This is a genomic window from Thermocatellispora tengchongensis (genome assembly GCF_014202315.1).
Classification (GTDB): domain Bacteria; phylum Actinomycetota; class Actinomycetes; order Streptosporangiales; family Streptosporangiaceae; genus Thermocatellispora; species Thermocatellispora tengchongensis.
Map to the genome: position 1 here is coordinate 280,482 of NZ_JACHGN010000001.1, position 111,000 is coordinate 391,481.

Annotated in this window: 105 protein-coding genes, 9 tRNA genes and 1 pseudogene (1 of these 115 cut by a window edge); 71 read left to right on the top strand and 44 right to left on the bottom strand. The window is 71.9% G+C overall.

Annotated features, from left to right (window positions below; all coding sequences use genetic code 11):
- Nucleotides 1–274 precede the first annotated feature (274 nt).
- The 7 genes from HNP84_RS01405 to HNP84_RS01435 all read left to right on the top strand — a co-directional run bounded on the left by HNP84_RS01405 (nt 275) and on the right by HNP84_RS01435 (nt 1,186).
- Nucleotides 275–347, top strand: a tRNA-Trp gene (locus tag HNP84_RS01405).
- Nucleotides 348–422: 75 nt separating this feature from the next.
- Nucleotides 423–496: transfer RNA gene (locus tag HNP84_RS01410), tRNA-Met, on the top strand.
- Nucleotides 497–585: 89 nt separating this feature from the next.
- Nucleotides 586–662, top strand: a tRNA-Pro gene (locus HNP84_RS01415).
- Between the two features lie 11 nt (nt 663–673).
- Nucleotides 674–747 (top strand) — tRNA-Gly (locus tag HNP84_RS01420).
- Between the two features lie 113 nt (nt 748–860).
- A tRNA-Pro gene (locus tag HNP84_RS01425) sits at nt 861–932 on the top strand.
- Between the two features lie 91 nt (nt 933–1,023).
- Nucleotides 1,024–1,096, top strand: a tRNA-Gln gene (locus tag HNP84_RS01430).
- 15 nt (nt 1,097–1,111) lie between these two features.
- Nucleotides 1,112–1,186 (top strand) — tRNA-Ile (locus HNP84_RS01435).
- Between the two features lie 61 nt (nt 1,187–1,247).
- On the opposite strand, the gene HNP84_RS01440 is transcribed toward HNP84_RS01435, so the two are convergent.
- Nucleotides 1,248–2,864, bottom strand: coding sequence for an ADP-ribosyltransferase domain-containing protein (locus HNP84_RS01440; RefSeq protein WP_185047466.1), 1,617 nt, complete (start codon nt 2,862–2,864; stop codon nt 1,248–1,250).
- A gap of 167 nt (nt 2,865–3,031) precedes the next feature.
- Between HNP84_RS01440 and HNP84_RS01445 the strand changes: the two genes are divergently transcribed.
- Entirely contained in the window at nt 3,032–3,709 is a 678-nt protein-coding gene (locus HNP84_RS01445) for a macro domain-containing protein (RefSeq protein ID WP_185047467.1), read from the top strand.
- Nucleotides 3,710–3,860: 151 nt separating this feature from the next.
- Here the strand turns inward: HNP84_RS01445 and HNP84_RS01450 are convergent, their stop codons facing one another.
- Nucleotides 3,861–4,373, bottom strand: coding sequence for a Pycsar system effector family protein (locus HNP84_RS01450; protein WP_185047468.1), 513 nt, complete (start codon nt 4,371–4,373; stop codon nt 3,861–3,863).
- A 184-nt stretch (nt 4,374–4,557) separates the two neighbouring features.
- Between HNP84_RS01450 and HNP84_RS01455 the strand changes: the two genes are divergently transcribed.
- Genes HNP84_RS01455 through HNP84_RS01470 form a run of 4 tightly spaced genes read left to right on the top strand, consistent with a single transcriptional unit; the run spans nt 4,558 to nt 9,820 of the window.
- Nucleotides 4,558–5,343 carry a hypothetical protein gene (locus HNP84_RS01455; protein ID WP_185047469.1) on the top strand — a complete coding sequence of 262 codons (786 nt, stop codon included), beginning with the start codon at nt 4,558–4,560 and terminating at the stop codon, nt 5,341–5,343.
- The gene (locus tag HNP84_RS01460) at nt 5,343–7,433 is read left to right on the top strand and encodes a hypothetical protein (protein ID WP_185047470.1); all 2,091 of its coding nucleotides are present in this window, start codon (nt 5,343–5,345) and stop codon (nt 7,431–7,433) included. The genes HNP84_RS01455 and HNP84_RS01460 overlap by 1 nt, the downstream gene beginning before the upstream one ends.
- A gap of 34 nt (nt 7,434–7,467) precedes the next feature.
- Nucleotides 7,468–8,499, top strand: coding sequence for a hypothetical protein (locus HNP84_RS01465; RefSeq protein ID WP_185047471.1), 1,032 nt, complete (start codon nt 7,468–7,470; stop codon nt 8,497–8,499).
- Nucleotides 8,492–9,820: a DUF4407 domain-containing protein gene (locus HNP84_RS01470; protein ID WP_185047472.1), complete on the top strand. Its 1,329-nt coding sequence runs from the start codon at nt 8,492–8,494 to the stop codon at nt 9,818–9,820. The genes HNP84_RS01465 and HNP84_RS01470 overlap by 8 nt, the downstream gene beginning before the upstream one ends.
- 94 nt (nt 9,821–9,914) lie before the next feature.
- Here HNP84_RS01470 and HNP84_RS01475 read toward each other — a convergent pair whose 3' ends face one another.
- Nucleotides 9,915–10,952: a DMT family transporter gene (locus HNP84_RS01475; protein WP_185047473.1), complete on the bottom strand. Its 1,038-nt coding sequence runs from the start codon at nt 10,950–10,952 to the stop codon at nt 9,915–9,917.
- A gap of 96 nt (nt 10,953–11,048) precedes the next feature.
- Between HNP84_RS01475 and HNP84_RS01480 the strand changes: the two genes are divergently transcribed.
- A complete protein-coding gene (locus HNP84_RS01480) occupies nt 11,049–11,720 on the top strand; it encodes a TetR/AcrR family transcriptional regulator (RefSeq protein ID WP_185047474.1) in 672 nt (223 codons plus the stop codon).
- Here the strand turns inward: HNP84_RS01480 and HNP84_RS01485 are convergent.
- Nucleotides 11,707–13,545, bottom strand: a complete 1,839-nt coding sequence (locus HNP84_RS01485) for an HAL/PAL/TAL family ammonia-lyase (protein WP_185047475.1) — start codon at nt 13,543–13,545, stop codon at nt 11,707–11,709. The genes HNP84_RS01480 and HNP84_RS01485 overlap by 14 nt on opposite strands.
- Before the next feature lie 183 nt (nt 13,546–13,728).
- Here HNP84_RS01485 and HNP84_RS01490 point away from each other — a divergent pair, with 183 nt between their 5' ends.
- The 6 genes from HNP84_RS01490 to HNP84_RS01515 are packed head-to-tail and all read left to right on the top strand — an operon-like array spanning nt 13,729 to nt 18,988.
- On the top strand, nt 13,729–15,075 hold the full coding sequence (locus HNP84_RS01490) for a DUF8832 domain-containing protein (protein ID WP_185047476.1): 1,347 nt from the start codon (nt 13,729–13,731) through the stop codon (nt 15,073–15,075).
- The gene (locus tag HNP84_RS01495) at nt 15,072–15,485 is read left to right on the top strand and encodes a hypothetical protein (RefSeq protein WP_185047477.1); all 414 of its coding nucleotides are present in this window, start codon (nt 15,072–15,074) and stop codon (nt 15,483–15,485) included. Before HNP84_RS01490 ends, HNP84_RS01495 begins: the two co-directional genes overlap by 4 nt.
- Complete coding sequence (locus HNP84_RS01500) at nt 15,482–16,594, top strand: hypothetical protein (protein ID WP_185047478.1); 1,113 nt, start codon at nt 15,482–15,484, stop codon at nt 16,592–16,594. Before HNP84_RS01495 ends, HNP84_RS01500 begins: the two co-directional genes overlap by 4 nt.
- 53 nt (nt 16,595–16,647) lie before the next feature.
- Nucleotides 16,648–17,214 carry a hypothetical protein gene (locus HNP84_RS01505; protein WP_185047479.1) on the top strand — a complete coding sequence of 189 codons (567 nt, stop codon included), beginning with the start codon at nt 16,648–16,650 and terminating at the stop codon, nt 17,212–17,214.
- Nucleotides 17,211–18,317, top strand: coding sequence for a sensor histidine kinase (locus tag HNP84_RS54660; RefSeq protein ID WP_185047480.1), 1,107 nt, complete (start codon nt 17,211–17,213; stop codon nt 18,315–18,317). Before HNP84_RS01505 ends, HNP84_RS54660 begins: the two co-directional genes overlap by 4 nt.
- Nucleotides 18,314–18,988, top strand: coding sequence for a response regulator (locus HNP84_RS01515; RefSeq protein ID WP_185047481.1), 675 nt, complete (start codon nt 18,314–18,316; stop codon nt 18,986–18,988). The genes HNP84_RS54660 and HNP84_RS01515 overlap by 4 nt, the downstream gene beginning before the upstream one ends.
- 52 nt (nt 18,989–19,040) lie before the next feature.
- On the opposite strand, the gene HNP84_RS01520 is transcribed toward HNP84_RS01515, so the two are convergent.
- The 4 genes from HNP84_RS01520 to HNP84_RS01535 form a co-directional block, all read right to left on the bottom strand.
- Nucleotides 19,041–19,778, bottom strand: coding sequence for an AAA family ATPase (locus HNP84_RS01520; protein WP_185047482.1), 738 nt, complete (start codon nt 19,776–19,778; stop codon nt 19,041–19,043).
- A 61-nt stretch (nt 19,779–19,839) separates the two neighbouring features.
- Nucleotides 19,840–20,802 (bottom strand): DUF1648 domain-containing protein, encoded by a 963-nt coding sequence (locus tag HNP84_RS01525; RefSeq protein WP_185047483.1) that lies wholly within the window; start codon nt 20,800–20,802, stop codon nt 19,840–19,842.
- Entirely contained in the window at nt 20,799–21,146 is a 348-nt protein-coding gene (locus HNP84_RS01530) for a GntR family transcriptional regulator (RefSeq protein WP_185047484.1), read from the bottom strand. Before HNP84_RS01530 ends, HNP84_RS01525 begins: the two co-directional genes overlap by 4 nt.
- Before the next feature lie 69 nt (nt 21,147–21,215).
- Entirely contained in the window at nt 21,216–22,043 is an 828-nt protein-coding gene (locus HNP84_RS01535; protein WP_185047485.1) for an SAM-dependent methyltransferase, read from the bottom strand.
- A gap of 237 nt (nt 22,044–22,280) precedes the next feature.
- Here HNP84_RS01535 and HNP84_RS01540 point away from each other — a divergent pair, with 237 nt between their 5' ends.
- From HNP84_RS01540 to HNP84_RS01565, 6 genes are all read left to right on the top strand, one after another.
- Complete coding sequence (locus HNP84_RS01540; RefSeq protein WP_185047486.1) at nt 22,281–24,365, top strand: S9 family peptidase; 2,085 nt, start codon at nt 22,281–22,283, stop codon at nt 24,363–24,365.
- Nucleotides 24,366–24,457: 92 nt separating this feature from the next.
- The gene (locus HNP84_RS01545; RefSeq protein ID WP_185047487.1) at nt 24,458–24,961 is read left to right on the top strand and encodes a hypothetical protein; all 504 of its coding nucleotides are present in this window, start codon (nt 24,458–24,460) and stop codon (nt 24,959–24,961) included.
- Complete coding sequence (locus HNP84_RS01550; RefSeq protein ID WP_185047488.1) at nt 24,961–26,367, top strand: hypothetical protein; 1,407 nt, start codon at nt 24,961–24,963, stop codon at nt 26,365–26,367. Before HNP84_RS01545 ends, HNP84_RS01550 begins: the two co-directional genes overlap by 1 nt.
- Nucleotides 26,364–27,758 (top strand): VWA domain-containing protein, encoded by a 1,395-nt coding sequence (locus HNP84_RS01555; RefSeq protein ID WP_185047489.1) that lies wholly within the window; start codon nt 26,364–26,366, stop codon nt 27,756–27,758. The genes HNP84_RS01550 and HNP84_RS01555 overlap by 4 nt, the downstream gene beginning before the upstream one ends.
- Before the next feature lie 24 nt (nt 27,759–27,782).
- Entirely contained in the window at nt 27,783–28,898 is a 1,116-nt protein-coding gene (locus tag HNP84_RS01560; RefSeq protein WP_185047490.1) for an ATP-binding protein, read from the top strand.
- Nucleotides 28,895–31,762: a DUF5682 family protein gene (locus HNP84_RS01565; protein ID WP_185047491.1), complete on the top strand. Its 2,868-nt coding sequence runs from the start codon at nt 28,895–28,897 to the stop codon at nt 31,760–31,762. The genes HNP84_RS01560 and HNP84_RS01565 overlap by 4 nt, the downstream gene beginning before the upstream one ends.
- Nucleotides 31,763–31,826: 64 nt before the next feature.
- On the opposite strand, the gene HNP84_RS01570 is transcribed toward HNP84_RS01565, so the two are convergent.
- The 3 genes from HNP84_RS01570 to HNP84_RS01580 all read right to left on the bottom strand — a co-directional run bounded on the left by HNP84_RS01570 (nt 31,827) and on the right by HNP84_RS01580 (nt 34,350).
- A complete protein-coding gene (locus HNP84_RS01570) occupies nt 31,827–33,068 on the bottom strand; it encodes a Dyp-type peroxidase (protein WP_185047492.1) in 1,242 nt (413 codons plus the stop codon).
- A gap of 8 nt (nt 33,069–33,076) precedes the next feature.
- Nucleotides 33,077–33,604, bottom strand: coding sequence for a copper chaperone PCu(A)C (locus HNP84_RS01575; RefSeq protein WP_185047493.1), 528 nt, complete (start codon nt 33,602–33,604; stop codon nt 33,077–33,079).
- 173 nt (nt 33,605–33,777) lie between these two features.
- Entirely contained in the window at nt 33,778–34,350 is a 573-nt protein-coding gene (locus HNP84_RS01580; RefSeq protein WP_185047494.1) for an MFS transporter, read from the bottom strand.
- Nucleotides 34,351–34,491: 141 nt separating this feature from the next.
- Between HNP84_RS01580 and HNP84_RS01585 the strand changes: the two genes are divergently transcribed.
- From HNP84_RS01585 to HNP84_RS54665, 4 genes are all read left to right on the top strand, one after another.
- A complete protein-coding gene (locus HNP84_RS01585; RefSeq protein ID WP_312923367.1) occupies nt 34,492–35,067 on the top strand; it encodes an RNA polymerase sigma factor in 576 nt (191 codons plus the stop codon).
- On the top strand, nt 35,064–36,269 hold the full coding sequence (locus HNP84_RS01590; RefSeq protein ID WP_185047495.1) for a CU044_5270 family protein: 1,206 nt from the start codon (nt 35,064–35,066) through the stop codon (nt 36,267–36,269). The genes HNP84_RS01585 and HNP84_RS01590 overlap by 4 nt, the downstream gene beginning before the upstream one ends.
- Before the next feature lie 259 nt (nt 36,270–36,528).
- A complete protein-coding gene (locus tag HNP84_RS01595; RefSeq protein ID WP_185047496.1) occupies nt 36,529–37,056 on the top strand; it encodes a hypothetical protein in 528 nt (175 codons plus the stop codon).
- Between the two features lie 130 nt (nt 37,057–37,186).
- A complete protein-coding gene (locus HNP84_RS54665; protein ID WP_185047497.1) occupies nt 37,187–37,621 on the top strand; it encodes a DUF742 domain-containing protein in 435 nt (144 codons plus the stop codon).
- A 7-nt stretch (nt 37,622–37,628) separates the two neighbouring features.
- On the opposite strand, the gene HNP84_RS01605 is transcribed toward HNP84_RS54665, so the two are convergent.
- Entirely contained in the window at nt 37,629–38,729 is a 1,101-nt protein-coding gene (locus HNP84_RS01605) for a sialidase family protein (RefSeq protein WP_185047498.1), read from the bottom strand.
- Between the two features lie 209 nt (nt 38,730–38,938).
- Here HNP84_RS01605 and HNP84_RS01610 point away from each other — a divergent pair, with 209 nt between their 5' ends.
- The 5 genes from HNP84_RS01610 to HNP84_RS01630 all read left to right on the top strand — a co-directional run bounded on the left by HNP84_RS01610 (nt 38,939) and on the right by HNP84_RS01630 (nt 43,373).
- Nucleotides 38,939–39,847 carry an AEC family transporter gene (locus tag HNP84_RS01610; protein WP_185047499.1) on the top strand — a complete coding sequence of 303 codons (909 nt, stop codon included), beginning with the start codon at nt 38,939–38,941 and terminating at the stop codon, nt 39,845–39,847.
- A 70-nt stretch (nt 39,848–39,917) separates the two neighbouring features.
- Nucleotides 39,918–40,511, top strand: a complete 594-nt coding sequence (locus HNP84_RS01615) for a cysteine hydrolase family protein (protein WP_185047500.1) — start codon at nt 39,918–39,920, stop codon at nt 40,509–40,511.
- Between the two features lie 15 nt (nt 40,512–40,526).
- Nucleotides 40,527–41,429 (top strand): GlxA family transcriptional regulator, encoded by a 903-nt coding sequence (locus tag HNP84_RS01620; protein ID WP_185047501.1) that lies wholly within the window; start codon nt 40,527–40,529, stop codon nt 41,427–41,429.
- Between the two features lie 145 nt (nt 41,430–41,574).
- The gene (locus HNP84_RS01625) at nt 41,575–42,534 is read left to right on the top strand and encodes an ATP-binding cassette domain-containing protein (RefSeq protein ID WP_185047502.1); all 960 of its coding nucleotides are present in this window, start codon (nt 41,575–41,577) and stop codon (nt 42,532–42,534) included.
- Nucleotides 42,531–43,373, top strand: a complete 843-nt coding sequence (locus HNP84_RS01630; protein WP_312923375.1) for an ABC transporter permease — start codon at nt 42,531–42,533, stop codon at nt 43,371–43,373. The genes HNP84_RS01625 and HNP84_RS01630 overlap by 4 nt, the downstream gene beginning before the upstream one ends.
- Before the next feature lie 22 nt (nt 43,374–43,395).
- On the opposite strand, the gene HNP84_RS01635 is transcribed toward HNP84_RS01630, so the two are convergent.
- Nucleotides 43,396–46,605, bottom strand: a complete 3,210-nt coding sequence (locus HNP84_RS01635) for an AfsR/SARP family transcriptional regulator (RefSeq protein WP_185047503.1) — start codon at nt 46,603–46,605, stop codon at nt 43,396–43,398.
- A 56-nt stretch (nt 46,606–46,661) separates the two neighbouring features.
- On the opposite strand from HNP84_RS01635, the gene HNP84_RS01640 reads away from it, so the two are divergent.
- From HNP84_RS01640 to HNP84_RS01650, 3 genes are all read left to right on the top strand, one after another.
- Entirely contained in the window at nt 46,662–46,898 is a 237-nt protein-coding gene (locus tag HNP84_RS01640; RefSeq protein ID WP_185047504.1) for a DUF6343 family protein, read from the top strand.
- A 270-nt stretch (nt 46,899–47,168) separates the two neighbouring features.
- Nucleotides 47,169–48,107 (top strand): cyclase family protein, encoded by a 939-nt coding sequence (locus HNP84_RS01645; RefSeq protein WP_185047505.1) that lies wholly within the window; start codon nt 47,169–47,171, stop codon nt 48,105–48,107.
- Nucleotides 48,108–48,256: 149 nt separating this feature from the next.
- Nucleotides 48,257–48,682, top strand: a complete 426-nt coding sequence (locus HNP84_RS01650) for an NUDIX hydrolase (RefSeq protein ID WP_185047506.1) — start codon at nt 48,257–48,259, stop codon at nt 48,680–48,682.
- Between the two features lie 21 nt (nt 48,683–48,703).
- Here the strand turns inward: HNP84_RS01650 and HNP84_RS01655 are convergent, their stop codons facing one another.
- From HNP84_RS01655 to HNP84_RS01665, 3 genes are read right to left on the bottom strand one after another with little or no spacing between them, the layout of a single operon-like run.
- On the bottom strand, nt 48,704–49,717 hold the full coding sequence (locus tag HNP84_RS01655; protein ID WP_185047507.1) for a DNA topoisomerase IB: 1,014 nt from the start codon (nt 49,715–49,717) through the stop codon (nt 48,704–48,706).
- Nucleotides 49,710–50,816, bottom strand: a complete 1,107-nt coding sequence (locus tag HNP84_RS01660) for an acetate/propionate family kinase (protein WP_185047508.1) — start codon at nt 50,814–50,816, stop codon at nt 49,710–49,712. Before HNP84_RS01660 ends, HNP84_RS01655 begins: the two co-directional genes overlap by 8 nt.
- Nucleotides 50,817–50,861: 45 nt before the next feature.
- On the bottom strand, nt 50,862–51,569 hold the full coding sequence (locus tag HNP84_RS01665; protein ID WP_185047509.1) for a histidine phosphatase family protein: 708 nt from the start codon (nt 51,567–51,569) through the stop codon (nt 50,862–50,864).
- A gap of 60 nt (nt 51,570–51,629) precedes the next feature.
- Between HNP84_RS01665 and HNP84_RS01670 the strand changes: the two genes are divergently transcribed.
- The 5 genes from HNP84_RS01670 (at nt 51,630) to HNP84_RS01690 (ending at nt 55,776) form a co-directional block, all read left to right on the top strand.
- Nucleotides 51,630–52,349, top strand: coding sequence for a response regulator transcription factor (locus HNP84_RS01670; protein ID WP_185047510.1), 720 nt, complete (start codon nt 51,630–51,632; stop codon nt 52,347–52,349).
- A complete protein-coding gene (locus HNP84_RS01675) occupies nt 52,346–54,016 on the top strand; it encodes a sensor histidine kinase (RefSeq protein ID WP_312923380.1) in 1,671 nt (556 codons plus the stop codon). Before HNP84_RS01670 ends, HNP84_RS01675 begins: the two co-directional genes overlap by 4 nt.
- A gap of 61 nt (nt 54,017–54,077) precedes the next feature.
- Nucleotides 54,078–54,569 carry a hypothetical protein gene (locus HNP84_RS01680; protein ID WP_185047511.1) on the top strand — a complete coding sequence of 164 codons (492 nt, stop codon included), beginning with the start codon at nt 54,078–54,080 and terminating at the stop codon, nt 54,567–54,569.
- Complete coding sequence (locus HNP84_RS01685; RefSeq protein ID WP_185047512.1) at nt 54,566–55,630, top strand: peptidoglycan-binding protein; 1,065 nt, start codon at nt 54,566–54,568, stop codon at nt 55,628–55,630. The genes HNP84_RS01680 and HNP84_RS01685 overlap by 4 nt, the downstream gene beginning before the upstream one ends.
- A complete protein-coding gene (locus HNP84_RS01690) occupies nt 55,627–55,776 on the top strand; it encodes a hypothetical protein (RefSeq protein ID WP_185047513.1) in 150 nt (49 codons plus the stop codon). Before HNP84_RS01685 ends, HNP84_RS01690 begins: the two co-directional genes overlap by 4 nt.
- A 49-nt stretch (nt 55,777–55,825) precedes the next feature.
- Here the strand turns inward: HNP84_RS01690 and HNP84_RS01695 are convergent, their stop codons facing one another.
- From HNP84_RS01695 to HNP84_RS01710, 4 genes are all read right to left on the bottom strand, one after another.
- Entirely contained in the window at nt 55,826–56,185 is a 360-nt protein-coding gene (locus tag HNP84_RS01695; protein WP_185047514.1) for a hypothetical protein, read from the bottom strand.
- A gap of 347 nt (nt 56,186–56,532) precedes the next feature.
- Nucleotides 56,533–57,027, bottom strand: a complete 495-nt coding sequence (locus HNP84_RS01700) for a UCP032817 domain-containing protein (protein ID WP_185047515.1) — start codon at nt 57,025–57,027, stop codon at nt 56,533–56,535.
- 174 nt (nt 57,028–57,201) lie between these two features.
- Nucleotides 57,202–57,417 (bottom strand): DUF397 domain-containing protein, encoded by a 216-nt coding sequence (locus tag HNP84_RS01705; protein WP_185047516.1) that lies wholly within the window; start codon nt 57,415–57,417, stop codon nt 57,202–57,204.
- Nucleotides 57,404–58,279, bottom strand: coding sequence for a helix-turn-helix domain-containing protein (locus HNP84_RS01710; RefSeq protein ID WP_312923384.1), 876 nt, complete (start codon nt 58,277–58,279; stop codon nt 57,404–57,406). Before HNP84_RS01710 ends, HNP84_RS01705 begins: the two co-directional genes overlap by 14 nt.
- Before the next feature lie 256 nt (nt 58,280–58,535).
- On the opposite strand from HNP84_RS01710, the gene HNP84_RS56655 reads away from it, so the two are divergent.
- The 3 genes from HNP84_RS56655 (at nt 58,536) to HNP84_RS01725 (ending at nt 60,095) form a co-directional block, all read left to right on the top strand.
- Entirely contained in the window at nt 58,536–58,946 is a 411-nt protein-coding gene (locus HNP84_RS56655) for an ATP-binding protein (RefSeq protein ID WP_185047517.1), read from the top strand.
- On the top strand, nt 58,943–59,263 hold the full coding sequence (locus HNP84_RS01720) for a hypothetical protein (protein WP_185047518.1): 321 nt from the start codon (nt 58,943–58,945) through the stop codon (nt 59,261–59,263). Before HNP84_RS56655 ends, HNP84_RS01720 begins: the two co-directional genes overlap by 4 nt.
- Nucleotides 59,264–59,741: 478 nt before the next feature.
- Nucleotides 59,742–60,095 (top strand): hypothetical protein, encoded by a 354-nt coding sequence (locus tag HNP84_RS01725; RefSeq protein ID WP_185047519.1) that lies wholly within the window; start codon nt 59,742–59,744, stop codon nt 60,093–60,095.
- 454 nt (nt 60,096–60,549) lie between these two features.
- On the opposite strand, the gene HNP84_RS01730 is transcribed toward HNP84_RS01725, so the two are convergent.
- Nucleotides 60,550–60,891: a MarR family transcriptional regulator gene (locus HNP84_RS01730; protein ID WP_185047520.1), complete on the bottom strand. Its 342-nt coding sequence runs from the start codon at nt 60,889–60,891 to the stop codon at nt 60,550–60,552.
- An 888-nt stretch (nt 60,892–61,779) separates the two neighbouring features.
- Here HNP84_RS01730 and HNP84_RS01735 point away from each other — a divergent pair.
- The 5 genes from HNP84_RS01735 to HNP84_RS01755 all read left to right on the top strand — a co-directional run bounded on the left by HNP84_RS01735 (nt 61,780) and on the right by HNP84_RS01755 (nt 67,186).
- Nucleotides 61,780–62,142: a plasmid replication, integration and excision activator gene (locus tag HNP84_RS01735; RefSeq protein ID WP_312923387.1), complete on the top strand. Its 363-nt coding sequence runs from the start codon at nt 61,780–61,782 to the stop codon at nt 62,140–62,142.
- A gap of 488 nt (nt 62,143–62,630) precedes the next feature.
- Nucleotides 62,631–64,103 (top strand): FtsK/SpoIIIE domain-containing protein, encoded by a 1,473-nt coding sequence (locus tag HNP84_RS01740; protein WP_312923389.1) that lies wholly within the window; start codon nt 62,631–62,633, stop codon nt 64,101–64,103.
- Nucleotides 64,100–64,366 (top strand): hypothetical protein, encoded by a 267-nt coding sequence (locus HNP84_RS01745; protein WP_185047523.1) that lies wholly within the window; start codon nt 64,100–64,102, stop codon nt 64,364–64,366. Before HNP84_RS01740 ends, HNP84_RS01745 begins: the two co-directional genes overlap by 4 nt.
- Nucleotides 64,367–64,466: 100 nt before the next feature.
- Nucleotides 64,467–65,150 carry a hypothetical protein gene (locus HNP84_RS01750; RefSeq protein ID WP_185047524.1) on the top strand — a complete coding sequence of 228 codons (684 nt, stop codon included), beginning with the start codon at nt 64,467–64,469 and terminating at the stop codon, nt 65,148–65,150.
- Nucleotides 65,151–65,170: 20 nt separating this feature from the next.
- A complete protein-coding gene (locus HNP84_RS01755; RefSeq protein WP_312923557.1) occupies nt 65,171–67,186 on the top strand; it encodes a replication initiator in 2,016 nt (671 codons plus the stop codon).
- Between the two features lie 55 nt (nt 67,187–67,241).
- On the opposite strand, the gene HNP84_RS01760 is transcribed toward HNP84_RS01755, so the two are convergent.
- Entirely contained in the window at nt 67,242–68,984 is a 1,743-nt protein-coding gene (locus tag HNP84_RS01760; RefSeq protein ID WP_185047526.1) for a recombinase family protein, read from the bottom strand.
- A gap of 70 nt (nt 68,985–69,054) precedes the next feature.
- On the opposite strand from HNP84_RS01760, the pseudogene HNP84_RS52445 reads away from it, so the two are divergent.
- Together HNP84_RS52445 and HNP84_RS01770 are read left to right on the top strand one after the other, a co-directional pair.
- A pseudogene (locus HNP84_RS52445) lies at nt 69,055–69,601 on the top strand (ABC transporter ATP-binding protein); the annotation flags it as partial.
- Nucleotides 69,602–69,812: 211 nt separating this feature from the next.
- Complete coding sequence (locus tag HNP84_RS01770; protein WP_185047528.1) at nt 69,813–71,003, top strand: ABC transporter permease; 1,191 nt, start codon at nt 69,813–69,815, stop codon at nt 71,001–71,003.
- Here the strand turns inward: HNP84_RS01770 and HNP84_RS01775 are convergent.
- Complete coding sequence (locus HNP84_RS01775) at nt 70,946–71,764, bottom strand: serine hydrolase (RefSeq protein WP_185047529.1); 819 nt, start codon at nt 71,762–71,764, stop codon at nt 70,946–70,948. The two genes, HNP84_RS01770 and HNP84_RS01775, sit on opposite strands and share 58 nt — an antisense overlap.
- A gap of 236 nt (nt 71,765–72,000) precedes the next feature.
- Between HNP84_RS01775 and HNP84_RS01780 the strand changes: the two genes are divergently transcribed.
- Nucleotides 72,001–73,230, top strand: a complete 1,230-nt coding sequence (locus HNP84_RS01780; protein WP_185047530.1) for an aminoglycoside phosphotransferase family protein — start codon at nt 72,001–72,003, stop codon at nt 73,228–73,230.
- A 16-nt stretch (nt 73,231–73,246) separates the two neighbouring features.
- Here the strand turns inward: HNP84_RS01780 and HNP84_RS01785 are convergent, their stop codons facing one another.
- Both HNP84_RS01785 and HNP84_RS01790 read right to left on the bottom strand, forming a co-directional pair.
- Nucleotides 73,247–73,819 (bottom strand): hypothetical protein, encoded by a 573-nt coding sequence (locus HNP84_RS01785; protein ID WP_185047531.1) that lies wholly within the window; start codon nt 73,817–73,819, stop codon nt 73,247–73,249.
- 19 nt (nt 73,820–73,838) lie between these two features.
- The gene (locus HNP84_RS01790; protein WP_185047532.1) at nt 73,839–74,531 is read right to left on the bottom strand and encodes a FadR/GntR family transcriptional regulator; all 693 of its coding nucleotides are present in this window, start codon (nt 74,529–74,531) and stop codon (nt 73,839–73,841) included.
- 89 nt (nt 74,532–74,620) lie between these two features.
- On the opposite strand from HNP84_RS01790, the gene HNP84_RS01795 reads away from it, so the two are divergent.
- Nucleotides 74,621–75,460, top strand: a complete 840-nt coding sequence (locus HNP84_RS01795) for a fumarylacetoacetate hydrolase family protein (RefSeq protein WP_185047533.1) — start codon at nt 74,621–74,623, stop codon at nt 75,458–75,460.
- A gap of 29 nt (nt 75,461–75,489) precedes the next feature.
- Here HNP84_RS01795 and HNP84_RS01800 read toward each other — a convergent pair whose 3' ends face one another.
- The 3 genes from HNP84_RS01800 to HNP84_RS01810 form a co-directional block, all read right to left on the bottom strand.
- The gene (locus tag HNP84_RS01800) at nt 75,490–76,692 is read right to left on the bottom strand and encodes an acyltransferase family protein (RefSeq protein WP_246517700.1); all 1,203 of its coding nucleotides are present in this window, start codon (nt 76,690–76,692) and stop codon (nt 75,490–75,492) included.
- Between the two features lie 107 nt (nt 76,693–76,799).
- On the bottom strand, nt 76,800–78,194 hold the full coding sequence (locus HNP84_RS01805; protein WP_312923558.1) for a multicopper oxidase family protein: 1,395 nt from the start codon (nt 78,192–78,194) through the stop codon (nt 76,800–76,802).
- Nucleotides 78,195–78,375: 181 nt separating this feature from the next.
- Nucleotides 78,376–78,816: a hypothetical protein gene (locus HNP84_RS01810; RefSeq protein ID WP_185047535.1), complete on the bottom strand. Its 441-nt coding sequence runs from the start codon at nt 78,814–78,816 to the stop codon at nt 78,376–78,378.
- A 1,075-nt stretch (nt 78,817–79,891) separates the two neighbouring features.
- Here HNP84_RS01810 and HNP84_RS01815 point away from each other — a divergent pair.
- Nucleotides 79,892–79,961 (top strand) — tRNA-OTHER (locus tag HNP84_RS01815).
- Nucleotides 79,962–80,081: 120 nt separating this feature from the next.
- On the top strand, nt 80,082–81,650 hold the full coding sequence (locus tag HNP84_RS01820) for a TROVE domain-containing protein (RefSeq protein ID WP_185047536.1): 1,569 nt from the start codon (nt 80,082–80,084) through the stop codon (nt 81,648–81,650).
- A 419-nt stretch (nt 81,651–82,069) separates the two neighbouring features.
- Here the strand turns inward: HNP84_RS01820 and HNP84_RS01825 are convergent, their stop codons facing one another.
- From HNP84_RS01825 to HNP84_RS01835, 3 genes are all read right to left on the bottom strand, one after another.
- Nucleotides 82,070–83,047, bottom strand: a complete 978-nt coding sequence (locus tag HNP84_RS01825) for a sporulation protein (RefSeq protein ID WP_221335734.1) — start codon at nt 83,045–83,047, stop codon at nt 82,070–82,072.
- Between the two features lie 486 nt (nt 83,048–83,533).
- The gene (locus HNP84_RS01830) at nt 83,534–84,973 is read right to left on the bottom strand and encodes a cytochrome P450 (RefSeq protein WP_185047537.1); all 1,440 of its coding nucleotides are present in this window, start codon (nt 84,971–84,973) and stop codon (nt 83,534–83,536) included.
- Nucleotides 84,974–85,813: 840 nt separating this feature from the next.
- A complete protein-coding gene (locus HNP84_RS01835; RefSeq protein ID WP_185047538.1) occupies nt 85,814–86,461 on the bottom strand; it encodes a TetR/AcrR family transcriptional regulator in 648 nt (215 codons plus the stop codon).
- Nucleotides 86,462–86,646: 185 nt separating this feature from the next.
- On the opposite strand from HNP84_RS01835, the gene HNP84_RS01840 reads away from it, so the two are divergent.
- The 4 genes from HNP84_RS01840 to HNP84_RS01850 all read left to right on the top strand — a co-directional run bounded on the left by HNP84_RS01840 (nt 86,647) and on the right by HNP84_RS01850 (nt 88,556).
- Nucleotides 86,647–87,129 (top strand): methylated-DNA--[protein]-cysteine S-methyltransferase, encoded by a 483-nt coding sequence (locus HNP84_RS01840; RefSeq protein ID WP_221335735.1) that lies wholly within the window; start codon nt 86,647–86,649, stop codon nt 87,127–87,129.
- 291 nt (nt 87,130–87,420) lie between these two features.
- Nucleotides 87,421–87,540 (top strand): DLW-39 family protein, encoded by a 120-nt coding sequence (locus HNP84_RS50925; RefSeq protein ID WP_312923398.1) that lies wholly within the window; start codon nt 87,421–87,423, stop codon nt 87,538–87,540.
- Nucleotides 87,541–87,599: 59 nt separating this feature from the next.
- On the top strand, nt 87,600–88,295 hold the full coding sequence (locus HNP84_RS01845) for an HAD-IA family hydrolase (protein WP_312923400.1): 696 nt from the start codon (nt 87,600–87,602) through the stop codon (nt 88,293–88,295).
- A 188-nt stretch (nt 88,296–88,483) separates the two neighbouring features.
- A tRNA-Ala gene (locus HNP84_RS01850) sits at nt 88,484–88,556 on the top strand.
- Between the two features lie 68 nt (nt 88,557–88,624).
- On the opposite strand, the gene HNP84_RS01855 is transcribed toward HNP84_RS01850, so the two are convergent.
- Nucleotides 88,625–88,996 (bottom strand): hypothetical protein, encoded by a 372-nt coding sequence (locus tag HNP84_RS01855; protein WP_185047539.1) that lies wholly within the window; start codon nt 88,994–88,996, stop codon nt 88,625–88,627.
- 551 nt (nt 88,997–89,547) lie between these two features.
- Here HNP84_RS01855 and HNP84_RS01860 point away from each other — a divergent pair.
- Nucleotides 89,548–89,853, top strand: a complete 306-nt coding sequence (locus tag HNP84_RS01860; protein WP_185047540.1) for a hypothetical protein — start codon at nt 89,548–89,550, stop codon at nt 89,851–89,853.
- A 484-nt stretch (nt 89,854–90,337) separates the two neighbouring features.
- Here the strand turns inward: HNP84_RS01860 and HNP84_RS01865 are convergent, their stop codons facing one another.
- The 6 genes from HNP84_RS01865 to HNP84_RS01890 all read right to left on the bottom strand — a co-directional run bounded on the left by HNP84_RS01865 (nt 90,338) and on the right by HNP84_RS01890 (nt 95,742).
- Nucleotides 90,338–90,772, bottom strand: coding sequence for a hypothetical protein (locus HNP84_RS01865; RefSeq protein ID WP_185047541.1), 435 nt, complete (start codon nt 90,770–90,772; stop codon nt 90,338–90,340).
- A gap of 354 nt (nt 90,773–91,126) precedes the next feature.
- Nucleotides 91,127–91,987, bottom strand: coding sequence for a prolipoprotein diacylglyceryl transferase (lgt, locus tag HNP84_RS01870; RefSeq protein WP_185047542.1), 861 nt, complete (start codon nt 91,985–91,987; stop codon nt 91,127–91,129).
- Nucleotides 91,988–92,278: 291 nt separating this feature from the next.
- A complete protein-coding gene (locus tag HNP84_RS01875; RefSeq protein ID WP_185047850.1) occupies nt 92,279–92,941 on the bottom strand; it encodes a class I SAM-dependent methyltransferase in 663 nt (220 codons plus the stop codon).
- 495 nt (nt 92,942–93,436) lie between these two features.
- A complete protein-coding gene (locus tag HNP84_RS01880) occupies nt 93,437–93,847 on the bottom strand; it encodes a VOC family protein (protein WP_185047543.1) in 411 nt (136 codons plus the stop codon).
- 5 nt (nt 93,848–93,852) lie between these two features.
- Nucleotides 93,853–94,227: a helix-turn-helix transcriptional regulator gene (locus HNP84_RS01885; protein WP_221335795.1), complete on the bottom strand. Its 375-nt coding sequence runs from the start codon at nt 94,225–94,227 to the stop codon at nt 93,853–93,855.
- A gap of 156 nt (nt 94,228–94,383) precedes the next feature.
- Nucleotides 94,384–95,742, bottom strand: a complete 1,359-nt coding sequence (locus HNP84_RS01890) for a serine/threonine-protein kinase (protein WP_185047544.1) — start codon at nt 95,740–95,742, stop codon at nt 94,384–94,386.
- A 462-nt stretch (nt 95,743–96,204) separates the two neighbouring features.
- Here HNP84_RS01890 and HNP84_RS01895 point away from each other — a divergent pair, with 462 nt between their 5' ends.
- A complete protein-coding gene (locus tag HNP84_RS01895) occupies nt 96,205–96,591 on the top strand; it encodes a DUF427 domain-containing protein (protein ID WP_185047545.1) in 387 nt (128 codons plus the stop codon).
- A gap of 112 nt (nt 96,592–96,703) precedes the next feature.
- On the opposite strand, the gene HNP84_RS01900 is transcribed toward HNP84_RS01895, so the two are convergent.
- Nucleotides 96,704–97,000 (bottom strand): hypothetical protein, encoded by a 297-nt coding sequence (locus HNP84_RS01900; protein WP_185047546.1) that lies wholly within the window; start codon nt 96,998–97,000, stop codon nt 96,704–96,706.
- Nucleotides 97,001–97,161: 161 nt separating this feature from the next.
- Between HNP84_RS01900 and HNP84_RS01905 the strand changes: the two genes are divergently transcribed.
- Nucleotides 97,162–97,617, top strand: coding sequence for a DinB family protein (locus tag HNP84_RS01905; protein ID WP_312923405.1), 456 nt, complete (start codon nt 97,162–97,164; stop codon nt 97,615–97,617).
- A 164-nt stretch (nt 97,618–97,781) separates the two neighbouring features.
- Nucleotides 97,782–98,579, top strand: a complete 798-nt coding sequence (locus HNP84_RS01910) for a glycosyltransferase family 2 protein (protein WP_246517702.1) — start codon at nt 97,782–97,784, stop codon at nt 98,577–98,579.
- A 64-nt stretch (nt 98,580–98,643) separates the two neighbouring features.
- Here HNP84_RS01910 and HNP84_RS01915 read toward each other — a convergent pair whose 3' ends face one another.
- Together HNP84_RS01915 and HNP84_RS01920 are read right to left on the bottom strand one after the other, a co-directional pair.
- Nucleotides 98,644–99,060, bottom strand: a complete 417-nt coding sequence (locus tag HNP84_RS01915) for a hypothetical protein (protein WP_185047549.1) — start codon at nt 99,058–99,060, stop codon at nt 98,644–98,646.
- A gap of 202 nt (nt 99,061–99,262) precedes the next feature.
- The gene (locus HNP84_RS01920) at nt 99,263–100,615 is read right to left on the bottom strand and encodes a hypothetical protein (RefSeq protein WP_185047550.1); all 1,353 of its coding nucleotides are present in this window, start codon (nt 100,613–100,615) and stop codon (nt 99,263–99,265) included.
- Nucleotides 100,616–100,742: 127 nt separating this feature from the next.
- On the opposite strand from HNP84_RS01920, the gene HNP84_RS01925 reads away from it, so the two are divergent.
- Nucleotides 100,743–102,392, top strand: a complete 1,650-nt coding sequence (locus HNP84_RS01925; protein ID WP_185047551.1) for a catalase — start codon at nt 100,743–100,745, stop codon at nt 102,390–102,392.
- Between the two features lie 20 nt (nt 102,393–102,412).
- Here HNP84_RS01925 and HNP84_RS01930 read toward each other — a convergent pair whose 3' ends face one another.
- Complete coding sequence (locus tag HNP84_RS01930) at nt 102,413–103,543, bottom strand: ArgE/DapE family deacylase (RefSeq protein ID WP_185047552.1); 1,131 nt, start codon at nt 103,541–103,543, stop codon at nt 102,413–102,415.
- Nucleotides 103,540–104,664, bottom strand: coding sequence for a diaminopropionate ammonia-lyase (locus HNP84_RS01935; RefSeq protein WP_185047553.1), 1,125 nt, complete (start codon nt 104,662–104,664; stop codon nt 103,540–103,542). Before HNP84_RS01935 ends, HNP84_RS01930 begins: the two co-directional genes overlap by 4 nt.
- Nucleotides 104,665–104,732: 68 nt before the next feature.
- Here HNP84_RS01935 and HNP84_RS01940 point away from each other — a divergent pair, with 68 nt between their 5' ends.
- The 6 genes from HNP84_RS01940 to HNP84_RS01965 all read left to right on the top strand — a co-directional run bounded on the left by HNP84_RS01940 (nt 104,733) and on the right by HNP84_RS01965 (nt 109,710).
- On the top strand, nt 104,733–105,641 hold the full coding sequence (locus HNP84_RS01940) for a LysR family transcriptional regulator (protein ID WP_312923409.1): 909 nt from the start codon (nt 104,733–104,735) through the stop codon (nt 105,639–105,641).
- A 79-nt stretch (nt 105,642–105,720) separates the two neighbouring features.
- Entirely contained in the window at nt 105,721–106,539 is an 819-nt protein-coding gene (locus HNP84_RS01945) for an intradiol ring-cleavage dioxygenase (protein ID WP_185047554.1), read from the top strand.
- Between the two features lie 65 nt (nt 106,540–106,604).
- Nucleotides 106,605–107,144 carry a SigE family RNA polymerase sigma factor gene (locus HNP84_RS01950; protein ID WP_185047555.1) on the top strand — a complete coding sequence of 180 codons (540 nt, stop codon included), beginning with the start codon at nt 106,605–106,607 and terminating at the stop codon, nt 107,142–107,144.
- Nucleotides 107,141–108,430, top strand: a complete 1,290-nt coding sequence (locus HNP84_RS01955) for a WD40 repeat domain-containing protein (RefSeq protein WP_185047556.1) — start codon at nt 107,141–107,143, stop codon at nt 108,428–108,430. Before HNP84_RS01950 ends, HNP84_RS01955 begins: the two co-directional genes overlap by 4 nt.
- Before the next feature lie 103 nt (nt 108,431–108,533).
- Nucleotides 108,534–109,160: a PadR family transcriptional regulator gene (locus tag HNP84_RS01960; protein ID WP_185047557.1), complete on the top strand. Its 627-nt coding sequence runs from the start codon at nt 108,534–108,536 to the stop codon at nt 109,158–109,160.
- Nucleotides 109,161–109,314: 154 nt separating this feature from the next.
- Entirely contained in the window at nt 109,315–109,710 is a 396-nt protein-coding gene (locus tag HNP84_RS01965) for a PPOX class F420-dependent oxidoreductase (protein WP_185047558.1), read from the top strand.
- On the opposite strand, the gene HNP84_RS01970 is transcribed toward HNP84_RS01965, so the two are convergent.
- A protein-coding gene (locus tag HNP84_RS01970) for a sensor histidine kinase (RefSeq protein ID WP_312923412.1) crosses the window boundary here: on the bottom strand, nt 109,689–111,000 show its 3' portion. Its footprint extends 467 nt past the window's final position; the window shows 1,312 of its 1,779 coding nt (coding positions 468–1,779); its start codon lies off the right edge, out of view — the gene reads right to left on this strand; it ends in the stop codon at nt 109,689–109,691. The genes HNP84_RS01965 and HNP84_RS01970 overlap by 22 nt on opposite strands.

Consider the following 111,000-nt stretch of genomic DNA (forward strand, 5'->3'; position numbering starts at 1 on the left):
GAAAGGGGGGATAAATACGTTGCCCGAGCGTTCGCAATCCCCTTACATTGGGTGCAAGCTCGCACGAGGAAATACGGAAGGAGGCGGGCGTGGAAAGCGGACGAATGCAGCGCAGTCAGCCTGCCTGGCCCGTTCCGATGCGTATTCCGGGCGTCCCGGCTCCCATTGGCGCCGAGGCCGGGTCGCGTTTCCAGGCTGCCGGATAGGCCGCACCGCCTTTCCAGCAGCCGTCTCGGGCGCCGCCCGAGGCGGCTTTTCCGTTCGGCACCGTGAAACGGGCGTAGCTCAATCGGCAGAGCACCGGCCTCCAAAGCCGCGACGCGCGGGTTCGAATCCTGCCGCCCGTGCCCGCCCGCCGTCGCGCCGACGGACAGGGGCAGGAGCCCTCGGGGTTTGAGAACTGAACAGCGGAGTACATCGAGCGCGGAGTAGCTCAGCCGGACAGAGCGCCTCCCTCATAAGGAGGAGGTCGCCGGTTCGATCCCGGCCTCCGCGACCGAGCCCGTGTCGCCGATGGACAGGCACCCGGCACCCATGGAATCACGAATCCGGCGGTGCAGGTTCTGATCCCGGCACGGGTACGCGCGGGATGTGGCGCAGCTTGGCAGCGCGCTGCCTTCGGGTGGCAGAGGCCGCCGGTTCGAATCCGGCCATCCCGACCACGCGCGAGCGTGCCGCACAGGCCGAAGTGGTTCAAGGCGCCAGGCTTCCACCCTGGAGGAGCGGGTTCGACTCCCGCGTGCGGCTCCGGCCCCCACGGCGAGGGGCCCATGCCCTGGTCTGCACCGGTGGGAATGGCGCCCCCCGGGTGGACGCGGGGAATCGCCTGGGCCGGTCCACGCCAACCGGCCAGGCGGAAACGGGACGTGGCGCAGGGGTAGCGCGCCTGCTCGGGGAGCAGGAGGCCGCACGTTCGAATCGTGCCGTTCCGACGAATGACAGAGGGAATGACAGACGAATGACATGCGAATGACATGCGAGCGCGAGAAACAAAGGACCCGGCGGCCTTTCTCGCGCCGTCCGTGCCGGATGGTCCAAATGGCAGGACGCCGCGTTCTGGGCGCGGAAGGTGGGAGTTCGAATCTCTCTCCGGCAGCCTGCCGCCGGAAAACCTGCTCAGGTCCTCGTGGTGGGGGACACCCGTCTGATAAGCGGGAGATGCCAGGTTCGACTCCTGGGAGCAGGACCGAAGGAACAGGACGCCGCCGGTGGGGCGGCCCCGGTTCGGGCGAAGGTGCATGCGCTGCTCAGGCCACCAGGTGCTGCTCGGCCAGTTCGGCCAGCTTCACGGTGCACAGGCCGCCGCGCTCGGTCTTCACGTCCACCACCTTGAGTTGTGTGCCCGGGGCGAGGATGAACTCCTCCTCGCCGGTGAAGGCGGAGAAGCTGCGGATGCCGACGGCACGCTCGGGAAGCACCTCGAAGAGGGTCCGCCGGCCGCGGCGGCCCAGGAACGCCTGGGCCACGCTGAGCTTGGAGGTGCAGGAGGAGACGCCCCACCACGTGACGGTCCGGCCGAGCGGGTACTGCGCGCGCAGGTCCAGCGATACGCCGCGCCACAGGGGCTCCTTGCGGACCGGCAGGCGGGACACGGCCGAGAACAGCAGGCGCAGGTACGGGAGGTAGGGCACGACTCGGGTGCGGTCCGGGTTGCGGAGGGTGGCGTTGATCTGCCGGTAGAACGCCGACTCGCAGGTGTAGAGGTAGAGGGCCGCGATCTCGTGGGGCGACAGGCCGCCGTCCGCGCCGGGCGACTGCTTCTCGGCGAACTGGTACGACTGCTGCACGTGCCAGTCGAGGCCCGGCAGGAGTTCGGCCACCGGGGCGACGGCCTCGCGGAAGTCCATGACCGGGGTGTCGAACACGCCGCTGATCGCCGGCAGCTCCAGTCCCTCGTCCTTGACGCTGGCGAGTCGTTCCAGGTAGAGCTGGTGCAGCTCCATCGTGGAGGCGATGAAGGCTCCCATGCGGTCGGCGGTGTCCGCGTCGGGGCCGCCGGATTGCCCGGGGACCTTGTTCCAGCCCTTGCTGGGCAGCCAGTCGATCTCGTCGGCGCCGAGCGCCTGGAGAGCCGCGTTCACGTCGGCGAAGTGGTGCCCGTCGCAGAAGATGTCGCCCTGCGCCGCGGGGTTGGCGTGGTCGATGTGCCGGACGTCCACGTCGGGGTACTTCTTCTGCAGCCGCAGGACGACCTGCTTCAGGCTGCGGGCGTGCACCCCCCACCACGCGAACACCACGCCCCGGTCCTGCTCGTCGGCGTTCTGCTTGGCCGCCAGGATCTCCTCGACGAGCTTCTCGACGACCGGCCGCCAGAAGGCGGTGTGCTGGTCGGTGGCCATCGCCCCGTCGGCGCTGGCGGTGAGCGCCGCGTTCAGCAGCAACACGCCCTGGGTGAGCATCGCCTGGAACCACTCCGGCGGCTGTACGGTGTCGTGCTCCTTCAGCAGGGCGCGGATGTCGGCGATCGGCGTCTTCTTGGGGATCCCGTGCTTCCACATCGCCGCCGCCTTGATGATGCAGCGGATGCTGATGACCCTGCCGAACTGGCTGTCGGCCCAGTCGTGGAAGGTGTTGTCGAACATGGCGATGCCGGTGGCGCTCTCGGCCCGCGGGTACGGGTTCTGGCCGAAGACGACGACCTTCCACTTGTGCGGCGGGTTGGGCTTGAGCGCCTGGAAGGTCAGCTCCCGGACCGGTACGACCTGCGGGCTGCGGCCCGGACCGATGAACGTGGCCGCGGCCGGTTGCGCCTCGATGACCGGCTTCAGGAGGGGCAGCCACGGCTCGCCGCCGCCCGTGAACAGTTCGGCCAGCGCCAGCGGGTCGTTCGGGTCGGGCGAGGTGGGGACGTCGGCGTCGCTCATCGTGGGGGCTCCCGGATCGGCGGGGCGTGCCGGGGACGGCACGAGGGATGGCAGTGGGGGCATTGTGCCGGGTGAAGATCCCGGATGCGAAACAAGATCTGTTTGTCGGTGCCGCACGGTACGTTCGTGCGTGCCGGAACCGCCCCTGCTCTCCTCAGGAGTGAGCCATGACCGTCAAGCACGTGAAGCCGCTGCTCAAGGTGGTGTTGGTGGACGTCAACCCGAGAGTGGTGCAGGAGTGGGGGGCGGCCTTCGCCGACACCCCCGAGGTGGAGATCCACAAAGGCTCGATCCTCACCCAGCACGTCGATGCCTGGGTCAGCCCGACCAACTCCCGCGGGCGGATGGACGGCGGGGTCGACGCGGTCATCAAGCGGCACCTCGGTGCGGGGATCCAACTGCGCGTCCAGCGGGCGATCCGCGACGAGTTCGGCGGGTCGCTGCCGGTGGGCAGCGCCGTGTGCGTACCGTCGGGCGCGACCAACCCGCGATTCCTGATCTCGACCCCCACCATGGTGCAGTCGGCGCAGAACGTGAGCGAGACGCTGAACGTGGCCCTGGCGTGCGCCGCCGCCTTCCAGGCCATCCACGTGCAGAACGAGAGGAAGCCGGGCAGCATCGAGTCGGTGGCGCTGGTCGGCATGGGCGCCGCCACGGGCAAGGTGCCGCCGCGGGTGTGCGCCAACCTGATGTGGACCGGCTACACCCTGTTCAACGACTACTACTTCCGCGACTACGACGACCTGCGGGCGACGATCTACGCCCAGCTCGACGACATCGACAGCCGCCCGGAGGAGGAGCGGGTGCGGATCCAGCCACCCGCCGCCCCGTCCCGCGGCAGATGAGGCCGGCGCGACCCGATCCCGCCCGTTGGCGGCTCAGCGGGCAGGTGGTCGCCGCGCGCCTGCCCGCGCCACCGCTGCGGATGCGGGTGCGCCGCGGCCGCGCGTCATGGCGACCGGCGGTGTCGCCGCGGCGCGGCTCGGCGGAGCCGGTCTAGATCGGCGCCGCGTTCAGGGTGGTCCACAGGACCGCCGAGACCAGGGCCAGGCCCGTCCAGGGGATGGCCCGCGCCACGTGGGCGTGTTTGCGTTGGGCGATCCCCGCGAGGAGGCGGGCCAGGGACCACGCCTCGGCGACCCTGTCGGCGGGGGTGCCGCCGGTGACCTGGCGTACGCCGGTGATGCCGTACCGGCTGGGGCGGTCCGGGGAGCGCAGTTCCGGGCGGATCGCCCGCAGCAGGTGGTAGCCGGAGATCAGGACGCCGAGCACGAAGAGCCCGAGCAGACCAAGACCGACGCCGGCGACGACCGGCCCCGCCTCGGCGAGCCCGCCCGCGCCCGCCTGCGACGCCACTGTGGCCACGGCGCCCGCGTGCACGACTACCAGCACATTCACCTTTCCCTCGGCGTGCTGAACATAGTTCTGGAAATTCGCCACCGCGGCGGCGGCCTCCGCGACATCCTCGCGGGTCACGTCCGGCTCCGCGTGGCCCTTCGTTGACCTCATTCGCACCCTCCTGCTCCCAAGTGGAGGACGCCACCGCGCGCAGCAATACGTATGAATACCGCTTCGGGTGACAAATCCAAGGAAGTGGGGCCAGATTCTGTATTAGTAGTGAATCTGGTGACGCCGCAGGTTTCATACTAGGGATGAGGTGAGTGGGGTCCGGGGAGAGACGGGGCGATAGTTCATGGAATCGGGCAAAACGCAGCGTGCGCTTGTCGTGTCGAGCGACCTCAAGGGGTACGGGCGCGGCAACGACCGGCGGCAGGAGGCCATGCAGGCCGACTTCGTCGCGCTGCACCGGGAGGCCGCGCGGGCGGCCGGCCTCGACCGGGACACCTGGGACCGCCAGCCCGGAGGGGACGGGGAGCTCGCGGTGCTGCCCGCGAGCGAGCCGGAGCCGCAAGTCGTGGACGGGTACGTCCGGGCGCTCGGCGTACTGCTGCGCGAGCACAACGAGGATCGGACGCCGGACGCGCGGCTGCGGCTGCGCGTGAGCGCGGCCTTCGGCACCGCCTATCCGGCGGCCAACGGATACGCGGGCCAGGCGGTCGTCGAGGCGAGCCGCCTGCTGGCCTGGGAACCGCTCAAGCGGGTCTTCGATAAGGCGCCCGACGTGGATCTCGCGCTCATTCTCTCCCACCGGGTCTTCGAGGACACCGTGCGACAGGGACACACCTCGCATTCGGTGCGGGAATTCCGCGAGGTACGGGTCCTGGAGAAGGAGTACGACGCGCCCGCATGGGTCTGGGTGCCCGGCCTCGTCCCCACGGACCTCGATTTCCTCGAAGGTTCAACGAGTGACGATTCAACGAGCGACGATTCAACGGACAAATCACTGGAAAACAGGACGAACACCGAAGCGCCGAATAGTGTGCCGAGTGCGGTTTGGCAGCGGGCCGAGGCGATCACCAACCTGTACGGCCCGGTGGACGCCCGCCGGTCGGTCTTCGGGGTGAACAGGAACGGTTGATGTCGGAGACACCACAGCCCGCCGAGGAGCCCCCGGCCGAGGGGGGCCGCGCCGAGTCCGCACCGGAGGAGGCGAAGGAGCAGGACCCGGACGCGAACGATCCATCGGGCGAGAGCGACGAACCCGACAAGAGGGCGCTCGGCCAGACGGCCAGCGTCATCAACAACTTCTTCGCGGAGGTGGACGCCGCGCACTCGGTCTTCGGGGTCGGCGCGGCGCGGGCCACCCGCTCGATGACCGGCGCGCTCGCCCCGGCCGAGATCGAGCGGACCCTCGACCGCTTCGTGCCGCCCTCCGGGTTCGAGGAGACCGTACGGACGCTGCGCGAGCGACGCGTGGTCGTGCTCGTCGGCCCGGCGGAGAGCGGCAAGTGGACCAGCTCGGTCGCGCTGCTGGACCGGGTGAAGTCGGCGAGAGAGAAGATCGTGATCCTGTCTCCCGCCCGTGCCCTGGACGACCTGGCCACGAAGGCGACGTTCCGGAAGGGCCGGGGCCACGTGATCCACGGCTGGATCGCGGAGGACGGCCCGCCCGCGCTGCAGCGCTTCGAGTTCGACCGGCTTCGCGCCCGGCTGGAGGAGGCCGACGCGCACCTGGTGATCACGCTCAACCGCGAGACCGCGCGGCCGGGCCTGGAGGGGTACCACGTGCCGTGGCAGCCCCCGGACCCGCTACGGCTGTTCGACGCCCACATCGGCGGGCCGGTGCTCGCGGAGGAGATCACCGAGGTACGGCGGCAGGCGGCCGAGCTGCGCTCACCGCGGCTCGTCGCGGACCTCGCCCGTGAGATCGCCTCCGGGAGGCGCGCGCCCGCCGACCTGCTCGCCGAGCTGTCCGGTGGCGAGGTCGCCGCCTGGTTCGGTGCGGGGCCGCAGCCCGCCGACGTGCTGACGGTGGCGGCGCTGGCGTTCGCCCACGGCGTGCCCGAGCGCGTCTTCGAACGGCTGGTCGCCGACCTGAAGAACACGGTGGAGGAGGTCCGGCTGCGCGGCCGGGAACCCGGGACGCGGCCCGAGGACCACGACCTGCCGCAGTCGCGGGCGCAGTGGGGCAACGGCCACAAGCTCATCACCGTCGAACGGTCGTCCTCGGCGACGGCGTTCGGCGAGCGCCGGGTCGTCTTCCGCTGCACCCGGTATCGGGAGCAGGTCATCCGCGAGCTGGTCGATCGGTACGGCTACGAGCTGTGGGAACCGCTGCGGCTGTGGACCCGCGAGCTGGCCGGCCTGGAGGACGTACGCGTGCCGGCGGTGGCCGGGCTGGCCCTGCTGGCGGCCGTGCACCCGCAGGAGGTCAGGGAGTCCTTCCTGGAACCGTGGGCGGGCGGGCTGTGGCCGGAGCGGCTCAGCGCCTCCATGCTGCTGTCGATGATGTGCGCGGACGACGCGCTCGCGCCCATCGCCCTCGGCACCGCGCTTAGCTGGGTCATGGACGCCGGGCAGCCGAAGGCCATGACCGCGGCGCTGGCGTTCGCCGGGGGCCTGTCCATCCGCTACCCGGCGGACAGCGTGGACTGGCTGTGGTTCCTGTCGCTGCGCGCGCTGCGCGTCCGTACCGTGGCGCGGCTCTCCCTGACCCTGCTGTTGCAGGGCGCCGCGGAGCGGGACGGCGGCGCCCTGCCCGCGCTGCGGCTGCTCGCCCGGCACGTGGACGAGGACCTGCGCGGCCGGCTCGACCCCGGCAAGGCGCGCGACGCGCTCGCGGCCGTGCTCGCCGTGCTGGAGTGCGAGCGGCTGGAGACCGAGGACGATCCGCTGGCCGCGTGGCTGCTGCTGTCGGTCCCGGGCAGCGCGGCCCCGCTCGGCCTGCTGTGGGCCTGGGCGCTGCGCAACGCCTACCACCGGGGCCGTGCCATCCGGGCGCTCCGCCGTACGCTGCGCGCCCTCGAAGGCAAGGACGGCGCGCTCGCGGCGGCCACCGCGCTCGGCGAGTCCGTCTGGTCGGAAGTGCCGGACGGCGTGGCGGCCCTGATCAAGCGGGCGATCGAGCACGCCGAGCCCGCGTACGAGGACCGGGAGGCGTCCCGGCGGACCCGGGAGCTCGTCCTGGCCATGCTGCACGCGGGCAGCGGCCGGGCGCCCCACCGATAGCGACGAGAACGACAAGGTGGAGGCATCGACGACGATGACCAGTACATATCCGATCATCGACGAACGGCCGCTGCGGGCGGCCCGTCGTCATTTCGGGCTGTTCGCCCGCAGAGACGTGAGTGAGCTGCCCGAGACGCCCGCGGGCGCCGTGCTGGTGTTCGAGGTGAACGGCGGCTACAAGGCGTTCACCGAGCGGCGGCACCTGAAGGGCTCCGAGGAGGCCGTCGTCGAGGCGGTCTCGGTGGCCGTTGTAGACGTGCGCGGCCGTACCGTGCCGGTCGAGGTGCGGATCCCGTCCCGTGACCTCGGCTACCGCTTCGTGGTCCGGGCCACCTTCCGGTGCCGGGTGACCCACCCTGAGACGGTCGTGGCCGAGCACGTGCGCGACGTGAGCGTCATGCTCGCCGACCATCTGCGGCGGGATGTCACGCTGATGCGGCTCGGCATGAACCGCCCGATCGAGGAGACGCATGCGCTCAGCTTGGACGTGGCGACGCGGGTGCAGGCGTACCTGGAGTACTGCCCGCCGGAGATCGACGGCGTGGAGGTGGCGCTCACCAACGTGGAACTGCTGCTGCCGAACGACGTGGTGGTGCATGGCCAGGGCCTCAAGAAGCTGCAATGGGAGGGGGAGACGAAGGAACTGCTGTGGGCCATCGAGAACAAGGACGTGGCCCGCATCGAGGCGATCTTCAAGCGGGGCGTGGACGCGGTCACCGCGCTCGGCGTCAGCCGCGACCAGGTTCTCATGACCGACGCCATCAGCGTCAGCCGAGAGGCCGAGGAACAGCGGATGAGGTACCTGTCCGAGCTGATCGGGAAGCTTCCCGAAGGCGCCCTCGACTTCCTGCCCGTGGACACCTACAAGCTCATCAACCGGATGCTGAAGTCGGTGGCCGGCGTCGAGGCGTTCGTCGAGTCCGGGCAGGTCGAGTCCGGGCAGGTCGGGTCCGGGCAGGTCGGGTCCGGGCAGCAGGACGAGCGGCGCGTGCTCGGCGGGGGCAGGCACGCGCGGGGCGACGACGACGGGCCGCGGCCCATCGGGCTGGAGGACCTCGATGACTGAGGCGCCCCCATCGGCACGGGGCCGGCGGCTGGACCTCGGCCGCCGGCTGCGTGTGCTCGCCGGGGTGGACGAGCGGGTCCTGGACCAGGTACCGCTGGAGCGGACTCGGTACACCGGCCTCGGCGGCGTGGTCCTCGGCACGGCGGTGATGGCCGGAATGTCCATGTGGTTCGCGCTCAGCCAGGTGCTCGGCGGCGCGAACGTGCTGATGGTCGTGCCGGTGGTCATCTGGGCGCTGATCGTGCTCAACCTCGACCGGTGGCTCGTCTCCACGGTCGCCGGCATGTGGCAGCGGCGGCTGCTCATGCTGGTGCCGCGGCTGCTCGTGGCCGTACTGCTGGGGTCGATCCTGGCCGAGCCCCTCGTGCTGCGGGTGTTCGACACGGCGATCGTCCAGCACGTCAAGGACGGGCGGCAGGACGCGCGGGACCGGCTGCGGGCCCGGCTGGTCGAGTGCAACCCGCAGCCGCCCGCGACGCCCGCCCGCGCCGACTGCGGCGGTGACAGCAGGCTCCTCGCGACCACCCCCGAGGCGATGGTCGCCGAGATGGCGCGGATGAAGCGGGACCTCGCCGCACTGGACAAGCGGATCAAAACGGTGAACGAGCGGCACGAAAGGCTCGTGGACCAGGCGACCGACGAGTGCGCCGGCAGGGACGGGCGCGGGCTGAGCGGCAAGAGGGGGTACGGGCCGCTGTGCAAGCGGCTGCAGCAGCAGGCGAACCAGGTCCTGGCCACCAGTGGCGTCGAACAGGACAAGGCCAAGCGGGAGGAGCTGGAGGACCGGATCGCCGCGATGAACGGGACGCTCGCCGACCGGCAGGCCGGCTACCAGAAGGCGGTCCAGGACGCGATCGACAAGCGGGTGGCAGCGCTGCCCGATCCGGCTCAGCCGGTCGGCATGCTGGAGCGGATGCGCGCCCTGGACGAGCTGACCGGCGACGACGCCTACCTGGCGACCGGGAGCTGGCTGCTCCGGCTGTTCCTCATCATGATCGACTGCCTGCCGCTGCTGGTGAAGCTCATGGGCGGCACCACCGCGTACGACCGGATGGTCGCCGAGGAGAACCGCCGCCGCGAGGCCGTGCACGCCAAGCGGGTGAGCGACGAGGCCGACGACGAGATCGGCGAACTCGACCTGCTGGCGCACGCCAAGGCCGAGCGGCGCCGGATGCGCCGCCAGGAGATCGAGCTGGAGCGCAAGGCGGCCGACGTGGCGAACCGAGCCCGGCTGGAGGACATGATCAACAGGCGCACCAACGAACTGCGCCTGCGCGGCGTCCACGAGGGGAGCCGCAACGGCGCGTTCACACCGAACTGACGCCGGTGGTGCACCGTGCCCGGGGCCATGCCGGCGGTCCGCCGCGTGCGCGGCGCCGCCGGCGGTGGGCCTTGCCCGCTGTCCCGGGGCCCGGTCAGGTGAGCTGGACGAGTGCGGATCCGGCGATGAGCAGGGCCAGCCCGCCGAGGCGCGGGGCCGTGAGCGGGCGCCTCGGGAGCCGGAGCAGGCCCCGATGGTCTATGGCGGCGGAGGCCGCCTGCTGTCCGGTCACGGTGAGTGCGACGGTCGTCGCCGCGCCGATCGCGGGGATGAGCATGAACGTCGCGGTCACGTACGCGGCCGCGCAGGCGCCGCCGAGCCATCCCCACCACGGCATGCCGGCGAGCGGACGGAACTGTGGCCTGGGGGTCCGATCGAGGGCCCGCAGGAGCAGCAGCACCGCGAGGCCGGCCAGTGTGGCCACGATGAAGCTGATCATGCCCACGGCCATCGGCTCCTGGATGTCGTCGCGCAGCCTGGCGTTCACCGCGCCCTGGACGGGCAGTACGGCGCCCGCGACGATGCCGAGCACGATCCAGCCGCTCTGAGCGAGACCTCCGCCACGCTTGGCGGGGGCGGGGGCGGGGGCGGCGGTCACCGTGCGCACTGCCGTCGTGCTCGCCTTGGACGTCGCACGTGCGGGTGTCGCGGCTCCTGTCAGTGTCGCGGCCACGGCCGGTGGCGGTGCGGTCTGGCTGCGGATGATCACGGTGATGCCGGCCAGGACGGCCAGGGCGCCGAGGACGATGCCGATGCTGACCGGTTTGCGGGGGATGTCGAGCGCGCCGAACAGATCGAGCCCGAGTGAGGCGAGCATCTGACCGGTCACGAACAGTCCCACCGCCGCCAGGGCGCCGAGGCGTGGGAACAGCAGGATGCCGCTGGTGATGTAGAGCGGGCTGGCGAGCCCGCCGAGCAGGTGCCAGACGGGCACGCCGGGCAGCAGGCGTACCGCGCCGATCGCTCCCACGGCGAGGGCGAGCAGTGCCAGCAGGGTGGCCGCCACCGCGAGCTGCAGGGGCGCGGCGCCGTACGGCGTGCCGACGGCCCGGTTGAGCTGGAGGTTCGCCGCGGCCTGCACCGCCAGCAGGCAGCCGGCGAGCAGCGCCGAGGTGAGGAGCAGGAAGTGCATGGCAGCCCCCATCCAGAAGTGGTCACTGTGTCCACTTACATCCCCGAGCCTAGGACATAAGCGGGCACAGTGTCCACTTGCGGTAGGATGGGGGCCATGAGCGATGGCGCTTCACCGCGGGCCGCGCGAGAGCTCCCTGTGTTCGAGCCCGGCTCTGCCGGGCGGTCCCTGCCCCAGGTCAAGCAGCCGCCGGTCAAGCAGCCGCCGGTCAAGGAGCGGGCGGACGCGGCGCGCAACCGGGCCCGCGTGCTGGCCGCCGCCGAGCGGATCTTCGCCACGCGGGACGACCCTCGCGAGGTCACCATGGACGAGATCGCGCGTGCGGCGGGCGTAGGCCGGGCGACGCTCTACCGCCGCTTCCCCGACCCCGCGTCGATCGCCGTCGCCCTGCTCGACCAGCACGAGTTCGAGCTGCAGGAGCAGATCCTGCGCGGGCCGCCGCCGCTCGGGCCCGGCGCGTCCCCCGGTGACCGGCTCGCCGCCTTCTACGCGGCGATGGCCGAGCTGCTGGAGCGCCATCTCCCCCTGGCGCTCGGCGCGGAGACCGGCAAGGCCAGGTTCGCCACCGGCGCGTACGGGTTCTGGCGGGCCCACGTCCGAGTGCTGCTGGCCGAGGCCGGCGCGCCCGACCCCGAGGCCGCGGTGGACGCCGCGCTCGCGCCGCTCTCCCCCGAGGTCTACGAGTACACCCGCCACACCCTCGGCCACTCGAAGGACCGGATCACCGCCTCCCTGACCTGGCTCGCCCGCCGCCTCACCGGCGACTGACGATCTCGGTACGCGTGCCGCGGACGGCGCGCAGCAGCAGGTCGCCGTGGACGAGGCCGGTCATCTCGTGCAGGTCGCGAGTGAGGTTCCTGTCGTTCTCCAGTTCCGCGATCCTGGAGCGGATGACCGCGTGGATGCGCCGGGTCCCGTCGCCGAGGCGCGGGGGCGGCGCGCCGTCCCTGATCCCCCTGATCACCAGGTCCACGCCCTGGGCGCTCATGAGGTACTGCACGGCCAGGACCGTGTCCAGCCGTTCCTGGTTCGCCCGCAGGTTGCGCAGGGAGGCCATGGCCATGCTGTTGTGGTCCTCCTGGCCGTCCTTGGCGGGCCGGGACAGGGTCCCGGACGGGAACGCGCGGGCCTGCATCTCCGGGATCAGCGCCGTGGCGACGGTCTGGAGCTGGACCATGCCGGAGTTGAGCCCCACCGTGCCGCCGGCCAGGTTGGCGGGCAGCCCGTAGCTCCACCTGCTCGACAGCAGCCGCGCCGACAGTTCCTGCGACAACACCCCGGCATCGACGAGGCCGGCGTTGAGCGCGTCCAGGCCGTGGCCCATGACCGCGCCGTCCCAGTTGCCGCCCATCACGAACTCCACCTCCCCGTCGCCGTCGCGGAACAGCAGGGGATTGGAGGTGGAGGCGTTCAGCTCCTTGCCGAGGATCTGCCGGGAGTGGTGCAGGTTCCGCCGCAGCGACGCCAGGATGTGCGGCGCGGCGCGTACGGACACCGCGTCCTGAATGCGGTGGGTGTCCTCCGGGTTGAACCGCCTGCGGGTGCGGTCGGTCATGAACTCGCTGCCCCGCAGCAGGGCCCGCAGCCGGGCGACGACCTGCTCCTGCTCCGGGATCGCGCGTTCGGCGTGGGTGCGCGCGTCCAGCGAGCCCGGCTCGGCCCGGATGGCCTCCATGAACAGGGCGAACGCCCCCTCGGCGTGGTCGGCCTGCGCCTCGGCCCGGTGCAGCGCCGCCAGGTACGCGGCGGCGACGACCGTGCTGCCGCTCATGATCGGCAGCGCCTCGCCCATCTCCAGCTCCAGCGGGACGATCCCCGCCTCCCGGAGGATCTCCCTGGCGGGGCCGACCCGGGGGGGCCGGCCCGGCCGCATCAGCCCGGCGCACGCGCCCTCGCCCCCGGTGGCCACCAGCCCGGCCACCGCCATCGGCTGCAGGTCACCCGACCCCAGCGAGCCGACCTGCGGCAACACCGGGGTGACTCCCTTGTTGACCAGCTCAAGCAGCTTCCTGGGCAGTTCCGGCCGGACGCCCATGTGCCCGCGGGCCATCTGGTTCGCCCGGATCACCAGCGCCAGCCGGGCGATGTTCCCGGGGAGGACGGGCTCGGTCGCCACCCCGTGCGAGGCGAGGATCCGCTTTTGGAACTCCCTGGACTCCTCCACGCCGATCGGCCTGTCCTTCAGCGGGCCGAGCGCCTGGTTCCACCCGTACACGCGGGGTGGCGGCGGATTCTGCCGGGTGATCAGCCGCACCGCGTCCTCGCGGAAGGCGCGCATCTTCCGCACGGCCTCCGGGGCGAGGCGCACCCGCAGGCGCGGCGTCGTGAGCACCTGGTACGCCTCTTCCACCGTGAGGCTGTCGCCGTCGAGGCGCAGCGAGACCACGGGGCCGTCGGCGGGCTGCGGCGGGTCGATCCGCAGGTCCCGGCAGTCGGCGATCGTCCTGTGACGGGCCGGGGCGGCCGGCTGCGGTGTGCCCGGATCGGCCGGAGCGGCCAGGGCGGGGGGCGCGCACCCGGCGATCAGCGCCGCGCACCCGCCGGCGATGAGCCGTTTCGCCGGCGCGACACGCAGCAGTCCATATCCACGCATGCGGAATCCTCTGAAGATCGTTACCTCGCGGTTTGCGGGCTGGTCATACCCCTGCGCAGGTCAGCGCCGTGGTCCGCGGCGGTAAACGACTTCCCCCGTCCCGAGGCGTAGTTCCCGGGAACTAGGCGGGTCAGTGCCCGCGCGTGATGTGGCGGGCGCCGTCCGGTTCCTACGCTCTCGGACGTGGTCAAACGTCTCATCCCGGCGCTGCTCGCGCTGGCGGCCGTGCTCGCCTGGGCGGGGCCGGCCGCGGCTCACGGCCGGAGCGGGGAGGCCGACGTCCGCTTCGCCCAGACGATCGCCGGCATGGAGATCACCGTCGTGGTGCGGGCGAGCGTGGCGGTGCCGTCGCCGTTGCAGGTGGACGTGGTCGCGCACGAGCCGGGGCCGGGCGGGCGGCTCGACCTGGAGCTGCGCTCGATCGAGGACGGCGGCTCCTCGTCCGGAAGCGTCCGGATCGAGGCGGACCGGCCGGGGATGTACCCGCTGGTCCTGGCCGTGGACCGGGTGGGCCCGCACGAGCTGGAGCTGCGGGCGGGCGGCGAGCGGTCGGTGCTGCCGTTCGCGGTGCTGGTGCCGGAGACGCCGCTGTGGGAGGTCGTGGTGTACGCGGCCTTCGCGTGCGCCGCGGTCGCGCTGATCGGCGCGCTGGTGGGCGCGGCGCTGGCGCGGCGGGCGGTCGCCGCCGGGTTCGCCGGCGGGTTCGCGGTCGCGACCGTCGTGGCGTTCACCGCCGGGCTGTTGTCGCCGTGGTTCGCGCCTACCGTCCCCGAGGGCGCGCCGCCCGCGCCGCCGCCGGAACAGCTCCTCGGCCGGCCGAACGCGCAGCCGGTGATCGAGGTGCTGCCCGGACGGCCGGCCCCGGGGACGGAGTTCCGGCTGCGGGTGGAGCTGTTCGACGGCTCGACCGGGCGGCCGGCCGACGACCTGGTGGAGCACCACGGGGCCCTGTCGCACGTCGTGGTGACCAGCCAGGACGGCTCGTACTTCCGGCACGTGCACCCGATCAGGACCGGGCCGGGCACGTACGAGGTGCGGCTGCGCACCGAGACGGCGGGCCGCCACCGCGTGTACGCCGAGTTCGAGCGCGCCGACGCCGGCGGGCAGCTCGTGTCCGGCGAGTTCACCGTCGCCGGGGCGGGGACGGCGGCCGAAGAGGAGGACGAGGCCCGATCCGGGGCGTCCGGCCCGGCGCCGGTGCTCCAACCGGCGCGGCCGGTGGCCGGGAGACCGGTGCGGATCACGCTCGACGCCGGGACCGCCGACCTCCAGCCGTGGCTCGGCATGGCGGGCCACCTGATCGTCCGCAGTGACGACGGCGGCTACCTGGGCCACGTCCACGAGGCCGGTTCGATGGCCGCGGAGAACCCGCCGGACGAGTCGGTCGCCCGCTACGGCCCGATGCTGGAGTTCACCTTCAGCTTCCCCCGGCCCGGCCGCTACCTGGCCTGGATCCAGTACGCCAGGAACTACCGGATCGTCACGGTGCCGCACGTCATCGAGGTCGCGGCCGAAGGGAGCCCCCGTTGACCCGTCGCCGGGTGTACCTCGTCCTGCCCCTGCTGCTGATCACGGCCGTGGTCGCCTGGCTCCTGCGCGGGGGCGGCGGCAGCCCCGGCCCCGTGGAGCTGACGGGCAGGGGCGCGCACTACGCGGTCACCCTGGCGCTGGAGCCGAGCACGGGCCCGCTGGAGGCGCGGGTCGAGGTCGAGCCGGCCTCCCCGGCGGAGGTGTCGCTGTTCGCGGTGATGCCGCACATGGGCCACACGACCCCCGAGATCGCGGCCCGGGACGACGGCGCGGGCCGGTACGTGGCCCGCGGCGAGCTGTTCACCATGACCGGCGCCTGGGAGATCGGCATCCGGGTGCAGGGCGCCGCGGGCACCGAGGTGATCAGGATCAACACGCTGGTCGGACGAGGAGAAGAGGAGACGCCGTGACGGCGATCAAAGCGATGACGGACCCACCGGGTTCCGCCCCGGTGCGCGACGTGCCGCGCCGGGAGGTGGCCGGCGCCTGGTTCCTGCTGCTCGGCTACACCACGCTGCTGGTCGGCATGGTGTGGGACGGGCAGTGGCACGGGGACGTGGGCCCCGACAACTTCTGGACCGCGCCCCATCTGCTGCTCTACACCGGCACCGGCATCATCGGGCTCACCTGCCTGACGGTGGTGCTGCTGTCGACCTGGGCGCGGGGACCGGCCACGTCCACCCCGTCGGTGACGGTGTTCCGGACCTTCCGGGCGCCCTGGCCGTTCCTGGTCGGCGGGCTCGGCGCGTCGGGCAACCTGCTGTACGCCGGCTCCGACCTGTGGTGGCACGAGCTGTACGGCTTCGACATCGCGGCCGGGACCACGCCTTCGCACTTCGGGCTCGGGCTGTCCATCCAGGTGGAGATCATCGCCATGGTGATGGCGTTCGCCGTGCTGCGCCGCACCCGCTCGGAGCGGTGGGGCCTGGCGCTGGCCATCGGCGTGGCCACCATCGGCTCGACGTCGGCGTTCGGCATGGTCTCCGAGCTGATCTTCGACTGGCTGCCGGGGGTGGCCCCGCGCGTGCTCGGGCTCGGCGCCGTGGGCGCGCTCACGCTCAGCCTCATCGTCGGCCTGACCCGTGGCTGGCACTGGCCGGCCGCGGCGGGCCTGACGTTCCTGGGCGTACAGGGCGCGCTCGCGCTGTTCGCGCCGGCCGCCACCCGCTGGTACGCCGACGCCATCGGCCAGCCGATGCGTGACTACGCCGCGGGCATGCCGCAGGTGCTGATCGGGTTCCCGGTGACCTTCCCGCTGATCGCGTTGGCGGCCGGCGGTGTGGTGGCGTGGGCGGTGCGGCGCGGCGTCGGGCCGCTGCGGATCACCGCGGCCGTCGGCGTGATCGCCGGGATCAACACCGCGATCTTCTACAACGTCCTCGGTGTGGAGATGAACCTGCTGGTCACGCTGCTGGCGGTGTCGGCCGTCGGGGCCGGCATGGGCTGGCTGGGCTGGCAGTGCGCGGCCATGCTGCGCCGCTTCGGCATGACCGGGGCCACCCGGACGGTGACCGCGTGAAGCCGCGCGGCGGCCGTCGTCTGCGGAGGGCGGTGGTGGCGGTGGGAGCAGCGGTGACGGTGCTGCTGACGGTGCTGCTGACGGCCGCCGGGCCGGCCGTCGCCGCCGCGCCGCCCCTGCCCGGTGAGATCGTCCACACCGAGACCGTACGGATGAGCGATCAGTCCACGATGACCGTATCGTTCACCAAGTGGCCGATCCGCGCCCTGCAGTCGCTGGACTTCACCTTCGAGCCGGCGGGCGGCATCGAAGGGCGGACGGGGCTGGTCACGACGGTCTCCCCGTCCGGCGACCGCAGGGGGCTGCAGGGCATCGTCCTGGAGCGCCGCGGCGACAGTATCGTGCTGCCGCGGCACCCGAGGGCCCGTCAGGTGTGGGGACTGGACGTCGTCTCGCTGCCGGAGGAGGGAACGTGGCGGTTCGAGTTCGCCGTCGAGGGGCGGGGCGGGACCTCGACGGGGGTCCTCCCGATCCGGGCGATCGAGCAGCCGGGCCCGCCGCTGGCGCTGAGCTGGACCGTCGCGCTGACGCCGTGGGCGCCGGTGGCGGTGCTGGTGGCCGTCGGCTGGGGGCGTACCCGCCGGATCAGGAAGAGCGCCCCACCCGCCTGGAGTGGGTGAGCGACGCCCTGCTGGCCAGCCTGCCGCCGCTGGTGGCCTGGCTGATCGGGCAGGCCGGCGACCGTGACGGCGGCATGGCCGTGGTGCTGTCGCTGGCCTGCGCGCAGTCGCTGGCGCTGATGTGGTCGCGGAGGTTCCCGCTGTCGGCGCTGAGCGTGGTCGTCGCGCTGGAGCTGACCCTGGCGCTGCTGAAGACGCCGGTCCTGGTGGCCCCCCTGGTCGCCGCGTCCCGCCTCGGGGCGTGGGGCCGGGGGGACCGGCGGGTGATCGGCGTGGTGGCGGTGCTGGCGCTGCTGCTGGCCGGACTGCCGATCACCCTGTTCGCGATCGGAGACCCGCTGCGGGTGGTGGCCGTGTACGCGGCGCTGGCGCTGCTGTTCGTCGGGTTCTGGGCGGTCGGCCGGGTGGACGGCCGCCAGCGCGACCGCATCCGCGAGTTGCAGGCGCGCTCGCGCGCCCTGGAGGCCGAGCGCGAGCAGGCCGAGCGGCGCGCGGCCGAGCGTGAGCGGGCGCTGCTGGCCAGGGAGCTGCACGACATCCTCAATCACTCGGTGACGACCATGGTCGTGGACGCCGAGGCCGCCGCCGACACGCTCGACGGCATGGAGGAGACGCTGCGACGGGTGGCCCGTACCGGCCGGGAGTCGCTGGCCGAGCTGCGGCGCCTGCTGGGCGTGCTGCGGGAGACTCCCGGGCACGACCCGCTGTCGCCGCCGCCGAAGCTGGACCAGCTTGAGGCCCTGGTGGCGGCCGTGCCGCCGGGCGGGCCGAGGGTGGTGCTGGAGCGCGAGGGCGACGTGCGGCAGGTCGACACGAGCATCGAGCTGGCCGCGTACCGGGTCGTGCAGGAGGCGCTGACCAACGTGGCCAAGCACGCCGGGCCGGTGGACGTGCGGGTGGTGCTGGCGTACGCGCCGGCCCGGCTGACCATCCGGGTCGCCAACCCGCTGCCGGGCGGGCCGGGCGCGATCGGGAACGGGGCCGGCGTGGGGCTGATCGGCATGAGGGAGCGCGTGGAACTGCTCGGGGGTTCGGTGCGGGTGACCCGCGGCCCCGGCTCCTTCGAGGTGTGCGCGACGCTGCCGCTGCGGAGTGTGACGTGACGGCCATCCGGGTCCTGGTGTGCGACGACGAGCAGCTCCTGCGGGAGGCGCTGGTCCGGCTGGTCGGCGCGGCCGACGACCTGACCGTGGTACGCGCGGTGGGCGACGGCGCGGCGGCCGTCGAGGCCGCGGCCGAGCTGCGCCCGGACGTGGTGCTGATGGACATCCGGCTGCCCGGCATGGACGGCATCGAGGCCACCCGCCGCATCGTCGCCCAGGACGGCCCGGCACGGGTGCTGATCCTGACGACGTACGACCTGGACAGCTACGTCTACGCGGGCCTGCAGGCAGGGGCCAGCGGGTTCCTGCTGAAGGACGCGCCGGGCGAGCGCATCCGCGACGGCATCCGCATCGTCGCCGCAGGCCAGTCGGTGCTGGCGCCCGAGGCGACCACCCGCATGATCGAGGTGCTGCAGCCCATGCTCCCCACCGAGGAGGACCGCGCGCTGCTGGCGGCGGCCGAGCGGCTGACCGACCGCGAACGCGAGGTGTGCGAGCTGATCGCCGAAGGGCTGTCCAACGACGAGATCGCGCACCGGCTGGTCATCAGCCGGTACACCGTCAAGGTGCACGTGTCGAACATCCTCACCAAGCTGGGGCTGCCCGACCGGGTGCACGTGCTGATCTCATGGTCCCGGCTGCGCGGCCACTGGCCCCGGCCGGATCGCTGACCCTCTCGGCCGCGCCGCGGCCCGCCGCGGTCAACGGGGGCCGCGAGCCCGATCACGCCGGGCCGTCGTCGTCCAGCCAGTAGCGCAGGTAGAAGTCCGGCTTGGCGAGGAAGCGGCGCCAGTGGTCCACGAGCTGCAGCTCCTCCCACTGTTTCGGGTGGATGCCGTCGGCGTCGAGTTCGAGGATGTGCGCGCCGGGGACGGTGGTGAGGATCGGGGAGTGGGTGGCGCAGATGATCTGGCCGCCGCTGCGCGCCGCGCGCCGCAGAAGGGCGACCAGGCGCAGGGTGGACTGGAAGGACAGGGCGGCCTCGGGCTCGTCCATGAGGTAGATGCCAGGGCCCGACACCATGTGTTCCAGCACGGTCAGGAAGCCCTCGCCGTGTGACTGCTCGTCGGGGTGCTCCTCCCAGTAGCCGGGCAGGCCCGAGACGGAGCGGCCCAGGTTGATCAGGGTTTCGGCGCGGAAGAAGAACGCACGCCGCTTCAGGCGGGGGCCGCGGGTGAGCCGCAGGCCGGCGGCGGTGAAGTCGGCCTCCAGCACGCCGCCCAGCTCGGTCCCGGGGCCGGTGCTGGCGTAACGGGTGCCGGCCTTGCCGCCCTCGGAGTTGACGCCGCACGCGTCGGCTATCGCCTCGATCAGCGTGGACTTGCCGGAGCCGTTCTCGCCCACCAGGAACGTGACCGGGGCGGTCAGCTCCAGGCCGTGTTCGGCCAGATGCCGGACGGGAGGCAGCGCGGCGGCCCACCCGTCCGGCAGACGGGGAACGGTCAGTCGGGTGATTAGCATGGCTCCTCGTACGGTCGGCGGTGGGGGTCGGCGGGGAGGAAGGGTTCGTGGCGGTGGCGCATCAGGCCACCCGCTCCTCGATCAGGCCGTTGATGAGGGAGGCGCCGCGTTCGGCGTCGTCGATGCTGATGACGAACTGGCCGCCGGACTTGTAGCGGATGACCAGGCAGTCGCCGCCGCGGAGCATGAGGGTGGCGCTGCCGGGCACGCCGCGCAGGCCCCAGCCGCCCACCTGGCTCGGGTAGCGCGGCTCCGACCAGGCCCGGTCGATGGCCGACAGCCTGATCCGGCGTACCGGCCAGCCGAACGGGCCGAAGCCGACGGCCACGCCGTCCTCGGTCACGCGTACGGAGATCGTACCGGTCATCGCGCCGGAGACGGCCGCGATCAGGAAGGCGAAGGCCATCGACGCCCAGACGTTCGCGGGCAGGCCGAGCACCAGCCCGACGGCGATGGTGACGACCAGGGCCACGGCGGAGATCGCGGTGAGGGCCAGCAGCCAGGGGTTGCCGAGGCGGCTGACCCAGACCGACCGCTGTCCGGGGCGCAGGCGCAGCCGCGGGGCCCGCTCCCGTGCGGGGGGCGCCTGGTCGGGCTCGCCGCGGCCGAGCGCGCCCGCGATCACGCCGGCGGCGGCACTCGCGCCGAGCACCGCCAGGACGGTCCAGCCCGGCAGCTCCGCCTCCTGCCAGGAGGCGCGGTCGAGGTTGGCGTACAGGGTGCTCACCTCGACGCCGATGGAGAACAGGCCCCAGGCGAACAGGAAGCCCCACCAGTAGCCGCGGCCGAGCCGGCGCTCCAGCGCCCGGCCGCGCAGCGCGATGCCCATGAGCAGTGCCCAGGGCAGCAGCCAGAGGAGCAGCGTGATCACCAGATGCGCGGTGAACGGGGCGCTGTTGTCGGGGCGGTCGCTCCAGTGGGTGGCGAGCGGCTCGGGCAGCCGGTCGCGCAGGGACAGGGGGACGGTGACGAGGACGGCGGTGACGATCAGTCCCCAGGCCGCGCCCGTCAGCCGGTACGTCATGGCAGCTCCTTCAGGATCTCGATGAGGTCCTCACGGCGGTAGCCGCGTCTTTCGGCCTCTTCCAGCAGCTCACGCATGCGTTGCACGATCAGCGCGCGGCCCTCGGCCTGCCGCGCGACGCTGACGCCGCGTCCGCGCCGGAACTCCAGCAGCCCTTCGTCGCGCAGCTCGCGCAGCGCGCGCAGCACGGTGTTGGCGTTGATGCCGAGGGCGTCGGCGAGGTCGCGCGCCGGTGGCAGGCGGTCGCCGGGGGCGTAGGAGCCGTCGCCGATGGCTCGGCGGATCGCGCCGGCTACCTGCTCGTGCAGGGGCCGCGCGTCGTTGAGATCGAGCGTTAGCAGCATGGTGCTATCCAGACTAGCGCCAATGATAGAGATAGTGCTACTTTTATTAGCACCATCGGGTGGGTTGGTTCAACGGCGGCCGACAGCGCCCAGGACGCCGCCCTTGGACAGGCCGTCGGGCACGTACGGGTCGTCGTTGCGCCAGTCCTGCACCGGCACGACCCCGGGGTCGAGAAGGCGCAGACCCTCGAAGTAGCCCGCGACCTGCTCGGCGTCGCGCCAGGCGATGGCGCCCCGCGAGGTGCCGCGGTAGACCTCGCGGGTCTCCTCCATCTTCTCCGGGTCGGCCAGCTCGTGCTCGACGTAGCCGTGCGAGATGAGCAGGTAGCCGCCGGGGACCAGCGCCGAGCGGAAGGTGGACACGATCTCGGCCACCTGGTCGTCGTCGTGGAAGAAGTGCAGGATCGCCGCGAGCAGGATCGCCACCGGCTTGCCGAAGTCGAGGTGCGCCCGCACCTGCGGGTGCTCCAGGATGCCGCGCGGGTCGGCGACGTCGCCGTCGATGACGATCGTGTCCGGGGTGTCGGCGAGCAGAGCGCGGGCGTGGACCAGCACGATCGGGTCGTTGTCCACGTAGACGACCCGGGCGTCCGGGGTCACCCGGGCGACCACCTGGTGCACGTTGTCCTGGGTGGGCAGGCCGGTGCCGATGTCGAGGAACTGCCGCACCCCGGCCTCGGCCATGTGGCGCACGGCCCGGCGCAGGAAGCCGCGGTTGGCACGGGCCATCTCGCGGATGTTCCCGCCCGTCTGCATCCCGATCTGGATGATCTTCTCGGCCGCCTCGCGGTCGGCCGCGAAGTTGTCCTTGCCGCCCAGGTAGTAGTCGTACATGCGGGCCACGCTCGGCACCGTCGGATCCACGCCGGGCGGCACATCCTGCTCTTCGTCCGTCATTTCTCCCCTTCCTGGTCGGAGGGTTCTGGTCAGGGCGTTCCGGTCAGGGCGGATGATAGGCGGAATCGCGCCGCGCCGATCTTGAGCCTTCCGCTGGGAGGAAGGCTGGTAGAATGGATTTCGAATCCACTTGTCCGCGACGGCCGAAAGGCCCAGTTCGCGGGCGGTTCCCCTCTCGTGTGGCCGCTGTCCGGAGTCATCGGATAGCGGCTTTTTTGTTGTCCGGAAAGGTGTTAAATGTCGTCCCTGCCGCACCTGCTCGCCCGAACCCGGCGCTTCACTCTCGGCGCCCCGGGCTCCGTCACCGTCTCCCCCGACGGCCGCACCGTGTTCTTCCTGCGCTCCATGGCCGGCGACGATCCCGTCTCGCGGTTGTGGGCGCTCGACGTGCCCACCGGGGCCGAGCGGCTGCTCGCCGACCCGGCCGCGCTGCTCGCCGGGGCCGCCGAGGAGGTGCCGGCCGAGGAGCGGACCCGGCGCGAGCGGGCCCGCGAACTCGCCTCCGGCATCGTGGCCTACGCCGCCGACCGCGCCTGCTCGCTGCTGGCGTTCGCGCTGTCGGGCGGGCTGTGGACCGTGCGTCCCGCCGACGGGACCGTACGACGCCTGCCCACGGCGGAGCCGGTGCTCGACCCGCGCCCCGACCCCACCGGACGGCGCATCGCGTACGTGAGCGGCGGCGCGCTGCGCGTGGTGGAGGCGGACGGTACGGACGACCGCGTCGTGGCGGCGCCCGACGGCCCCGAGGTCGGCTTCGGCCTGCCCGAGCACGTCGCGGCGGAGTCGATGCACCGCGACCGGGGCTACTGGTGGGCGCCGGACGGCCGCTCGATCCTGGTCGCCCGGGTGGACACGGCCCGGGTGCGGCGCTGGTACATCGCCGACCCGAGCGACCCGGCCCGTCCCCCGGTCTCCTTCCCCTATCCGGCCGCCGGGACCGCCAACGCCGAGGTGAGCCTGTGGCTGGCGGACGTCGCGGGCGGGCCGATGATCGCGGTGGCCTGGGACGCGGGGGAGGACGCGGGGGAGGACGCGGGGGAGTACGAGTACCTGACCGCGGCCGGGTGGGACGACCACGGCCCGTACGCCGCCGTGCAGAGCCGCGACCAGCGGCGCCTGCTGGTGCTGGGCATCGACCCCGCGACCGGCGCGACCGGGGTCCTGGCCGAGCAGCGCGACGACGCGTGGGTGGAACTGGTCCCCGGCCTGCCCGCGCGCACCGCGTCCGGCGCCCTGCTGACCTGCGCCGACCAGGACGACACCCGGCGGCTGCTGTACGCCGGGCGGCCGGTGACCCCGCCGGGACTCCAGGTGGGCGCGGTGGTGGCGGTGGACGGCGAGAGCGTGCTGTTCACGGCCTCCGGCGAGCCGACGGAGATCCACCTGTGGGCGTACGACCCGGCGTCGGGCCTGGCCAGGCTGAGCGAGGAGCCCGGCGTGCACACCGGCACGCGGCGCGGCGGCACCGCCGTCCTGGTCTCGCGCACCCCGCATCGGCACGGCAGCCGCACCACGGTCCTGCCGGCCGGCCGGGAGATCACCTCGTACGCCGAGCGGCCCGCGCTCGAACCCCGTATGGAACTGCTCCGCCTCGGCCCGCGCGAGCTGCGCGCCGCGCTGTACCTGCCCTCCTGGCACTCCCCCGGCGACGCCCCGCTGCCGGTGCTGATGGACCCCTACGGCGGTCCCGCGATGCGCAAGGTCACCGCCGAGCGGTCCTGGCACGCGTACGTCTCGCAGTGGTTCGCCGAGCAGGGCTACGCGGTGCTGGTCGTGGACGGCCGCGGCACGCCCGGCCGGGGACCCGCCTGGGAGCGCGCGATCCACCTGGACATCGCGGGCCCGGTGCTGGAGGACCAGGTGGCGGGCCTGCGCGAGGCCGCCGCGGGCAACCCGGCGCTCGACCTGGGCCGGGTGGCGATCCGGGGCTGGTCGTTCGGCGGCTTCCTGGCCGCGCTCGCCGTGCTGCGCCGCCCGGACGTCTTCCACGCCGCCATCGCGGGCGCCCCCGTCACCGACCAGCGCCTGTACGACACCCACTGGCGCGAGCGCCACCTCGGCCACCCGGACCAGCACCCCGAGGCGTACGACCGGTGCTCGCCGATCCTGGAGGCGGCGGCGCTGACGAGGCCGCTGCTGCTGATCCACGGGCTCGCCGACGACAACGTGGTGGCCGCGCACACCCTGCGCTTCTCGGCCGCGCTGCTGGAGGCCGGGCGCCCGCACGAGGTGCTGCCGCTCCCACGCGCGACCCACGCGGTCGTGCAGGAGAACCTGCTGCTCCACCAGCTCGGCTTCCTGCGCCGGGCCCTCGAACGGTAGCCCTCAGGCGAAATGTCGATCTTCCGGTCTTTGTCAGTACGAGCCGCTATGTTGATCGCCGATTGGACAACCGGCGGCCGGGAGGTCGAGGCGTGAACGCGGTAACTCCCGAATGGGAGCAGCGCAGCACGGTGCGGGTGGTGCCGCCCGTCCAGCCGCGCAAGCTGGCGAAGGTTCCGTTCGTGGAGCTGGCGGAAGGGCGGCTGCAGGGCGTGGTGTCCAGCGGCTCGGACATCGAGCGGGTGTATGTCTCCTCGATCACCGCCGGCACCCACACCTACAACTGCAGTACCAACAACAACCGGCCGTGCGGCGCGCTGCACTCCTCGCCGTGCAAGCATCTGCGGATGCTCGCCGACGAGGCCGTGGTGCAGTACGGCGCCGGCCGGGTGGCCCGCTATCTGCGGGTCGAGGGCGGCGAGGGCGCGACGACGGGCGCCGAGCTGATGGCACACATCGGCGGCGGCGTGGAGCGCACCCCGGCGGCGGTGGTGTTCAGCCGCTTCCTGCGGCACCTGGCCTACCTGGAGCTGCCCGACACCACCGAGCCGCTGCCCGAACTGCACTGGTTTCCGGCGATGGGGGTGACCCGCTGATGCTCGCGGTGCAACTGGCCGAGCTGAACGGAGCCGAACCGGCCGGGGTCGCGCAGGCCCTGGAGCTGGTCACCGGGTTCGACGACGCGCTGGCCCACGGCTTCGCCCGGCTCGGCGAGGAGCGGTCGGCGGCGCTGGGCGCGCTCGCCGGGGCCCTGTCCGGCACCCCGCTCGGGGCGCGGGCGGCCGAGGCGGCCGAGAAGGTCGCGGCGGGCTCGATCGCCGATGACCACCTCGTCGCGCTGGCCGGCGGGCGTACGGCGGTGCTGGGCGCGGTGCACGACGCGCTGCTGACCGGGCTCGACGCCGCGCTCGGGCGCACCCGCGCGGAGTGGGCGCCGCAGGCGGGCGAGGCGCCGGCGTACGGCGAGAACCTGCTGGCCGGGTGCCGGTCGTGGCTGCACGAACTGGCCATCACCGGCTGGCGGGGCGTCGATCACGACCTCGTGGCCGCCTCCGGCCAGATGATCGACGCCCTGCTCGCCGAGCCCGCGCTGCGCCGCCCGGCGGTGCTTCTCGACGGCCTGGCCGCCGAGCTGCGCGCGAACTGCCCGGTGGCGACCATGGACCGCCTGCCCGCCCGGCGCTGGGCCGACATGTGGGCGCGCGGCATGATGCTGGCCCAGCCGCGCGCGCTGCCCGAGGGCGGGGCCGACACCGTCTCGGGGCGGGTGACCGTCCTGGGCGTGGAGCTGCACGAGCACGGCACCGCGGTGCAGGCGCAGGCGCACGGCCTGCTGGAGCCCACGGGCGGCGGGCCGGTGCGGCTGGTGCGGATCAGCGTGTCCGCGGCGAAGGTCGACACCATCCTCGGCCCGGCCGTGTGGCGGCTGCTGGGCGGCTGCCCGGTGCTGCTCGGCGCGCTGGCCGGGCACCACGCCGTCGAGATCGACGGCATGCCGCTGCGCGACAGCGGCGACCTGGTGTGGCGGGAGGATCTGGCCCGTCCCGGCACGCCGGTCGATCCCTTCGCCGCCGCCCGGGTGCACCTCGCGGGCGCGCTCGCCCCCGCGGTCCCGCCCCTGGACCGCCATCCCGTACGCATCGCCGAGCCGGTCCTGCTGGAGGGCTACAAGGCGGTCAAGGACGACGACGGCCTCCGGTTCGACCTCGGCGGCGGCGACGCCCTGCCGGTCGATCTGGACCGGCTCTCGCCCTCGGGCCCGCTCACGCCCCAGCTCGTCGCGGCGTCCACGGCCTGCCTGGGCCTGCTGCGCTGGGACGCCGGCGAGTGGAGCGTGCAACCGCTCGGGGTCCAGACGAAGGTCAAGCGCGAGACCGTCGCGGTGCACAACGGCGACTGGGCGCTCGGCCCCACCGACCCCAAGGTGGTCAAGGCCGAGGCCAGGGCGGGCGACGCGGTGGCGGTGCTGCGCGAGCGGGCGGGACGGTTGCTGCGGAAATGACCGAGCCGACCACGAACCCCGAGCCGACGATCAATCCTGACGAGAACCGGCGGCAGGTGCTCTACTGGCGCATGCTGTCGCGCCTGTTCGACGGCGACGAGCAGCCGTCGCTGGAGGCCGCGAGCGTCGCCGTGGTCGAGGACCTGGGCCTGCCGGCCGCGCTGCTCGACCCGTCGGTCTCCATCGACACCGTCGTGCAGCGCTTCCCCGACCTCGCCGCCGAGCTGGACGGCGTGATGGTCCCGCCCGAGACCGGCCCCGACGCCGCGATCGGCGCGGACGAGGTGCGCCGCGCGGCCCTGGTCTCCAAGCTGCTGCTCAACGTGTTCGCCACCGGCTCGGGCAGCGTCACCGCCGGGCAGCTCGCCGCCTGGCAGCAGGACGCGGGCTGGCTGGAGCGGGCGATGGGCTGCGCGCCCGGCTCGCTGCGTCCGGGCGGGCGCGGCCAGCCTGGCGGGCGCCAGGCGGGCTCGCACCCGGGATCGGGCTTCGAGGTGCCCTCCGAGCTGGGCAACGTGCTCGGCGAACTGGAAGGCGACCTCGTACGGCGCATGCAGTTGCGCGAGGTGCTGGCCGACAACAACCTGGCCAGGCAGCTCACGCCCAGCATGTCGCTGATCGAGCAGTTGCTCCGCGACAAGCACAACCTGTCCGGGGTCGCGCTGGCCAACGCCAAGATGCTGATCCGCAAGTACGTCGACGAGGTCGCGCAGGTGCTGCGCACCCAGGTCGAGAAGGCCAGCGTGGGCGAGATCGACCGCTCGATACCGCCCAAGCGGGTGTTCCGCAACCTCGACCTGGACCGGACCATCTGGAAGAACCTCACCAACTGGAGCCCGGAGGACCAGCGGCTCTACGTGGACCGGCTCTACTACCGGCGCACGGCGCGGCGCACCACGCCCGCCCGGCTGATCGTGGTCGTGGACCAGTCGGGGTCGATGGTGCCCTCGATGGTGAACTGCACCATCCTGGCCTCCATCTTCGCCATGCTCCCCAAGGTGGACGTGCACCTCGTCGCGTACGACACCCGTGCCCTGGACCTGACCCCGTGGGTGCACGACCCGTTCGAGGTGCTGCTGCGCACCAAGCTCGGCGGCGGCACCGACGGCACGGTGGCGATGGCGCTGGCCAGGCCCAAGATCGCCGAGCCGCGCAACACCGTGATGGTGTGGATCTCCGACTTCTACGAGTGGCAGTCCCAGCCCCTCTACGAGAGCATGGCCGCCCTGCACCGCTCCGGCGTCAAGTTCATCCCCGTCGGCTCGGTGACCAGCTCGGGCTCCCAGGAGGTCAACCCCTGGTTCCGGCAGCGGTTCAAGGACCTGGGCACCCCGGTGCTCTCAGGCCGCATCACCAAGCTCGTGACCGAGCTCAAGAACTTCCTCACCTGAAACGAAGACAGGAGAGCCCCGCGAATGTCCGCTGAGATGCTGCGCGCCCCCGCCGAGGTCAAGTACGCCGAGGAGCTCGACTGGCTGGAGTCCGTCGATGACGGGCCCAAGCCGTTCTCCTGGCGGCTCAGCCCCAAGATGGTCCGGATCTTCATCCTGGGCTCGGAGCGCTCCGACGGCCTGGAGCGCGAGATCCCGCAGAAGTGGTTCGGCGACCGCAGCTTCGTCGAGCGCGCGATCGTCACGCTCGCCTCCGACCGCGGCCTGCTGCTGATCGGCGACCCGGGCACCGGCAAGAGCTGGCTGGCCGAGCTGCTGGCGGCGGCGATCAGCCGCAACTCGACCCTGGTCGTGCAGGGCACGGCCGGCACCACCGAGGACCACATCAAGTACTCGTGGAACGTCTCCATGGTGATCGCCAAGGGGCAGTCGCGCGAGTCGATGATCCCCTCGCCGATCATGACCGCGATGGAGCAGGGCGTCATCGGCCGCTTCGAGGAGCTGACCCGCGCCACCAGCGACGTGCAGGACGCCCTGATCTCGATCCTGTCGGAGAAGTACGTCTCCATCCCCGAACTGGACGACGACGCCGTGGTGTTCGCCAAGCCCGGCTTCTCCATCATCGCCACCGCCAACAGCCGCGACCGGGGCGTCAACGACCTGTCCTCGGCGCTGAAGCGGCGGTTCAACTTCGTGCGCATCCCGGTGGTGTCCAACAAGAAGAGCGAGGCCGAGATCGTCCGGTTCCGCACCACCGAGCTGCTGCGCCGCCACAGCATCGAGCTGGAGCTGCCGCCCACGCTGCTGGACATCCTGTTGCAGAGCTTCGCCGACCTGCGCGCCGCGGCGGCGTCGGCGTCCAGCGACGACGAGAAGCTGGAGTCGGCGCTGTCCACCGCCGAGCAGATCGGCGTGCTGGAGGACGCGATCCTGCACAGCCACTTCTTCGGCGACCGCACCCTGCGCCCGCAGACCCTGGCCGGGTCGCTGGTCGGCTCGCTGGCCCGGCGCAGCCCCGAAGACCTCGCCATCCTGAACAAGTACTGGCACGGCGTGGTCGAGCCGCGCAGCAAGAAGGAGGGCGGGCCGTGGCAGGAGTTCCTGGACGGCGGCCGGCAGGCGCTCGAAACGCTGTCATGACGACGACCAGCACCGCGGCCGAGGCGCTGGCCGCCGGCAGCCCGTTCGCGGCGCTGCGCGACCAGCTCCTCACGGCCGCCGAGACGTTCGCCGCCGACGCCGCCGACGCTCCCGACGCGGTGTCCGGCATCCTGGCGGGCATCGTGGCCGACGTGGACCGCGCGCTGCGCGAGCCGCTGGAGATCTTCCCGGTCTGCCACCACTCGCCGGCGTCCGCGCTGGCCATGGCCAGGCGGCTGCGCGAGAAGCAGCCCAAGGTGATCTACCTGGAGCTGTGCGAGGACCTGCGCCCGCTGCTGGACGAGCTGCGCAACTGCCGCCTGCCGGTGGCGTTGCAGGCGTTCGCCAGCGACCTGGACGGGTTCCCGCCCGGCTGGGGCCCGCTCAGCGTGGTCGCCCCGATCACCGAGGCGTCGGCGGAGTACCAGGCCATCGCGTACGCCCTGGACACCCCGGGCGTCGAGATCGTGCTGGTGGACCGCTCGTCCGACCACGTCTTCCAGTGGCTGCCCCGCGAGCCGCCCGCCGCCGCCCCGCAGGCGGGCGAGGGGGAGGCGGAGGACGCCTCGCTGCACGGCGACGCGGTCGGGATCGAGATCGGCGACCTGCGGCCCGGCTTCGCCGAGCTGGAGGAGCACCTGCTGCACCACGGCAAGGTGCGCCACTGGTCGGAGTGGTGGGACCAGTACGTCGAGCAGCCGCTCGCCGGCGCGGACTACGAGACGTACCGGCAGGTCATGGTGCTGATCGGCAGCCTGTTCCGGCGGCTGCGGCCCAGCGCGTCCTCCGCCCGCTCCGACCGCCGCGACGAGGACCGCGAGCGGTACATGTGGACCCGCATGCGCGAGCACCTCGCCGCCACCGGCGCCGACCCGGCCGAGTGCCTGTACGTGTGCGGCGCCTACCACGCCGCGAGCCGCGTCGCCGAGTTCGGCCTGCACGCCGAGCCGACGGACTACGCGATCGAGCCGCGCACCGCGACCCGCTGGCTGTACGGGCTCATCCCCTCCAGCCACTCGGCCATCGAGGCCCAGTTCGGGCTGGCCTCCGGCTCGGTGTCGATCGCCGCGGCCACCTGGGCGAAGGCGCTGGCGGCCAGTGGCGTCAAGCCGTACCGGCTGCAGGGGCAGCAGGGCGGGAAGTCCGGCAAGCGGCCCAAGCGCGCCCCGGCGCCGGCCGCGCCGGCCCCGGCCGAGGTCACCGACCGGCTGTCCGGCTTCCTGGCCCGGCCGCCCGCGCTCAGCGGGCTGGACGAGGCCGAGCTGCTCGGCTGGTGCGTGGACATCGTCCGGCTGGCCCGCCGCAACGGCTACCTGGCCAGCACCGCCGACGCCATCGCGGTGTTCGAGACCAGCATCCTGCTCGCGGGGATGCGCAACCGGGCGCGTCCGACGCCGTACGACTTCCAGGACGCCGCGGTCACCTGCATCGAGAAGGACGTCGTGCCCGGCAGGCGCGACGTGCGCCGGCTGTGCGAGATCCTGCTCGGCGGCGACCGGATCGGCCAGGTCGGCTACCACGCGCTGCCGCCGCTGGCCCAGGACGTCTACGACCGGCTGGCCCCGCTCGGGCTCGACCTGACCAAGCGCACCCAGCAGCGGGCCCTGCTCGACCTCGCCGCCGACCCCGATCTCGAACCCTGCTCCCAACTGCTGTGGATGCTGCGCTACCTGCTGCCCGACGGCGCGGTACGCCCGATCATGGGCGCGCGCCGCCTGGGCGAGCGGCCCATCCAGGAGAGCTGGGACCTGCGGATCGGCGCCCACCAGCGCGAGATCATCGAGCTGGGCTACGAGGGCGTCACCGTGGAGCAGGTGCTGGAGCAGCGGCTGCGCCGGTCGGTGTGGGACCCGCAGGCCACTCCGGCGGTCGCGCTCAAGGCCGTCGAGGACGCCATCCTGTACCTCGGCAGCCGCCGCTTCACCGACGAGCTGGGCGCGCGGGCGGTGGAGCTGCTGGCCGCCGAGCGCACCGTGGACGACGCGCCCGAGGTCCTGCGCCGCATCCGCCGGCTGCTCGCGCACTACCGGTCCACCGAGCCGGAGCTGCCGGCGTGGTGCGAGTCGTTCGTCACCGAGGGCTACGCGCACTACTGCACCCTGCTGCCCACGGCGTTCGTGGCCGAGGACACCGGCGTGCGCCAGGTGGGCGCGATGCTCGGCTTCCTGTTCTCCATGGAGGGCCTGGCGCTCTCGCTCGGCTGCGACCGGGCGCAGCTTGAGATCGCCGTACGCCAGTCGCACCCCGAGGCCCCGGCCAAGGTCGCGCTGCTGTGGGCCGCCCAGACGCAGCTCGGCATGATGACCCAGGCCGAGCTGCGGGCCCGCTGCGCCGAGCTGATGGACAACCCGCTGGTGCTTCCGGCGTTCCCGCAGTACCTGAGCGGGTTCGTGCAGGCCCTGGAGCCGGTGCCGTCGCTGACGCCGTTCGTGGTGGAGCTGCTGTCCACCGCGTTCGGCCGGCTGCCCGACGCGGTGCTGCTCCCCTGGCTGCCGACCCTGATCACGACGCTGCGCAAGGAGTCGCCGGAGCTGGTCCCGGTCCTGGTACGCGAGGCGGGCCGGACCTTCCCGGCCAGTCTGCCCGCCCTGGACGCCTGGACCCCGCCCTGGTCGGCCCGCGCCAAGGGCGCAGCGCCGTCCGCCGGGCCGTCAGGCGGCGGGGGACCGGTGGCGGCGCTCCTCGCCGCGCACCCGGCTCCGACCGACGCCGTGGCGGCCCTGCTCGGCATCGACGCGCCCTGGGCCCCGGCCGCGCCGGGCGCCGGGGAGGCGGCGGGTCACCCGGAGGCCGCCGCGCTCCTGGCCGCCCACCCGGGCACGGCCACCGCGGTGGCGGCCCTGCTGTCCCCGGCGCTGTCGTAGGTCCCCGGTTCCGGCCGGGACGCCCGCCACGTCGGCAGGGCGTCCCGGCCGGTTCCGTTCCGAGCTACCCGCCCAGCAGGGTCTCGCCGATCCAGCCGCCTTCCGCGCACCCCGGCGGGATGGCGAACACCGCGGACCCGATCGGGGTGGTCCACTCGTTGAGCAGGTCGCCCTCCGCCAGCCTGCGCTGGACGGGCAGGTACTGACGGGGGATGTCGGCCTGGTACGACGCGAAGATCAGCCCGGAGTCGGACTTCCCGCCCGTGCCCTCGTCGTAGTTGTAGACCCGGCGGAACATCCGCAGGCCCGGGTCGGGCACGTGCGCCCGCCTGATGTGCGCGTACTCCGCGATGACCGGCAGCCCGGCTCCGTTGAGCCGGTCGAAGTCGGGCTGGTCGCGCTCGCTCCGGCCGGTCAGCGGCGCGCCGTCGGCGAGGCGCCGGCCGACGCTGAACTCGCGGGCCGTGCGGTCGGCGGCGTCCCAGGTGTCCAGCTCCATGCGGATGCGCCGGAGCACCAGCGTGGTGCCGCCGCGCAGCCACGCGGGCTCGCCGCGTATCCACACGGCCCGGTCGAAGTCCGCCGTGCCGGGCTCCGGATTCACCGTGCCGTCGAGCTGGCCCATCAGGTTGCGCTGCGTCGCGCCCGCCGCCAGGACGCCGGGCGCGTGCCGGAAGCCGCGCTGGGTCCAGCGCACCTCGGCGAACGACCGCGCGTCCTTGACGATCATCCGGAGCGCGTGCGCCAGTGTCACACCGTCGTCGGCGCAGACCTGCACCAGCAGGTCCCCGCCGCTCCAGCGCTCCTCCAGCCGGTCGATCTCGTACGCCGGCAGCGGCGCCACCTGCTCGGGCCGCATCTCCTCCACCCCGGCCGCGGCGAACAGGCCCGGCCCGAAGCCGAAGGTGACCGTGAGCCGGGCGGGCGAGGCGGCGAGCTCCGGCTCCACGTCGGCGAGCGCGCCCCGGCCCGCGGTGAGCCGGCGCGCGTCGTCGGTGAGCAGCCGCAGCAGCCGTACGATCGCCTCCCGGCCGACGTCCCGGCGCAGGTCCAGCCCCAGGAACGCCGCGAACGCCTGCGGCGGCGTGGCGATCCCGGCCTGATGTTCCCCGTGGAACGTGACCACCGAACGCCCGACGCCTGCCGCGGCGCCCGGCCCGGCATTCGGCCTGGCGTTCGGCCCGGCATTCAACCCGGCGTTCGGCCCGGTGGGGGCCGCGGCGGGCCGGGGCTCGGGGGAGCAGGCGGCCAGCGCACCGGCCACTCCCCCCGCGAGTCCGCCCGCGAGCAGCCCGCGCCGGGTCACCGAGCCCGTCACTCCTTGTCCCCGTGCCCGGGGTGGTAGTCCTCGCGGGCTCCCGCGAAGTCCTTGCCCACGGCGGTGAAGCGGAACGTGCCACCGCCCTGGAGTGTCAGCGTGACCTGCACCTCGTCCCCCGGCCGCACGGCCTTGGGCAGGTCCATCAGCATGATGTGGTCGCCGCCGGGCTGCAGTTGGTGGGTGCCGCGCGGCGGGACGACGAAGCCGCCCTGCTTCGGCCGCATCACCATCGAGCCGTCGGAGTCCACGACCTCGTGCAGCTCGATCCGGCCGGCCGCGGGCGAGGTGCCCGAGACGACGGTGATGGGGGCGTCGGTGTCGTTGACCAGGGTGCCGAAGGCCGCGGTCATGCCCTTCTCCGCGGCCTTGACCCAGGGGTCGGTGATGGTGAGCGAGGCCGCCGCGGGCCGCGCCGAGGCGGGGGCGGCGGCCGGGGCCGGGGCGTTCTGCCCGGCGCATCCGGCGAGCACGGTGACCGCGGCGAGGGGGAGCGCGGCCATGACGGTACGACGTACGAGCATGGTCAGATCCGTTTCGATGTCAACGGGAAAAGGGCAACGGGAACAGGCCCCGCGGCGCATCCGCGGGACCTCCTGCAGAGCCATGACCGAACCCTTGTCAACGGGCCTGTCCCCATGGGCGGGGACGGGCGCCCGGCACCGGCTTGTGATCCGGCACCGGCTCCCTCCTGTGATCAGGCGGGATGAGGTCGAGAAAGGTTCACTCGTACGAACGGCGGCCCGCGCCGGGTGACGCTGTGGCGGCACAGCACCAGGGCCCGCAGTGTGGCGGGCTCGGGGGCGCGGCAGGGGACCTGGGGGAGATCGGCCGGAGCCCAGGCGTGTACGGCGACCAGCACGCGCAGCCGTACGGCGAGGCGGCGCAGCAGCGACCACAGCGCGCGCTCGCCCCGGGCCAGCCACAGCGCGGTCAGCGCCGCCGCCCAGGCGTGCGCGGCCGTCATGCCCAGCCCCGGGATGCCGCCGGCGGCGTGGTGATGGGCCGCGTGCGCGACGTGCGCGGCGGCGCCGCCGAGCATGAAGTGCAGCACCACCTGCAACCCGCCCAGGACGGGCAGGATCGCGGCCAGCGTGCGCTCGCGCCCGGTGAGCGGCACCGCGGCGCAGAACGCCAGCACCACCCCGCCCGCCAGGTGCGGCGCGGAGAACGACCCGCCCCCGGCGATGTGCGCCAGCGCGCTCAGCCCGGCGCACACCACGGCGAACGCGGTGGCCCGGAGCAGGCGCAGGGGCGGTCTGGCGAGCATCGTGCCCATATCCTCCCCGTCACCCGAGCCGCCCGCCACTCCGGCCCCCGGGATAGGTTGCGGATCGCCGGTAACAACGGGGGCGCTCGGACCACTTCCCGGTGTCAGAAGCAATCACACCCGGACGAAGGGGGCTGGGCGGTGACGGATGATTCACGCCGGTTCACCGGGATGTACGACGAGTGCCGACAACGCGTGTGGGCCTACGTGGTCAGCCGCGCGGGCCGGCAGGTGGCGGACGAAGTGGTGAGCGAGACGTTCGCCATCGCCTGGAGGCGGCTCGACGACGTACCGGAGCCGGCCCTGCCGTGGCTGCTCGGCGTCGCCCGCAACGTACTGCGCGACACCATCAGGGCCGAGGTCCGCAGGGAGGCGCTGAGCCAGGAGCTCCGCTCGTGGACCGAGGGCGACGTGGCCGATCAGGTGACCGAGCGGCTGGGCGTGCTGCGGGCGCTGGCCGGGCTGGGCGAGGACGACCGGGAGATCCTGATCCTGGTCGCCTGGCAGGGGCTCTCGCCCCGCGACGCCGCCCGCGTGATCGGCTGCTCGGCGGCGGCGTTCCGCGTACGGCTGCACCGCGCGCGCAGGCGGCTCAAGCAGGCGATGGACACGCCGGAGACGCCGGAGACGGCCGAGACGAGGGGGACGGCCGAGACGACGGGGACGGCGGCGCCGTCCAGGACCCGGGTGAGGAACCTCAGCGAGGAGTGGTCATGAACCCGATCGACGAGCTGCGGGCGGCGCGGCCGGCACATCTGGGCGACGGCCCGGTGGACCCGCGGACACGGGCGGCGGAGCTGTCCCACGCGATGGCCCAGGCCAGGCAGACGGCCCCGGAACGGCGGGCGCGGCGCGGCGGGGGCCGGCGCGTACGCCCGGCGTGGGGCTTCGGCCTGCTGGGCGCGGCGGCGGCCGCGACCGCGGTGGCGGTGGTGGTGGTCACCGCGGGCGGGACGGCCCCGCGACCGGGCCCGGCCCAGACGGTCACGAGCACCCTCGACGCCACCACCGGCACGCCCAAGGCCACGGTCGAGCTGAACGCCCGCGACGTGCTGCTCGCCGCGGCGCACCAGGCGGCCCGCCAGCCGGACCGTACGGGCAAGTGGTGGCGCACCGTGCAGGTGGGCAGGACCCTGTTCCACGCCAAGGACGGCGATTACACGGTGGTGGAGCAGCAGCGCACCGAGAGCTGGACCCCCTCGGCGACCGGCGGGGAGCAGTACGGCATCACCCGTTCGCTCGGCGCCCGCCCCGCGACCCCGGAGGACGAGGAGGCGTGGCGCGCGGCCGGCTCGCCGGAGAAGATCCCGGTCGCCGTCCCCGACAAGGGCGGCCCGGGCCGGGAGCTGACCCTGTCCACCCGGCCCGGCAAGGAGAGAATCGATCACTCGCCGTTGGTCGACGGCGACAAGGTGTTCTGGCTGGGCCGGAACGTCACGATGAAGGACCTGCGCGGCCTGCCGGACGACCCGGCGGAGCTCAAGCGCCTGCTGCTGAGCTCGTACGGCGGGCACGGCACCGAGTCCTCCAGCGACCCGGCCTCGGAGGAGGAGTGGCTGTTCGCCGTCACGATCGGCATGATCACCGACATGCCGGTCACGCCGAACGTGCGCGCCGCGGCCTTCCGCATGCTGGCCGAACTGGACGGGGTGAAGGTCATCGACCAGGTGACCGACGCCGAGGGGCGTACGGGCACGGCGGTGGCGATCGAGCAGGCCGTGAAGATGAAGGTGACCGATGAGAAGCCGAGCGGGGTGCTGCAGACCCGGCTCGTCTTCGACAAGGAGACCGGCCAGGCCCTGGCCAGGGAGACCGTCGTGGTCGAGCCCGGCGGTTTCCAGGCCGGCTTCGAACCCGGCACCGTGTGGAACTCCAGCGCCGTGATCGAGGCGGGCTGGACCGACACCGACCCGTCCTGACCGGCCGCACCCGGTCGCCTTCGCCGTCGGCGACCGGGTGCGAGATTCTCGCGATCCCCGACGGCCCAGGGTCCTGTGCCCCAGGGCTGCGGCGGCTCCGGGCGCGGACCCGGAACGCGCCGCCTTCCCGGCCCCAGGCCCGGAGCCCCTGCCGGCGGTCCCAGGTCCGGAGCCCCTGCCGCCGCCCTGCTCCCGGGCGTCTGGCCGCAAGCGGTCACGACCGGAAGGGGCCGGGCAGATCGTCGCTATCGTGCTGCGCGTGCTGAGACGATCATCGTTACGCTGGTGGGCGGGCTCGCTCGGCCTGGCGGGTTCGCTGCTCGCGGTGCATCCCCTCAACGCCCTGGCGGAGAAGGGCGATTTCCTCGGCTACACGACCGCGCCCGAGGGGTGCCCCACCGCCGAGTTCTCCGCTGGCCCGGCCGCGCCCGTCCTGGAGGCCGCCGCCGCGATTCCGCTCACCTGGCTCGCCAACCTTCCGGCCCTGAGCGTCGCCTACCTGGTGTGGCTGTGCGGGGCGCTTGCCGGGCGGTCCTGGCCCGGCCGCCTGGTCGTGATCCCGATCCTCGGCCTCGTCGTGCCGATGACCGTGCTGGAGCCGGTGCTGGAGCCGGTGCTGATGGCCGCCGACAGGGCGGCCGACCCCGTGTGCGCCCTGTTGTGGGCCGAGACCGACACCCGCGTACGGGTCGTGCTGCCGCTGCTCACGCTGCTGCCGGTGCTGCTCATGCTCGTCGCCGTGATCCCGAAGGCCGTGGAGCGGGAAGGGCACCCGGTTTCGGGCTGAACCGAAAAGCATTTAACGAAGCTCGGCAACGGAATATTAGAATAACGTTTCGCTATCGATGGGAAGCCGGCGAGATCGATGGTGCCGATTCCCTTCCCTTTCCGCGCTCTTATCAACACAATATGTGCTCATGGGACGCGGTCGAATACCGGAAGTCGATCCCGGGGGCGAGGTCGCGGACGCCTTTTCGCGTGCGCGGCCATATGTAAACACGTGCACCACACCCACGGTGGCCTCAGCGGTCCGGCCGTACGCGATGACGGCGGGGCGGAGCGTGCCGCGCATGGAGGTGGCGATGGACGCGCTTGTGTCGTCCGTCGCCATGTCGGCGGTTGATCTGTCACTGATGTCGCCGGAATACCACGATATTTGCCTCTTGTGTCGCCACGTGCGATCAGTTGCCGAAATAGCGTCATACTTGGGTATTCCGCTGTCGGTCACCCGGATCATCGTCGCCGATATGGCCGCCGAAGGGCTCGTGCACGTCTACGAGCCGAAAAACGGCGACGACCCCCTCGACCGCCGCTTGCTGGAAAAGGTGCTGCGCGGCCTGAACAAGCTCTGACCACACCTCAGGGGGTGAATTCGGCAACCGGGATCCGGCGGAACGCGATCGTCTCGTACGGCCCGAACTCCCCGGTCTCGAACAGCAGGCCGACCGTCTCGGCGTCCACCGGCACCAGGTCCGAGTACGCCGCGGGCAGGCCCGACACCGTGTGCGCCGCCCGCCACGTCACCCCGGCGTCCAGGCTCATCCGCACGGTCATCACCGCCCGCTGGCTCGGATCGGCCGGGCCCGAGTACAGCAGCACCTCGGGGCGGGCGAGCTGGAGCACGCTCCCCTCGACCACCGGCGTCACCAGCCCGGCCTGGGGGCGGAAGGGCCGCTCCAGCGTCTTGCCGCCGTCGGATGAGTACGCGTCGGCGCGGTTGCCGGGCGCGGCGGAGTCGTTGCGGGTGTTGAGGTAGATCCGGCCGTCGGGCAGCTCGGCCGCGGTGGTCTCGTTGACGTTGACGTAGCCGTCGGTGTTGTCGTCCACGTACCCGATCTGCCAGGTCAGCCCGCCGTCGTCGCTGAGCAGGGAGTGCCCGCCGTTGTACTTGCCCTCGGTGCCGTCGTCGCCCCGGGCCGGGGGCAGGGAGTGGTTGGCCGGGACCAGGATGCGCCCGGCGTACGGGCCGCGGCGCAGCTCGATCGCGTGGCCGGGCGTGGTGGCGTACCAGCGCCACTCCGCGCGCTTGACCGAGGAGGTGATCTCGCGCCCCTCGGACCACGTGAGCCCGTCGTCGTCGCTGTGCCGGACGAACACCCGCCGCCCGTCGGCCGCGGAGACCTCGCCGCGGCGGATCTTGGCCTCGGTCGCGTGGGCCGCGTTGCGCACGTACACCAGCAGCACGCGGCCCCCGCCGGTGACGACCGGCGCGGGGTTGCCGGCCGTGCCCCTGCCCGGCTCGGTGGCCACGACCTGGAGGTCGCCCCAGGTACGCCCGCCGTCCTCCGACCGCTTCAGCACGATGTCGATGTGCCCGTGGTCGGCGGCCGAGCCGTGCCGGCCCTCGGCGAAGGCGAGCAGGGTGCCCGCGGCGGTGACGATCACGGCGGGGATGCGGAAGGTGTGGTATCCGTCGTCGCCCGCCCGGAACGGGATGGAGGTGACGTAAGGGCCGGCCATGGGCTCTCCCAGCACAGCGTCGCGTCATGGATGGCTTCGCAGGCTACTGAGCGATTTATCGGCATGTATGCCGGATTATCGGGGAATTCCCCCGCCCGTTGCCGTCCGTTCAGGCGGTTCCTCCAGGCCGCCCGTTCCGGGGACCTCGCCCGGAGCCGGCGACAGGCCATGCGCCACACTGGTATGGCACATACGGCGAAAGGCGGGCGATGTCGGGGATTCTCGTCGCGCTCGCCGCCTTGGTGGCGGTCGCGGTCCTCGGCTACGTCGTCGGCCGGATCGGCGTGCTGCGCCCCCAGGACGAGGTGGTGCTCTCGCGCGTCGCCTTCTACGTCGCCACCCCCGCGCTGATGTTCCGCACCATCTCCACCGCCGACCTCGGCTCGATCTTCTCCCCGATCCTGCTCACCAGCGTCGCCGGACTGGTCGTGGTGCAGGCGGTGTTCGTCCTGGTCGCGCGCCGGTTCTGGCACCGGCCGCGCGGCGAGGTGGTGCTCGGCGCGCTGGCCACGTCGTACGTGAACGCCGGCAACCTGGGCATCCCCGTCGGCGTGTACGTGCTCGGCGACGGCGCGCTCATCGCCCCCATCCTGCTCTTCCAGCTCCTCGTGCTGGCCCCCACGGCGTTCGTGCTGCTGGACCGGGGGTCCACCGGCTGGGCGGTGCTGCGCCGCCCGCTGCGCAACCCGCTCACCGTCGCCTCCCTGCTCGGCCTGGCGTTCGCGCTCACCGGCGTGCGCCTGCCCGAACCGGTCACGCGCCCGATCGACCTGGTGGGCGCGGCGGCGGTGCCGCTGGCGCTGCTGGCGTACGGGCTCAGCCTGAGCGGCACGACCCGCGTCTCCGGCGACGCCGAGACCCGCTCGGTGGTCCTGGTGGTCGTGCTCAAGTGCTTCGCCCACCCCGCACTGGCCTACCTGACCGGCCGGTACGCGCTCGGCATCGACGGCACCATGCTGCTCGCCGCCACGCTGTTCGCCGCGCTGCCCTCCGCGCAGAACCTGTACGTCTTCGCCGTCACCTACGGCACCGCCAAGGGCCTGACCCGCAGCGCGGTGCTGATCAGCACGCTGGTCTCGATCCCGGTCATGGCGATCGTCAGCGGCCTGCTCGCCTGACCGGATCGTTCCGGTGCCGGGCCCGATGGTGCCTTACCGTACGCTCCCGCCACCGGCAGGCTGGTGAGCCATGAACCGCGCCCTTCTCGTCATCGACGTACAGGAGTCCTTCCGGCAGCGGCCCACCTGGGCGGCCGTCTCCAACCCCGCCATCGCCGCCCAGGTGAACCGGCTGGTCGAGCACGCACGTGCCGAGGGCGACCTGGTGGTGTGGGTGCTGCACGCCGAGCCCGGCAGCGGCACCCCGTTCGACCCCGCCGGCGGCCACGTCCGGCTGATGGACGACGTCACCGCGCCGCTCCCCGGCGAGCCGACCGTCACCAAGACCTCGATCAACGCGTTCACCACCACCGACCTGCAGCGGCTGCTCACCCTGCGCGGCATCCGCGAGCTGACCGTGTGCGGCATCCAGACCGAGCTGTGCTGCGAGACCACCACCCGGGTCGCCGCCGACCTCGGTTTCGAGGTCTCCTTCGCGATCGACGCCACCGCGACGTTCCCGATCCCGCACCGCGACGCGCCCGCCGGGCGTACCGTGGCCGAGATCCTCGCCGACCCGGCCACGCTCCAGGTGGAGGACATCATCAGCCGCACCGAATACGCCCTCGCCGGGCGGTTCGCTACCATCCGTACCGTGGCGGAGCTGACCAAGACGGCCGGTTGAGGGGCTGACCGGATCGTGCCGTGCGTGGCCTTCCTGCTCGTGCCCGAGCTGCACCTGCTCGACCTCGCCGGGCCGGCGCAGGTGTTCTCCACCGCGGCCGGCCTGGGCTACGGCTACGAGCTGGCCTACGTCGCGGAGCGGCCCAGCGTCCCCGCCGCCCAGGGCGTCACGCTGACCGCCCGGGTGGACTGGCCCGAGCTGGGCCGCGATGACCTGATCCTGATCCCCGGCTGGCGGGCGCCCCGGCTGCGCGTCAACGGCCGGCTCGCCCCGCAGACCCTGGAGCGCCTGCGCGCCCACCACGCCGCGGGCGGCACCGTCGCCAGCGTGTGCGCCGGCGCCGACGCCCTCGGCCAGGCCGGGCTGCTCGACGGCCGCCGCTGCACCACCCACCACGCCGTGCAGGACGAGCTGGCCCGGATCTACCCCAGGGCGCGCGTCGTCCGCGACGTCCTGTACGTCGTGGACGACCGCGTCGTCACCTCCGCCGGCATCGCCAGCGGCATCGACCTCGCGCTGCACCTCATCGCGGCACGCCACGGGCCCGGAGCCGCCGGCCGCATCGCCCGCGAGATGGTCGTGTACGCCCGCCGCAACGGCGACGAGCAGCAGGAGAGCGCGATGCTGCGCTACCGCTCCCACCTCAGCGACGTGGTGCACCGCGTACAGGACATCATCGACGCCCGCTTCGACGAGCCGCTGCCCCTCGCCGGCCTCGCCGCCGCGGCCGGGGTCAGCGAGCGCACCCTGACCAGGCTGTTCGGCGAGGCCACCGGCATGACCCCGCTGCGCTACCAGCAGAGGCTCCGGGTCGAGCGGGCCGAGCACCTGATCGGCCAGGGCGCCACCGTCGAGGCCGCCGCCCGCGCGGTCGGCTTCCAGGACGCCCGCATGCTGCGCCGCCTCCGCGCCCGCTGACACGGCGCTCACACGGCGCTCACAGGGCGCTGACACCGCCGCCGGACCGCCGCTGACAGCGCCGCCCGGCCGTGACAGCGGTATGTGCGGGCTCTGGCAGCGCCCCCGCGCATCCTCATGGCGTAACGAACCATGAGGAGGAGCCATGTCTTACGCCTTCGAGGCAGAAGGACTGGTCAAACGTTTCGGCACGACGACCGCGCTCGCCGGCATCGACCTGGCCGCGCGGCGGGGCCAGGTGCTCGGCGTGCTGGGTCCCAACGGCGCCGGGAAGACCACCGCCGTGCGCATCCTGGCCACGCTGCTGCGCCCCGACGGCGGACGCGCCGCGGTGGCCGGCATGGACGTCGTGCGGCAGGCGGCCGACGTGCGCAGGGTGATCGGGCTGACCGGCCAGTACGCGTCGGTGGACGAGGACCTCACCGGTGAGGAGAACCTGGTGCTGATCGGCGAGCTGCTGGACCTGCGCCGCCGCGAGGCCAAGGCCCGCGCCGCGGAGCTGCTGCGCGACTTCGGCCTCAGCGAGGCGGGACGGCGTCCGGCGGCCACGTACTCCGGCGGCATGCGGCGCCGTCTCGACCTCGCGGCCGGCCTGGTCGGCCGCCCGCAGATCATCTACCTGGACGAGCCGACCACCGGGCTCGACCCGGTCAAGCGCGACGACATGTGGAACATCGTCCGCCGCCTGGTCGCGGACGGCACCACCGTGCTGCTCACCACGCAGTACCTGGAGGAGGCCGACGCGCTCGCCGACGAGATCTCCGTGGTGGACCACGGCAAGGTCATCGCGCACGGCACGCCCGCCGACCTCAAGCACGTCGTGGGCGGCCAGACCATCATCGTCCGCCCGTCCGACCCCGCCCGGCTGGGCGAGGTCACCGCGATCCTGGCCGAGCTCGCAGGCCGCGAGCCGGAATCCCCCGGCCGGGGCGTCGTCACCGTGCCGGTGGAGGGCGACGCGGTCTTCACCGAGCTGGTACGCCGCCTCGACCGCGCCGGCATCGGCGTGACCGAACTCTCGCTCCGGCTGCCCAGCCTGGACGAGGTCTTCTTCACCCTCACCGGCCGCACCACGACCGAATCCGACGAGGAGGTGGCCGCGTGACGTCCCTCGACACCGGCACCCGCACCGCCCGCACGCCCGGCAGGCCCGGCGGCGTGCCGCCCGCCCGCTCCGGACCGCGCCCGTTCGGGCTGATCCGGCACAGCGTCGCGCTGGCCCGGCGCAGCCTGGTCAAGACCATGCGCAACCCCGAGCAGCTCATCGACGTGACGCTGCAGCCCGTCATCTTCGTACTGGTCTTCGTCTACCTGCTGGGCGGCGCCATCTCCGGCTCCACCCAGGACTACCTGCAGTTCCTGCTGCCCGCGATCATGGTGCAGACCGTGATCTTCGCCGGGATGGCCACCGGCGTCAACCTCAACACCGACATCAAGAAGGGGGTCTTCGACCGGTTCCGCAGCCTGCCGATCGGCCGCTCCGCCCCGCTGATCGGCTCGGTGCTCGGCGACGTGATCAGGTACGTGGTGTCGATCGCCTCGCTGTTCGTCTTCGGGTACATCCTCGGCTTCCGGGTGCAGACCAACCCGCTCGCCGCGCTCGCGGCCTGCCTGCTCGCCATCGTCTTCGCGTTCTGCCTGAGCTGGGCGTTCGTGCTGGTCGGCATGATGATGAAGGAGCCGGGCGGCGTACAGGGGGTGGGCTTCCTGGTGCTGTTCCCGCTCACGTTCGGCACCAGCATGATCGCCCCCGCCGAGACGCTGCCGGACTGGCTCCAGGCATGGGTCCGGGTCAACCCGGTCGGCCAGCTCATGGACGCCTCGCGCGGCCTGATGCTGGGCGGCCCCGTGGCGAGCCACGTCGTCGTCGCGCTGGCGTGGTCGGCGGGCCTGCTGGTGGTCTTCGCCCCGCTCGCCGTGCGGGCGTACCGGCGCAGGACCTGACCTCACACCGGCCGGGTGAGCCTCACACCCGCCTGACGAGATCGAGCGCGCCGTCGCGGTCCAGGGCGAGGCCACGCCCGTACGCGGCGGCGTACGCGCCGGCGCCCAGCCGCTCGCGCAGGCGCGCGGCGAGCCGCCTCACCTCCGGGCTCGTGGCGTCGTCGGCGCCGCGCAGCCGCTCGCCCGCGCCCAGCAGCGCGGCGGCGTCCTCGAACCCCCGGCCCTCGTGCTCGGCCTGCGCGCCCTCCAGCACGGCCGCGGCCACCGCGACCCGCGAGGCCACCGGCATGTCCTTGGCCTCCAGGGCGTGCTCCAGCGCCTCGGCGACGCACCGGCGGGCCCCCGCCAGGTCTCCGGTCGCGCTCAACAGCACCGCCTCCGCGGTCAGCAGCAGCGACTGGAACTGCGGCGAGATCAGCGTCTCGTGCCGCATCACCTCCTTGGCCCGCTCGTACAGCACGCGGGTCTGCTCCAGATCGCCCTCCCAGCGCGCCAGGTCGCCCAGGGCCAGGTAGGCGAACGCGGAGTCGTGGACCGAGAACCCGTACTGCCAGGCGGCGGCGATGTCGCGCAGCTCCGCCCGCGCCCGCTCGGCCTCGCCCCGCCGCATGTACACGTAGGACAGCCAGATGCGCTGGTGCGTCACCCGGTCGCCCGGCTTCAGCTCCACCAGCAGCCGCGCCGCCTCCTCCAGCGCCTCCACCGCGCCGTCCAGGTCGCCGGACGCCGTACGCAGCTCGCCCAGCGACGTCAGCGACATGGACAGCCCCCAGCGGTCGCCGATCTCCCGGAACCGCGCCACGGCGACGTCGAGGTCGGCGACCGCCTCCCGCAGCAGGCCGTCGTTCTCGTGGATCGCCGCGCGCATCATCAGCATGACCGCCCGCACCCACGGGTCGGGATGCGCCATCCGCTGCTCGATCGCGGCCCTGCCGTTCACCGTGTCGTCCACGAACAGCGACATGGCCGGTTCGAGCAGCGCGAGCACGGGGTGAGCCGGGAACGGGCCCAGGTCGCGCACCAGCGCCGCCATCTCCCCGATGGTCGCCGCCATCTTCTCGTACCCGCCCGTCACCGCCTTGCTGATCAGGTAGGCGGCGGTGAGGAGCCGGCGCGCGGTGTCGGGCGCCGGGCCGCGTACGCTGAGCGCCCGCTCCAGCCACGTGACCGACTCCGCCCGGTTGCCGTACATCGTCCAGGTGATCCCCAGGGCCGCGCCCAGGCGCACCGCGGTGTCGGCGTCGCCCGTGTCCACGGCGAAGTGCAGCGCCGCCAGCATGTTGTCACGCTCGGCCATCACCCGGTTCAGCCACACCACCTGCTCCCGGCCGCGCAGCCGGCGCTCGGCCGTCTCGGCCAGCTCCAGGAAGTACGCCGCGTGCGCGGCGCGCCCGGCACGCGACTCCCCCGCCTCGGCCAGCCGCTCCAGGGCGTACTCGCGGATCGTCTCCAGCATCCGGTAGCGGGGGCCCTCGGCGAGCTGGAGCAGCGACTTGTCCACCAGCGCCGCCAGCAGGTCGAGCGCCGCCCGCCCCGACGGCGGGCACACCCGCTCGGCCGCCTCCAGGGTGCAGCCCGCCGGGAAGACGGCCAGCCACTCGGCGAACCGCCGCTCGTCGGCGTCCAGCAGGTCCCAGCTCCACGCCACGACCGCGCGCAGGGTCTGGTGCCGGGGGAGCGCCGCCCGGCTGCCGCCGGTGAGCAGCCGGAACCGGTCGTCCAGCCGCGCCGCCACCTGCTCCAGCGTCAGCGACCGCAACCGGGCCGCGGCCAGCTCGATCGCCAGCGGCAGCCCGTCGAGCCGCCGGCACACCTCCACCACCGTCGCCGCGTTCTCCGCGGTCAGCGCGAACCCGGGCCGCACCGCCCCCGCCCGGTCCAGGAACAGCCGCACCGCCGGGCTGGCCGGCGCCTCCTCCGCCCCCGCCCCCGGATCGGGCAGCGCGAGCGGCGGCACCGGGCACAGCGACTCCCCCGTGATCGCCAGCGGCTCCCTGCTGGTCGCGATCACCCGCAGCTCGGGGCACCGGCCCAGCAACTCGTCCGCCAGCCGCGCCGCCGCATCGACGACATGCTCGCAGTTGTCCAGCACCACCAGCGTGCCGGGCGCCGACAGCGCCTCCACCAGCCGGTCCATCGTGTCGCGCTGATCCCGGCGCTGATCCCGGGGATCGTCGCGCAGCCCGGGCGCCGGCAGCACCCCCAGCACCGCCTGCGCCACATCGGCGGGCTCGGTCACCGGCGCCAGCTCCACCAGCCACACGCCCCCCGGCATCCGCCCCGCGACCCGCTCCGCCACCGTGGTCGCCAGCCGGGTCTTCCCGGCCCCGCCCGGCCCCACCAGCGTCACCAGCCGCCCGGCGGCGAGGCGGTCGTCGATCAGCTCCACCTCGGCCTCTCGGCCCACGAAGCTGGTCAGCGCCGCCGGCAGGTTCCCACGCGGCCGCCCCGCCCGCCGGGCCGCGCCGCCGTCCGCGCGTACGGGGCGTACGGCGCCGTCGCCACGCAGGATGGCCAGGTGCAGCTCCTTCAGCTCGGCCCCCGGATCGGCCCCGAGCCGGTCGGCGAGCATCCGCCGGAACCCCTCGTACGCGGCCAGCGCCTCGGCCTGCCGCCCGGCCGCGTACAGCGCCTTCACCCGCAACCCGAGCAGCCGCTCCCGCAGGGGATGGCGGGCGGTCAGCTCGTGCAGCTCGGCCACCAGCTCCCCCACCGGCCCGCCGCACGCCAGCGCCGCCTCCGCCCGGTCCTCCACCGCCCCCAGCCGCGCCTCCTCCAGCCCCGCCGCGTACGCCGCCGCGAACGGCTCCGCCGCCACATCCCCCAGCGCCGGCCCCCGCCACAGGGCCAGCGCCTCCCCCAGCCGCGCCACCGCCGTCGCCGGATCACCCCCGGCCAGGGCCAGCCGCCCCTCCCGGGCCAGCCGCTCGAACAGATGGGCGTCCACGTCCGCCACGGACAGCGCCAGCCGGTACCCCCCGTGCTCCGAACGCAGCGGCGAGGAGTCGGGCAGGCTCCGCCGCAACCGCGACACCAGCGACTGCACCGCGTTGGCGGGATCGACGGGCTTGTCCTCCGGCCACAACGCCTCGGCCAGCTCCTCCACCGTCACGACCCGCCCGGCGGCGAGCGCCAGGCGTACGAGCAGGGCGCGCAGCCGCTGCCCCCCGATCTCGGCGACCACGCCACCGGGGCCCACCACCCGCGGCGGCCCCAGAATCTCCACCCGCACACCGCCACTCTGCCACGCCCGCGTTTGCCTCGCCGATGACGGGCAGGGGAGGGAACATGTGGGGCAACCGCCACGGCACCGAACCACGCAACGCCCGCAGCCCGCTCCGAACCCGAGCGGCCCTGTCCGGCGTCGTCCTCCCGATCGCACTGATCGCGACCGTCTTCTTCGTCTGGCAGGCGGTGACCAGCGGCGCTCCCGTGTGGTGGGCCGAGGCCGCCATAGCCGGCGTGGTCACGGTGATAGCCGCCGTAGACCTGCTGGTACTCCGAAACCGCATGCACCACGACTGAAACCCGCGTGTCCTTGCGCCGCCGCGCATACGTGGCAGGCGGCTGACCCCACCCGCCCTACCAGGCGGGCCCCTCCCTGCTGTGGTGGCGCTCCCTGCGTATGTGCGGGTTCGGAGCCGTCCTTGATCGGCGGCGCTCCGGGATCGTGCGGGCAGTAGACGCCGCGAGGTCGTATCGGTCGTATCGAAGGAGAGGGCGGGATACCCTGCCTGCGGTGCCTCCGACCATGTGACCGCAGGAGTCGATGCTGGGATGACGGCAGGGCGACCGATGCCTACGCAGGACGACGTGCTCGGGTACTTCGACACGCTGTCGAACTGGGGACGGTGGGGCGACGACGACGAGCTCGGCACTCTGAACCACATCACCGACGACGTCCGGCTGGCGGCGGCGCGGGCCGTGCGCCACGGCAGGAGCGTGTCGTGCGCGTGGGAGGTCGCCGTACCGGAGGACATGGAGCGCTCGACGACGACGTGTCCGTGCGCCGCCGACATGCCGGGTGCCGAGCACATGCCCGCGCCCGGATTCCGCAACGACCGGCGCTGGGGCTTCTCGTCCGAGCGGCTCGGCATCACGTTCCACGGCAACACCCTCACCCACCTCGACTCGCCGTGCCACATCTTCTGGGACGGCACGATGTACAACGGGCGGTCCCACTCGCTGGTGGACCCCGCGACGGGATCGGCGTGGGCGGCCGTCACGGCGGCGGCGAACGGGATCATCACGCGTGGTGTCCTGCTGGACATCGCGAGCGTGCGGGATGTGCCGTGGTTGGAACCGGGGCAGGGTGTGTTTCCCGACGATCTTGAGGAGGCCGAGCGTCGCCAGGGCGTGCGGGTGCGACCCGGCGATGCGGTACTCCTGCGGACCGGCTATGGCCGCGTCCGGCACGAGACCGGTGCGGTCAGCGGTTTCACGCAGGCCGGCTGGCACGCGTCCTGCCTGCCGTGGCTGCATGAACGGGAGGTCGCGCTGATCGGCGCCGACACCCCGCAGGACGTCCAGCCATCGGGGTACGAAGACGTGTTGATGCCGGTTCACGCCGTGAGCCTCGTCGCGATGGGCCTGTGGATGCTCGACAACTGCGACCTGGAGGCGTGCGCGACGACGGCCGCCGAGCTCGGCCAGTGGGACTTCCACCTCGCAGTCGTGCCGATCCGCTTCGCCGGTACGTCCGGCAGCCCGGTCAACCCGATCGCCACATTCTGACCGCGGTTCACGAGGGGGTGCGGGCCGGGCATCGGCGTTGCCGGTGCGATCGGGTGACGGCGTCGGGGTCGGTGCGGGAGGGTGGGGGTGTGAAGCGGCTTATCGGGTGGGGGTGGCGACGGGTTCGGGGGTCGGTGCAGTGGCGGGTGATGTGGTGGCGTAACGCGAAGTTCATGGTCGGGGTGACCGGGGTCGTGCGTGATCCCGACGGGCGGGTGTTGCTGTTGCGGCATCGGATGTGGCCGGAGGGGAAGCAGTGGGGGCTGCCGTCGGGCTACGCGAAGCGCGGGGAGACCTTCGAGCAGACGGTCGTGCGGGAGGTGCGGGAGGAGACCGGGCTCGAGGTCGAGGTGGGGGAGCTGGTGTATCTGCGGAGCGGGTTCCAGTTGCGGCTGGAGGTCGCGTACGAGGCCGTGTGCGCGCCGGGGTCCTCCATCGGGCGGTTGAACTCCCTGGAGATCCTGGAGGCGGGGTGGTTCGCGCCCGACGAGCTGCCCGACGGGGTCATGGACGGGCATGTGCCGCTGATCAGGGGTGAGACCTCCGCGGGGGGAGCGGCGCGGCGATGTGGGTGAGGAGAAGCCTGACAGGAAGCATCAGGCTGCGTAACGCCCGGCGGCGTTCCGTAGGAGCTTGATCACCTGGCGTTCCGGCTCGCCGTGCGTGGCCACGACGGGGTCGCCCTTGCCGAGGCTGGTGACGTCGATGGTGGCGCCCCGCTCGTAGGCGGTGACCACGCGGGGGTCCACGTACGACGCGCGGGCCACGGTCGGGGTGTTGCCGAGGTAGTCGGCGACCTCGCGCATCACCCGGGCGATGGCCCGCTTGCGCGCGGTCTCCGAGTGGGCGGCCTTGGCGGAGACGGCCAGGCCCACGGCGGTGAGCACGGTGGCGTGCCAGGTGCGGAAGTCCTTGGCCGAGACGTCGCGCTCGAAGACCTCGCGCAGGTACTCGTTGACGTCCTCGCTGCGCACGTCGCGCCAGTCGGAGCCGTTGCGGTAGCGCAGCAGCTCCTCGGCGGGGCGGGCCAGCAGGGCCCGGATGACCTTGCACACGGCGGCGTCCGTGATGACCTGCTCGCGCTCCTTGCCGCCCTTGGCGGTGTAGTTGCACACGACCAGGCCGTTGCGGCAGCGTACGTGCTCGGTGCGCAGGGTCGCCAGGCCGAAGGAGTCGGTGTACTCCGCGCCGCCCACGCGGAAGAAGCCGATGTCGAGCATGCGCGCCGCCGCGGCCAGCACCCGGGTGCGGGTCAGGCCGCGCTGGGCGAGGTGGGCCGAGACGGTCTCGCGGAAGCGGGGCAGGTCTTCGGCGATGTCCAGGACGCGGGCGAACTTCTCCTCGTCCTGCTGCTCCCGCCACCGGTCGTGGTAGCGGTACTGCCGCCGCCCGGCGGCGTCGGTGCCGACCGCCTGGAGGTGGCCGTCGGGGTCGGCGCAGATCCACACGTCGGTCCAGGCGGGCGGGATGACCAGGGCCTTGATCCGGGCCAGGGTCTCCGGGTCGCGGATGATCTTGCCTTCGGTGTCGTGGTAGGTGAAGCCCCGCCCCCGGCGGCGGCGGGTGAAGCCGGGTTCGTTCTGGTTGCTCTGCCGCAGTTCCTCACTCATCGCGTCTCACCGCCGTCAGGGTCTCGCGGGCGAGTTGCAGCTCCTCGCGCGGCTGGATCACCAGGACCGGCACGGCCGCGTCCGGCGGGCTGATGAAGCCGTCGGCGTCGAGGTTGCGGTCGATCGCCGGCGGTCGGACGCCGAGGGTGCCGAGGCGGGCGCACACCGCCGCGCGTACCTCGGGCTGGTCCCAGCCGATCTCGCCGCCGAACACCAGCGCGTCGATCCGGTCCAGGCCGGTCGCCACGGCGGCGATCTCGCGGGCGACCCGCAGTGTGAACACGTCCAGGGCCAGCGCGGCGGCCGGGTCGTCGCCGGCGGCGGCCACCAGGTCGCGGGTGTCGCCGGAGCGGCCCTCGGACAGGCCGACGAGGCCCGAGCGGCGCTCCAGGCCCTCCTGCAGCTCCTTGAGCGTCAGCCGGTCGTCGTCGAGCAGCCACAGCAGCATGCCCGGGTCCACGCTGCCGGAGCGCTTGCTCATGGGCACGCCCTCGAACGGCGTGAACCCCATCGAGGTGTCCACGCTGCGCCCCTCGCGCACGGCGGTCACCGAAGCGCCGCCGCCCAGGTGGGTGAGCACGAGGTGCAGCGCGCCCGCCGGGCGGCCCAGCAGTTCCGCCGCCCGGCCCAGGCTCCAGGCGTACGACAGGCCGTGGAAGCCGTAGCGCCGCAGCCCGTACGCCCGCCGCCACTCCGCCGGCAGCGCGTACTCCGCCGCCGCCTCGGGCAGCCCGGCGTGGAACGCGGTATCGGGGCACAACACGTGCGGCACGTCCGGCAGCCGCCGCCGCGCCGCCTCGACCAGCGCGAGCGCGGGCGGCACGTGCAGCGGCGCCAGGTCGGCGTACTGGCGCACGGCGGCGACCAGGTCGTCATCGGCGATCGACGGCGCGCGCACGACAGGCCCGCCGTGGACCAGCCGGTGCCCCACCGCGACCGGCTTCTCGGGCGCGTCCGCGACGAACTCCGCGATCGTACGCTCGGCGGCGTCCGGCTCGGGGGGCTGCTCGGTGTGCGAGACGCGCTCCACCTCGCCGTCGCGTACCAGGTGGAGCTGGAGGCTGGATGAGCCCGCATTGATCGTGAGTACCGTGGGCATGCCCGTGGCCCTGCCCGCCACGGCGGGTTCCAATCCTGGAAAAGCTCAGGTCAGCGGGGCGGAAGTGGTGGAGAAGGCGGCGTCCATGTGGGCGGTGTCGTTGTAGCGGCGCAGGATCCAGCGCTGGTCGGTGACGACCAGGTGCGACACCGAGCCGTTGTCGGCGCCCAGGAACGCGAACGGGCGCGACCCGGTGGCCGCCGCCAGCGCCTCGGCGATGAACCCGCCGTGCGTGAACACGGCGAGCCGCTGGTCCCGGTGCGCCGCCGCCAGCTTGGCCAGCACCTTGCGCACCCGCTCGGAGAACCCCTGCGCCGGCTCGGCGCCCGGGATCACGTCCCACCGTTCCTCGGCCGACATCCGCTGCGCGATCGGGTGGTTCTCGGCGACCATGCGCCGGAACAGGCCGCCCTCCCACTCGCCGAGGTGCACCTCGCGCAGGTCGGGCTCGACGTTCGGGGTCAGCCCGAGCCGCCCGGCGAGCGGTTCGGCGGTCTGGCCGGTACGCCGCAGCGTGCTCACGTAGATCGCGTCGATCCGCTCCACGGCCAGCCGCTCGGCCACCCGTTCGGCCTGCACTCGCCCGTCGGGCGCGAGGCCGGGGTCGCCCTGGCCGTCCACGAGGGGGAAGGGCACGCCGGGGACCGCGGGCTCCGACTCGCCGTGCCGGATCAGCAGAATCTCGCAGGCCCCGGGAGGCACCTGGAACCGGGCCTGCCGGTACCCGCCCGGCCTATCGCTCTCAGATCCCACAATCACCGGAGATTACCCCTCCCAGGTGGCTTTGAGGTTGCCCGGGTAAGGCTGGATGCCATGGAGGAGGGGGCCGGCAAGGTGCTCGTGGTGGACGACGAGCCGAACATCCGCGCGCTGCTCGCCCAGACGCTGCGCCTGGCCGGGTACGAGGTGCGCTGCGCGTCCGGCGGCGCGGAGGCGCTGCTGCTGACCGCGGAGTTCGGGCCCGACATCGTCGTGCTCGACGTCATGCTGCCCGACCTGGACGGGTTCGAGGTGGCGCGGCGGCTGCGCGGCAGGCCGGGCGGGGGCGGGGTGCCGGTGCTGTTCCTCACCGCCCGCGGCCAGGTCGAGGACCGCGTACGCGGGCTGCGGCTCGGCGCCGACGACTACGTGGCCAAGCCGTTCAGCCTGGACGAGGTCCTGCTGCGCATCGCCGCCGTCCTGCGCCGCGGCGCGGGACCCGCCCGCGACGAGCCGCGCGAGGGCGTGCTGCGGTACGCCGACCTCGAACTCGACCCCGGCGCCCACGAGGTGCGCCGGGCCGGGGTGCCGGTGGACCTGTCGCCCACCGAGTTCAACCTGCTGGAATACCTGCTGCTCAACGCGGGCCGGGTGGTCAGCAAGGCGCAGATACTCGACAACGTCTGGCGCTACGACTTCGACGGCGACGGGAGCATCGTGGAGTCCTACGTCTACTACCTGCGCAAGAAGATCGACCGGTGGGACCCGCCGCTGATCCAGACCGTGCGCGGCGTCGGCTACACGCTCCGGCTCCCCCGCCCGAGCGGCCCGTGATCCTACGGCTGATCCCGCGCGTGGTGCGGCCGGCGATCCGGGGCGTGATCCCGGGCGGGATGCGGCCGGTGATCGGGCGTGTCATCCCGCCCGTGATGCGGTGGGGCGCGTGGCCGGTGCGGCGGCGGCTGGTGCTGGCGATCATCGGCCTGGCCGCCGCGGGGCTGCTGCTGGCCAACGCCGCCGGGCTGGTGCTGCTCCGCGGCCACCTCGTGGACCGGGTGGACGACCAGCTGCGCGCCCCGGGCGAGGCGGCGGCGCGGCTGCCGGCCGACGCCGCGGCGGGGGACCGGCAGGCGGTCGAGCAGCGCTTCGGCCGGCACTTCCGGGTCTACTACTACGACGCCCGGGGCCGGCTCGTCCGCACCGTCCCCGCCGACCCCGACCCGCCGGGTCCCGTCCTGGCAGACCCGCGCCCCGGCCCGCCGTACACGGTGGACGACCCCGGCGGCGGCGCGCCCTGGCGGGTGCTGGTCTACCGCGACGGGGCCGGTCTCGTCGCCAACGTCGCCTCCCTGGAGGAGGTGGAGTCGGTCCAGGGCCGCCTGCTCCTCATCGACGCCGCCGTCAGCGGGTTCGTGCTGCTCCTGCTGGGCGCGCTCGCCGCCCTCGTGGTACGGCTCGGCCTGCGCCCGCTGACCAGGATGGAGGCCACGGCCGGGCAGATCGCGGCCGGCGACTTCGCCCGCCGGGTACCGGTGGCCGGCCCGCGTACGGAGCCGGGGCGGCTGGGCGCGGCGATGAACGTGATGCTCGACCGGCTGGAGGCCGAGATCGCCGCCCGCGCGGCGTCGGAGGAGCGGATGCGCCAGTTCCTCGCCGACGCCTCGCACGAGCTGCGTACGCCGCTGACCTCGGTGCGCGGCTTCGCCGAGCTGTACCGGCGCGGGGGCGCGCCGCCCGGCAGGGCCATGGACGAGACGATGCGCCGCATCGAGGACGAGGCCACCCGCATGTCCCTGCTCGTCGGCGACCTGCTGCTGCTCGCCGAACTGGACGAGGAGCGTCCCCTGGACACCCGCCCGGTGGACCTGCTGGAGGTCGCCGCCGACACCATCCGCGACGCCCGCGCCCGTGTCCCGGGCCGCCGGGTGCGCCTGAGCGCCCTGGACCGCGAAGCCGCCCTCGAACCCGTGGTCGTCCCGGGCGACGAGGCCCGCATCCGGCAGGTCGCCGCCAACCTGGTGGCCAACGCGCTGGCGCACACCCCGCCCGACGCCGAGATCACGGTACGCGTCGGCACCGTGCTCGCCCGCCGCCCCGGCGCCGCCGTCGTGGCGGGCGCGGACCTCCCGGACGGCCGGCCCGCCGGGGTGATCGAAGTGTCCGACACCGGGCCCGGAGTGCCGCCCGAGCACGCCCCCCGCGTGTTCGAGCGCCTGTACCGGGCCGGCCGGGGCCGCTCCCGCGCCGACGGCGGCGCCGGGCTCGGCCTGGCGATCGTGGCCGCGATCGTACGCGCGCACGGCGGCCGGGTGGAGCTGGACACCCGGCCGGCGCGGGCCGTGCCCCCGGAGGCCGTGCCCCCGGAGGCCGTGCCCCCGCAGGCCATGCCCCCGCAGGCCGTGCCCTCGCAGGCCGTGCCCCCGGACGCCGGGGCCGCGCGGGGCGCGACCTTCCGGGTGCTGCTGCCGCTGACGGGGGATTCCGAGCCCGCTCCGAGGTGACTCCGGGGTCGCTCCGATCGGGCCCGCCCACCATCGGCGGTGACGACGAAAGGAGCCACACATGCGGCAGCACAACGGCCTCGTGGCCGCGCTGGTCCTGGCGGCCGGCCTGCTGGCGGCCTGCGCGGACACCGGCGCGCAGGAGTCCCCCTCGGCAGCGCCCTCTGCCCCCTCGGCCGCGCCCTCCGACCCTCGGGACAAGGCGCGGGCGTTCGCGCAGTGCATGCGGGACAACGGGGTGGACCTCCCCGACCCCGATCCCGACGGCGGGTTCGACACCGGGGGCTCGATCGACCGGCAGAGCGAGGCGTTCCGCACCGCGATGGAGGCGTGCCGCGCGTACGCGCCCGGCGGCGACCTGGAGCGGGCCGACCCCGAACGGCTCGACAAGGCCCGCGCGTTCGCGAAGTGCATGCGCGACAACGGCGCGGACGTCCCCGATCCCGACCCCGACGGCGGCTTCTCCTCCCTGGCCCCGGAGGACCCGGACGACCCGGCGTGGCAGAAGGCGTACGCGGCGTGCGGCGACGAGCTGGGCCGTCCGGCGTCATGAAAGCGCTCCGGTCCCGCTGGGCGGGGTTGGCCGCGGTGGTCCTGGCGGGGGCGGCGGTGGTGGCCGCGGCGGTCGGCTTCGGCGGCGGCGATCCCGCAGGCGTGCCGAGCGGCCCGGCGGCGGACGCGCCGGCCGGTCCCGCCGGGCCCGCCACGGCCACCGTCGTACGCACGACGCTGACCGAGACGACGACCGTCGAGGGCTCGCTCGGCTTCGGCGACGCGGTGACCTACACGGCCCCGCCCGGCGGCGGCACCGTCACCTGGCTGCCCGAACCCGGCGTCACGATCCGGCGCGGCGAGGCCGTCTACAGCGTGGACGCCCGGCGCGTCACGTTGTTCTACGGCACGTCCCCGCTGTACCGGACCCTCGGCCCCGGCATGTCGGGCAAAGACGTCGAACTGCTCGAACGCAATCTCAGGCGGCTCGGCTACCGCGGCTTCACCGCCGACCGCCGCTACGACTGGCGCACCGCCGAGGCCGTACGGCGCTGGCAGCGCGACGTCCACCTGCCCCAGACCGGCACCGTGGAGCCGCACCGGGTCCTGGTCAGGCCGGGCCCGATCCGGATCGCGCTGGTGCACGTCCCGTTCGGCGTGCCCGCCCAGGGCGCGCTGTTCACCTACACCGGCGCCGAGCACGAGATCACCGCCTACCTGGAGCCCGCCGAGCGGCATCTGGTGCACGAGGGCCAGAAGGCCGAGATCACGGTGCCCGAGGGCGGCACGGCCGAGGGCACGGTCACCGAGGTCGGCAGCGTGGCCACCGAGAAGGAGGGCGAGTCGATGATCGAGGTCACGGTGTCCGCGTCCGACCCCGCACTGCGTACCTTCGACGTGGCGCCCGTGGACGTCACGATCGTGACCGGGCGGCGCGAGAACGTGCTCGCCGTCCCGGTGAACGCGTTGGTCGCGCTGCCCGGTGGCGGCTACGCGGTGCAGGTCGTCCGGGGGAGCGCGACGACGTACGCCGAGGTCGAGACCGGCATGTTCGGTGACGGTCAGGTCGAGGTCTCCGGCCCGGGGATCGCCGAGGGCACGACCGTGGTGGTGCCCGGATGAGGCCCGTCGTCGAACTGGAGCGGGCCGGCAGGACGTACGGCGGCGGCGTGGCCGCGCTGCGCGAGGCCACCGTCGCGATCGGGTACGGCGAGCTGGTGGCCGTCGTCGGGCCGTCCGGGTCGGGCAAGCCGAAGCAAGGATTGTGACACATCCGTAATCGCGGGTCGTACGTTGTACCCCCTGTGACCTGCTGCTCTACTCAACGAAATGCCATCTAGCGGGCAGACCCCTGAGAACGTAGCGGCCTGGCTGGAATGAGCCGGTCTCTAGAACGATCTGTAGGGCAAGCGTGCATTCGGCGAACAAGCGGTCGTAACGAGCCTTGTCCGAACTGTGGTGCTGGTTGTCCGTACGGCCGTCCACGATCTCCGCGAGGTCGTCGTAATGGTCGCTGTTGCCTAGCGGGCGCTTGTGGTTCATGCCGGGGGCTCCGCTCCACTCGTCGCCTACCCATGTGATGTGCGCCCGACGCAGTATGGCGATGTGCTCGGGAAGTACCGTGAACTCGTCCATGTGCTCGATCTCGGCCCAGGTCTCGTACGGGCTGCGATGCATGATCCCCCCTGACACGCTGTGTGAGCTCCATCATCGTGCACACGACTGACAGAATGCCGACGCCAGTCACGTACCCCCTGGCTGGTCATCCCGTCTGCTTCGGCCCATTACCGGGCCAGCGCGCCGGGGACCGGAGTGTCAAGGTCGTCTTCGCGCGTTCCCTTAGCCGGTCGCCGTTCCTCGGTCATGAGATGCCGTCCCGCACAGACGACCTTGACGCGGAGAGTCCCCGGTGTGCTGTCATGCCCGGGGCCGACGCGGGCGGGATGACCAGCTGTCCCCAGCCACAACGAACCGAGCAGACGCGCGGGCCTCCCCCATCCCGGAGCTGAGGCCCCCGCCGGGGGCTAAATCACCGGAGGCGAATCGCCTTCATGGTCGCCCACATAGCAGTTCGTGCAGTTTGCTTTGGAACTGGCGATGGCATCTTTCGGCCATAGCGCGTCGAGTACGTAGAAACCTTCGCTTCGTAGCACATCAGCGGTTTCGGCTGGGCTGTAGAACCGCCGCTCTGGAGATGACGTCAAGATCTCCGGATTGTCGTTGGGTGTGTGGTGGACGAACTTCCCATACCTGGCGCAGTGGTGGTGGTACTCGATGCTGTAGAGGAAGAACGTATCCCACGCCTTATCCACTAGCGGCGAGGGAGACAAGGCGCGGGAGGTGTCACGCGCGGCCACGGTGACGAAGATGATTGCCTGATCGAGGGCGTCACCAGCGTCTTTCCTGGGGATGTTGTGCTCTCTGGCGATTCGATCCGCGATGCGACCAAAGAGGCGACTTGCCGCCTCTGCGTCGCCTGGGTGACGAGGGTCTTCGATTAGGCTTATGCCGATCTTCATCCCTATAAGGGGGGTCACGGGATCTCCCTTCGGAGTCGGTTCGCGTCTATTAAAGGTGGCACAGCAACAACGTGCATGCAACGGGGCAAGTGCATCGCAGCAAAGCACAGAGCCCCCATCGATCACTACGATGAGGGCTCCTTGATCTCCTGCTACGGAGAAGCGAGGTGCGGGTCACACGTCGGGGAGATCGAACTCTCCGCGCTGGATACCGCCGATGAAAGCTTTCCACTCGTCATGGGTGAACGTCAGCACCGGACCAGTGCGGTCCTTGCTGTCGCGTACGGCAACGACTCTGGGGAGATTGGTGGCGACTTCGACGCATTGGCCGTTGCCCCCGCTGCGCGTGCTTGTGCGCCATTCGGCGCTGGACAGGTCAAGATCTTCCATGCCCGCCCTCCTTCCAGTGGTGCTGGGCTTCGGCCAGCAGGGTTCGCGTCGCGACGGGATCGGCGCCTACGGCCCGAAGATGTTCAAACAGCATGTTATAGCGGGCAACGTCCTCTTCACTCTCCAGGAAGAGTCCTCTTACGCTGCCCTCTACGTAGACAACATCGTGGCCTTCACCGGGAAAGTTGAGCAGCACGAACGTGCTGAACATGCCCGGGTAGGCTCCCGCGCTGCGGGGGATCACCTGGATGGTGATGTTGGGTTCGTCGGCGGCCTCCAGCAACCTGACCACCTGATCGTGCATGACCTGATGGTCGCCGATCTTGCGTAGTAGTGCCGACTCGTCGATCACAGCCCACAGCTTCAGCGGGTTGGGACGGGTGAGGAGCTTCTGACGCTCCAACCGGGCGGCAACGCGGGCTTCGACTTCATCGCGGGGCACCTCGGGGACAGTGCCTCTGATCACGGCCCGCGCGTAGCTTTCGGTCTGAAGCAGGCCGGGCACGACCAGCATCTCGAAGTTGAGCACTCCTTCGGCCTCGGACTCGAACCCAATGTAGGTCGCGTACGAGCTTGGCAACGATGCCGCTGTCTGAATCCATGTCTGTTCCGCCGCAGCCTTGAGCAGTTCGGTCAACTCGGCACGGTCCTCCTCGGGAGCGTGGTAGGCGTCGAGGATCGCCCGAAGGCTTCGCGCTTGGGGTCTGACTTTGGCCCCTTCGATCCGGAACAGGGTTGCTCGGTCAAGCCCGGTTTGCTCTGCCACCTCCACGAGCGACAGGCCGGCGGCTTCCCGAAGCTCGCGCAGCCTGGCGGCGAAGCGTCTCAGTCGCAATGTTGGGGCCTTGTGACGTCCTGGCACGAGTGCAGCCTATCGGGTATTGGAATGAGTTGCTAATGCGATGTTGCATCTGCTCAAGTGGCGGTGCATCATGGCATACAGCTTGCCGAATCCCGACGCGGTTTAGCAGGCGAATAGCCGATTCGACGTGCGCGTACGCCCTCGAAACAGACACGTATTCGCGCAATTCGGACGAAACTTGCGGGCGACCTTTCAGCAACCGTCGCCTGCGCTCCACTGCTCACCCGATTGGGAGCCGGACAGAAAGGTCGAAGTCATGGTGGCATCGGTAACTCTGCCGGGGGTTCTGCGGTCGCCCGGTGTTGGGCGGCAGTGGGCGGCGCTCGTACTAGAGGCCAGTGGTCACACGCATATTGATCTTGTCCTGCTGGTTCTCAGCGAACTTGTCGCCAACGCGGTGACCCATAGCCGCTCTCGCAACAGGGGCGGGCAGATCACTGTCCGGTTAATGGACATTGGACACCAGATAGTGGAAGTCGAGGTGATAGATGACGGTTCGCGCAATTCGGTGCCTCACATGCGTGAGCCGGACGACTGGGGTGGGCGTGGTCTGCTGGTGGTTGAGGCAGCGTCGGCGAAGTGGGGCGTACGGGAGGCGTACGGGGGCCGTACTGCCGTGTGGGCGCATCTGGTTACAACCGCAGAACGTGTCGGATGTGTGCCATGACGGAAGCGAAAGCGGATGGCGTGGTGAGCCATCAGGAGGGATCGCAAGCGGGCCGATCTGCGTCACTGGGTGCGCCGGGGCTCGGGACGCCGGGGGCGGGCGATGCGGTCGTCGTGGTGCGCCTGTTGCACAGCCACAGCCGACTGCACATGTACGCCGATGTGCTGCTTGGCATGACCGGCAGGGTGGAGCGACTGATGCGGGGCGGACACTACGCCCTGGTGAGCCTGAACGCAGGGGATGCTGAGCGGCGGATCTTGGGGGGCGCTCGGCTGGTGCTGCATGTGGAGGACCTGCGTGTACGGAAGCTTCCGTAGGTGAGGGGCCGGGACACCTCTGTGCCTGCGGGGTCCCCCGTTGTCGGCGAAGGGAGAGCGATGGCCTGACGAAAAGGTGGTGAAGGGGACTGGCCCCGCGAAGCAGAACGGGCCTGCCGGAACCTGCCCCGGTGGGCGTCTTCGCGGGGCCTTCTGCTGAAGGTCGCGCTGGTGGTTCATGCGGATAAAGAGAGGTGCAGGATATGAACTTTTGGGCGTTTTTGATCGATGAGCTGCCGTCCATGTTGATGACGATGCTGACGATGCTGACGGTGTTCGGGTGCCTTGTGGCATGGAGCCTGTGGCGGACGCGTCGGCGGCGATGAGGCCGGGCGCGGGAGAAGGAGAAGGAGAGATGGTCATGCGGCGTCGGCGTTACCGGGCCTCGCGGGCGGGGCTGGGTGAGGGGGGCATGGTCTGGCGTGTACGGCATCGGCTTCGTGGGCGGCTGGTGTTCGGTAGGTCGGAGCCCTGGACGTTGACCGTCTGGCGTTACACCGAGCCGTGGGTTGCGGCCGGGCCGGTGGGGACGGAGCGGATAGAGGTGCGGCGGACGGCGGCGGGTGTTCAGGTGCGGGCGCGTCGGCAGGAGCCTCCCGGCTTGTCGTGGCTGCTGACGTTCGAGCAATGGCGGGCCTTCCATGACGGGGTGATCGATGGGTCGTCGATGCCGGAGTTCGATCGGGGGTACGCGCTGGTGAGCCTGCCGGGTCACCGTGTGCGGATGGTCGTGGGGCTGGATTGCTGGGGGCAGTTCATTTCCGGGGTGGCGCTGGGGGCGTATCAGCAGACCTTGTATCCGAGAGGAGGGGGTGAGGGGGGATGGGCGTGATCTGGAATGAGGGTCGTGTCCGGCCGTCACCTGTGGGGGTGAGAAGGCCGTGGATGTGGTGGTGTCGGTGGCGGCGCTGGTGGCGGCGTACATGATGGGGTACGTGCGGGGGTGGAAGTCGGCGCTGGGGTGGGTGCGTCGGCGTGGCCGTCGGGGTGGCTGGAGGCTCGCGATTGAGGTCGCGCTGGGCTGGTGGCGAACGGGTCGCCTCTATGCCGTTGGGGGCAGAGGAGTCAGGGCCGTGGCGACGAACTGGGGCTCGGTAAGGGATGCAGGGTACCGGGCCATGGTTGGTGTGCGGCGGGGAGGTGGGGCCGGCTGAATGGCCGAAGGTCACCCGTAGGGCTGCGAAGCAGTTCAGCCGGCGCCACCGGAAGGGGCATAACGGCCGTTATTGCAGGGGAAGAACGGCCGTTGCGGTGCATTGCATCCTGCCCGAACGGGTGGTTTTCGTCTAGAGCATGGGTGCACTTGGGCGTGCGGCCGGAGTGATGGCCTGGGGTGCGCTGGCGGCGAGCACTTCCAGTAGGACACTGACGGGAAGCGGGGCGGCTGGCGGGTAGCGCAGGCTCTTGGTGGAGTCGATCAGGTATGTGGTGCGCCGTCCGGTGCGGAGCCGGGTGAGGTAGCCGTCTGCGGTGAGGTCGGCGACGATGTTTTGAGCGGTGCGCTCGGTGGTGCCCATGGCGGTGGCGAGATCACGGATGCGGATGTGTGGATCACGGTGGATCAGGATCAGGGCGCGGGCGTGACGGGTGAGGAAGGTCCACCCGGTGGGGTCGTGGTCACGCTCCATGATCACCCTTCGCGTCGGTGTGACGTCAGGATAACGCGGCACGTTTGAGGTGCGGCGACTTAAGAGTGATCATGTGGGGCGGTCATGGAGGCGGCGGCGCGTCCATGGTCGGCGGGTGGGGGCTGGTGCGGCGGGTGTTCCGGTCGGTGGGCGGCGGGGTTGCGCGCGTGCGGGCCGGGCGGCGCGGGCGGGACCGGCCCCCAGGCCGCATGCCCGGCCCGCTGGCCGATCCGGTTTGTGCGGGCGTCTCCCCGCCGTGCGGCGGCGCGGAGCGCCGTCGCCTTGATACCTATAAGAACAATTGGACAACTGTAGGCGTGGCCTGTCGTCCTGGAATGGCAGATGGGCGGTAGGCAAAGGGCTATTATCGGCGGTGTCCGGCAAGCAGCTCGGAGGGGATGGTGCTTGCGGACACCTAATACCCGTTATGCGATACATGGGTGGCTGGGTCCGCTGGTGTGTCGGTACGGGTGGGGCGGAGTTGTGAAGTGGCGAAACCTACCAACTCCGCCCATTTTGCATGTATATGCCCGCTGACCTGCACGGGAAGCCCGGAAGTGTGATGTAGATCACCTGTGTCCGTTATTCGTACGGGACCGGCGTGACATGCGGGACTGGAGCGGAGAAACCGCTGGTCAGGGCGATCCGATCGCGAGATGATTTCATGTCTGCCCGAAATCGTCACGATTTCTGCACTGTTTACGGGCAGTCCGGAAATGTTGTTAGGGTGCGCTGACCTGCGGTTTTATCGGGAACCTTGATGGGGAGATGATCGTTGTTCAGGCGTAACCCAAAAGGTTCTCGTCTCACAGAGTCCCTAGGAGTCTCATGGCCCTACAAGGTCCGATTCCTGTGACACAGGAAATGGTGTTCCCGCACGGTTGTTTCGTGGTCGGGGACGTGACGCCGGTGTTCGACTTCGACGCGAGCACGCGGGAGCGGCAGGTTCAGGCGCGGGACAAGACCACCGGGGAACCGGTGTGGTCGGTCCCGGTGATGGACGGCGACCCTTCGGTCAAGGCGGCGTCCAAGACGATGGCGATCAAGTTCGTCGGTAACCCCCCGAAGGTGCCCGCGCCTCCTGCGGGACTGGCCGGGTTGCCGGTCATTCCGGTGGAGTTCGACGGGCTGACGGTGACGCCGTATGTGAACGGCTCCAACCGGCTGGCGTACTCCTTCCGGGCGACCGGGATACGGGCGGCGGCGGTCGCAGCGAGCAAGGGTAAGGCCGGTCCGAAGGACGGTCAGTGAAACCCCCTGCAACCGCTTCGGGCTACGGCTCGGCGGGTGAGGGGATGCCGGATGAGCATGGCCTGAAAGGCGGGCCGGTCAGTCCGAAGAGCGTGGGCGGCGGGAGTCGGGGCCTGTCGTGCGCTGGGTGCGTGCACTGCTGCGGGCGTCGAGGGCAAGGCGTGGCGCTGGCGCGGTTGCGGCGTGGGCGTGCCTGTGGAGTGCGCCGAAGAGCGCTGTGAGGTTGTGAGCGACCCTGGGCGGCGGAGTGTAGCGGGCTGACGGTCCGATCTATAGCCGCGTGATGCCTGGCGGTGTCTTCGGGCTGCCCGGAAACCGGGCCGGTGTGCGCGTCATGGTTTCCGGGCGGCCTGGCGGTCCATCTCGATTCATCGCGCGTGTGGCCGTGTGTCGGCCGTGCGGCGGTTCTTCATTCTCTTCGGGGGCCTTTCGGGAAAGGTGGTCATGCCGTGCTGCGCAAGTTGCCTGGTACGGAGACGGAAAACGTCGTGTCCACGACGCCGGACACCAACATCGTGTTCCGCCCGGTGGTGGTGCGAACCCCGGCGTGGATCACGCTGACGGTCTGGCTGTGGCGGCTGCTGGTCGCCGTGGTCAAGACGGTGTGGCGGCATCCGGTGGCCTGCTCGGGGCTGGGCCTGTCGGCCGGGTCGGTGTACGCGCTCGGGGTGCACACCTCGGCGCTGCTGTTCATCACGGCCGTGTGCGCCGTGGTGGTGTGGGCGGCGATCGAACCGGTGAGCTGTTCACGGCGGTTCAAGTGGCCTGCGGTGGCCTGGTGGCGCTGGATGTGGGTGTACCGGCGTCGCTGGCGGGGGGTGATGGCGGTCGCGGGGTTGGGCCGCAGTATCCGGGGGCGGGTGTACCTGCCCGAACTGGTCAAGGTCTCCTGTGACCGGTGGGCCGACCGGGTACGGGTCCGGCTGCTCAAGGGACAGGACGCGGAGGAGTGGGCCGCCCGCTCGGGCAACCTGGCGCATGGGTTCGGCGCGGTGAGCTGCCGCATCGAGGTGCCCAAGCCGGGGTGGGTGCTGCTGACCTTCCCGCGTCGTGACGCCCTGGCACAGGTGATCAACGACCTTCCGTATACCGGTCGGCCGGTGGTGGACGCGGTGCACATCGGGCTGCGAGAGGACGGCCTGCCGTTCTACCTGAAGCTGCACGGCACGCATGTGCTGATCGCGGGGGCGACCGGATCGGGTAAGGGGTCGTGGGAATGGGCGATCGTCGGGGCGCTGCGGCCTGCGGTGCGGGAGGGGATCGCGCAGGTGTGGGGCCTGGACCCCAAGCGGATGGAGCTGTCGTACGGGCGGGCGCTGTTCAGCCGCTACGCCGCAACCCCTGTGGAGTGCGCGGAGCTGCTTGAGGCGGCGGTGGCCACGATGCAGGAACGGGCCGACAGGTATGCCGGCGTCCGGCGTGATCATGAGGCGACGATGGATGACCCGTTCATCGTCGTGATGGTCGATGAGATCGCGTTCCTGACCGCGTATGTACCGGACAAGCAGATCCGGGCGCGGGTCATGGCGGCGCTGGCGACGCTGACCACTCAGGGGCGGTCGGTCGGGGTGTGTGTGGTGGCGGCGCTTCAGGACCCGCGTAAGGACGTGCTGAGCATCCGGAACCTGTTCCCCGATCGGGTGGCGCTGCGGCTGGATGAGGCCGAACAGGTGGACATGGTCCTGGGGGACGGGGCGCGGGACCGGGGGGCGCTGGCCGATCAGATCCCGCGTGATCCGCGCGACCCGAGCGTGGGGGCCGGTGTTGGCTACGTGCGGGTGGAGGGCGCACCGACCCCGATCCGGGTGCGGGCGATGTACGTGCGGGACTTCGACATCCGGCGGATGGTCCTGCGCGAGGCGGGGGTGCTGTCGCATCCCTCCAGGGACGACACGCCGCGACTGGCCTCGGACGACACGCCGGACCTGAGAACCGATCGGCGGGAGGGGGATCGGGCGTGAAGGTCGTGCTGTACGGGCTGAGCTGCGCGGTCTGTGAGGCGGAGGACCAGCTTTGGCAGGACGTGGTTCGGGGGTTCGTGGAGTGCCGGGCGTGCGGGCATCGGGCGCTGGTCGCGGGGGCCGACGAGACCGACGAGATCGACCCGTACGAGGTGGACCCGTACGAGGTGGAGCCCAGCGAGGACGGCGCGGACCCGTACGAGATCTGGGAGGACGGCGAGGAGTTCGACCCGATCGACGGGCCTTACTGGTGGAGCGAGTGACGGTCGGGTGATGCCGGGTGGGGGCCGTGTCGAGGTGAGGGCACGGCTCCTGCCACCTCAACGACGTAAGCGATCGGAAGCGGGCGGAAGGGAGCGGGACATGGGTGGTGCGGGGCTGCGGGTGTGGGGCGTCGTGGTCGCGATGGCTGGGGCGCTGTGGCGGGTGGTGGTGATCGTGGCCGGTGCGGTGTGGCGTCAGCCGCTGACCATGGGGCTCGTCGGTCTGGTGCGGCTCGGGGTGTGGGTGCTGGCACAGGTCGCGCGGTGGGTGTGGCGGGCCGTGGTCGTGGTGGGGTGGTGGGTGCGTCGGTGTCCGGTTCTCGCGGTGCTGGTGGTGATGGCGGCGGGGGTCATATGGGTGTTCGGCTGGCTCGGCGTCCTGGTGGTGGCCAGTGAGGTGATGGGGGCGGGGCTGGCGTGGGTGTCGCTGAACCGGGGCAGGGTGGCGCGGGCGGTGGTGTGGCCGGTGGTGAGTTGGTGGCGGTGGGTGTGGGTGTATCGGCGGCGGTGGTGGTGGGTGGTGACGTGCCATGGGTTGCGGGCGGTGCGTGGTCGGCTGGGGATGCCCTTGCTTGCGGGGGTGCGCAGTGATCGATGGGCGGATCGGGTCCGGGTCATCCTTCCGCCGGGGCAGTGCGTCTCTGTGTGGGTGCGGCAATCGTGGCTGCTGGCGCGGGAGTTCGGGGCTGTGGGCTGTGAGGTGCGGGAGATCTCGGCGGGTGAGATCGTGCTGACCTTCGTCCGGCGTGAGGCGGCTTCGGGGAAGCGCGGGGGGCGTGCTTGAGCGGTGAGCGCGGCGCGGGGATGCCGGGTGGTCGGGGCGTGCGTCCCTTGCGGTCTGAGGTGGCGGAACTGCTGGCGATTCAGGCGGGGGTGTGTGTGCGGCCGATCCCGTTTCGGGTGCGGGATGCGGCGACGGGGGAAAGCCGGGTGGTGAGCCTGCCGTGTGGGGCGCGGTTGGAGAGTCAGTGTCCGCCGTGTGCGAAGCGGAATCGGCAGCTTCGGATGGTGCAGTGCCGGGAGGGCTGGCATCTGGAGCAGGAGCCGGAGAGTCGGGCGCGGGAGGGGCATCGGGATGGTGGTGGGGATGCGGCGGTGCGGGCGGCGGCTGCCTCGATCCATAGCAAGATCGAGACCGCGGGAGAGGGCGGGGGCGAGGAGGAGGGAGGGGCGCGGCGGGTGCGGTCCACGCGGCGGCGGCAGGATGCGCCGAGGTTGCCGAAGCGGGCTCGTCGTGCTGGGACGGTGGGGCGGGCGGTGATGGGGCCGGATGGGGTGATGGTGCGGCCGTCGATGTTCATCACGCTTACGCTGCCGTCGTACGGGCGGGTGCGATCGGGCGGGGTGCCGGTTGATCCGGACCGGTATGACTACGTGCGGGCGGTGCGGGACGCGGTCCATCTGCCGATGCTGGTGAATCGGTTCGTGCGCAACCTTCGCCGGGTTGCGGGGTGGAGTGTGCAGTACTTCGCGGCGGTGGAGTTTCAAAAGCGGCTGGCGCCACATGTGCATATGGCGGTGCGGGGGACGCTGCCGGTTGATGAGGTGCGGCAGGTCGCGGCGGCGACGTATGTGCAGGTGTGGTGGCCGCCGGTGGATCGGGTGGCGTTCGAGGGCAGGCGGCCGGTGTGGCACGAAAGTGCCGGCTGTTACGTCGATCTTGAGACGGGTGAGGTGCTGACCTCGTGGAATGCCGCGCTGGATCGCCTGGGAAGCGACCCCTCGGCGGTGCCGCTGCATGTGGCGCGGTTCGGTGCTCAGGTCGATGTCGTGAACGTGCTGGCGGGCACTGAGGAGACCGAAGCGTGCATCCGGTACTTGGCCAAGTACCTCACGAAGAGCGTGGCGGCGGGGGCGGTGAGTGGCGGGGGTGAGGGGTGGGCGCGGCGGCGGCACGTGCGGCGGTTGCTTGAGGTGGCGCGGTGGGAACCGTGTTCGCCGGGGTGTGCGAACTGGTTGCGGTACGGCATTGAGCCGGAAGGGGCGGGTGCTGGGCTGGTGCCGGGGTGGTGCCGGGGTCGGGCTCATCGGGCGGAAGGGCTGGGGTACGGGGGGCGGCGGGTGCTGGTCTCGCGTCGGTGGTCGGGCAAGACGCTGGGTGAGCATCGGCGGGAAAGCCGGGCCTGGGCGCTGGCGGCGCTGGGAGTGAGGGAGGAGGAGAGGCCGGAGCCGGGGGGGCTGGTGTGGGAGCGGGCGCGGGAGGGGGATGTGGATGTGGCTCCGCGTGCGGCGCGGGTGCTGGATCTGGTGGCGGAGCGGCAGCGCTGGCGGGTGGCGCTGATGGAGGCGGGGGAAGCACGGGAAGCGGCGGAAGCAGGGGAGACGGTGGAGGTCGGTATGCCGGGCAAAGGACGGGGCCGGAAGGTGCGGGTTACGCTGGGTGATCCGTTGCCGGGGATGGATGATGAGTCCTTGGGGTGCGGGTCGGCGGAGAAGAGGAGCGGTGAGGGTCGCATGGAGGAAGGGCGTGCCGAAGGCTCCGAGTCGGGTGTTTCGGCTACGGCGGTGCAGTGCGTGAGGTCATCGGCCACGACGGACCCTCGGGCGGGTGGGCGGGCCGAAGAGGGTGGGGGGCAGGGTGCGCCCCCTGTTGATGATCTTGGTCAGGGGGACCGTGGGGGGCCGGTGGCAAGGCGGCGGCGTTCCCCGCGCGCCCGTTCAGCCGGTCAGGGCGGGGACGGTGAGGGGGTGTCGGCCGGTGAGGGGCTGTCGCCGGAAGATCGGGAGTGGGTGAGGCGGACGGCGGCGGCGATCGGGCCGCTACCGGAAGAGGTTCGCGATTACCTGGCGATGGTCTTCAAGAATCCGCACCGTTCGTGATCAGTAGGTGATCAATGCCCCGGACCGATGATCCGGGGCATTGCGCTGTCGGGGGTCAGGCTCCCTGCGGCTGCATACGCGTCGCGATCGTGACGCGCTCTCGGACGGGGGCCGTTCGACCTCTGCCCAGGGGCGTGATTCTCACCGTGACCATGCGGCGGCAGATCTCGCGCTGCTCGCCGAGAGTGAGGGCCGTCCATGCCTCTTCGATGTTCTCAACCCCGATCAGCTTGGCCGCTGGGTTGGTGTTCTCCAGTGCCCGGTCAAGGGCTGCCTTGGCCTTGTCCAGCTTCTCGCGCCGCTTGGCGGTCATGCTCCGCATCTGCGCCTTGGTGATCTCGTCGTCGTCGTACTGGTCGCTGATCTCGATCAGGCGTCGCTCATGCCGGGCGATCTCGGCACGCAGCCCAGGAATGTCGATCTTCTGGCCGCCGGGACCCTGCCCGATGATCTCACCGGGGTCAGACAGCCTGATCAGCTCCTGGATGGTGGCGGCCACAAGGTCGTCCACCTCCTTGGCGGCGATGGATACATGCCCCTTGCCCGGAGCCGCGCACCGGTAATGCCGCTCCTCGTCGATGCGGATCACTTCGCCGGTCTTGCGGTCCTTGATCTTGCGGCGCTTGTTCTGCGAACGCAGATGTTCCCCACACGGACACTCGTAGATGCACGATCCGAGCAGCACGGGCGTGCTGCCCGCGAAGTTGGTGCGCCGGTTGGGGTCGGTCCACTTGCGAACCAACGCCCAGTAGTCGTCAGGGTCCACGATCGGCTCACCGGGCAGTCTGCCGACCACATCGTCAGGGGTGTAGTGGTTGGGGGGCGGGGCCTGCTCCTGGCCGCTCTCCTCGCTCTCCTCGTACTCCTCGGCGTCCTCCACGGGGGTGTAGTCCTGTTCGGGACGGTGGACGGTCAGACCGGCATTGCGCGGGCGGAGAAGCATCTCCCGTGCCTGTGCTGCGGTGAACGGCTTACCGTTGATGGTGACCACTCCCGCGCGGGCCATGTCGCGGGCGATCTCCTTCACGGACACACCTGTCAGGCCAATGGCGGTGTAGTGGGCGATCACCTGGGCCTCGTCGGGGCGGTGGGTGATGCCGTCCGACTCGAACCCGTAGGGTCGCCGTCCTCCACCGAAGCGGCCTTCTTCGGCCTGTTCCCTGCGCCTGCGGGAGACACGCCGGGCGGTGTCGCGCGATGCCTGGTTACCGACGGCGCACAGGATACGGGCGGTGGTGATGTCGGAATCGTTGGCCAACCGCAGGCTGCCGGTGACCGATGCCGCGATGATCCGGGGGCGGGAAGCCTCGACCACGTCAATCAGGTCTTCAAGGTCACGCGGGTCCCGGACCGTGCGGTCAAGGTGGTAGGTCATGAACCGCCGGAACTTGGCCTTGGTGAGCAGATCCAGGGCGTGACGGAACTTCGGGCGGACCGTGCGCAGTTGGGTCTCACCGTTGGGGAGCTTGATCTTGCGGCGCTTGAACGCGCTGGTGTCGTTCTCCACCAAGATCATTCCTACGGGCCAGCCACGCCTGCCCGCGTGCACGATGGTGTCTTGGACCTGGCGGGCAACGCCGTTGATGTCTCCGGGGTCGGCGTCGGAGATCCGGACCAACAGCAGGGCTGTGCCCGGTGCCCAGACATCGGCCGTCCACACGTCACCCTGAGGATTCCAGCGGCCCGGCACGTCGTTGATGGTCATCGCCTCGCCGTCACGCATGGCCTTCCTGATCGCCGTGATGGCGGCCTGCTCGGCGGGGGCAAGGGGGCGGGGGGTGTTCTGGATCTTCGCCATCTGGGGGGACTCCCTTCCTGACCTGCGGTTATGCCTAAATTCTACCCGCGATAACTGTCATAACCCCTGGTCGGGGAAGTCCACCCTGCTCAACCTCATCGGCACCCTGGACCGGCCCACCGCGGGCACGGTGCGCGTGGCGGGCCACGACATCGCCGCCCTGCGGGACCGGGAGCTGTCCGCGCTGCGCGCGAGCGTGATCGGGTTCGTGTTCCAGCAGTTCCACCTGGCCCCGGGCACGTCCGTGCTGGACAACGTGGCGGACGGCCTGCTGTACGCCGGTGTGCCGCCCAGGGAGCGGCGACGGCGCGCCGAGGCGGCCCTGCGCCGGGTCGGGCTGGGCCACCGGCTCGCCCACCGTCCGCACGAGCTGTCCGGCGGCGAGCGGCAGCGGGTCGCCATCGCCCGCGCCGTGATCGGCGACCCGCCGCTGCTGCTTGCCGACGAGCCGACCGGCAACCTGGACTCGGCGTCCGGGGCCGGGGTGATGGAACTGCTGCGCGAGCTGTACGCCTCGGGGGCCACCGTGGTGATCATCACGCACGACCGCGACATCGCCGCGGCCCTGCCCCGCCGGATCGAGATGCTGGACGGCCGCATAGTCGCCGACGAGGGGCCGGGTTCCGCTTCCGGGGCCACGGCCGGTTCGGGGGCCACGGCCGGTTCGGCGGGCACGGCCGGTTCGGGGGGCACGGCCGGTTCGGGGGGCACGGCCGGTTCTGCGGGCACGGCCGGTTCCGGGGGCAGTTCCGGAGCCACGGCAGGGCCCGGAGCCACGGCAGGGCCCGGAGCCACGGCCGCTTCAGGGGCCGGCCGCCGGGAGGGGCCGTGCTGACCCCGGCGCGGCTGGGCCCGCGGGACGTGGTCCGGGTGGGCGGGGCGGGCCTGCGCGCCCGCCCCGTACGGGCGTTCCTGTCCGCTCTCGGCATCGCGATCGGCATCGCCGCGATGCTCGGCGTCGTCGGCATCTCGGCGTCGAGCCGGGAGGACCTGAACCGGCAGCTCGCCGCGCTGGGGACCAACCTGCTCGCGGTCGCCCCCGGCGAGACCCTGTTCGGCGGGCAGGCCGGCCTGCCCGAGACCGCCGAGGGCATGATCGAGCGGATGCCCGCCGTCACCTCGGTGACCGCGACCGGCGCCGTCGAGGCCAAGGTGTACCGCAACGACCGCGTACCGGAGGCCGAGTCGGGCGGCATCGCGGTGCTGGCGGCCCGGCTGAACCTGCTCGGCACGGTCGGGGCGCACCTGGCCGACGGCGTGTGGCTGAACGCGGCCACCCACCGCTACCCGGCGACCGTCCTCGGCGCCAAGGCCGCGGCCCGGCTCGGTGTCGTGCACGCCGGGCCCCGGGAGCGGGTGTGGCTGGGCGGCCGGTGGCACACCGTGGTGGGCGTGCTGGCCCCGGCGCCGCTCGCCCCCGAGCTGGACACCGCCGCGCTGGTCGGCTGGCCGGTCGCCGAGACCGGGCTCGGCTTCGACGGCCACCCCACCACCGTGTACGCCCGCGCGGCCGAGGACGAGGTCGCGTCCGTGCGCGGCCTGCTCGCCGCCACCGCCAACCCGGAGCACCCGAACGAGGTCAAGGTGTCGCGGCCATCCGAGGCCCTGGCCGCCAAGCAGGCCGCCGACGCCACGCTGAACGCCCTTCTGCTCGGACTGGGCGGTGTCGCACTGCTGGTCGGCGGGGTGGGCGTGGCCAACACGATGGTCATCTCGGTCCTGGAACGCCGGGCCGAGGTCGGGCTGCGGCGCGCGCTGGGCGCCACCCGGGGCCAGATCCGGCTGCAGTTCCTGGCCGAGTCGCTGCTGCTGTCGGCCCTCGGCGGTGCCGGCGGGGTCCTGCTCGGCATCGCGGTCACCGCCCTGTACGCGACCACGCAGGGCTGGCCGTCGATCGTCCCGGCGTGGGCCATGGCGGGCGGCGTGGCCGCCACCGTCGTGGTCGGCGTTCTCGCCGGTCTCTACCCGGCCCTCAGGGCCGCGCGGCTCCCGCCCGCCGAGGCGCTGGCCGCGCCGTGAGGGTCCTCGGGCGCGGGGGTGACGGCCAGGGACCGGATGCTGATCCCGGCCTGGCGCACCCGCTCGGCCAGGGCGAACTCCGCGCCCGCCGGACCCGAGGCCAGCACGGCGTATCCGATCCTGCGCGCGCCGACCACGACCCCGACGTCGGCGCGGACGCCCTGGTCGATGCCGGTCTTGTTGGCGACCCAGAACCGGCCGTGCTGCGGCGCCTCGGGCAGCTCCCGGTCCTCGGGGTCGTGCGGCAGCACCGCGGGCACCATGCTGCGGTCGGTGTTGTGCGCCATCCAGCCGAGCAGCAGCCGGGTCCACGGCTCGGCGCCGTCGAGCCGGGCGGCGAAGCGGGCCAGCTCGTCCGCCGTGCCCACCGCGAACGCGGGCGGATCGGAGGGCAGCCGGGGCTCGCGGATGCGGTCCAGCACCCGCGTCCGGACGAAGCCCAGCCGGGCCGCCTCCTCCGCCACCCGCTCCAGCCCGAGCGTGCGCAGCAGCGCGTTCGTGGCCGTGTTGTCGCTCACCGACGCGGTCAGCAGCGCCAGATCGGTGAGCGTCCAGCGCCGCCCGGACAGGGCGGTGAGCAGCCCGGAGCCGCCGCAGAGGTCCTCCTCCAGCACCTCCACCTCGGCGGCCGGGTCCAGCTCGCCGGAGGCGATCATTCGCGCCGCCGTCGCGAGCGGCAGCAGCTTGCCGGTGCTGGCGAGCGGCAGCTCGACGTCGTCGTGAATCGCGATCTCGCCGGGCACGGACATCGCCACGATCATCTCGCGCCCACCCTTCGCATCCTCACTCCCTCCTGCCCCGCGAAAGCTCCTGGAGGTAATGCCCAAGAACGGCGGAATAAGTCGCCCCTCGGCTTCGATCATGCCGCATCCCGAGGCCGCGGCCGTGCCGAGAAGACGAGCCTACCTGGACCGGGCGCGGCGGCGATCTCGGCGAGGGACCGCCACCGCCTGTAAACGGCTGGCGCTCGCCGCCCCCGCCGCCGACACTGGGCGGCATGCCCGGACACCCCGCTCCCCGCACCGTCAGCGCGGCCGTCACCCTGGACGGCGAGCCGCTGTGCGCCGTCGGCCCCGTTCCCGTGGAGTCTCCCTGGTGGGCCGAGGCCACCCCGGTCGTACGCGAGACGGAGCGGGTCCTGGGCGTGCCGGTCCTGGTCCTGCGTCTCCTCACCGTCGAGGGCGGCGAGGGCGGCCACGGGGGGCACGTCACCTACCACGCCGAAGCCCTCGCCCGCCCGGCCACGACCCCGGCGCCGTTCCCGCCCGGCCTGCTGCCCCTGCTCGCCCCGCACCCCAAACGGGCGCCGTGGGCGACGGCGAGCGGCGTACGGGAGGCGCTGGCGTGGGCGGAGGAGCGGCTGCGCGCGTCGGGACGGCCCGCCACCGGCCGTCCGGCCCAGGTGAAAAGCTGGAACCTGTCCGGTCTGTTCGCCATCCCGACGGCTGACGGCCCGGTGTGGCTGAAGACCACGCCCCCGTTCGCCGCCTCCGAGGCCGCGGTGACGGCCCTGGTCGCCCGCGCCGACCCGGACCTGGTGCCCGGCGCGCTCGCGGCGGCCCCCGGACGCCTGCTGCTGCCGCACATCCCCGGCGAGGACTGCTGGGACGCCGCCGAGCCCATGATCAGGAGCGTCCTGACCCGCTGGACCGCTGCCCAGGCCGCCCTCGCCGTCCCGGGCCCGGCCCTGGAGCCGGCCCCGGCGCCGTACGGCCTTCCGGATCGGACCCCCGCGGCCCTGGCGGGCCTGGTGGCCGAGCTGCTGGACCGCCGCGACCTCGGCCTGAGCCGGGCCGAGCACGACGCCGCCCGCCGGCTGGCCGACCGGCTGCCCGCGCTCGCCGGCGCCCTGCGGGAGTGCGGCCTGCCCGACACCGTCCTCCACGGCGACTTCCACCCGGGCAACTGGCGCTCCGACGGCGCCCGGACCCTGCTCCTCGACTTCGCGGACGCCTGCCTGGGGCACCCGGCCCTGGACGCGCTGCGGCTGTCGGACTTCCTGCCGCCCCACCTGGGCCAGGTGGCCGAGGAGACGTGGACGAAGGCGTGGGCCGGTCACGTCCCGGGCTGCGACCCGGCCCGCGCCCTGACCCTGGCCCGGCCCCTCCAGCACCTCGCCGCGGCCGTCCTCTACCAGACCTTCCTCGACGGGATCGAGCCGAGCGAGTACCCGTACCACCTGGGCGACCCGGCCGCCAAGATCCGCGATGCCCTGACCGTGGCCTGAGCCGAATCCACACCCGCTATCCGGCGGCGTCGGCGTTCAGGGCCGGGCCGGCCTCCCGGGGAGCGGCGCGCCGCCCGGCCTCGTAGCCGGACCTGGCGGCGTACCCGGCGGCCAGGCACAGCACCAGGCCCATGTGCCAGGTCAGGATGGCCGGGATGTCCAGCATCGACCGCCCCAGCAGCCACCCGGCCAGCATCGGCCCGGCGTACGCGGCGTAGGCGGCGGCGACGACCACGCCCGCGCGCCGTACGGGAATGCCCGGCGCCGCCGCGTACAGCAGCGCCAGGAGCAGCAGCGGGAACGTCGCCAGATGGTGGGAGAGGTCGCTGCCCAGGTCCAGCGGCGCCCCGGCCCACGGCCCGGCGCCCAGCCCGGCGAGCGGCACCACCACGCCCGCCGTCCGGAGGCGGCCCCAGGGCAGCGCCCAGGCCAGCGCGGCCACCGCGAGGAGCGCGCACCCGGCGAGGCCGAGCCGCCGCGCGGGATCGGGCATCAGGTACGCGACCGCCGCCGCCAGCGCCAGCGCCCCGACCGCGAGCCCGCGCATCGCGATGACCAGCCCGCGCACCGCGTACCCCATCTCACGCACCCCACATCTCGGCCATGGCTTACGGAGACTGCGCCAGGTTGTGCTCCCGCGTCAGCCGCAGCGCCGCGGCCTCGTCGCGGTCGGCGATGGCGTCCACGATGGCGGCGTGCAGCCGCTGGCGCTCCAGAAGGTACCCCGGCATCGGCCGGTCGCCGGGCAGGACGGCCAGGGTGCGCGACTCGATGAGGTCGAGCAGGCCCACGTAGATCGACCGGAGGACCTGGCTGGGGCTGATGGCCGCGATGCGGGCGTGCAGCCGCCAGTTGGCCCGGGTGAAGCCGGTCGGGTCGCCTCCCTGGGCGGCCCCGGCCATCTCGGCCAGGATCTCGCGCAGCTCGGCGACGTCGGCGGGGGAGGCGTACCAGAGCGCGTCCTGCACGAGCAGCGGGTCGAGCGCGTCGCGGATGCGTACGGCGTCGGCCACCGAGGTGTGGTCGGCGTCGAGCGAGAGCACCGCGTTGCCGAGCCGCACCATGGGCGACTGCTCGGCCGCGAACAGCCCGCCCCCGGGCCCCGGCCGTACGGACACCAGGCCGCGCGCCTGGAGCAGCCGCAACGCCTCGTTGAAGGTCCCGACCGAGACCCCGCAGTAGGCCCGGAGCTCTTCCTTGGTCCCCAGCCGGGCCCCCGGCTCGCTCCGGCGCACCAGCTCCGCGATCCGCTCCGCCGCCTGCTCCGGCCGCGACACCCCCACCACCCGCTCCGCTTTCATCCTGACGATTATGGCCCGCCTTGACACTCCTGCCAGGGGCCACTCACAATCTACATATTCATCATGGTGAATTTCTTCGGAGGCTTCCCTTGCGTATCGCGAATCTCGCCGGCCGGCTCGTGCTGCTCGCCGACGGCGGCGCCGTGGATGTGGAGCGGGCCAGCGGCGGGGCTTTCGGCCCCGACCCGCAGGCCGTGTACGAGCGCTGGGACGAGTTCGCGGCCTGGGCGGCGGGCGCCGACCTGGGCTCCGCCGAGCCGTACGAGGTCGCCGACCTCGGCGCGCCGGTCCCGGCGCCCCGGCAGATCTTCGCGATCGGGCTGAACTACCGCGACCACGCCACCGAGTCCGGGTTCGCGGTCCCCGAGCACCCGGTGGTGTTCACCAAGTTCGTCTCCTCGCTGACCGGCCCCACCGGCGACATCCGGCTGCCCGAGGGCAACGTGGACTGGGAGGTCGAGCTGGTCGCGGTCATCGGGCGGCGGGCGTACCGGGTGGACGAGGCGCAGGGCTGGGACTACGTCGCCGGCCTGACGATCGGCCAGGACATCTCCGACCGCGTCACCCAGTTCGTCGCCCCGCCCCCGCAGTTCAGCATGGGCAAGTCGTTCCCGGGCTTCGGCCCCATGGGGCCCGCCGTGGTCACGCTGGACGAGTTCCCCGACCGCGACGACATCGAGCTCGGCTGCGACCTCAACGGCGAGAGCATGCAGAAGGGCAGGACCAGCGACATGATCTTCAGCGTCCCGGCGCTGGTCGCCCGGCTCTCGGCGACCCTGCCGCTGCTGCCCGGCGACGTCATCTTCACCGGCACCCCGGCCGGCGTCGGCCAGGGCCGCACCCCCGCCACGTTCCTGTCCGTGGGCGACGAGCTGGTCACCTACGTCAAGGGCATCGGCGAGATGCGCCACCGCTTCGTGGCGCCCTGACCCGGCTCGGCGCGCCCGGCGTCATGCGGTCATGACACCGTCGCCCTGGCGGGGGCCTCCTGGCGGGGCCCCCGTGCGGCCTTCGCGATCCGCCGGCCGAGGTTCTGCATCGGCCGCTCCACATACCGATACGTCACCCAGCTCGCCGCGAGCACCACGACCAGGAGCCCCACGATCACCGCGGCCTGCACCGGCCACGGCGCCGGACGCAGGTCCCCGGTGATCGCGACCAGGGCCCGCAGGATCGGGTGGTGCAGCAGGTAGACCGAGTAGCTGACCAGCCCCAGCCAGGTCAGTACGGCGGGCAGCCTCCGGCCGCGCAGCGCCATGCCGCCGGTGAAGGTGAGCGCCGCCAGCGCGATCGTGGTGATCCAGACATCGGGCTGCACCCACCACCAGCCCGCCTGGTCGGAGAAGACGGGGCTGAGCGCCACCAGCCCGGCCGCGGCGGCCACCGGCCACAGCGGCCCCGTGCCCTGCTCCCACCGGTAGAGCGCGGTGCCGGTGAACATCACCGCCAGCACGGCCCCGCCGAGCCAGGGCGTGAAGCTGCTCGACAGCAGCAGCACCACGGCCATCACCCCGAGCACGTACGCCGCCGTCGCCCGGAACCTGCCGGTGATCAGGCAGACCATGCCGACCAGGAACAGCACGCCGGACGCGTACGCGGGCCAGGGGCCGGTCAGGACCGGGCCGGTCAGCACCAGCCCGATCGCGACCGCCGCGACGCCGAACGCGATGGCCAGCATGCCGCTGCGCTCGTGCACCCCGGCCACGAACAGGGCCGTGACCAGCAGGTAGAAGGCCATCTCGTAGGAGAGGGTCCACATGGTGTCCACGACGCCGCCGATGTGCACGATGTCGAGCAGCATGGTCAGGTGCGCGGCGACGGCGGACGCGTCGCGCGGCACGGTCTCGCGTACGGGCAGCCAGACGGCGGTGGCGATGACCACGCCGAGCACCAGCAGGTATAGCGGATACAGGCGGAATATGCGGCTTATCCAGAACGCCCGTACTTCGCCGCGGTGCTCCAGCGAGGCCGGGATGATGTAGCCGCTGACCAGAAAGAACACCAGGACGCCGTACATGCCGAGGTTGAACCAGTACGGCCGCAGCGACGGCATGATCCACGGAAAGGCGTGCTCGCCCACGACCGCGATGGCCCCGATGCCTCTCAGGGCGTCGAGCCAGGCAAGCCTCGACGAAACGGGCGTCTGGGGTGAGGTGGTCATAGGTGGAGCCGTAACCATTTAACCGAACCTACCGACTCCGCCTAGATCGAGAGTGTCATCCGGAGATACCCGGCGATGCGACCTTCACACCCGGACGACGCGGACGGTCAGACGATCTCGAAATCGGCCATCATCGCCATGTCCTCGTGTTCGAGGTTGTGACAGTGCATCATGTACAGCCCACGGTATCCCGTAAAGCGCACCAAAACCTCCACTACCTCATATGGCCGCACGTCCACCGTGTCCTTCCAGCCCGCGTCGGTCGCCGCCGGAGCCTTCCCGCCGCGCGACAACACCCGGAAATGCGCCAGGTGCACGTGCACCGGATGGTGGAAGTCGCTGGTGAACCGCCACACCTCCGTCGTGCCCATCCTGGGCCGCGCCAGCGGCACCCCCGGCCGGTAACGCCGCCCGTTGACGGTCCAGGCCGCACCGGAACCATGACCGGTACGCCGGAAGTCGAACACCCGCGTCGCGACCGCCCCGGCCCGCTCCGCCGGCTCCAGCCGTGACAACCGCGCCGGCACCGCGCTGTCGTCCTTCTCCTTCCTGGTCACCCGGAAGCGCATCACATCGCGCGCCGCCCCCTCGCCCAGCGTGTTCACCATGGTGACCTCCGTGCCGACCGCGTACGCCGAGAAGTCCACCACCATGTCGAACCGCTCACCCGGCGCGATCACGATCCGCTGGTGCCGCACCGGCGCGGCCAGGAGCCCCGCGTCACTGCCGACCTGCACGAACGTGCCCCCAGGCGTCAGCTCCAACTGGTAGCGCCGCGCGTTGGACGCGTTCAGCAGCCGCAACCGGTACCGCACCGCCGCCACCTCGTGCACCGGCCAGGGCGCCCCGTTGACCAGGATCACATCCCCCTCGACGCCCTCCATGTAGTCGTCGTCGATCCCCGCCCGCACCAGCAGGCTCCGATCCTTCGACGGGTACCGGAACGAGCCGTCCTCCTCGAACGCCCGATCGCAGATCATCAGCGGCAGATCCCGCTCCCCCTTCGGCAGCGGCAGCGCGTCGTCCTCGTCGTCCCGCACCAGCACGAACCCCGCCAGCCCCCGCCACACCTGCGGCGCCGTGAAGTCCATGCGGTGATCGTGGTACCAGAGCGTGGCGGCGGGCTGGTCCAGCGGATACACGTAGTCGCGCACTCCCGAGTGGAACGTCCACTTCACCGTGTCGTGGTCCATGTGCTCCCCCGGCGGCGGCCGGAACCCCCGCCCCGCGGCCACCACCAGATCCGTCGGATACCCATCCGACTCGGGCGGGTTCACCCCGCCGTGCAGATGCGTCGAGGTCGGCACCGGCAACTCGTTCCGCACCCGCACCGTCGTCCGCTCCCCGCGCCGCAGATCGAACGTCGGCCCCGGGAAGATCCCGTCGAACCCCCACACCTCGGTACGGGTCCCCGGGACGATCTCGACCGAGGCGACCCGCTGCGTCACCTCGTACCGCCCGGGAGCGGCAGGCCGCGCGGTCGGCGGAATCGGCAACGGCACACCGAACCGCCGAGGCAACGGCAGCGCACTCCGCAACACCTGCCCCGCCGTCTCCGCCCGCACCACACCGCACCCCGCCACCCCGAGCCCACCCCCGGCCACGGCCACCCCCACTCCGGCCACCGCCCCCAGGAACCCCCGCCGGGACATGGCCCGCCCGCCGGCGACACCACCGCGCGCCTCACCCATGGGACGCCCCCGCCCCGCCGCGCTCCATACGCCCGAGCCACGCCCAGGCGGTCATGGCCGCCGCTCCCCCGAACACCATCATCCCGAGCGGGAAGTGCCCGACCAGGTCACGCGCGTAGCCCAGCCCCACCTGAGCCTCCAGCAGCACCAGCAGCGCCACGCTCGCCCAGACCGGCCACACCTTCCCCCGCCCCCGCCGCCACAGCACGACCACGGCGACGAGCTGAAGAACCAGCAGCCCCGTGGTCACGTGGGCGTTCATCTCGTGCGCTTTGAGCAGATCGACGTCACCGGTGACGAACAACCCCGCGAGCACGGCCTGCGCGAGCACCCCGAGCAGATGCAGGACGCACGTCACCCGCACCGCCCAGACGATCCACACCGGCACCCCACTCCGCACCGATGCCGGCGCCACCGCCAGCGTGGAGCTCATGGCTACCTCCCCTTCTTCGGCGCCCTCATCCTGGCCGTGTTCCGCCCGCGGATCGTCAGCCCAGGGGAGTGTGCTCTCCGTACGCCCCCGGATGTACGCCCGCCCGCCACTCCCTCCTCCGTACGCCATGCGGCGTACGACGGCACAGACCCCAGGACGGACGCCCCTCACCAACTCACCCGCCCCACCAGCTCACCGGCCTCCACCAGCTCACCCCGCCCCCACCCGCCCACCGAGCCCACGGCCGCCCGCCCAAAGGTGCCCCCGCCCCGAGGGCCGCCCAGCTCATAGCCCCTGCCCCCTGCACCTCCGCCGCCGCGCCACCGAGCGCACAGCCGCCTGCGCAGAAGGCACCGCCCGCCTTCCCACCGGCCGAGCGCACATCGGCCTGCCCCAAAGGCGCCACCCGCGTCCACGCCGCCCAGCCCACCACACATCAAGGCACCGCCCCCCGCCACCGGGCCGAATGCACAGCGCACCCCGCGGCCGGGCTGGGGCGCGACCGGGTTGGGGCGCGACCGGGGCTAGGGCGCGGCCCGACGCCAGAGGCACCGCCCGCTCGCTGCCGACGAGCGCACAGTCCCTCGCAGCAAAAAGCACCCCAGCCGGCGGCAGATGACGCCCCCCACCCCCACCCCCAATATATTCAGATGAATCAATCGGCGAACCCGGCTACCGTTGATCTCGCTTCAGGTGACCGAGAAGGCTCCGGTTCCTTCATTTCCCAGATGAAGCCGAACCGGTGCCCCATCCGTCCTCCGGAGCCCACAACTTAATTCGATACCTCCCCGGTGCGAAGGCAGCGGTTACTTCATTGGGACTGGCAGGGCGCGGGTTCGAATCCCGCTCGCCCGGAAGAAATTCCGGGCGGTAGCTCAGTCAGGGAGAGCAGTTGAGTGAACACCGCCGCCGACTCCGATCTCGGGGAGGCCCGACATAACACGCACCTTCCCGGTGCGACGACAGCGGTTACTTCGAGGTTCGACTCCTTGCAGGCCCACCCATGGGCCTGATGTCCGATCGGCCGGACAATCCGCCGTCATCTTGACCTCGGGAGGGCACAACTTCAGATCGCGCCCGGTGCGCAGACAACGGATACTTCCTCTCTCAAAGGAGAGACGCGGGTTCGAATCCCGCCGCCGGCACGTGCCGGCGTCGTCTAGCGGCCCAGGACACTTACGTCTCCGTCGTCGAATTCGATCTCGGGCGCCATCTGGAACGCTGCCCCTCTCCTCCGACCATGACACGAGAAAGGGGCCAGCCGAATGAGCAAGTTCAACCGCAGCACGACCCGGCCTGCGGCCTCCAGCCCGATCACGAGCGAGGCCGTCCCGAGCGGCCGCACCCACGAGGGCGCCCCCGGGTACGCGCGCGACACCAAGAGCGAGCTGTTCCTGCTCGCGGTCGCCAACATGGTCGGTGAGGACACCTTCTACGAGGGCAAGAACGAGCGCGACGCCCGCTTCCGCGCCCTGGTGCACAAGGTGGCCGTGGACGACGGCGAGTGGATGGCCGCGTTCCTCACGTGGCTGCGCGGAACCGGCAACATGCGCACCGCCTCCGTCGTCGGCGCGCTGGAGGCCGTCGCCGCCCGTCTCGCCGAGGGGCTGGCCGGCGGCAACCGGCAGATGGTCGCCGCGGTGCTGCAGCGTGCCGACGAGCCCGGCGAGGCGCTGGCGTACTGGACCTCCCAGTACGGACGTGCGGTGCCGAAGCCGGTCAAGCGCGGCATCGCCGACGCGGTCCAGCGCCTGTACACCGAGCGGAACCTCGCCAAGTACGACACCGACAGCAAGGGCTACCGGTTCGGTGACGTCGTCGATCTCGTGCACCCCGCTCCGGCGGCGGACAAGCCGTGGCAGGGCGACCTGTTCGCGCACGCGCTGGACCGGCGGCACGGCCGCGACAAGCCCATCCCGGAGAGCCTGAGCATGCTCCGCCGCCGCGCCGAGCTGCTCGCGCTCCCCGTGGCGGAGCGGCGTACGGTGCTGGACGAGGCCCCGGAGCGGCTCGCCGCGGCGGGCATGACCTGGGAGGCGCTGGCCGGCTGGCTGCAGGGCCCGATGGACGCGCAGGCATGGACTACCATGATCCCGTCCATGGGGTACATGGCATGCCTTCGCAACCTCAGGAACTTCGACGAGGCCGGCGTGCCCGACGACGTGGCGGCCCGGGTCGCCGCGAAGCTGGCCGACCCGGACGAGGTCGCCCGGTCGCGCCAGTTCCCGTTCCGGTTCCTGGCGGCGTACAAGCACGCGCCGTCGCTGCGATGGGCGCACGCGCTGGAGCAGGCGCTCGGCCACTCGCTGGCGAACGTGCCCGCGCTCACCGGCCGTACGCTGATCCTGGTCGACCGCTCGGGCTCGATGTTCGACGGCATCTCGGCACGGACGAAGCTCAACCGAGCCGACTCCGCCGCCGTCTTCGGCGCCGCCCTCGCCGTCCGCGCAGCCGGCGCGGACCTCGTCGAGTTCGGCACCCACTCCAAGCCGGTCCCGTTCCGCCGGAGCGAGTCGGTGTTGCGGATCGTGGAGCGCTTCGGCAGCCTGGGCGGCACCAACACCGCCGTGGCGGTCCGCCGCCACTACCGGGGCCACGACCGAGTCGTGATCGTCACCGACGAGCAGGCCTGGGCCGGCTACCGCGGCGAGGAGCCGACCCGCCAGGTCCCGCCGCACGTCCCGGTCTACACCTGGAACCTGGCCGGCTACCGATTCGGCCACGGCCCGTCCGGCACCCAGAACCGCCACACCTTCGGCGGTCTGACCGACGCGGCCTTCCAGATGATCCCCCTGATCGAGGCAGGCCGGAACGCGACCTGGCCCTGGCAGTAGCCACAACCCTCCGGACCCCCTCGCCGGCCCGCCGAGCGCCGGCAATCGACCGGTAACCGGCAACCGGCCGAGCTCGGGCTAGCGTCCCGTCAGCCGGGGCCGGTGGGCGGCGAGCCCCAGGCAGGCGGTCCCCGTCGGCCATGGCCGGTGACCGGGCCCAGTCAAACGGCCCTGTTGACCATGGCCGGTGGGGGCCGGGCTCAGGCAAACGATCCCATCGGCCAGGTCAGTGGTTGGGCTCAGTCAAACGGCCCTGTTGACCATGGCCGGTGGGGGCCGGGCTCAGGCAAACGACCCCATCGGCCAGGGCTGGCATCACGCCCACCCTGCAGCGCTGAGGCATCTCGCCCGCCAGCAGCACCGAAGGCGTCGCTCGGCGTCCCTGCCCGGGCCCACTCAGTCCCCCTACTCCTTACTCCCTACTCCTCCTCCTCGCCCTCGAAGAAGTCGCCGATTTCGTCGACGACCTCGGCGGCGACGAAGCCGGCCGCCACGCCCGCGGCTCCGGCTGCGACGGCCGCGCCCATCCCACCGCCTCCATGGTGGTGGTGGTCGTTGTCGTGGTATCCGCCGTAGTAGTCGTCGTTGTGCCCGTGGCTCGGGACCCGGTACTGGGCGAGACCGGCGATCCAGTCGTTGATGTGCGCGGACCAGTCCATGGCCAGGGCGTCTTGGTGGCTGACATGGAACCGGCCGAACGAGTCACTGCCGCCGGAGAACATGCCGCCGCGCTTGTCGGCCTCCAGGATCACCTCAAGCCCGTCCGCGGCCGTGACGAAGGTCAGCTCGACCTCGTTGACCTGGCCGGCGTACTGCGGCGGCGGGTAGAACTCGATCTCCTGGAAGAACGGCAGCTCCTGGTAGACGCCATGGATGCGGCCCATCTCCAGGTCCGCGCTGCGGAACTGGAACCCGAGCCGGTCGAACGCCTGAAGTACCCGCTCCTGGGAGGGCGTAGGCCGTACCGAGACCGGGTCGAGGTCGCCCTTGTCCACGGCCTTGGCGATGGCCAACTCCGTCCGTACGCCCAGCGCCATCCCGTGCAGCGGCCGGCCGAGCACCTCGGTGATCGGCGTCTCCCACGGAACCGGAATCTGGAACGGGATGGCTCGTTCCTCCCCGGTCCCGAGCCGGAACGGGCCGGACACCTCGGCCCGGAAGAACTCGATGGTGCCGGTGGCCTCTCCCTCCGGGTGTTCCGCCTCGACCCGGGTGACGAGGCCCAGGGCCACGTGCTCGATCTCCGCCTCGAAGTCGCCCCCCTTGATGCGTACCTCCCCGGTGAGCATGCCGCCAGGCTCGGCGTACGGGGACGCCAGCACGGTATCCACCGACGGGCCGCCCACGCCGAGCGCGCCCAGCATTCGCTTGAAGACCACGATCCCTCGCTCTCTCATGATCAACGATCCGCTACCCCGAACGGCCGGTTCGCCCCCGAGGTTCCCGCGGCCCGGCCCCGGGTAGCGCGTTGTGGCCCGAACGGCAGGACCCCCGCTCACCAGCACATCCTCCCCGATCCCGAGCGCACAGGCGGGCCGAATCCAACCTCACCCAAGAACGTCCCGTTATCGCCGGGGTCGGACGCCGGTCGTAAGCACGGCCCTGGGCTCGGCCCTCCACGGACAGTGAGTGCGGGAGTGCCCCACCAACGCGCGCACCCCTAGCCACCAGGCGTACCGCCGCACGTCCCCGAGGAGGGACGCACACCCGTACCCGTCAAGCCCACGCCCGGCTCCCACGCCGCCCCGGCCTGCTCAACGTGGCGGCGTCTACCAGATCGGGGACCGGCCAGTGCGGAGGGACGAGCCGACCCGCCCTGAGGCGCGGCCTTGACGACGGACGCCCGCGCCCGGTCGGCCTGCCCGGCCTGCCGCGAGAACCCCTTACGTGAGGACGGGCAAGGAGGTCAGGACGCGGCCTCCGGTCGTATGGATACGGGTCGGGAGACCGCTCGGGCGCAGGTCGGGATGGCGTTGGAACAGGGTGTGGACGGCGATTCTCGTCTCAAGGCGGGCCAGGGCGGCGCCGAGGCAATGATGGGAGCCGGGGGCGAAGGACAGATGTGACCGCGCGTTGTCACGCTGGAGGTCGAAGGTGTTGGGGTCGGCGAACACGGCCGGGTCGCGGTTGGCGCCGCCGATCACGACGAGGATCGCGGTGCCGCGAGGGAGAGTCTGGCCGTCGATGGTCACCTCCTCCAGGGTCACCCGGCCGGTGAACTGCACCGGTGAGTCGAAGCGCAGGCTCTCCTCGACCAGGTTGGCGGCCGATCGCGGGTCGTCGAGTGCGGCGCGGCGGCGCGGATCGTCCAGGAGGGCGAGCACGGTGTTGGAGATCAGCCAGGGCGTGGTGTCGTAGCCCGCGAACAGGACCATCTCCAGGGTGGCCACCAGGTCTCTGTCACTGGTGGTGCCGTCTGCGGCCAGCTTGCTGATCAGGTCGTCCTGGGGGTCGGTGCGGCGCCGCTCGATGAGTTGGGTCAGCATCGCCTGGACCTCGGGCAGCACCTGGCGCCACCGTCTGAGGTCGCGCACCGAGTTGGGACCCGCGACCATGGCGGTCGCGGCGCGTGACCAGCGCAGGAAGGTCGGGATGTCGGGATTGGGAATGCCGAGCAGTTCGGCGGTGACCAGCAGCGGCAGGATGGCGGCGTAGTCGCGCACCACGTCGAACCGGCCGGAGGGCGCCTGGTCGAGCAGGTCGTGGGCCAGGGCCTCGATCCGCGGCTGCCGGGCCTCGATCTCGGCGGGCCGGAACCCGGCGGCGGCCAGCCTGCGCAGCCGGGCGTGCCTCGGGCCGTCGAGGGCGCCGAAGGACTCCACCAGCGGGTCCACCGGGCCGTGCCGGGGCAGGGGGAGCGGGCCCGCGCGCTCGCCGCTCCCTGGGCTCGTCGGGCCGAACGTGCCCGCGGCGGCCGGGGCTGCGGTCGTCGCGATCAACGCCGGGTGTTCGGCTGCGGACTCGGAAGCCACGATCTCGGACTGCGAAGCCCGGTGGCCGCGGCCCGGCGGCCTGATCCCGATCCCTGGGTGGCGCAGGACCTCCTCGGCGGTCTCGTGGCCGGCGGTGAGGTAGAAGCCGAGCTTGCTGCGTACGAGGCCGCCGTGGCGCCGCAGGTACGCGTAGAACGGGTACGGGTTGGCCTGGAGACGGGGCTGCAGCACCATGGCGCCGAGGTCGCCGACGGCCAAGGCGGCCGTGATCGCGGCCTTGCCGCCGATGATCCCCAGCCATCGGCGCATCGTCTCCAGGGGGCCGCTGCCGAAGATCGGCGCTTTGCCGATGTGCGAGATACCGAGTTCCAGGTTGTCGAAGGTGCGCATGACGTTCCTCCTCGTTGCCATGGCGCGAGCCTGTGCGGCGCGCGGTGCGGACGTGCGGGTGCGGGTGCCGGCCCGCCAGACCGCCAGACCGTGCGCTCAGATCCGCCGTGGACTGGGCGGCAGCGCGGTCTGGCGGGCGCGGGCTGGGCGGCAGTGTGGTCTGAGCGCGGGGTGGGCGGCGGTGTGCTCTGGCGGGCGCGGTGGCGCTGCGGGTACTTCGCGGTGGCGCTGTGGGTGCTATGCGGCGGTGCTGTGGCTTTTTCGCGGGTGACGCTGTGCGGTGACCGTCGGTAGCTGGCAGGCGGCGTCAGTGGTGCTGCGTACGGATGCGTGGCAGGCGTTGTGGCTGCGCTGGGTTGTGCGTCGCTGGAATTAGGCGAAATCAGGCGAAATCGGACGAGACTGCGGCGTGATGGACCGGCTGGTGCGTACGGCGGTGCTTCGGGCCGGGTGGGCCTCAAACGGGACTGCGCATGCCGGGGTACGGCATGAGGAGGGTCCGGACGGACCCGTTGGAGCAGTACGGCGAGATGTGGCGAATCCGACGACGAACTGCATCGGCGCCTATGCGGGCGGTGTCAACGGGCCGGATATATGCGGTCTATGCGGATAAGGCGTGCTGTTCGGCAGAACAAGAAGAACGGGACGTACGTACGGCCACAGGGCCGACGAACGGGCTCTCGGAGGCGACGTCGGAGGCGGCGAACGGCTTCACATGGCGATGGCTTCAGTAGGCGATCGATCGATACCGTGAGTGAGTTCCTTCGGGCGGTGACGGATGAGCCGCATCACCGAAGCAAGCAGCCTTCGACGGGCCCGGAGCGGTCGTGCCCCCAAGTCTCAGACGCCCGCCTTGACCGGTTTTCGCTCGTGTTCCTGTTGCTGCTGGTGGCGCCGTCGCCGGGGCCTGACGTCGAGGTGGGCGTCGAGAGCGTGCAGAGCCTGTTGCGCGTCGAAGCCGCCGGGATCGGACAGCATGCGTACGACGAGGCCGTCGACCAGGGCCAGGAGCAAGGTGGCCTCCAGCCGGGAATCGACGTCGGGAGCGAACTCGCCGGTCTCGACCCCGTGGTCGATCAGCGCCGCAACGTCGTGGTGCAGGCCGTTGCGGTGGCGGACCTCGATGGCGGCCAGCTCGTCGACGACGACGGCGCGCGCGAGGAACGCGATCCACACCCGGGCCAGCGCCGTGCCCTCGGCGTCGGTGGGCAGCCAGGCGGCCAGGTGCTCGCGTAAGTAGTGCGCCACCCCTCTCGCCGTCGAGCCGTGGCCGGCGCGGCCGGTGAGGATGGCCTCCACGTGGCTGAAGGCCGCGACGAGCATCTCGTCCTTGGTGCGGAAGTAGTACTGGACCTTGGCGGGGGAGACACCCGCCTCGGAGGCGACTTCGCGCACGCTCACCTCGTCGAGCCCTCGCTCGCACGCGATGGCCATCAGCGCCTCCAGCAGCGATCGCCGCCGCCCCTCGTAGTCACTGTTCGTGGCCATGTCGTTACTCTACGACTACTCTCCGTGAGAGTCAATACGCTCGTACAGTTCGCTCGTATGGATCTTCAGGTCGGATTCCCGCGAGCGCGGGCGGCGGGCGTACGGGAGAATCCATGGCCATGGCGAGGGGTGGCACGGCGGAGACGGCGAAGGTGACAACGGCGGGGGCGCGGACACACGCCGTCATGGGCAGCCCGCTCGGGCCGCTCACGCTCGTCGCGACCGGCGGCGTCCTGTCCGGGGTCTACATGGACCGGCAGCGCTACCGCCCGGACGAGGCGATCTTCGGCGAGCGCGACGACACGCCGTTCGGGGAGGTGGTCGAGCAGTTCGAGGAGTACTTCGCGGGGCACAGGACCGTGTTCGACCTGCCGTTGCGTCTGCACGGCACCCCGTTCCAGCTCGCGGTGTGGGCGGCGCTGCGCGAGATCCCGTACGGGCAGACCGTCACGTACGGCGAGATGGCGGCTCGGCTCGGCCGGCCGGTCACCGCCGCGCGGGCGGTCGGGCACGCGAACGGCCGCAATCCGGTCAGCATCATCGTGCCGTGCCACCGCCTCGTCGGCGCCACCGGCGACCTCACCGGCTACGGCGGCGGGATCGACAGGAAGCGGCGGCTGCTGGCCTTCGAGCGGGGCGAGGGCGGCTGGGACGTACGCGGTGCGTGACCGGAGCAGGGTCCTCCGGTGACAAGCGCTGTTTCCAGCACAAAATGACGATAAATCGCCATAAGAGGTGGTAATAGGGCGGCATACGGCGATGAAGTCGTATGAGTGACCGCCTGTACGCATTGCGCAGCCGGAGGCGGAGGTCCTGCGCCGAGATCAGAGCGAATTGTCGCGATCGGTTCTGCGCCGGGCCGAGGTGCGGCCGGATACCTTGCTAGGCTTCAGAGAACCGTTGGAACCGGGCGTTGTCTCACCCCGGCAGGTGAGACCGTAAAGAAGTGGGGTCACACCGTGAAGAAGCTGCTCGTTCTGGCGCTGATCGCTCTCGGGGGGCTGCTCGTCTGGCGCAAGGTCCAGGCCGACCGCGCCGAGCTCGATCTTTGGACTGAGGCGACCGGCAGCGACAACTGATCGCCGCGGCTGCTGACGTGGGTGCCTCTATAGTCCACGAGCGCAGCGCTGGTGTCGGCGTGTCCACAGCCATACCGATCCGGCTGGCGTGCCTAGACCTCGCCGGCACCACGATCGGTGATATCGCCATGGTCGAAAGGGCGTTCGCCGACGCGATCGCCACGCAGGGGATCGTTCCCGGGACCGGAGCGTACGCGCGTGCCATGGTGCACGTGCACCGGTCCCGGGGCTGCCCCAAGATCGACGTCTTCCGCGGCATCTTCCCCGGCAACGAGGCGCAGGCCCAGGCCGCGAACCTGACGTTCGAGCGAGCGTACGAGGAGGCGATCGAGCGCGCCGGCCTCGTCCCCGTGCCCGGCACCGTCGAGGCCTTGGACAAGCTGCGCGACGAAGGCATCAAGATCGCGCTGATCACCGGATTCAGCCGCGCCACCCTGGGCAGGGTACTGTCCACCCTTGGCTGGGCCGACAAGATCGACCTCGCCATCTGCCCAGAAGACGCAGGCCGCGGCCGTCCCTGGCCCGACATGGTGCTCAGGGCGTTCCTGCGCCTAGGGCTGGACGACGTACGCCAGGTGGCCGTGGCGGGCGATTCGGAGAACGACATGCTGTGCGGACGCCGCGCGGGGGCGTCCGTGGTGGCCGGCATCCTCACCGGCGTACACAGCAAGGAGCGCCTGCTCTCCGGCGGCGCGACTCACATCATCGACTCCGTCGCCGACCTCCCGGCACTGCTGCTCGACACAGCCGTCTAGAACGCGCCCCCGTCCACCGGACGGGGGCCCTTCCTCCCGGCCTCCAGAAGACAGCACCAGGCGGATCACGTCCCCGCCACACCCCCGCGCGGCGCCATTCCAAGTGGCGCGAACTCGCCCCTGTTGCTACCGTGTACGACCGGAGCGGGTCGCCCGGAACCATTTCCGCAGCTCACCACCCGCTACAAGGGGCCTTAGCTCAGCTGGCAGAGCGCCTGCTTTGCAAGCAGGAAGTCAGGGGTTCGACTCCCCTAGGCTCCACCCCATAAAAAGCCAGGTCAGAGGCAACTCCCCTGACCTGGATTCGATCTTCATCCGGCTTGTTCGGGCTATCGTGCACGTTGCGTGCCCGATCTGAGCGGAGCCGACCATCGGCTTGCCGTTCTCGTCGTAGTACACCCCTGTCCGATCCGATTCGTCGATGAGTACCCGGTGATCATCCGGGCGGCACGCTTCAGGGTGCTCCAGTACTTGATGAGGGGCGCGAGCGCGGCGACATACTTCGCCAGAAATCGGACGGCGGCGTTCGCGTCGCGGCCGAGGACGGTGCCCGGATTGAAGCCCGGTTCGACCGCGTTGAAGCGCGGCCGCGGAATCTCACGCGCGGACGCGAGCACGGTGGCGAGGTTGCACTGCTTCGAGGTGGCGTAGGCGTCGAAGCCGGCTTTGGACGAGCCGCCGGGCTGCCATTCGCCGCGCAAGCTGGCTTCTGCCGGGATGTAGCGCCCGCCGCGGAAGCCGGCGACGACCGCGGGCTTCCACTCCGGATCCTCGGGCCGATATTTCCTGAAGACCGATTATCTGGATTCGGCCGCGCCGGCCTGGAAACAGCTCGTACTGGCTGGAGCCGTGTACGTGGCCGAAGGTGTTGTTCACCTCCGGCAGGGAGGACGAATTGGACCGGGAGGCGAGCGCTGGTCGCCAACCGTGCCATCCTCGATCTGATCGCGCGCACGACCACTGGAGGCCGGGCTGACCGTGTCGGCGTGTCTGGCGACGGTGTCTACCCCGGCCGGGGGCGAGGTTACCAACGACGAGCTGATCGCTGTTTGCCTTGTCCCGCGTGACTTCCACGGCGAGTGAAACATTCAAAGATCAACTGAATGGGTAACTCCCGGAGTGCCCTCAGCCATGTGCTTCACCATGAGGACAACGGCCGCCGGATTCTTGTGACCAAGTGGTCTACCGCCGCTAATCGATCTGCGCTAAATCTTTATTGATCATCAAATGCCCGTCCCTCGTAAGGAGAAGCATGCAGAAAGTCACTTGGTTCCGCCGGCTCGGCCTCGTCTCAGCGGTGGTGGCGGTCGGCCTGGCGACCGCGCCCGTGGCCGCGCACGCCGACGGCTATGACACTCCCCGCAGCGCCACTGCTCTGGGGGCGGGCAACACCTACGCGGCCGGGTTGGCGGCGGCCGAACAGCGGGCCCGGCAGGCCGTCCTCGCGGTCGGCCACGACTGTACCCCGGGGACCTATAGCACGCTGACTATCTATTCCTCTCCGGGTGGCGGCACATGGGTCTTCCAGTCCACCCACAACGCGATGTGCGTCGACTGATCAAGTTTCAGCAGATCGGCCTCCGCCGGGGTTGCCGGGGCAGGATAGCCTGGCTGCCCGCGGCGGAGGCCGTTCCGCGGTAGGTAGGACATGGCCACGGCACATACGCGAACGAGGGCCGGCAAGGGGGACAGACCCGAAGAGCGTACAGTCCCATGCAGGTCGTGGACCTGATGCCAGGGCTCACGGGTGTTTGGGCGCGCGTGCGTCCTGGGCGGGCGGTCCGGCTTTGGCCCAGCAGGCGCTATGGCCGGCCCCGGGAGGGCGCGTAGTGTCCGCTCCACCTCAAAGGCCACCTCCCGTGATCGGGAAGTGGCCCTTGCGATCTCGTGCAGCATTGGAATACAGCAACGGCTACGAATCCAGTTGCTTACCGAGCCGCTTGAGAGGTTGGAATTCGGACCTGGGGCGAAGCAGATTTCTGGGCCGTTTGTGAGGGGTAGGGCCGGCCACCTCGCCGAATGAGTCGGCCGGCGGTTCCTTGTCAGGCCGGGATCTTCTTCTCGTTCCAGGTGTAGTAGATGTAGGTGCTGTCGGGCCCGGTCATCGTGCCGTAGGTCTGCCAGAAGCTGTAGGCGCCGGGCGAGAAGCGGAAGACCTTGTCCCCGGGCCGGTCGTCCACGAACACGTTCGTGGACCCGTCGGCGGACCGGATCCGTACCTCGATCGTGAATGTCGAGGTGTCCGGGATGTCGAGGCAGACCTCGTGCGTGTACGCCTTCTGACCGGAAAGGTTGTAGGTACTACCGTCCACCCCCGGCCGCTGGATGTTGGTGGGGACGTAGGTATTCAGAACATAGGTGTACCCGCCCGTGGAGCAGTCGACCGCGGAGGCCGCCGCGGATGCGGGACTGATGCCGGTGAGCATGGCGCCGAGGACGCCGGTGGCGACGGCGAGAACGGGGATGGTGCGCTTCATGCCTCTCCTCATCCGTGCGGTGACCCCCCCAACCAAGTAGTTGAAGGCTGAACTGATTCTGACCCGGTCGCCGTATTTGGACAAGTCCCGGTAACAATGCGTGCATGTTCGAGTCAAGCGGGTTACGTTAAGCCCTTTCATCGATGAGCCTGGCCTGCTTGTTCTCGGTGAGAGGCGGTTCACGAGGGCGCGTCCTCTTTCCTGTCGAAGCAAACATCGCCTCACACAGGCACATGCAGCCGAGCCTCGACTACTCTTCTGGTGACTGCTGCGGATCGCGCGCGCTCTGCCCGCGCATGGGGTGGTCTGACGTCCAGAGAGGGAGCACTGGAGAGGCACCCGCCAGCGCGGGGGTCACTTCGCCTCGGCGGGGACCCGTTCGTCGCCCAGAGGCTCCTCGGACTTCTTATTCCGGGCCAGGTAGAAATAGGTCATCGCGCCCAGGAACAACGCGACCGATGTCCACTGGTTCAGCCGCATTCCGAGAATCTCGTTGGCCGGGTCGACGCGCAGGCCCTCGATCCAGAACCGGCCCGCGGTATAGCCCGCTACATACAGGGCGAAGAGCCGGCCGTGCCGTAGTGCGAAACGACCGCCGATCCAGATCAGTGCCAGTGCCAGTGCCAGGTTCCACAGCGACTCGTACAGGAACGTGGGGTGGTACGTGGTGACCCCCGGAACGGTTCCCGGGCGGCCGGCGTCTATCTCCAAACCCCAGGGCAGGTCGGTCGGGCCGCCGAACAGTTCCTGGTTGAAATAGTTGCACCACCGGCCGATGGCCTGGCCGATGGCGACGGCCGGGGCCACGGTGTCGGCGACCAGGCTCAAGGCGATGCCTCGGCGGCGGCAGGCGATCCACACGCCCACCGCGCCCATGGCGATGGCGCCCCAGACGCTCAGACCGCGCCAGCCCGGCCCGGAATCGCTCCAGATCAGGATCGCGTCGATCGGCCGGTGGGGGGCGTCGGGTCCGAAGTACAACTGCCAGTCTGTGACGACGTGGTACAGCCGCGCACCCACGATGCCGAACGGGAGCCCCCAGGTCACCAGATCCACCATGGTTCCCGGGGCCCCACCGCGATTTCGCCAACGGCGCTCGGCGATGACGACCGCCGCCACGACACCGAGCATGATGCAGACCGTGTAACCGCGAATGGGTAACGGCCCCAAATACCAGACCCCTTCGGAAGGACTGGGAATGCTGGCGAGCGGCATGACAGGCAATCTAGTCCATCCCGCCGCGATCAGACACTCCACCGAGGTTCGTATTCCGCCCCTATATGAACGCGGGCCGTTCCTCTCGTTGGCGTCGCTTGCTGGACGTTTGCCTCGTGCGCTGTCTCAGCTCATGGGGGCTTGTACAGGTACGGTCCTCTTCGAGGAGTCGCGGCACCTGGGGCGCGTGTACGAGCGCGATGCGGGCGACGGCGCAGCTCGCTGTCCGGGCGACGGCCTGGGCCGTTGGCGATGTCTTTTGAACGGCGTGCTGCCGCCCATGGGGACAGCTCATTCCATGCTGTTCGTGGTCGCCCCTACAGTGCGGCCGGAGCGCATCAGCAAGTGGCCGCGGCGGAATCGTTCATCCTCCAAAGGCTCGCGCAACATCCGCGCCACCTCGACGAACTCTTCCTCGCGGGCCAGGTCGGCCAGGTCGTCGATCGGCCACCGGTACGCCGGCGTGACCTTATGGTCGAACTGCGTCACCGGACCGCCCTCGGATTCGAAGAAGCCGAGCAGGAGGTGACCACCCGGGGCCAGCACGCGGCGGAACTCGGCGAAGTACCTCGGCAGCTCCGGTGGTGGGATGTGGATGACGGAGTACCAGGCGAGCAGGCCGCCCAGCTCGCCGTCGGCCACGTCGAAGGCGTCCATCGAGCCGACCTCGAAGCGCAGGTCAGGATGGTCTTTGCGGGCGATGTCGATCAGCGCGGGAGACAGGTCGATGCCGAAGGCGTCCAGTCCGAGGTCGCGCAGGTGTGCCGTCATGTGCCCGGGACCGCAGCCGGCCTCGGCGACGGGCCGGGGGCCGGCGGCCCGTACGAGTTCGGCGAACGCGGTGAGTATCGCGCGATCCAGTGGCAGCCGGTCGAGCGAGTCTCGGGCGAGGTCGGCGTAGAGGTCGGCGACGGCGTCGTAGGCGTCCGCCGGCGCGGTCAGATAGGCGGTCATATAGGGGGAGGATTCGGCCACGGCGGACGACTGTAGTTCATCGGCCGGCCAGAGTCGTCGATCATCGGCCGGTCGGCGCGTCCGTTCCGGTCCCGGCCGGCCGACCGCGACCTCGACGAGTGGGCCCGCTACAGACCGTCGGGTGCGTTCTCAATGCCGCGGGATTGGCGCTCCTGGTGTGTGGCCTCCCGCAGGCTCGGCACCTGTCGCCTCTCGTGTCTGATCGCCAGTCGGACCGCCCAGTAGATGAGGAAGAACAGGGCCACCCCGGGGACGACCCACGCCACCAACAGGATGAGGGCCTCAGTTATCCCAATCGCCATCCGATCCTCCCTCGCAGGGAAAGCCAGCATGCCTGATCGGCCTTTCGGCGTCCACCGTCGGGGTGGGGCGGGCATGCCGACCGCCGGCCGCGTGTACGTCACTGCCGGCCGGTGGATGGCTGAGATGGGATGAGATGGGATGAGATGGGATCTGCGGCGGCTTCGGGTGGGGCTACTGCTGGGTCGGCTGGGTGATCCGGATGTGGTTGCCGAAGGGGTCGCGCAGTGCGCAGTCGATCCCGTACGGGCGTTCGGTCGGCTCCTCGACGAACTCCACGCCGCGTGCGAGCAGCGTCTCGTACGTCTTCCGGCAGTCGTCCGTCTGGAAGATCAACGTTCCCAGGGCGCCCTTCGTCAGCAGGTCGCGCACCTGGGCGGCCGTCGCCTCGTCCAGTGCCGGCGCCCCCGGCCGCTGCAGCAGGATCTCCCGGTCGGGCTTGCCCGGGACGCTCACGGTCAGCCAGCGCATGAAGCCCAGGTCGGCGTCGGTGTTGACTTCGAGGCCGAGCTTGCCGACGTAGAACTCAAGCGCCTCGTCCTGGTCCAGGACGTACAGCGAGGAAATCGAAATCGCGTTCAACATGTGTGTCACGCTAGTCCCCGGGCGCCGTCCGGGGCTTCTCCAAAGTTGCTCGGCCGCATCCAGGCCTTCACGAAGCACGTCGGTACGGCCGCCGCGTCGCCGCCCCTGCGGTACGCGCTCGGCGACTCGCCGACCACGTCGCGGAAGGTCCGGCTGAACGTCCCCAGGCTGGCGAAGCCGACGTCGAAGCAGATCTCCGTCACGCTGCGGTCGGTGCACCGCAGCAGGAACATCGCCCGTTCGATGCGGCGCCGCTGAAGGTAGCGGTGCGGGGTCTCCCCGAACGTGGCCCGGAAGGTTCGGATGAAGTGCCACTCGGACACGTGCGCGATCCGCGCGAGCGCCGCGATGTCGAGCGGCTCCGCGTACGCCCGGTCCATCGCGTCCCGAGCCCGTAGCATCCGCCGGTTGGTCTCCTCCACCGCAGCACTCACCGCCCCATCACATCACGTACGACATCGTCGTCGCCAACGAGCCGGGCGGTGCCGCGGGGACGACTCAACCCGGCCTTTTCAGGCGGGCGGACGTGTGGGGGTTCAATTCGTGGTCGCCGCCAGTTCGTCGATCCTCTTCAGGCCCTCGTCGAGACTTGCGACCGGGATGCCGTCGCGGACCTGGCCCTGCTGGACGGCGGTGAGCGCCGAGACCGACAGGCCGGTGGCACGCGCGACCTGGTAGAGCTGCACCGGGCCTATCGCGGTGTTGACGCCGCGGAAGACCACGATCTCATCGCCTCTGCTGCCGACGAAGAACTGGTCCTGGGTCCACTGGTAGGCGAGGTAGCCCCCCAAGCCCAGCGGGAGCAGGACGGCCGCCAGCAGGGTGGCCATCAGCAGCGGGATGCGTGGCGCCCTGGTGTGCCGGATGCCTCGCGGCGTGGCCTGGTTCGCGGTGGTGATCGGATCAGAGACCTTCGGTGGCGCCGCGGTGGTATTCGGCCCGGCGGGGTGCTCTGGGTCGCTCCCGGTGGGCGCCGGGGCGGCGGGCACAGGTGCGGGCGGTGGATTGTGCTGGGATGGCGGTACTGGAGGAGAGCCATGCCGGGAGTGGGGTGTCGCCGCTCGTACGGGATGATCGTGATCGTCCTGGGGATGGGCTCTGGCAGGCGGGCGTTGGGTGAGCCGGGTGAGCAGGTCGTCGATGGCGGGCCGCCTGGCGGGGTTCTTCGCCAGGCAGGCGGCCATCAGCGGGCCCAGGTGGCCGGGCACCCCGTTCAGGTCGGGGTCGCGGGCCACGATGGAGCCGATCACCGCCGCGGGTGTGTCACCGGGGAACGCCAGGTGTCCGGTGGCGGCGTACACGATGGTGGCGGCCCACGCGAACACGTCCGATGCCGCGTCGGCTCGATGGCCGTTCAACTGCTCGGGCGACAGGTAGGCCGGTGTGCCGACGATGCCGGAGCGCGTGGTGGCGTGTTCGAGGGCATGGGCGATGCCGAAGTCGATGACCACCGGTCCTTCCGGTCCCATGATCACGTTGCTGGGCTTGAAGTCGCGGTGCACGATGCCGCCCCGGTGGATCGCCGACAGAGCGGTGAGCGTGGCGACCGCCAGCCGGTCCAGCCCACCGCCGTGCCGGGGCCCGTCGGCGACGACCAGTTCCTGCAGCGATGGCCCGGGTACGTACTCGCTGACCATGAAGGGCTGGTCGCCTTCTGTGATCCCTATGTCCAGGACCTGGGCGGTGCAGAATGCCGCCACGCGGCGGGTGAGCTCCGCCTCGCGCAGGAACCGCTGCCGGGTCTTGGGGTCGCTCGCCATCCGAGGGTGCAGCACCTTGACGGCGACCTTCCGTCCCGAGGGTGCCTGACCGAGGTGGACCACGCCCTGGCCGCCCTCGCCCAGCACTCTGATCAGCCGATACCCGCCGACCTGCTCGGGATCATGTGCGGCCAAGGCGCACCCCTTCCATAACCCACCCCGGCGGCCCCGATCCGCTCCTGAATCCAAGACGACGATAGGCGGCACATTGCCGCATGGGGAAGGGGAAGCGGGAGCGGGCTATGGGTGTGGCCGGCAGGGTCTGAACAGTGGTGTCCTGCTCGGCTCGTGTCGGCCCGGGGGCGAGCCCCGGTTTCGGCCTTTTTGGTATTACTCGGCTTTCTCCTGGTTAAGGGACACCTGTCATTGTGGTGAGGGCATAGATTCGTGGAATTCTTTCGGGGGGATTCCGCCGACGGGATGGCGGGCCGGGCCTGCGGAGGGCTCCCTCGGCTGCCGGGGCTTACGTCCGTGGGCTCGGGCTACGGCCCGGGGGCATGCTCCTGTGGAGCCGGGGCGGCGGGGCGGTGGCCTCTGGCGGGATTCGGCGGGTTAGATTCGGGGTGTTGCCCAACTCCCTGAAAGAGGGGTCGCGTAATGCTGAGGAAGGTTCTTCTGCCCAGTGCGGAGCACCCGATCACGATCAAGCCCACCAGGGCGCGGGTCGTCGTGACCGTCGCCGGTCACACCGTCGCCGACACGACCGACGCCCTGTCGCTGAACGAGGCCGATTACCCGGCCGTCCAGTACATCCCGCTCGACGACGTGGACCAGCGGGTGTTGCGGCGGACCAAGACATCGACCTACTGCCCGTACAAGGGGGAGGCCGGCTACTACAGCGTCGTGACGCCCGAGGGGCACGTCGCCGAGGACGTGGTCTGGGAGTATCGGGAGCCGCACGACGCGGTCAAGCAGATCGCCGGCCACGTCGCCTTCTACGCCGATCGGGCCGAGATCGCCGTGCTGGAGGAGGCGTCGGGCTGACGGACGAGGAGGGACGGCCGTCGGTCAGAGGCGGCAGAGCGCTTTATCGGTGGCGGGTGCTCCGTGATCGGCGAGGGGTCGGGGATCGGCCGGTAGAAGCAGGGAGAGGTCCTCAGCGTACGTGGCCCATCAGCAGCGCCGACCATATCGACTCGGCCTCGTTTCGGGGCCAGCGGTCGGTTTCCCAGATTCTGCCGGCTCGCCCGATCGCCGAAACGGTTCTTCTGATGAACCATTCGTCGTCTTTGACGCAGAGCTGGAATACGGGATACGAACAAGGGCAGGTCTGTCGGGTGATGCGAGCCTCGTCGGTTTTGTCGTTGATTCTGTGCCAGACCAGCGTCTCGCAGTGGGACGCCGGTTCGGGGACGTGGCCGCCGATGCACCTCGGAAGTCCGTAGAGGCTCATATTAATGGATGATCACACAAATCCCTGCCCGTCCACATGCGAAAGGGTGAATGCTGGGGTTTGTTGAAGTTGGCGCGGATAATGGGGAAGTGATGTGGAAAGCGCCGGAGATCGAATGGAATCCTCGGTACGTTGAGGCGTGCGCCGGCGATGAGCGGGCGGTGGCGGACTTCTGGCTCGACCATCATCGCGAGACCCTGCTGTGGAAGTGCGGCGGGCTCACCGAGGAGCAGCTCAAGACGCGGTGCGTCGAGCCGTCGGCGCTGTCGCTGCTGGGGCTCGTCCGGCACATGGCGGAGGTGGAGCGCGACTGGTTCCGCACCCGGTTCGCCGGGGAGCGGGTCGGCTATCTGTACTGCACCGACGACGACCTCGACGCCGAGTTCGACGTCGCGGGCGCCGACGCGGAGGCCGACTTCGGCGTGTACGCGCGCGAGATCGAGGCCGTACGCCGTACGACGTCGGGGCGCTCGCTCGACGAGACCTTCATGGACCCGCGGCGCGAGGTCGAGATGAACCTGCGGTGGGTCTACACCCTCATGATCCAGGAGTACGCCCGCCACAACGGGCACGCGGACCTGTTGCGCGAGCGCATCGACGGCGCCACGGGGCACTGAGGCCCGCGCGCCCGCTCCGGCGAGGAGGTAGGGTCAAGGTAATTTGACCGATCCGTACCGATGGGGCCTTCGGGCAGGTCGGTACGGGTGGGGCACCTCCGCGGTGACCTCGGGTGCAAGCGCGAATCAAGCGGCTTGCAGGTGCGTGACTCGAAGCTATGCCCATGACGATGCACGGAATCGCGCCATCCCTGAGCCAGTACACCCGGGTCAGTGGCGACCTGGCGATCGGAGCCACGGTCAGCGTGGTGGTTCCGGCCATGAACGAGGCGGCCAACCTGCCGCACGTGTTCGCCACCCTGCCCAAGTGGATCGACGAGGTCGTCCTGGTCGACGGCAACTCCACCGACGACACGGTGGCCGTCGCCAGGGAGCTGCGGCCCGATGTGCGGGTCGTGACGCAGAGTGGCAAGGGTAAGGGGAACGCCCTCATCGAGGGGTTCAAGGCCGCCACCGGGGACATCATCGTCATGATCGACGCTGATGGGTCCACGGACGGCCGGGAGATCGTGCGGTTCGTGTCCGCGCTGGTGGCCGGTGCCGACTTCGCCAAGGGCTCGCGATTCGCCTCTGGTGCGGGATCGGATGACATCAGCGTGACCCGCTCGCTCGGCAACACGGTCCTCACCACCCTGACCAACTGGCTGTACGGCACCCGCTACACCGACCTGTGCTACGGCTACAACGCCTTCTGGGCCCGCCACCTGGACGCGCTCGCCCTCGACTGCGACGGCTTCGAGATCGAGACGCTGATGAACGTGCGCGCCGCCCAGGCCGGCCTGGTGGTGCAGGAGGTGCCCAGCCACGAGCGCTGCCGCATCCACGGCACGAGCAACCTGCACGCCGTACGCGACGGGTGGCGCGTGCTGAAGACGATCCTGCGCGAGCGGCGCCGGGGGCGCGTCCCGGCCGCCGCGGAGCCGGAGATCGCCCCCGAGTTCGGCGAGCGTGTTGCCGCTTGAGCACCCTGAACACAACAGGCAAAGGCCCCGGCGTCCCACGGACGCCGGGGCCTTTCGCATGGGGTCAGGCCGCGTCGCGGCGCAGGCCCATGTACTGCAGTTCGGCGATGGCGGCCACCGCGAGGGCCTGGACGACGACGAACGCCGTGCCCAGGGGGTTGGGGTCCACCCAGCCGGTGAACAGCAGCGCGATGCTGTCGATGGCCCACAGGGCGTTGACGGCGATCAGCGTCCAGATGGCGGCCCGCGGACGCGTGCGCCGGCCGGCCAGGTAGCCGAGCACGGCCGCGTAGGGCAGCAGGGCGATCCCGGCCCAGCGCAGCAGCGGCTCGGGCAGGGCCAGCAGGTCGGCCAGCGGGGCCGCGGCGGCGGCGAGGATGATCGCGAAGCCGCCCGTGGCGATGGTGTCGAGCCACAGCACCCGGGTCAGCAGCGGGGTGCGGGCGGCGGCGGTCGCGGGGGTGGCGTGCGTCGCGGTCATTGGCAGCTCCTTCGGTTGAGATCGCGAGTGCGGGTTCAGCACATCGCGCTCGCGGGTGCCAAGTGCAGACATGGCACTGCCGATCACTGCCGATTTCGCCGCCACACGTCGGCGTACGCCGCTTCACACCGCTGCCGGCACTGCCGGACCACGCCGAAAGCACTGCCAAATGCTGCCAAACGGGTGCCGGATCGACGGGGCGTCACCAACCGGCCTCTCTGCGTAGATCGTCGGCGATCAGCTTGGCCGCCGCGTTCTGCCAGTTGTAGAGGGTGCGTTCGGGGACTTCGCCGACGAACCAGTCGAACGCCTGCCGCTCGTCCGGGGACAGCCGCGTACGGTCGGCGCCGCGCCGGTACGGCCGCAGCCCCCGGACGTAGGGGTAGTAAAGGACGTTGTAGTAGCGCCACTCCTCGCTGGTGCCGAAGTCGCCCTCGCGTGGCTTGAGACGCTGGATGCTCTCCAGGAGCAGGTGCTTCAGCTCGGCCGCGCGTTCGAGGGGGATGTCGCCGGTGACCCGCTTGTCGATCATGGGCAGGTTCGCCAGCGGGCTGCTGGCCAGCTTGCCCAGGTCGCCGTAGTTGGCCAGGGCGCGGCGGGTCAGGCGGACGAACTCGGCCTCGTCGAGTGGCGGCGGGCCCTGGTCGCGGCGCGGCAGGGCCTCGGAGGACTCGCGCAGTTCGGCGCGTTCGCGGCGGATCTCGGGGTCGCCCAGGAAGGCGATCCGGTCGAGTGCCCGGTGCACCGGCCCGGCCAGGGTCTGCACGGCGACGGCCGCGGCGATCACCCCGAACAGCAGCGTGCTCAGGCCGGCGCTGCCCGCGTGCCCGCCGAGCGCGATGGCGAGCGCGACCTGCCCGCCCACCACGACGGCCACGGACACGGCGCCCAGCAGGGAGCGCGCCATGTCGCGCCACAGCGCCTCGCCCGCCTGGAACGCGCTGGACATCGCCATGGCCACGCCGAGCATGACCATGTCCACGTCGATGGCCAGGATGGCCAGGACGGCCGGGAGCGACCCCGGCCCGCCCGGGGGAGCGAGCGCGGGGAACAGCAGCAGGGCCGCGCCCAGGCCGAAGAAGAGGGTGGCGATCAGGGCGAGCACGCCCGTGCGCGGCGGCCTCGCCCGCACCAGGAGCACCACCACTCCGGCCAGGGGGACCAGGAGCAGCACGGCGGTCGCGATCCGGGCCGGGGTATGGGAGCCGGCCGACGGCGGCAGAAGGGCGAGCCAGGCGAGCGCGGCGCACGTCACCGGCACGAGCCCTCTCGACCAGGCGCGGTCCAGCCGCTCGGTGCCGGGGACGAGCGTCAGCACCGCGCCCGTCCACAGCAGGGCCGGGAGGTAGGTCAGCACGGTCTCGGCCCGCGCCAAGACGGACGCGGCGTCCGCCCCGGGGCCGGTGGCGCGGATCTGCGCCACGGCCAGTGCCGCGCCGTACGCCAGCAGGCCCAGGCCGGCCCGCCGGGGCCCGCGGCCCCGGGGGTCGCGGCCGATCACGTACAGTCCGAGCCACCAGGTCAGCCCGCAGACCGTGGCCACGGCGAACAGCATGTAGCCCCCTCCTCCCATCCGGGAGCGTATCGAGGGGGTGTGCCAACTCGGTGGCGGCTCCCAGCTTTAACGCGCCGCATAGCGGATAGGGAGGGACGGAAGACCGCAAACCGGACAGGGAACCGCTATGACCGACATCTCACGCGGTGGTGCCGAAGGTCGGCGGCCACTGACCAACCGGCAGGGCCACCCCGTATACGACAACCAGAACCAGCGGACCGTCGGCCCCCGCGGCCCCGCGACGCTGGAGAACTACCAGTTCCTGGAGAAGATCTCGCACTTCGACCGGGAGCGCATCCCGGAACGGGTCGTGCACGCGCGCGGCGTCACGACGTACGGGTTCTTCGAGGCGTACGGGCGGGTCGGCGACGAGCCGATCGAGCGTTACACCCGGGCCAAGCTGTTCCAGCAGGCGGGCAAGCGCACCGAGGTGGCCGTGCGCTTCTCCACCGTGATCGGCGGACGCGACTCGGCCGAGACGGCGCGCGACCCGCGCGGGTTCGCGATCAAGTTCTACACCGAGGACGGCAACTGGGACCTCGTGGGCAACAACCTCGCGGTCTTCTTCATCCGGGACGCGATCAAGTTCCCCGACGTCATCCATGCCCTCAAGCCCGACCCGGTGACGTTCCGGCAGGAACCCAACCGGATCTTCGACTTCATGTCGCAGACGCCCGAGAGCATGCACATGCTCGTCAACCTGTTCAGCCCGCGCGGCATCCCCGCCGACTACCGGCACATGCAGGGCTTCGGCGTCAACACCTACAAGTGGGTCAACCAGCAGGGCGAGACCCACCTGGTGAAGTACCACTGGCTGCCCAAGCAGGGCGTGCGCAGCATGACCCAGGCGGACGCGGCGGCCGTGCAGGCGCTCGACCTCGGGCACGCCACCCGCGACCTCATGCAGGCCATCGAGCGCGGCGAGTACCCCGAATGGGAGCTGGTCGTCCAGCTCATGACCGACGACGAGCACACCGAGCTCGACTTCGACCCGCTCGACGACACCAAGGTGTGGCCGGAGAACGACTTCCCGCCGATGCCGGTGGGCCGGCTGGTGCTCAACCGCAACGTGGACAACTTCTTCGCCGAGAACGAGCAGATCTCCTTCGGCACCGGCGTGCTGGTGGACGGGCTGGACTTCTCCGACGACAAGATGCTCGTCGGGCGGACCTTCTCCTACAGCGACACCCAGCGCTACCGGGTGGGGCCCAACTACCTCCAGCTCCCGGTCAACCAGGCCAAGAGCGACATCCGCACCAACCAGCGCGACGGCCAGATGACCTTCTACGTGGACACGGCCGGCGAGAGCCCGCACATCAACTACGAGCCGTCGCTGATCGACGGGCTGCACGAGGCCGAATACCCGACCGTGGACGAGCAGGGGCCGGTGATCAGCGGCCGGCTCACCCGCAAGCGCATCCCGCGTACCAACGACTACAAGCAGGCCGGGCAGCGCTACCTGCTCATGGAGCAGTGGGAGCGCGACGACCTCGTGCACAACTTCGTCGCCAACCTCTCGCAGTGCGACCGGCGCATCCAGGAGCGGATGGTCTGGCACCTGCTGCTGGTCGAGGACGACCTCGGCCTGCGGGTCGGCGAGGGGCTGGGCATCGGCCCGCAGGACGTCGCGCACCTGGAGCCGCTGCCCAAGCAGACCCTCACCGAGGAGGACCGCGCCCGCCTGGCCAACCTGGGCAAGAACGGGCCGCGTGACGTTACCGGGCTGAAGATGACCCACTGCGTGCCCAACGAGCGCGCCGACGTCAAGCCGCACTAGCGGCGGCTCTCGGTACGCGGCTACCCGCAGAAGGTCCTGATCGTGCCGGTCAGGATGGCGGTCAGGTGGTGGAGTGAGGCGGTGTCGGCCCACTCGGTGGCCGAGTGGGCGCCGCCGCCGTCGGCGCCGATCATCAGGCACGGGATGCCGGCCGCGTCGAGGAGGGCGCAGTCGGTCCAGAACGGCTCGGCCCGGATGACCGGGTCGCGGCCCAGGGTGGCGCGCACCTGGTCGGCGACGCAGGCCACGATCGGGGAGGCGGGATCGGCCTCGAACGGCGCCCGCTCCAGGCCGCGTTCCAGCCGGTAGCGGAAGCCGGGCACGGTCGCGGCCAGGCGGTCCAGGATCTCGCGAAGCTCGGTCTCGACCGTGGCGGCCGTCTCGCCGGGCACGGTGCGGCGCTCCAGCGTGATCGTGCACCGGGCGGGGTAGGACGACGCCTCCTCGCCGCCGCTGATCAGGGAGGCGTGCACGGTCCCGGGCCCGAGCCGGGGGTGCGGCGCGAGGCGGGCGCCGTACGCCTCCAGCTCGACCAGGAAGTGGCCCGCCTTGGCGATGGCGTCCACGCCCAGCTCAGGGCGCGACCCGTGCGCGGCGCGGCCCTCGATCGTCACCTCGAACCAGGCGAACCCCTTGTGCGCGAGCGTGAGCTCCAGGTGGCTCGGCTCGGTGACCACGGCCGCGTCGGCGGTGAAGGAGGCCAGCACCTCCTCGGTGCCCAGGCTGCCGTGCTCCTCGTCGGCCACGCACGCCACCAGCACGTCCCCGCGCAGCGGCCCCTCACGTACGGCCCGCGCCGCCGCGGCCATCATGGCGGCGACGCCGGACTTCATGTCGAACGCGCCGCGCCCGAAGATCTTGCCGTCCTCCCGGTACGGCGTCAGCGGCTCGCCGTCGTAGCCGGCCAGCGTGACCGTGTCCACGTGGCCGTTGAGCAGCAGCGAGCGCCCGCCGCCCGTGCCCCGCGCGATCCCGACCACGGACGGGCGGCCCGGGTGCGCCTCCAGGCGGTGCACCTCGAAGCCGTGTGCGACCAGCCAGTCGGCGCAGTACGCGGCGATGCGGGCCTCGCCCGCCCCGCCCGGCACCAGCGCGGGGTTGACCGACTCGATCGCGATCAGGTCGGCGAGCAGATCCACCGGGTCGGTCATCGGGCGCCTTCCGTGACGAGCAGGACGACGGTGGACTCCGGGCCCGCGGCGGTGGCGGCCCGGCGGTCCGGGTCGAGCAGGACGGCGCGCGCCCCGGCGAGGGAGGCCGCGCCGCTGGGGCCCGCCGTCACGCCGAGCGCGGCCAGGTCGCGTACGGCGCGCACGGCCTCGGCGTCGCCGACCGCGACGGCGGCGTCCAGGCCGTCGCGCAGGTAGGGCCAGGCCAGGCTGGACGGGGTGCCGCAGTTCAGCCCGGCCATGACGCTCGTGCCGGTGGGCACGGTGCCGTGCTCGCCCCGGCGCAGCGCGGCCAGCACGCAGGCGGCGCTGCCGGGCTCGACGCCGAGCAGTGTGGGCGGCGGTGGGACGGTCCCCCCGTGGCAGGCGCGGTAGTGGGCGACGGCGGCCTGCGCCAGCGAGCCGACGCCCATCGGCACCGCGACGAGCGCGGCCGGGGCGGCGCCCGCGGCGGCGAGCTGGTCGTCGATCTCGTAGTACAGCGTGGCGTAACCCTCGACGATCCACCGGGGCACGTCCACGTAGCCGGGCCAGGCCGTGTCCTGCACCAGCACCGAGCCCGGCACGGACGCGGCCTCGCCGGCGGCGGCGCGTACGGCCTCGTCGTACGAGCCGGGCACGGTGCCGACCTCGGCCCCCTCGGCGGCGATGGCCCGGACGGCGGCGGGGTCCACGGCGGCCGGGACGAAGATCCGGGCGGGCAGCCCCAGCAGCCGCGCCATGTGCGCGACCGCGCGCCCGTGGTTGCCCTCGGTGGCGGTGACCAGCCGGGTGCCCGCCGGCGTGGCCGCGGCCAGCTCCTCCAGCGTCATGGGCCCGCGGTCGCCGACCAGAGCCCGGTACGCGGCCCAGGACGCGCCGAGGATCTTGAACGCCGGCAGCCCCATGCGGGCGGACTCGTCCTTGACGAAGACCTTGCCGACGCCCAGCTCGGCGGCGAGCGCGGGCATCTCGCGCAACGGCGTGGGCGCGTAGCCGGGCAGGGTGACGTGGAAGGCGGTGGCCTCGCAGGCCGGTCGCCCGCCGGAGATCCAGGCGCGCGCGGCCGGACGGGCGTACCATGCGGCATCTCGGTGGGCACGGGGCGGCGTGGTGGTGAGCACGCATTCACCGTGGCGCACCCGTCGCCCACGGTCCAGCGCGGGTTTTCGAGCGATAATCGTCACAAGATGTGAACGTTGCGGGGGTCGCCGTGCTCGATCTTCACCGGCTCAGACTGCTCAGGGAGCTCAAGCACCGCGGCACTCTCGCCGCGGTGGCCGCGGCCCTGTCCTACAGCCCGTCGGCCATCTCCCAGCAGCTCTCGCTGCTCGAATCCGAGGTCGGCGTGCCGCTGCTCGAACCGGCCGGGCGCCGGGTGCGGCTCACCACCCAGGCCGAGATCCTGGTCGCGCACACCGAGTACCTGCTGGAACGGCTGGAGATGGCCGAGGCCGACATCGCCGGCTCGCTCGCCGAGCTGCGCGGCACGCTGCGGGTGGCCTCGTTCCAGACCGCGATGCTCACGCTGATCCCGGCCACGCTGACCCTGCTGCGCGCCGAGCACCCGCGGCTGCGCGTCGAGGTCACCCAGGCCGAGCCCGACCGGGCCCTGCTCGCGCTCCCCGCCCGCGACCACGACCTGGTGCTGACGGAGGAGTACCCGGGCCACCCCGCGCCCCGGGCGGCCGAGCTGGAGCAGGAGGAGCTCCTCGACGACCCGATGCGGCTGGCCCTGCCCCCGGGCGAGGGCGAGGTGCGCGACCTGTCCGAGCTGGCCGGCCGGGCGTGGATCATGGAGCCCGCGGGTACGCCGGCGCGGCGGTGGGCGGTGGCGCTGTGCCGCGACGCCGGGTTCGAGCCGGACGTCCGCTACGAGTCCACCGACCTGCTGGTGCACCTGCGGCTGGTGGAGCAGGGGCACGCGGTCGCGATGGTGCCCGACCTGGCCTGGGTCAGCTCCGGGCGGCCCACGGCCGAGCTGCGCGAACTGCCCGGCGCGCCCGTGCGGCGCATTCTCACCGCCTGCCGCAAGGGCAGCGGCCGGCATCCCGCGATCCGCGCCTGCCGCTCCGCCCTGAGCCGCGCCGGCCGGAGCTGAGCCCGGCGCGTTCTCAGATCCGGTTCATCCACACCCCATACCTTCCCAAACAGCAGCAATCGGCGACAGGGATGGGCGCATGGGACACGACCACGAAGGGCAGCGGGTGAGCCGGCGTACGGCGCTGGCCGGGATCGGCGCGGTCGGGCTGGGGGCGATCCTGGCCGCCTGCTCCGAGAGCCCGACCGGCGGCAGGACGCCCACGCCGGTCCCGACCACCGGCGGCGGCACGGCCACGATCACCCCGAGGGCCACCGGGCCCGCCGACCTGGCCGCGCTGTTGGAGCAGGCCCGCACCTGCACACTCACGCCCGCGACCACGCAGGGGCCGTACTACTTCGACGCCGGCAAGATCCGCAGTGACATCCGGGAGGACCGCGAGGGCGTCCGGCTCACCCTCGGGATCAAGGTGCAGGACACCGAGACCTGCGCCCCGCTGCGCGACGCGGTGGTGGAGATCTGGCACTGCGACGCGGCCGGGCTCTACTCGGGCGCCGAGTCGCTCTCACGGGGCGGGGGCGGCGGGCCGGGGGACCTCACGCCCTTGGACGACGAGCGCTACCTGCGCGGCGCCCAGGTAACCGGCGAGGACGGGATCGTGCGGTTCACCACGATCTGGCCGGGCTGGTACCCCGGACGCACGGTGCACATCCACGCGATGGTGCACATCAGCGACCAGCGGGTGCTGACCACGCAGGTGATGTTCGACGAGGCGCTGAACACGAAGGTCCTGGCCGCCGCCCCGTACGCGGCGCGCGGCGGGCGCGACACCTTCAACGACGACGACTCCATCTACCAGGACTCCATGCTGCTGAAGCTGGCCGAGGACGGCGACGGCTACCTGGGCGCCATCGTGTTCGCCGCCGACTCCGCCGACTCAGATGGGGGCGGGTCGTAGCGCGAGGCATAGTGTGGCGGTGCCCCGAGCGTCTCACATGCCGACGAACGGCATTGGAGGTGATCGTGGACGCCGCAGCGGAGCGACGATTCCGCGAGTTCGTGTCGGCCAGGTCGCCGGCACTCATGCGCCTCGCCTACCTGCTCACCGGCGGAGACCAGCACGCGGCCGAGGATCTGCTCCAGGCCGCCCTGACCCAGACGGTGGCGAAGTGGCGCACCGTCGAGTCGCCGGAGGCGTACGTGCGGCAGGTCATGTACCGCCAGCAGGTCTCCTGGTGGCGGCTGGCCAGGACGCGCAGGGAGACCGCGATGGCCGAGCCGCCCGAGACGGCCGGTCCGGACGCCACGGCCGGCGCCGACCTGAAGATCGTGGTACGCCGGGCGCTGGCCAGGCTGACCGCCAAGCAGCGCGCGGTGCTGGTGCTGCGGTACTTCGAGGACCTGCCGGAGAGCGAGGTCGCGGCGGTGCTCGGCTGCTCGGTCGGAAACGTGCGCAGCACCGCGCACCGCTCGCTGGCCCGGCTGCGCGAGCTCGCTCCGGAGCTGAGCCGGCTGGAGGAGCCGGGGGCCCCGGCCACGATCCTGGGGGAGGTGCAGACGTGACCATCGACGAGCTGGTCAGGCGGACGATGCGCGAGTGGGCCGGCGAGGCGCACACGCCCGAGGACCTGGCCGCGCGGGTGCTGGCCGGACGCAGGCGCAGGCGGGTACGGCGGGCGGGCGCGGCGCTGGCGGGGGCCGTCGCGGCGGCCGTGGCGGTGGCGGCGGTCGCGGTCGCGACGCCGGTGCTGACCGGTCCCGAGCGCGGCTCCGACAGGAGCGCCGCCACGGCGGACCCGACGACCCGGGCGGGCACCACCGAGGTGCGCGCGCGACCCGGCTCCTCGCCGCCCGACGGCCTGATCGCCGCGGGCAGGGTGGCCGTGTACGCCTACTACGTGTGGCGGCAGAAGGGCGACGACCCGGGCAACGGCGTGACGCGGACCTGGTACCTGTACGACCCGGCCGAGGACGCCTACGACAAGACGCCGTGGGCGACCCTGGACGTCGCGCCGGGCGGGCGGCAGGCGGCGGTGGTCGAGGCGTATCCGGCCTCCAGGGTCGGGCTGCTCACGGTGGAGACCGGCGAGATCCGGTGGGTCGAGGTGGGGCAGGCCGTGGGGGCGGTCCGCTGGTCGCCCGACGGCACCCGGCTGCTGGCCACGACGTACCGGCGTGACCCGGACGGCGGCTACGAGAGCCCGCTGGAGGAGCGGCGGCCGGCGCGCACCGGCTTCGCCCTGATCGACCCGGCCGCGGGCACCTCGCACCGGGTCGCGCTCGAACCGGCCGCGGACGAGCGCAACACCCGTTCCGACCTGGACTGGAGCCGCGACGGGACCCTGGTGCGCGAGCACGGCTCGCGCTTCGACACCCCGTACCGGTTCTACGACCTGGACGGCAAGCAGGTGGCCGCCCCGCCGGACGAGAGCGTCGCCGGTTCCCTGGAGGCCGGGCTGTCCCCCTCCGGGGAGCTGCTCGCGGTCCATCCCCGCGCGGCCGGGCCCGTCGAGACCGCCCGGCCCGTCGAGACGCCGCCGACCGCCGTGCCCACGTCGGCCGAGGAGCAGGCGGTCGCGGCGGTGCGTGACCTGCGCACGGGGGAGGTGACGACGTACACGCCGGTGTCGGGCTACCACATCGAGCAGCTTCTGACCTGGGCCGACGACGGGCACCTGGTGGCCTGGGCGTGCGAGTACGCCGGCGGGAGGAAGGTCTGCGAGGGCGGCGAGTTCCGCAACCGGCTGGTGTTGCTCGGCGCGGACGGCCGGGAGGCGATCCCGCTGAGCGGCTACCGCGAGCACAGCCAGCGCAGCGGCTCCTGGGAGCCGCTGTTCACCCCCCGCTGAGGTCATCCCGCAAGACGAGCCCCACCGTGCCCGTACGGCGCGGTGGGGCTTGTCGGTATACGCGTAATATCGTTATAGTGCGTAATGCAATAAGGAGGTTTGCATGGCGCGGCGGCGATCCGGACCCGACCTGGTCGGGCTGACCGTCCTCGCCCTGCTCTCGGTACGGCCCAGCCACCCCTACGAGCTGCACCGCTTCATCATCGACACGCACAAGGAGTACGTACGGGGGCTCCCCCGCAGCCTCTACCACGCGGTTGACCGGCTGGCCGCCGAGGAGCTGATCGAGCCCGCCGAGACCAGCCGCGAGGGCCGCAGGCCCGAGCGCACGGTCTACCGGATCACCGCCGAGGGCCGGGCCGAGCTGGCCACCCGGCTCACCCGCCTGCTGGAGCAGCCGGGCGACGACTCCGGCGCCTTCGTGGCGGCGATCTCGCTCATCGGCTGCCTGCCGGTGCCCGCCGCCGAGCGCGCCCTGCGCGGCCGGGCGGCGGCGCTGCACGGGCGGGTGGCCGCGCTCGACGCGCACATGCGCGCGCTGGAGGAGAACGGGCTGCCCCGGGTGCTCGCGCTGGAGCTGGAGTGCGAGCGCGCCCTGCGCGCCGCCGAGGCGGAGTGGGTCGGCACCGTGCTGGCCCGCCTCGGCTCCGGCGAGCTGACCTGGCCGGCCTCGCTCAAGTCGGGCCTGCTCGCCTCGCTCGCCGAGGAGGAGAACCCCGCACCTGACTGAGACCGCAGTGAGAAGGGCCCGCCGGGTGCGCCAACACCCGGCGGGCCCTGGACCGGAGCACGACCACCACCGCGAGGCGGCTCGCCCCCCGGACCCGCGAACTCCAAGGATAGGCGGGCCCCGCGCGGACACGACACCGCAAAGGGAGCCGTCCATGTCCGAATCCGCATCCCCTTCGACCGGCGCGCAGGCCGCCGATCCGCTGGCGCCGCTGCGCACCTCCGGCGTCGCGCTGCTAACCAGCTTCCGCCGCGACGGGACCGGCGTCGGCACGCCGGTGGGCATCTCCGTGGGCGACGGCGTCGCCCACTTCACCACCCGCGCCAAGACCTGGAAGGTCAAGCGCATGGCCCGCGACCCGCGCGTCACGCTGGCCCCGTGCACCAAGACCGGCAAGGTGCTCGGCGCGACGGTCGAGGGCACCGCCCGCCGCCTGAGCGACGACGAGGCGCGCATGCTGCGGGGCGGCTTCGCCTACCGCTTCTGGACCCTGGTCTACCGGCTGGTCTACCGGGACGTCCCGGTGAGCTACGAGGTGACCCCGCGATGAGCGCACCGCTCGTCGAGGTCGCCGGGGTCATCGAGGCCCCGGTCGAGCGGGTCGCCGGGATCGTGCTCGACGTACGCCGCAGCGGGCTGGTCCCGGACGGCGCGCTGACCGGCGTGGCCTCCGGGCCGGTGGAGCGCTACCGGCTCGCCGGGCCCGGCCACGGGCTCACCGTGGAGGTGGACCGGGTGCGCAACCTGCTGGCCACGCAGGGCGGCTGGTGGTACCGCGGGGAGTACCGGCTTCTCCCGCACCCCGACGGCACCCGGCTGGTGCACCGGGTCTACAACGTCGCCCGCCGGATGCGCTGGGGCGTGCCGCTCGCCAACCGCTTCTTCCTCGGCTTCCATGCCCGCACCAGGGCCGGGGTCGCCGACCTGCTCGCCCGGCTCTCCCGGGAGCTCGGCTGCCCGGCCCGGCTGGAGTAGCCGGTCTGGGTCCACGTGGAACATCGGCAGCGGGAAAGCGGCCCGGAGCAGGGCGCCCGGCCCGTCGTCCGGCGTGCCGGCGACCTCCAGGGTGCCGTCGTGCAGGGTCGCGATGTCCCGGGCGATGGCCAGGCCGAGCCCGCTGCCGCCGGCGTCGCGGGCGCGGGCCTCGTCCAGGCGGGTGAAGCGGCAGAACACCGACTCGCGGTGCTCGGCCGGGATGCCGGGCCCGTCGTCGCGCACGTCGAGCACCGCCCGGCCGTCCTCGGCCGCGACGCGCACGGTGACCGTGGAGGCGGCGTGCCGTACGGCGTTGTCCACCAGGTTGACGACCAGGCGGGCGAGGTGGCCGTGGGAGCCGTGGACGACCACGTCGGGGGCGATGTCCAGGCGCACCCGCACGTCCTGGCGGGGACGGGCGCGCAGGGCCTCCTCGGCGGCGAGCTGGCCCAGGTCCACCTCCGCACGCGGGATCGGCTCGGCCGCGTCCAGCCGGGCCAGCAGGAGCAGGTCGGCGGTGAGCGACTGCAGGCGCTCCACGTCCACCAGGGCCTCCCGCGCCAGGTCCCGGTCCGGCCCGGTGGCCCCCAGCTCCAGCCTGGTGCGCAGGGTCGCGATCGGGCTGCGCAGCTCGTGCGCGGCGTCGGCGACGAACCGCTTGTGCCGCCCGACCGCCCGCTCCAGGCGGTCCAGGGTGGCGTTCACGGTCAGGGCCAGCTCGGCGATCTCGTCCCGGGCGGCCGGGACCGGGACCCGCCGGTGCAGGTCGCTGGCGGTGATCTCGGCCACCTTGGCCCGGATGGCGGCGACCGGGGCCAGCGCCCGCCCGACCGTGTGCCAGGTCATCGCGGCCACCACCGCGAGC

What these genes read in the sequence shown, in the direction of transcription:
- HNP84_RS01780 (WP_185047530.1), top strand. Translation starts at nt 72,001, where the DNA reads ATGCCCGGACACCCCGCTCCCCGCACCGTCAGCGCGGCCGTCACCCTG.
- HNP84_RS01860 (WP_185047540.1), top strand. Translation starts at nt 89,548, where the DNA reads ATGCAGAAAGTCACTTGGTTCCGCCGGCTCGGCCTCGTCTCAGCGGTG.
- HNP84_RS01530 (WP_185047484.1), bottom strand. Translation starts at nt 21,146, where the DNA reads ATGCTGCTAACGCTCGATCTCAACGACGCGCGGCCCCTGCACGAGCAG.
- HNP84_RS01645 (WP_185047505.1), top strand. Translation starts at nt 47,169, where the DNA reads ATGCCTACGCAGGACGACGTGCTCGGGTACTTCGACACGCTGTCGAAC.
- HNP84_RS01465 (WP_185047471.1), top strand. Translation starts at nt 7,468, where the DNA reads ATGACCAGTACATATCCGATCATCGACGAACGGCCGCTGCGGGCGGCC.
- HNP84_RS01670 (WP_185047510.1), top strand. Translation starts at nt 51,630, where the DNA reads ATGGAGGAGGGGGCCGGCAAGGTGCTCGTGGTGGACGACGAGCCGAAC.
- HNP84_RS01865 (WP_185047541.1), bottom strand. Translation starts at nt 90,772, where the DNA reads ATGAAGCGCACCATCCCCGTTCTCGCCGTCGCCACCGGCGTCCTCGGC.
- HNP84_RS01475 (WP_185047473.1), bottom strand. Translation starts at nt 10,952, where the DNA reads ATGCACTTCCTGCTCCTCACCTCGGCGCTGCTCGCCGGCTGCCTGCTG.
- HNP84_RS01450 (WP_185047468.1), bottom strand. Translation starts at nt 4,373, where the DNA reads ATGAGGTCAACGAAGGGCCACGCGGAGCCGGACGTGACCCGCGAGGAT.
- HNP84_RS01535 (WP_185047485.1), bottom strand. Translation starts at nt 22,043, where the DNA reads ATGACGGACGAAGAGCAGGATGTGCCGCCCGGCGTGGATCCGACGGTG.
- HNP84_RS01605 (WP_185047498.1), bottom strand. Translation starts at nt 38,729, where the DNA reads ATGGCCGGCCCTTACGTCACCTCCATCCCGTTCCGGGCGGGCGACGAC.
- HNP84_RS01610 (WP_185047499.1), top strand. Translation starts at nt 38,939, where the DNA reads ATGTCGGGGATTCTCGTCGCGCTCGCCGCCTTGGTGGCGGTCGCGGTC.
- HNP84_RS01680 (WP_185047511.1), top strand. Translation starts at nt 54,078, where the DNA reads ATGCGGCAGCACAACGGCCTCGTGGCCGCGCTGGTCCTGGCGGCCGGC.
- HNP84_RS01695 (WP_185047514.1), bottom strand. Translation starts at nt 56,185, where the DNA reads ATGCATCGCAGCCCGTACGAGACCTGGGCCGAGATCGAGCACATGGAC.
- HNP84_RS01445 (WP_185047467.1), top strand. Translation starts at nt 3,032, where the DNA reads ATGACCGTCAAGCACGTGAAGCCGCTGCTCAAGGTGGTGTTGGTGGAC.
- HNP84_RS01705 (WP_185047516.1), bottom strand. Translation starts at nt 57,417, where the DNA reads ATGGAAGATCTTGACCTGTCCAGCGCCGAATGGCGCACAAGCACGCGC.
- HNP84_RS01875 (WP_185047850.1), bottom strand. Translation starts at nt 92,941, where the DNA reads ATGACCGCCTATCTGACCGCGCCGGCGGACGCCTACGACGCCGTCGCC.
- HNP84_RS01750 (WP_185047524.1), top strand. Translation starts at nt 64,467, where the DNA reads ATGGGTGGTGCGGGGCTGCGGGTGTGGGGCGTCGTGGTCGCGATGGCT.
- HNP84_RS01575 (WP_185047493.1), bottom strand. Translation starts at nt 33,604, where the DNA reads ATGCTCGTACGTCGTACCGTCATGGCCGCGCTCCCCCTCGCCGCGGTC.
- HNP84_RS01900 (WP_185047546.1), bottom strand. Translation starts at nt 97,000, where the DNA reads ATGAGCCTCTACGGACTTCCGAGGTGCATCGGCGGCCACGTCCCCGAA.
- HNP84_RS01580 (WP_185047494.1), bottom strand. Translation starts at nt 34,350, where the DNA reads ATGCTCGCCAGACCGCCCCTGCGCCTGCTCCGGGCCACCGCGTTCGCC.
- HNP84_RS01965 (WP_185047558.1), top strand. Translation starts at nt 109,315, where the DNA reads ATGTCCGAATCCGCATCCCCTTCGACCGGCGCGCAGGCCGCCGATCCG.
- HNP84_RS01820 (WP_185047536.1), top strand. Translation starts at nt 80,082, where the DNA reads ATGAGCAAGTTCAACCGCAGCACGACCCGGCCTGCGGCCTCCAGCCCG.
- HNP84_RS01615 (WP_185047500.1), top strand. Translation starts at nt 39,918, where the DNA reads ATGAACCGCGCCCTTCTCGTCATCGACGTACAGGAGTCCTTCCGGCAG.
- HNP84_RS01810 (WP_185047535.1), bottom strand. Translation starts at nt 78,816, where the DNA reads ATGAGCTCCACGCTGGCGGTGGCGCCGGCATCGGTGCGGAGTGGGGTG.
- HNP84_RS01755 (WP_312923557.1), top strand. Translation starts at nt 65,171, where the DNA reads ATGCCGGGTGGTCGGGGCGTGCGTCCCTTGCGGTCTGAGGTGGCGGAA.
- HNP84_RS01775 (WP_185047529.1), bottom strand. Translation starts at nt 71,764, where the DNA reads ATGATCGTGGCGATGTCCGTGCCCGGCGAGATCGCGATTCACGACGAC.
- HNP84_RS01460 (WP_185047470.1), top strand. Translation starts at nt 5,343, where the DNA reads ATGTCGGAGACACCACAGCCCGCCGAGGAGCCCCCGGCCGAGGGGGGC.
- HNP84_RS01910 (WP_246517702.1), top strand. Translation starts at nt 97,782, where the DNA reads ATGACGATGCACGGAATCGCGCCATCCCTGAGCCAGTACACCCGGGTC.
- HNP84_RS01760 (WP_185047526.1), bottom strand. Translation starts at nt 68,984, where the DNA reads ATGGCGAAGATCCAGAACACCCCCCGCCCCCTTGCCCCCGCCGAGCAG.
- HNP84_RS01895 (WP_185047545.1), top strand. Translation starts at nt 96,205, where the DNA reads ATGCTGAGGAAGGTTCTTCTGCCCAGTGCGGAGCACCCGATCACGATC.
- HNP84_RS01720 (WP_185047518.1), top strand. Translation starts at nt 58,943, where the DNA reads ATGACGGAAGCGAAAGCGGATGGCGTGGTGAGCCATCAGGAGGGATCG.
- lgt (WP_185047542.1), bottom strand. Translation starts at nt 91,987, where the DNA reads ATGCCGCTCGCCAGCATTCCCAGTCCTTCCGAAGGGGTCTGGTATTTG.
- HNP84_RS01920 (WP_185047550.1), bottom strand. Translation starts at nt 100,615, where the DNA reads ATGCTGTTCGCCGTGGCCACGGTCTGCGGGCTGACCTGGTGGCTCGGA.
- HNP84_RS01960 (WP_185047557.1), top strand. Translation starts at nt 108,534, where the DNA reads ATGGCGCGGCGGCGATCCGGACCCGACCTGGTCGGGCTGACCGTCCTC.
- HNP84_RS01485 (WP_185047475.1), bottom strand. Translation starts at nt 13,545, where the DNA reads ATGCGTGGATATGGACTGCTGCGTGTCGCGCCGGCGAAACGGCTCATC.
- HNP84_RS01660 (WP_185047508.1), bottom strand. Translation starts at nt 50,816, where the DNA reads ATGCCCACGGTACTCACGATCAATGCGGGCTCATCCAGCCTCCAGCTC.
- HNP84_RS01930 (WP_185047552.1), bottom strand. Translation starts at nt 103,543, where the DNA reads ATGACCGACCCGGTGGATCTGCTCGCCGACCTGATCGCGATCGAGTCG.
- HNP84_RS01440 (WP_185047466.1), bottom strand. Translation starts at nt 2,864, where the DNA reads ATGAGCGACGCCGACGTCCCCACCTCGCCCGACCCGAACGACCCGCTG.
- HNP84_RS01830 (WP_185047537.1), bottom strand. Translation starts at nt 84,973, where the DNA reads ATGCGCACCTTCGACAACCTGGAACTCGGTATCTCGCACATCGGCAAA.
- HNP84_RS01555 (WP_185047489.1), top strand. Translation starts at nt 26,364, where the DNA reads ATGACCGAGCCGACCACGAACCCCGAGCCGACGATCAATCCTGACGAG.
- HNP84_RS01525 (WP_185047483.1), bottom strand. Translation starts at nt 20,802, where the DNA reads ATGACGTACCGGCTGACGGGCGCGGCCTGGGGACTGATCGTCACCGCC.
- HNP84_RS01925 (WP_185047551.1), top strand. Translation starts at nt 100,743, where the DNA reads ATGACCGACATCTCACGCGGTGGTGCCGAAGGTCGGCGGCCACTGACC.
- HNP84_RS01655 (WP_185047507.1), bottom strand. Translation starts at nt 49,717, where the DNA reads ATGAGTGAGGAACTGCGGCAGAGCAACCAGAACGAACCCGGCTTCACC.
- HNP84_RS01700 (WP_185047515.1), bottom strand. Translation starts at nt 57,027, where the DNA reads ATGAAGATCGGCATAAGCCTAATCGAAGACCCTCGTCACCCAGGCGAC.
- HNP84_RS01640 (WP_185047504.1), top strand. Translation starts at nt 46,662, where the DNA reads ATGTGGGGCAACCGCCACGGCACCGAACCACGCAACGCCCGCAGCCCG.
- HNP84_RS01520 (WP_185047482.1), bottom strand. Translation starts at nt 19,778, where the DNA reads ATGCTAATCACCCGACTGACCGTTCCCCGTCTGCCGGACGGGTGGGCC.
- HNP84_RS01565 (WP_185047491.1), top strand. Translation starts at nt 28,895, where the DNA reads ATGACGACGACCAGCACCGCGGCCGAGGCGCTGGCCGCCGGCAGCCCG.
- HNP84_RS01840 (WP_221335735.1), top strand. Translation starts at nt 86,647, where the DNA reads ATGGGCAGCCCGCTCGGGCCGCTCACGCTCGTCGCGACCGGCGGCGTC.
- HNP84_RS56655 (WP_185047517.1), top strand. Translation starts at nt 58,536, where the DNA reads ATGGTGGCATCGGTAACTCTGCCGGGGGTTCTGCGGTCGCCCGGTGTT.
- HNP84_RS01560 (WP_185047490.1), top strand. Translation starts at nt 27,783, where the DNA reads ATGTCCGCTGAGATGCTGCGCGCCCCCGCCGAGGTCAAGTACGCCGAG.
- HNP84_RS01835 (WP_185047538.1), bottom strand. Translation starts at nt 86,461, where the DNA reads ATGGCCACGAACAGTGACTACGAGGGGCGGCGGCGATCGCTGCTGGAG.
- HNP84_RS01730 (WP_185047520.1), bottom strand. Translation starts at nt 60,891, where the DNA reads ATGGAGCGTGACCACGACCCCACCGGGTGGACCTTCCTCACCCGTCAC.
- HNP84_RS01790 (WP_185047532.1), bottom strand. Translation starts at nt 74,531, where the DNA reads ATGAAAGCGGAGCGGGTGGTGGGGGTGTCGCGGCCGGAGCAGGCGGCG.
- HNP84_RS01885 (WP_221335795.1), bottom strand. Translation starts at nt 94,227, where the DNA reads ATGGACCGGGCGTACGCGGAGCCGCTCGACATCGCGGCGCTCGCGCGG.
- HNP84_RS01690 (WP_185047513.1), top strand. Translation starts at nt 55,627, where the DNA reads ATGAGGCCCGTCGTCGAACTGGAGCGGGCCGGCAGGACGTACGGCGGC.
- HNP84_RS01470 (WP_185047472.1), top strand. Translation starts at nt 8,492, where the DNA reads ATGACTGAGGCGCCCCCATCGGCACGGGGCCGGCGGCTGGACCTCGGC.
- HNP84_RS01540 (WP_185047486.1), top strand. Translation starts at nt 22,281, where the DNA reads ATGTCGTCCCTGCCGCACCTGCTCGCCCGAACCCGGCGCTTCACTCTC.
- HNP84_RS01480 (WP_185047474.1), top strand. Translation starts at nt 11,049, where the DNA reads ATGAGCGATGGCGCTTCACCGCGGGCCGCGCGAGAGCTCCCTGTGTTC.
- HNP84_RS01945 (WP_185047554.1), top strand. Translation starts at nt 105,721, where the DNA reads ATGGGACACGACCACGAAGGGCAGCGGGTGAGCCGGCGTACGGCGCTG.
- HNP84_RS01800 (WP_246517700.1), bottom strand. Translation starts at nt 76,692, where the DNA reads ATGACCACCTCACCCCAGACGCCCGTTTCGTCGAGGCTTGCCTGGCTC.
- HNP84_RS01685 (WP_185047512.1), top strand. Translation starts at nt 54,566, where the DNA reads ATGAAAGCGCTCCGGTCCCGCTGGGCGGGGTTGGCCGCGGTGGTCCTG.
- HNP84_RS01915 (WP_185047549.1), bottom strand. Translation starts at nt 99,060, where the DNA reads ATGACCGCGACGCACGCCACCCCCGCGACCGCCGCCGCCCGCACCCCG.
- HNP84_RS01455 (WP_185047469.1), top strand. Translation starts at nt 4,558, where the DNA reads ATGGAATCGGGCAAAACGCAGCGTGCGCTTGTCGTGTCGAGCGACCTC.
- HNP84_RS01825 (WP_221335734.1), bottom strand. Translation starts at nt 83,047, where the DNA reads ATGAGAGAGCGAGGGATCGTGGTCTTCAAGCGAATGCTGGGCGCGCTC.
- HNP84_RS01625 (WP_185047502.1), top strand. Translation starts at nt 41,575, where the DNA reads ATGTCTTACGCCTTCGAGGCAGAAGGACTGGTCAAACGTTTCGGCACG.
- HNP84_RS01590 (WP_185047495.1), top strand. Translation starts at nt 35,064, where the DNA reads ATGAACCCGATCGACGAGCTGCGGGCGGCGCGGCCGGCACATCTGGGC.
- HNP84_RS01650 (WP_185047506.1), top strand. Translation starts at nt 48,257, where the DNA reads ATGTGGTGGCGTAACGCGAAGTTCATGGTCGGGGTGACCGGGGTCGTG.
- HNP84_RS01880 (WP_185047543.1), bottom strand. Translation starts at nt 93,847, where the DNA reads ATGTTGAACGCGATTTCGATTTCCTCGCTGTACGTCCTGGACCAGGAC.
- HNP84_RS54665 (WP_185047497.1), top strand. Translation starts at nt 37,187, where the DNA reads ATGGGACGCGGTCGAATACCGGAAGTCGATCCCGGGGGCGAGGTCGCG.
- HNP84_RS01550 (WP_185047488.1), top strand. Translation starts at nt 24,961, where the DNA reads ATGCTCGCGGTGCAACTGGCCGAGCTGAACGGAGCCGAACCGGCCGGG.